The 99,538-nt window shown below is 70.0% G+C and carries 94 protein-coding genes and 1 pseudogene; 37 read left to right on the forward strand and 58 right to left on the reverse strand.

From position 1 onward, the window contains the following. From EGM46_RS06505 to EGM46_RS06520, 4 genes are all read right to left on the reverse strand, one after another. On the reverse strand, positions 1–641 hold a 641-nt coding region (locus EGM46_RS06505), incomplete at its 3' end, for a lyase family protein (RefSeq protein ID WP_241156218.1). Further along, positions 631–1,233 carry a protocatechuate 3,4-dioxygenase subunit alpha gene (gene pcaG, locus EGM46_RS06510; protein WP_125099352.1) on the reverse strand — a complete coding sequence of 201 codons (603 nt, stop codon included), beginning with the start codon at positions 1,231–1,233 and terminating at the stop codon, positions 631–633. The genes pcaG and EGM46_RS06505, both read right to left, overlap by 11 nt. Beyond that, complete coding sequence (gene pcaH / locus EGM46_RS06515; RefSeq protein WP_125099353.1) at positions 1,233–2,060, reverse strand: protocatechuate 3,4-dioxygenase subunit beta; 828 nt, start codon at positions 2,058–2,060, stop codon at positions 1,233–1,235. Before pcaH ends, pcaG begins: the two co-directional genes overlap by 1 nt. A gap of 110 nt (positions 2,061–2,170) precedes the next feature. After that, the gene (locus EGM46_RS06520; RefSeq protein ID WP_164512827.1) at positions 2,171–2,944 is read right to left on the reverse strand and encodes an IclR family transcriptional regulator; all 774 of its coding nucleotides are present in this window, start codon (positions 2,942–2,944) and stop codon (positions 2,171–2,173) included. A gap of 34 nt (positions 2,945–2,978) precedes the next feature. Between EGM46_RS06520 and EGM46_RS06525 the strand changes: the two genes are divergently transcribed. The 3 genes from EGM46_RS06525 (at position 2,979) to EGM46_RS06535 (ending at position 5,653) form a co-directional block, all read left to right on the forward strand. Further along, positions 2,979–3,758, forward strand: a complete 780-nt coding sequence (locus EGM46_RS06525) for an IclR family transcriptional regulator (RefSeq protein WP_125099355.1) — start codon at positions 2,979–2,981, stop codon at positions 3,756–3,758. Between the two features lie 95 nt (positions 3,759–3,853). Next, complete coding sequence (locus EGM46_RS15105) at positions 3,854–3,976, forward strand: hypothetical protein (protein ID WP_277425215.1); 123 nt, start codon at positions 3,854–3,856, stop codon at positions 3,974–3,976. Positions 3,977–4,450: 474 nt separating this feature from the next. Next, positions 4,451–5,653: an NAD(P)-dependent malic enzyme gene (locus EGM46_RS06535; RefSeq protein WP_125099356.1), complete on the forward strand. Its 1,203-nt coding sequence runs from the start codon at positions 4,451–4,453 to the stop codon at positions 5,651–5,653. Positions 5,654–5,801: 148 nt separating this feature from the next. Here the strand turns inward: EGM46_RS06535 and EGM46_RS06540 are convergent, their stop codons facing one another. After that, the gene (locus EGM46_RS06540) at positions 5,802–6,974 is read right to left on the reverse strand and encodes an acetyl-CoA C-acyltransferase (protein ID WP_125099357.1); all 1,173 of its coding nucleotides are present in this window, start codon (positions 6,972–6,974) and stop codon (positions 5,802–5,804) included. A 153-nt stretch (positions 6,975–7,127) separates the two neighbouring features. Between EGM46_RS06540 and EGM46_RS06545 the strand changes: the two genes are divergently transcribed. Beyond that, positions 7,128–8,453, forward strand: coding sequence for a D-alanyl-D-alanine carboxypeptidase family protein (locus EGM46_RS06545; RefSeq protein ID WP_125099358.1), 1,326 nt, complete (start codon positions 7,128–7,130; stop codon positions 8,451–8,453). Here the strand turns inward: EGM46_RS06545 and EGM46_RS06550 are convergent. The 4 genes from EGM46_RS06550 to EGM46_RS06565 all read right to left on the reverse strand — a co-directional run bounded on the left by EGM46_RS06550 (position 8,450) and on the right by EGM46_RS06565 (position 14,521). Continuing rightward, entirely contained in the window at positions 8,450–9,730 is a 1,281-nt protein-coding gene (locus EGM46_RS06550; RefSeq protein ID WP_125099359.1) for a M20 family metallo-hydrolase, read from the reverse strand. The two genes, EGM46_RS06545 and EGM46_RS06550, sit on opposite strands and share 4 nt — an antisense overlap. A gap of 52 nt (positions 9,731–9,782) precedes the next feature. Then, entirely contained in the window at positions 9,783–11,429 is a 1,647-nt protein-coding gene (locus EGM46_RS06555; RefSeq protein WP_125099360.1) for an amidohydrolase, read from the reverse strand. Between the two features lie 6 nt (positions 11,430–11,435). Next, positions 11,436–13,103, reverse strand: coding sequence for a thiamine pyrophosphate-dependent enzyme (locus tag EGM46_RS06560; RefSeq protein WP_125099361.1), 1,668 nt, complete (start codon positions 13,101–13,103; stop codon positions 11,436–11,438). Between the two features lie 86 nt (positions 13,104–13,189). Continuing rightward, a complete protein-coding gene (locus tag EGM46_RS06565) occupies positions 13,190–14,521 on the reverse strand; it encodes an MFS transporter (RefSeq protein ID WP_125099362.1) in 1,332 nt (443 codons plus the stop codon). A gap of 161 nt (positions 14,522–14,682) precedes the next feature. On the opposite strand from EGM46_RS06565, the gene EGM46_RS06570 reads away from it, so the two are divergent. Then, positions 14,683–15,855 carry a PucR family transcriptional regulator gene (locus EGM46_RS06570; RefSeq protein WP_125099363.1) on the forward strand — a complete coding sequence of 391 codons (1,173 nt, stop codon included), beginning with the start codon at positions 14,683–14,685 and terminating at the stop codon, positions 15,853–15,855. A gap of 119 nt (positions 15,856–15,974) precedes the next feature. Then, positions 15,975–16,394, forward strand: a complete 420-nt coding sequence (locus tag EGM46_RS06575) for a zf-TFIIB domain-containing protein (protein ID WP_125099364.1) — start codon at positions 15,975–15,977, stop codon at positions 16,392–16,394. Positions 16,395–16,432: 38 nt separating this feature from the next. Here the strand turns inward: EGM46_RS06575 and EGM46_RS06580 are convergent, their stop codons facing one another. Then, entirely contained in the window at positions 16,433–17,089 is a 657-nt protein-coding gene (locus tag EGM46_RS06580) for a TetR/AcrR family transcriptional regulator (protein WP_125099365.1), read from the reverse strand. Positions 17,090–17,239: 150 nt separating this feature from the next. Between EGM46_RS06580 and EGM46_RS06585 the strand changes: the two genes are divergently transcribed. From EGM46_RS06585 to EGM46_RS06600, 4 genes are all read left to right on the forward strand, one after another. Next, on the forward strand, positions 17,240–17,977 hold the full coding sequence (locus EGM46_RS06585) for a Pr6Pr family membrane protein (protein WP_206427520.1): 738 nt from the start codon (positions 17,240–17,242) through the stop codon (positions 17,975–17,977). 147 nt (positions 17,978–18,124) lie between these two features. After that, on the forward strand, positions 18,125–20,809 hold the full coding sequence (locus EGM46_RS06590; protein ID WP_125099366.1) for a choice-of-anchor Q domain-containing protein: 2,685 nt from the start codon (positions 18,125–18,127) through the stop codon (positions 20,807–20,809). Positions 20,810–20,870: 61 nt separating this feature from the next. Beyond that, on the forward strand, positions 20,871–21,284 hold the full coding sequence (locus EGM46_RS06595; protein ID WP_241156219.1) for a MerR family transcriptional regulator: 414 nt from the start codon (positions 20,871–20,873) through the stop codon (positions 21,282–21,284). Continuing rightward, the gene (locus tag EGM46_RS06600) at positions 21,277–21,681 is read left to right on the forward strand and encodes a carboxymuconolactone decarboxylase family protein (protein ID WP_125099367.1); all 405 of its coding nucleotides are present in this window, start codon (positions 21,277–21,279) and stop codon (positions 21,679–21,681) included. The genes EGM46_RS06595 and EGM46_RS06600 overlap by 8 nt, the downstream gene beginning before the upstream one ends. Positions 21,682–21,720: 39 nt before the next feature. Here EGM46_RS06600 and EGM46_RS06605 read toward each other — a convergent pair whose 3' ends face one another. Further along, on the reverse strand, positions 21,721–23,439 hold the full coding sequence (locus EGM46_RS06605; RefSeq protein ID WP_125099368.1) for a long-chain-fatty-acid--CoA ligase: 1,719 nt from the start codon (positions 23,437–23,439) through the stop codon (positions 21,721–21,723). A 300-nt stretch (positions 23,440–23,739) separates the two neighbouring features. Here EGM46_RS06605 and EGM46_RS06610 point away from each other — a divergent pair, with 300 nt between their 5' ends. Together EGM46_RS06610 and EGM46_RS06615 are read left to right on the forward strand one after the other, a co-directional pair. Beyond that, positions 23,740–24,210, forward strand: coding sequence for a DUF6153 family protein (locus EGM46_RS06610; protein WP_125099369.1), 471 nt, complete (start codon positions 23,740–23,742; stop codon positions 24,208–24,210). An 88-nt stretch (positions 24,211–24,298) separates the two neighbouring features. Next, on the forward strand, positions 24,299–24,898 hold the full coding sequence (locus EGM46_RS06615; protein WP_125099370.1) for a DUF305 domain-containing protein: 600 nt from the start codon (positions 24,299–24,301) through the stop codon (positions 24,896–24,898). A gap of 84 nt (positions 24,899–24,982) precedes the next feature. Here EGM46_RS06615 and EGM46_RS06620 read toward each other — a convergent pair whose 3' ends face one another. The 17 genes from EGM46_RS06620 to EGM46_RS06705 form a co-directional block, all read right to left on the reverse strand. Further along, on the reverse strand, positions 24,983–25,897 hold the full coding sequence (locus EGM46_RS06620) for a nucleotidyl transferase AbiEii/AbiGii toxin family protein (RefSeq protein WP_125099371.1): 915 nt from the start codon (positions 25,895–25,897) through the stop codon (positions 24,983–24,985). Beyond that, positions 25,894–26,871 carry a type IV toxin-antitoxin system AbiEi family antitoxin domain-containing protein gene (locus EGM46_RS06625; RefSeq protein ID WP_164512828.1) on the reverse strand — a complete coding sequence of 326 codons (978 nt, stop codon included), beginning with the start codon at positions 26,869–26,871 and terminating at the stop codon, positions 25,894–25,896. Before EGM46_RS06625 ends, EGM46_RS06620 begins: the two co-directional genes overlap by 4 nt. A 1,465-nt stretch (positions 26,872–28,336) precedes the next feature. Then, positions 28,337–29,305 carry a class 1b ribonucleoside-diphosphate reductase subunit beta gene (gene nrdF / locus EGM46_RS06635; protein ID WP_125099373.1) on the reverse strand — a complete coding sequence of 323 codons (969 nt, stop codon included), beginning with the start codon at positions 29,303–29,305 and terminating at the stop codon, positions 28,337–28,339. Between the two features lie 49 nt (positions 29,306–29,354). Continuing rightward, positions 29,355–31,496 (reverse strand): class 1b ribonucleoside-diphosphate reductase subunit alpha, encoded by a 2,142-nt coding sequence (nrdE, locus tag EGM46_RS06640; RefSeq protein WP_125099435.1) that lies wholly within the window; start codon positions 31,494–31,496, stop codon positions 29,355–29,357. After that, the gene (gene nrdI / locus EGM46_RS06645; RefSeq protein WP_125099436.1) at positions 31,496–31,897 is read right to left on the reverse strand and encodes a class Ib ribonucleoside-diphosphate reductase assembly flavoprotein NrdI; all 402 of its coding nucleotides are present in this window, start codon (positions 31,895–31,897) and stop codon (positions 31,496–31,498) included. Before nrdI ends, nrdE begins: the two co-directional genes overlap by 1 nt. Positions 31,898–31,996: 99 nt before the next feature. Continuing rightward, positions 31,997–32,233, reverse strand: coding sequence for a glutaredoxin-like protein NrdH (gene nrdH, locus EGM46_RS06650; protein WP_125099374.1), 237 nt, complete (start codon positions 32,231–32,233; stop codon positions 31,997–31,999). A 332-nt stretch (positions 32,234–32,565) separates the two neighbouring features. Then, complete coding sequence (locus tag EGM46_RS06655; protein WP_125099375.1) at positions 32,566–32,916, reverse strand: hypothetical protein; 351 nt, start codon at positions 32,914–32,916, stop codon at positions 32,566–32,568. Positions 32,917–32,954: 38 nt separating this feature from the next. Next, positions 32,955–33,413: a 23S rRNA (pseudouridine(1915)-N(3))-methyltransferase RlmH gene (locus EGM46_RS06660; RefSeq protein WP_206427521.1), complete on the reverse strand. Its 459-nt coding sequence runs from the start codon at positions 33,411–33,413 to the stop codon at positions 32,955–32,957. A 24-nt stretch (positions 33,414–33,437) separates the two neighbouring features. Next, the gene (locus tag EGM46_RS06665) at positions 33,438–34,664 is read right to left on the reverse strand and encodes a pyridoxal phosphate-dependent aminotransferase (protein ID WP_125099376.1); all 1,227 of its coding nucleotides are present in this window, start codon (positions 34,662–34,664) and stop codon (positions 33,438–33,440) included. Positions 34,665–34,726: 62 nt separating this feature from the next. Further along, positions 34,727–36,601 carry an ABC transporter ATP-binding protein gene (locus EGM46_RS06670; protein WP_431194069.1) on the reverse strand — a complete coding sequence of 625 codons (1,875 nt, stop codon included), beginning with the start codon at positions 36,599–36,601 and terminating at the stop codon, positions 34,727–34,729. 73 nt (positions 36,602–36,674) lie between these two features. Beyond that, positions 36,675–37,904, reverse strand: a complete 1,230-nt coding sequence (locus tag EGM46_RS06675; RefSeq protein ID WP_125099377.1) for a chloride channel protein — start codon at positions 37,902–37,904, stop codon at positions 36,675–36,677. Beyond that, complete coding sequence (locus EGM46_RS14850; protein ID WP_206427522.1) at positions 37,901–38,464, reverse strand: ion channel; 564 nt, start codon at positions 38,462–38,464, stop codon at positions 37,901–37,903. The genes EGM46_RS06675 and EGM46_RS14850 overlap by 4 nt, the downstream gene beginning before the upstream one ends. A gap of 143 nt (positions 38,465–38,607) precedes the next feature. Next, complete coding sequence (locus EGM46_RS06685; RefSeq protein ID WP_125099378.1) at positions 38,608–39,573, reverse strand: sugar kinase; 966 nt, start codon at positions 39,571–39,573, stop codon at positions 38,608–38,610. Then, positions 39,570–40,256, reverse strand: coding sequence for a bifunctional 4-hydroxy-2-oxoglutarate aldolase/2-dehydro-3-deoxy-phosphogluconate aldolase (locus tag EGM46_RS06690; RefSeq protein ID WP_125099379.1), 687 nt, complete (start codon positions 40,254–40,256; stop codon positions 39,570–39,572). The genes EGM46_RS06685 and EGM46_RS06690 overlap by 4 nt, the downstream gene beginning before the upstream one ends. Next, positions 40,253–40,996 carry an SDR family oxidoreductase gene (locus EGM46_RS06695; protein ID WP_125099380.1) on the reverse strand — a complete coding sequence of 248 codons (744 nt, stop codon included), beginning with the start codon at positions 40,994–40,996 and terminating at the stop codon, positions 40,253–40,255. The genes EGM46_RS06690 and EGM46_RS06695 overlap by 4 nt, the downstream gene beginning before the upstream one ends. Beyond that, complete coding sequence (locus EGM46_RS06700) at positions 40,989–41,993, reverse strand: C-terminal binding protein (RefSeq protein WP_241156221.1); 1,005 nt, start codon at positions 41,991–41,993, stop codon at positions 40,989–40,991. The genes EGM46_RS06695 and EGM46_RS06700 overlap by 8 nt, the downstream gene beginning before the upstream one ends. Before the next feature lie 132 nt (positions 41,994–42,125). Then, positions 42,126–42,947 carry an IclR family transcriptional regulator gene (locus EGM46_RS06705; RefSeq protein WP_125099382.1) on the reverse strand — a complete coding sequence of 274 codons (822 nt, stop codon included), beginning with the start codon at positions 42,945–42,947 and terminating at the stop codon, positions 42,126–42,128. 194 nt (positions 42,948–43,141) lie between these two features. Between EGM46_RS06705 and EGM46_RS06710 the strand changes: the two genes are divergently transcribed. The 7 genes from EGM46_RS06710 to EGM46_RS06740 all read left to right on the forward strand — a co-directional run bounded on the left by EGM46_RS06710 (position 43,142) and on the right by EGM46_RS06740 (position 49,990). Further along, positions 43,142–43,507: a cupin domain-containing protein gene (locus tag EGM46_RS06710; RefSeq protein WP_125099383.1), complete on the forward strand. Its 366-nt coding sequence runs from the start codon at positions 43,142–43,144 to the stop codon at positions 43,505–43,507. 28 nt (positions 43,508–43,535) lie between these two features. Continuing rightward, positions 43,536–45,275, forward strand: a complete 1,740-nt coding sequence (locus EGM46_RS06715) for an ABC transporter permease (protein WP_125099384.1) — start codon at positions 43,536–43,538, stop codon at positions 45,273–45,275. An 8-nt stretch (positions 45,276–45,283) separates the two neighbouring features. Further along, on the forward strand, positions 45,284–46,405 hold the full coding sequence (locus tag EGM46_RS06720; protein WP_164512829.1) for an ABC transporter ATP-binding protein: 1,122 nt from the start codon (positions 45,284–45,286) through the stop codon (positions 46,403–46,405). A gap of 115 nt (positions 46,406–46,520) precedes the next feature. Further along, the gene (locus EGM46_RS06725) at positions 46,521–47,633 is read left to right on the forward strand and encodes an extracellular solute-binding protein (RefSeq protein WP_125099386.1); all 1,113 of its coding nucleotides are present in this window, start codon (positions 46,521–46,523) and stop codon (positions 47,631–47,633) included. 73 nt (positions 47,634–47,706) lie between these two features. After that, positions 47,707–48,678, forward strand: coding sequence for a 2-hydroxyacid dehydrogenase (locus tag EGM46_RS06730; RefSeq protein WP_164512830.1), 972 nt, complete (start codon positions 47,707–47,709; stop codon positions 48,676–48,678). Positions 48,679–48,702: 24 nt separating this feature from the next. Continuing rightward, a complete protein-coding gene (gene kduI, locus EGM46_RS06735) occupies positions 48,703–49,527 on the forward strand; it encodes a 5-dehydro-4-deoxy-D-glucuronate isomerase (RefSeq protein WP_206427523.1) in 825 nt (274 codons plus the stop codon). 133 nt (positions 49,528–49,660) lie between these two features. Then, complete coding sequence (locus tag EGM46_RS06740) at positions 49,661–49,990, forward strand: hypothetical protein (RefSeq protein WP_125099389.1); 330 nt, start codon at positions 49,661–49,663, stop codon at positions 49,988–49,990. Between the two features lie 84 nt (positions 49,991–50,074). Here the strand turns inward: EGM46_RS06740 and EGM46_RS06745 are convergent, their stop codons facing one another. Then, complete coding sequence (locus EGM46_RS06745) at positions 50,075–50,653, reverse strand: TetR/AcrR family transcriptional regulator (RefSeq protein WP_125099390.1); 579 nt, start codon at positions 50,651–50,653, stop codon at positions 50,075–50,077. A 95-nt stretch (positions 50,654–50,748) separates the two neighbouring features. Between EGM46_RS06745 and EGM46_RS06750 the strand changes: the two genes are divergently transcribed. Next, the gene (locus EGM46_RS06750; protein WP_125099391.1) at positions 50,749–51,135 is read left to right on the forward strand and encodes a DUF1304 domain-containing protein; all 387 of its coding nucleotides are present in this window, start codon (positions 50,749–50,751) and stop codon (positions 51,133–51,135) included. Positions 51,136–51,194: 59 nt separating this feature from the next. Further along, positions 51,195–52,217 (forward strand): NADP-dependent oxidoreductase, encoded by a 1,023-nt coding sequence (locus tag EGM46_RS06755; protein WP_125099392.1) that lies wholly within the window; start codon positions 51,195–51,197, stop codon positions 52,215–52,217. Positions 52,218–52,262: 45 nt separating this feature from the next. Here EGM46_RS06755 and EGM46_RS06760 read toward each other — a convergent pair whose 3' ends face one another. The 5 genes from EGM46_RS06760 to EGM46_RS06780 all read right to left on the reverse strand — a co-directional run bounded on the left by EGM46_RS06760 (position 52,263) and on the right by EGM46_RS06780 (position 56,828). After that, a complete protein-coding gene (locus tag EGM46_RS06760) occupies positions 52,263–52,589 on the reverse strand; it encodes a thiamine-binding protein (protein WP_125099393.1) in 327 nt (108 codons plus the stop codon). 51 nt (positions 52,590–52,640) lie between these two features. Next, positions 52,641–54,089: a DHA2 family efflux MFS transporter permease subunit gene (locus tag EGM46_RS06765; protein WP_125099440.1), complete on the reverse strand. Its 1,449-nt coding sequence runs from the start codon at positions 54,087–54,089 to the stop codon at positions 52,641–52,643. Positions 54,090–54,192: 103 nt separating this feature from the next. After that, a complete protein-coding gene (locus tag EGM46_RS06770; protein ID WP_125099394.1) occupies positions 54,193–54,597 on the reverse strand; it encodes a cytidine deaminase in 405 nt (134 codons plus the stop codon). A 210-nt stretch (positions 54,598–54,807) separates the two neighbouring features. Beyond that, on the reverse strand, positions 54,808–55,932 hold the full coding sequence (locus tag EGM46_RS06775) for an ABC transporter permease (RefSeq protein WP_125099395.1): 1,125 nt from the start codon (positions 55,930–55,932) through the stop codon (positions 54,808–54,810). Continuing rightward, the gene (locus EGM46_RS06780) at positions 55,929–56,828 is read right to left on the reverse strand and encodes an ABC transporter ATP-binding protein (RefSeq protein ID WP_125099396.1); all 900 of its coding nucleotides are present in this window, start codon (positions 56,826–56,828) and stop codon (positions 55,929–55,931) included. The genes EGM46_RS06775 and EGM46_RS06780 overlap by 4 nt, the downstream gene beginning before the upstream one ends. Positions 56,829–56,951: 123 nt before the next feature. Here EGM46_RS06780 and EGM46_RS06785 point away from each other — a divergent pair, with 123 nt between their 5' ends. Both EGM46_RS06785 and EGM46_RS06790 read left to right on the forward strand, forming a co-directional pair. Continuing rightward, positions 56,952–58,349 (forward strand): sensor histidine kinase, encoded by a 1,398-nt coding sequence (locus tag EGM46_RS06785; RefSeq protein ID WP_125099397.1) that lies wholly within the window; start codon positions 56,952–56,954, stop codon positions 58,347–58,349. After that, positions 58,346–59,092 carry a response regulator gene (locus tag EGM46_RS06790; RefSeq protein WP_125099398.1) on the forward strand — a complete coding sequence of 249 codons (747 nt, stop codon included), beginning with the start codon at positions 58,346–58,348 and terminating at the stop codon, positions 59,090–59,092. The genes EGM46_RS06785 and EGM46_RS06790 overlap by 4 nt, the downstream gene beginning before the upstream one ends. A gap of 197 nt (positions 59,093–59,289) precedes the next feature. On the opposite strand, the gene EGM46_RS06795 is transcribed toward EGM46_RS06790, so the two are convergent. Next, positions 59,290–60,309 carry a LacI family DNA-binding transcriptional regulator gene (locus EGM46_RS06795; RefSeq protein WP_125099399.1) on the reverse strand — a complete coding sequence of 340 codons (1,020 nt, stop codon included), beginning with the start codon at positions 60,307–60,309 and terminating at the stop codon, positions 59,290–59,292. A 228-nt stretch (positions 60,310–60,537) separates the two neighbouring features. Between EGM46_RS06795 and EGM46_RS06800 the strand changes: the two genes are divergently transcribed. From EGM46_RS06800 to EGM46_RS06830, 7 genes are all read left to right on the forward strand, one after another. Then, a complete protein-coding gene (locus EGM46_RS06800) occupies positions 60,538–62,067 on the forward strand; it encodes a sugar ABC transporter ATP-binding protein (RefSeq protein WP_125099400.1) in 1,530 nt (509 codons plus the stop codon). Continuing rightward, positions 62,064–63,110 carry an ABC transporter permease gene (locus EGM46_RS06805; RefSeq protein WP_125099401.1) on the forward strand — a complete coding sequence of 349 codons (1,047 nt, stop codon included), beginning with the start codon at positions 62,064–62,066 and terminating at the stop codon, positions 63,108–63,110. The genes EGM46_RS06800 and EGM46_RS06805 overlap by 4 nt, the downstream gene beginning before the upstream one ends. Next, positions 63,107–64,177, forward strand: a complete 1,071-nt coding sequence (locus EGM46_RS06810; RefSeq protein ID WP_125099402.1) for an ABC transporter permease — start codon at positions 63,107–63,109, stop codon at positions 64,175–64,177. Before EGM46_RS06805 ends, EGM46_RS06810 begins: the two co-directional genes overlap by 4 nt. Before the next feature lie 60 nt (positions 64,178–64,237). Continuing rightward, the gene (gene rhaS / locus EGM46_RS06815) at positions 64,238–65,287 is read left to right on the forward strand and encodes a rhamnose ABC transporter substrate-binding protein (protein ID WP_125099403.1); all 1,050 of its coding nucleotides are present in this window, start codon (positions 64,238–64,240) and stop codon (positions 65,285–65,287) included. A gap of 64 nt (positions 65,288–65,351) precedes the next feature. Next, complete coding sequence (locus EGM46_RS06820) at positions 65,352–65,705, forward strand: L-rhamnose mutarotase (protein ID WP_125099404.1); 354 nt, start codon at positions 65,352–65,354, stop codon at positions 65,703–65,705. Positions 65,706–65,733: 28 nt separating this feature from the next. Continuing rightward, positions 65,734–66,903 (forward strand): L-rhamnose isomerase, encoded by a 1,170-nt coding sequence (gene rhaI, locus EGM46_RS06825; RefSeq protein ID WP_125099405.1) that lies wholly within the window; start codon positions 65,734–65,736, stop codon positions 66,901–66,903. A 4-nt stretch (positions 66,904–66,907) separates the two neighbouring features. Beyond that, positions 66,908–68,371 (forward strand): rhamnulokinase, encoded by a 1,464-nt coding sequence (locus EGM46_RS06830; protein ID WP_241156222.1) that lies wholly within the window; start codon positions 66,908–66,910, stop codon positions 68,369–68,371. A gap of 39 nt (positions 68,372–68,410) precedes the next feature. On the opposite strand, the gene xylB is transcribed toward EGM46_RS06830, so the two are convergent. Both xylB and EGM46_RS06840 read right to left on the reverse strand, forming a co-directional pair. Then, positions 68,411–69,868: a xylulokinase gene (xylB, locus tag EGM46_RS06835; RefSeq protein ID WP_125099406.1), complete on the reverse strand. Its 1,458-nt coding sequence runs from the start codon at positions 69,866–69,868 to the stop codon at positions 68,411–68,413. Between the two features lie 2 nt (positions 69,869–69,870). Continuing rightward, positions 69,871–70,689, reverse strand: a complete 819-nt coding sequence (locus tag EGM46_RS06840) for a class II fructose-bisphosphate aldolase (RefSeq protein WP_125099407.1) — start codon at positions 70,687–70,689, stop codon at positions 69,871–69,873. A gap of 49 nt (positions 70,690–70,738) precedes the next feature. On the opposite strand from EGM46_RS06840, the gene EGM46_RS06845 reads away from it, so the two are divergent. Next, positions 70,739–71,686: a 1-phosphofructokinase family hexose kinase gene (locus tag EGM46_RS06845; protein WP_125099408.1), complete on the forward strand. Its 948-nt coding sequence runs from the start codon at positions 70,739–70,741 to the stop codon at positions 71,684–71,686. 34 nt (positions 71,687–71,720) lie between these two features. Here EGM46_RS06845 and EGM46_RS06850 read toward each other — a convergent pair whose 3' ends face one another. The 8 genes from EGM46_RS06850 to EGM46_RS06885 form a co-directional block, all read right to left on the reverse strand. Beyond that, positions 71,721–73,091, reverse strand: coding sequence for an FGGY-family carbohydrate kinase (locus tag EGM46_RS06850; protein ID WP_125099409.1), 1,371 nt, complete (start codon positions 73,089–73,091; stop codon positions 71,721–71,723). Next, positions 73,088–74,119 (reverse strand): class I mannose-6-phosphate isomerase, encoded by a 1,032-nt coding sequence (locus EGM46_RS06855; RefSeq protein WP_125099410.1) that lies wholly within the window; start codon positions 74,117–74,119, stop codon positions 73,088–73,090. The genes EGM46_RS06850 and EGM46_RS06855 overlap by 4 nt, the downstream gene beginning before the upstream one ends. 87 nt (positions 74,120–74,206) lie before the next feature. Beyond that, on the reverse strand, positions 74,207–75,217 hold the full coding sequence (locus tag EGM46_RS06860; protein ID WP_125099411.1) for an ABC transporter substrate-binding protein: 1,011 nt from the start codon (positions 75,215–75,217) through the stop codon (positions 74,207–74,209). Positions 75,218–75,271: 54 nt separating this feature from the next. Continuing rightward, positions 75,272–76,306 carry an ABC transporter permease gene (locus EGM46_RS06865; RefSeq protein WP_125099412.1) on the reverse strand — a complete coding sequence of 345 codons (1,035 nt, stop codon included), beginning with the start codon at positions 76,304–76,306 and terminating at the stop codon, positions 75,272–75,274. Continuing rightward, the gene (locus EGM46_RS06870) at positions 76,303–77,085 is read right to left on the reverse strand and encodes an ATP-binding cassette domain-containing protein (RefSeq protein ID WP_125099413.1); all 783 of its coding nucleotides are present in this window, start codon (positions 77,083–77,085) and stop codon (positions 76,303–76,305) included. The genes EGM46_RS06865 and EGM46_RS06870 overlap by 4 nt, the downstream gene beginning before the upstream one ends. A 1-nt stretch (position 77,086) precedes the next feature. Continuing rightward, a complete protein-coding gene (locus tag EGM46_RS06875; protein WP_125099414.1) occupies positions 77,087–77,812 on the reverse strand; it encodes an SDR family oxidoreductase in 726 nt (241 codons plus the stop codon). Positions 77,813–77,874: 62 nt separating this feature from the next. Further along, positions 77,875–78,636: a class II aldolase/adducin family protein gene (locus EGM46_RS06880; RefSeq protein WP_125099415.1), complete on the reverse strand. Its 762-nt coding sequence runs from the start codon at positions 78,634–78,636 to the stop codon at positions 77,875–77,877. Next, positions 78,633–80,102, reverse strand: coding sequence for a rhamnulokinase (locus EGM46_RS06885; RefSeq protein WP_125099416.1), 1,470 nt, complete (start codon positions 80,100–80,102; stop codon positions 78,633–78,635). Before EGM46_RS06885 ends, EGM46_RS06880 begins: the two co-directional genes overlap by 4 nt. A gap of 158 nt (positions 80,103–80,260) precedes the next feature. Between EGM46_RS06885 and EGM46_RS06890 the strand changes: the two genes are divergently transcribed. Beyond that, positions 80,261–81,040, forward strand: coding sequence for a DeoR/GlpR family DNA-binding transcription regulator (locus tag EGM46_RS06890; RefSeq protein WP_164512831.1), 780 nt, complete (start codon positions 80,261–80,263; stop codon positions 81,038–81,040). Between the two features lie 20 nt (positions 81,041–81,060). Here EGM46_RS06890 and EGM46_RS06895 read toward each other — a convergent pair whose 3' ends face one another. Both EGM46_RS06895 and EGM46_RS06900 read right to left on the reverse strand, forming a co-directional pair. Continuing rightward, entirely contained in the window at positions 81,061–81,828 is a 768-nt protein-coding gene (locus EGM46_RS06895) for an SDR family oxidoreductase (RefSeq protein ID WP_125099418.1), read from the reverse strand. Between the two features lie 99 nt (positions 81,829–81,927). Continuing rightward, positions 81,928–82,701, reverse strand: a complete 774-nt coding sequence (locus EGM46_RS06900) for a DeoR/GlpR family DNA-binding transcription regulator (RefSeq protein WP_125099419.1) — start codon at positions 82,699–82,701, stop codon at positions 81,928–81,930. 139 nt (positions 82,702–82,840) lie between these two features. On the opposite strand from EGM46_RS06900, the gene EGM46_RS06905 reads away from it, so the two are divergent. Further along, positions 82,841–84,886, forward strand: coding sequence for a bifunctional aldolase/short-chain dehydrogenase (locus EGM46_RS06905; protein ID WP_125099420.1), 2,046 nt, complete (start codon positions 82,841–82,843; stop codon positions 84,884–84,886). Positions 84,887–85,063: 177 nt separating this feature from the next. On the opposite strand, the gene EGM46_RS06910 is transcribed toward EGM46_RS06905, so the two are convergent. After that, positions 85,064–85,693: a GNAT family N-acetyltransferase gene (locus EGM46_RS06910; protein WP_125099421.1), complete on the reverse strand. Its 630-nt coding sequence runs from the start codon at positions 85,691–85,693 to the stop codon at positions 85,064–85,066. A 108-nt stretch (positions 85,694–85,801) separates the two neighbouring features. Between EGM46_RS06910 and EGM46_RS06915 the strand changes: the two genes are divergently transcribed. Next, entirely contained in the window at positions 85,802–86,614 is an 813-nt protein-coding gene (locus tag EGM46_RS06915) for a DUF1684 domain-containing protein (RefSeq protein WP_164512832.1), read from the forward strand. Here the strand turns inward: EGM46_RS06915 and EGM46_RS06920 are convergent. From EGM46_RS06920 to EGM46_RS06955, 8 genes are all read right to left on the reverse strand, one after another. Further along, entirely contained in the window at positions 86,598–88,727 is a 2,130-nt protein-coding gene (locus tag EGM46_RS06920; RefSeq protein ID WP_125099423.1) for an FAD/NAD(P)-binding protein, read from the reverse strand. The two genes, EGM46_RS06915 and EGM46_RS06920, sit on opposite strands and share 17 nt — an antisense overlap. Next, complete coding sequence (locus tag EGM46_RS06925) at positions 88,724–89,746, reverse strand: transporter substrate-binding domain-containing protein (protein ID WP_125099424.1); 1,023 nt, start codon at positions 89,744–89,746, stop codon at positions 88,724–88,726. Before EGM46_RS06925 ends, EGM46_RS06920 begins: the two co-directional genes overlap by 4 nt. 85 nt (positions 89,747–89,831) lie before the next feature. After that, positions 89,832–90,851, reverse strand: coding sequence for an ABC transporter substrate-binding protein (locus tag EGM46_RS06930; RefSeq protein ID WP_125099425.1), 1,020 nt, complete (start codon positions 90,849–90,851; stop codon positions 89,832–89,834). Between the two features lie 64 nt (positions 90,852–90,915). After that, positions 90,916–91,845: an amino acid ABC transporter ATP-binding protein gene (locus EGM46_RS06935; RefSeq protein WP_125099426.1), complete on the reverse strand. Its 930-nt coding sequence runs from the start codon at positions 91,843–91,845 to the stop codon at positions 90,916–90,918. 26 nt (positions 91,846–91,871) lie between these two features. Beyond that, the gene (locus tag EGM46_RS06940; RefSeq protein ID WP_241156223.1) at positions 91,872–92,909 is read right to left on the reverse strand and encodes an amino acid ABC transporter permease; all 1,038 of its coding nucleotides are present in this window, start codon (positions 92,907–92,909) and stop codon (positions 91,872–91,874) included. After that, the gene (locus tag EGM46_RS06945) at positions 92,906–93,454 is read right to left on the reverse strand and encodes a GNAT family N-acetyltransferase (protein ID WP_125099427.1); all 549 of its coding nucleotides are present in this window, start codon (positions 93,452–93,454) and stop codon (positions 92,906–92,908) included. Before EGM46_RS06945 ends, EGM46_RS06940 begins: the two co-directional genes overlap by 4 nt. Then, positions 93,451–94,893 (reverse strand): NtaA/DmoA family FMN-dependent monooxygenase, encoded by a 1,443-nt coding sequence (locus EGM46_RS06950; RefSeq protein ID WP_125099428.1) that lies wholly within the window; start codon positions 94,891–94,893, stop codon positions 93,451–93,453. Before EGM46_RS06950 ends, EGM46_RS06945 begins: the two co-directional genes overlap by 4 nt. Further along, positions 94,890–96,221 (reverse strand): LLM class flavin-dependent oxidoreductase, encoded by a 1,332-nt coding sequence (locus tag EGM46_RS06955; protein ID WP_125099429.1) that lies wholly within the window; start codon positions 96,219–96,221, stop codon positions 94,890–94,892. Before EGM46_RS06955 ends, EGM46_RS06950 begins: the two co-directional genes overlap by 4 nt. 251 nt (positions 96,222–96,472) lie before the next feature. On the opposite strand from EGM46_RS06955, the gene EGM46_RS06960 reads away from it, so the two are divergent. Together EGM46_RS06960 and EGM46_RS06965 are read left to right on the forward strand one after the other, a co-directional pair. Then, a complete protein-coding gene (locus tag EGM46_RS06960; RefSeq protein WP_125099430.1) occupies positions 96,473–96,991 on the forward strand; it encodes an NADPH-dependent FMN reductase in 519 nt (172 codons plus the stop codon). Continuing rightward, complete coding sequence (locus EGM46_RS06965) at positions 96,988–97,518, forward strand: flavin reductase family protein (protein WP_241156224.1); 531 nt, start codon at positions 96,988–96,990, stop codon at positions 97,516–97,518. Before EGM46_RS06960 ends, EGM46_RS06965 begins: the two co-directional genes overlap by 4 nt. Positions 97,519–97,524: 6 nt before the next feature. On the opposite strand, the gene EGM46_RS06970 is transcribed toward EGM46_RS06965, so the two are convergent. Continuing rightward, positions 97,525–98,442: an alpha/beta hydrolase gene (locus tag EGM46_RS06970; RefSeq protein WP_125099431.1), complete on the reverse strand. Its 918-nt coding sequence runs from the start codon at positions 98,440–98,442 to the stop codon at positions 97,525–97,527. Continuing rightward, positions 98,439–99,056 carry a TetR/AcrR family transcriptional regulator gene (locus tag EGM46_RS06975; protein ID WP_125099432.1) on the reverse strand — a complete coding sequence of 206 codons (618 nt, stop codon included), beginning with the start codon at positions 99,054–99,056 and terminating at the stop codon, positions 98,439–98,441. Before EGM46_RS06975 ends, EGM46_RS06970 begins: the two co-directional genes overlap by 4 nt. A gap of 282 nt (positions 99,057–99,338) precedes the next feature. Here EGM46_RS06975 and EGM46_RS14970 point away from each other — a divergent pair. Continuing rightward, positions 99,339–99,538: pseudogene (locus EGM46_RS14970) on the forward strand (MFS transporter); the annotation flags it as partial.

Below are 99,538 nucleotides of genomic sequence, written 5' to 3' on the forward strand. Positions count from 1 at the left end.
GGCAGCTGCGCGACCGCGGCGGCGAGCCGGTCTGCCGCGCGCGACACCCCGCGGAGCCAGCCACTCGCGCGGAGCCCCAGCGTGGTGGGGACCGCGTGCTGGGTGAGCGTGCGTGCCGCGGCCGGGAGGTCGCGGTGCTCGCGGGCGAAGTCGGTGAGGCTCGCCTCGCAGCGGCGCAGGTCGGCGCCGATCAGTTCACCGGCTGCGCGCGCGCTCAGCATGAGCGCCGAGTCGAGGATGTCCTGGCTGGTGGCGCCGCGGTGCACCCACGGGCGCGCCTCTGCAGCCACCCCGGCACGCAGGATCCCGACGAGCGGGATCACCGGGTTGCCGCCCGCGACCGCACCGGTGACCAGCTCGGCGAGCGGCAGCCCGCCCCACGCGCACGGCGCGCCAGCTCCGCGCCAGCCGAGCGCGTCGGAAATCTCGGCGACCGCGGCCTCTGGCGCGGCGCCGACCGTCGCCCAGGCGCGGGCAAGCCCCACCTCGGCGGCGACGAGCGCGCCGGCGATCGCCGCGTCGCTCAGCTCCTCCGCGACCCCGGCGGCCACCGGGGTGAGCAGCCCGACGTCGAAGCCAGGAGCGGGCACCGCGCCGCGCGCACCCTCGGCCGCCTCACTCGCACCAGCGTCAGTAGGCAATGAAGACGGTCTCCTTCTCGCCCTGCAGACGGATGTCGTGGGTCAGGTGCCCCGCGGGCGTTCGCGTTGCCACGAGCGTACTCCGCTCCTCGGCTGAGAGCGATGCCAGCAGCGGATCCGCCGCGAGCGCCGCCGCGTCCTCCGGCAGATAGATCCGCGTGTGCAGCTTGTCGGGGAGGCCGCGCGCGAACACGACGGCCGCGAAGAACGGCGCCTCGCCGGAGACGGAACCCGGGTTGCGTGTCCAGAACTCGTAGCGCCCCTCGTCGGTGGTGAACGCGCGGCCGAAGCCGGTGAAGGTGTGGTCGTCGCGGCGGAAACTGCCGCGTGCGCGCGGCACCGAGCCGTCGGAGTCGGCGGCGAAGATCTCAATCACCGCGTCGGGGATCGGGTTCCCCTCCCCGTCCCGGATCACGCCGCCCAGCACGATCGCGCCTGGCGAGTGCGGGAACGCGACCTCGTGCTTCTTGACCGAGTCGAGGCCGAACGCGAAGAAGGGCCCGACGGTCTGCCCGGGGGTCGGCTCGTGTGTCTTCGCCGGGGCCTCAGCGGCCCGGCCCGCGCGCGGTGCGCGCTCAGCTGCGGTGCTCATCAGTGCTCCCCCTCCTCTGGCTCGAACCAGGTGGCGGCTGCGCCGTCCACCACGATGTCGAAGCGATAGCCCATCGAGAACTCGGGCACGGTCTGCTCGTGGTCGTACACGCCGATCAGGCGATCCCGATCACGCTGGTCACGGATCGAGTTGTAGATCGGATCGAGCGGAAACAGCGGATCGCCGGGGAAGTACATCTGCGTGATGAGGCGCTGCGTGAACGAGCTGCCGAACACCGAGAAGTGAATGTGCGCGGGGCGCCAGGCGTTGACGTGGTTCTTCCACGGGTATGGTCCCGGCTTGATCGTCGTGAACGTGTAGCTGCCCGAGTCGTCGGTGATCGCGCGGCCGGCGCCGGTGAAGTTCGGGTCGAGGGGCGCCGGGTGCTGATCGCGCTGATGAATGTAGCGTCCGGCGGCGTTCGCCTGCCACACCTCGATGAGCTGGTTGCGCAGCGGACGACCCCACGAGTCGAGGAGGCGGCCGGTCACGGTGATGCGCTCGCCCTGCGGCTCGCCGGTGTGCTGCAGCGTGAGGTCAGACTCGATCGCGGCGACGTCGCGCTGGCCGTAGGCCGGCGACCACAGCTCGATCGTCTCGGGGTCGACGAGTCGCGTGTCCTTCGTCGGGTGCCGCAGGAGGCTCGAGCGGTAGGGCGGAAAGTCGAGCATGGTGCGCGGCAGCGCCTCGCCGGCGGCGACGCGGCGAGCATACGCGTCGTGCAGCTCGCCGATCTCTGCGGTGATCTGGGTCTGCGACGCCTGATCCGGCGCCGCGAGCAGCGACTCTGGGGCGGCCGCTTGGGCGGCCTGACTGTGGGCGGTCATGTGCACTCTCCTGTGAGGAACGTCCGATCACCCCAGGGTGCCAGCGGGGCCGGAGCCCTGCGCCGATCACTCCCACTCAGTGGGAATAGCGCCTGGAAGCCGTGCGCCGGCTACGCCTCACGCACCTCGGCATGGATCTCCTTGGCGGTCTGGCGAACGAGCCGCGCGAGGAGGAGCTCATCGGCGCGGTCGAGGTGCACGACGACACCGACGGCGGCTGGCGGCAGCCCGGGCACGCGCGGCAGGGCGGCCGCGATCGAGATGTTGCCGAGCGTCATCTCCTCGCGCGTTCGGGCGTAGCCGCGTGCGCGCGCCTGGGCGAGATCGTCGCGGATCGGCCCCTCGGCGACCAGTGAGTGCACCGTCTCGCGTTCGCGCGGCGTGGTGAAGTAGCGTGCGAGCCAGCCTTCATCGCAGCCGGCGAGGAGCGCTTTGCCGACGCCGGTCGTGTGCAGCGGACCCCGGCCGCCGGCGCGGCTCACCGTCGGGATCGAGCGGTGCCCGGTGACGCGGCCGACGTACAGCACGCTCGCGCGCTCTGGCTCACCGTCGAGCACCCCGAGGTGCACGTTCTCCCCGGTCGCCTCGTACAGGCGCATGAGGTGCGGGATCGCGCGCTCACGGAGGCGGAGCGACAGCGGCGAGAGCTCGCCGAGCTCCCAGAGCCGCGAGCCAACGGCATAGCGGTGCCCCGGCATTCGCACGATCAGACCGTGGCCGAGCAGCGTGCCGAGCAGGCGGTGCAGTGTCGACGGCGCGAGTCCGGTGCGGGCCGCGAGCTCGGCCGCGGTGTGCTCGGGCTCATCCTCGGAGAAGCAGCCGAGCACCTGCAGGGCACGGTCGAGCACGCCGCTCCCGGTCACCGCGTCGTCCTCGTCGTGCATGAGTACTGAGCGTACCCCGTGGCATGCTTGGCCCATGGCAAACTCCCCGAGCGGCGATTCGGTGCTCGGCCGCGTGGTGCGCGTGCTCGAGACGTTCTCGGCCGAGCGCACCGTGCAGACGGCCAGCGAGATCGGCCGCGCGGCTGGGCTGCCGTCGTCGACCGCGCACCGCCTCGCCGACGACCTGGCGGCGAACGGACTCCTCGAGCGCGACGAGGAGCACCGCTACCGCCTGGGGATGCGCCTCTGGGAGCTCGCGCTCCGCGGTTCCACCGCGCTCCGGCTGCGGCAGGCCGCACTGCCGCACATGGAGGCGGTGCAGTCGCGCGTCAGGCAGCACACCCAGCTCGCGGTGCTCGAGCGCGACGAGGTGTTGTTCATCGAGCGGCTCTCGCACCCGGCCGCCGGGGCCAACATCGCCAGCATCGCCGGCCGGCTGCCCCTGCACGCGTCCTCCGCCGGCCTCGTGCTGCTCGCGCACGCGGAACCGGCGGTGCGGGATCGCGTGCTCGCTGGTCCACTCCGCAGGCTCGGGCCAGGCACCCTCACCGATCCCGCGCAGTTGCGCCGCGAGCTCACGGCGATCCGGCGCTCGGGTGTCGTGATCGCCCCCGGCTCGGTCGAGGGGGTATCGACGGGCGTCGCCGTCCCGCTCAGGGACGCAGGCACCGTCATCGCGGCGCTCTCGGTCGTGCTGCCGCGCGATGGGGCCGGCGCGGCGCACGAGGTCGATCCGACGGCCGCGGCGGTGGAGCTCCGGCGCGCGGCCGTGGCGATTGAGGAGGAGCTCCGCGCGCTGCGCGCGGCCCGCTGACCCGCCCGCCCCCCCCCGCCGGCCCGCCGGCCCCNTCGACGGGCGTCGCCGTCCCGCTCAGGGACGCAGGCACCGTCATCGCGGCGCTCTCGGTCGTGCTGCCGCGCGATGGGGCCGGCGCGGCGCACGAGGTCGATCCGACGGCCGCGGCGGTGGAGCTCCGGCGCGCGGCCGTGGCGATTGAGGAGGAGCTCCGCGCGCTGCGCGCGGCCCGCTGACCCGCCCGCCCCCGCCCGCCGGCCCGCCGGCCCCAACTCCCAGGGATCGGCCCCATGGATCGGGGTCACTTCGGCAGGGTGTCGGGCTCCCCAGACGCGCGACACCCTGCCGGAGTGACCCCGCAGCGCTCGCAGCGCTCGCAGCGCACGCAGGGCCCCGGAATGCCCGCAGTGCGGAAATGCTTGACTTTCGCGCGCCAGCCTCTGGACAATAGCGAAAGTTCAGAGTGCCGGCCGGCGAGCGTCCGCGATCCGGCGCAGCACGCGGCCCCACCCCCGCCGCGCGCGCTCTGAGCAGGGAACCGCGCCCCGAATCGGCGGCCGCGTTCGCCGCCATGTGGCTCCACGGCCATCACGCACCCGCCGCCCCGGTGTCGCGCCCGTCCAGGCGCCGCCGCACCGCAGCGTCGCGTCTCCCGCAGCAGTCACCGAGACGGGCGACGTCGGGGCACCCAACTGAGAGTGAGATCGACCGTGTCAAGTACCCAGCACACCACCGCGCCGGCGCCCAGGCAGGCCGCTCCCCCGAGCGCGGTTCCCATCACCGAGGAAGAGATCTTCGCCGCGCACGAGGGCGGCAAACTGTCCGTCGGCGTCGCGCGCCCCATCGAGACGACGCGCGACCTCTCGATCGCGTACACCCCGGGCGTCGCGCAGGTCAGCCGCGGTATCGCCGCCGATCCAGCACTCGCCGAGACGCACACCTGGGCGTCGCGCCTCGTCGCCGTCGTGTCCGACGGCACGGCGGTACTCGGCCTCGGCGACATCGGCGCGTGCGCGTCGCTCCCGGTCATGGAGGGCAAGTCGGCGCTGTTCAAAACGTTCGCGGATCTCAACTCGATCCCGATCGTGCTCAACACCACCGACACCGACGAGATCGTCGAGACGCTTGTGCGGATCGCGCCGAGCTTCGGCGCGGTGAATCTGGAGGACGTGTCCGCGCCGCGCTGCTTTGAGCTCGAACGCCGCCTCATCGAGGCGCTCGACATGCCGGTGATGCACGATGATCAGCACGGCACCGCCGTGGTCGTCCTCGCCGCGCTGCTCGGCGGCAGCCGAGTCGTCGGCAAGGAGCTCACGGGGCTTCGCGTCGTGATCTCCGGATCCGGATCAGCGGGCGTCGCGGTCGCGGAGATCCTGCTCGCCACCGGGATCGCCGACGTGATCGTCATCGACTCGAAGGGCGCGCTGCACCCCGACCGCAGCGACCTCACCGGCGTGAAGCGTGACCTCGCCGCGCGCACCAACCCGCGCGGGATCGCTGGCGGCACGCGCGAGGCGCTGGTCGGAGCCGACGTGTTCGTCGGGGTGTCCTCGTCGCAGCTCCCGGAGGAGCACGCGGCGGGAATGGCTGATGACGCGATCATTCTGGCGCTCTCGAACCCCGATCCGGAGATCCTGCCGGCGGTTGCCGCGAAGTACGCGGCCGTGATCGCGACGGGGCGCAGCGACTTCCCGAACCAGATCAACAACGTGCTCGCGTTCCCGGGGATTTTCCGCGGCGCGCTCGACGCCGGCGCGCGCCGGATCACGCTCGAGATGAAGCTCGCCGCCGCGCGGGCGATCGCGGAGCTCGCGGTGCCGGACCTCGCCCCTGACCGGATCGTGCCGAGCGCCCTCGACCCGCGCGTCGCGCCGGCCGTCGCCGCGGCGGTGATGGCGGCGGTCGCCGAGTAGCCCGCGCCCACCGGCCCACCCGGACCCCTCGGCACCCCCGGATCGGGGTCACTCGGGCAGGGTGTCGCGCTGCAGACGCTCGCGACACCCTGCCCGAGTGACCCCGATCCGGAGGGGGTCGCGTGGGGGCGGGAAGGGGCGGGCGGGGCTAGAGAGCCCGGAGGACCACCGCGGAGCCCTGGCCGCCGCCGCCGCAGATCCCGATCGCGCCCAGCGCGCCGGGACCAGCCGCCGCGAGCTGGCGCGCGAGCGTGCCGACGATGCGCGCCCCCGAAGCGCCGATGGGGTGGCCGAGCGCGATCGCCCCACCGTGCTGGTTCACGATCGCGGGGTCGATGCCGAGCTCGCGGGTGGACTGAATGCCCACCGCGGCGAACGCCTCGTTGATCTCGACGGCGGCGAGGTCGCTCGCCGCCACCCCGTCGAGCTTGGCGAGCGCCGCAGCGATCGCGCGGGACGGCTGCGAGTGCAGGTGCGTGTCCGGGCCGGCGACGAACGCCGTGGCCTCCACCCGCGCGATGGGCGCGAGGCCCAGGCGCTCGGCCGCTGCCGCACTGACGATCACGAGCGCCGCGGCGCCATCCGTGATCTGCGAGGCGTTGCCCGCGGTGATCGTGCCGTCCTTCGCGAACGCGGCGCGCAGCCCGGCAAGGCCCTCGGCGGTGGTGTCCGCGCGCACGCCGTCGTCCGCCGACACCACCGTGTCGCCGCGGCGCGAGGTGACCGTGAACGGCGCGATCTCCGCGGCGAGGAACTCGGCTGACGCCGCAGCGCGCTGGTGCGAGGCGGCGGCGAACGCGTCCTGCTCCTCACGGGTGAGGGCCAGCGGCGCATTGCCCTGCTCGGTGAGCGCACCCATCGCAACCTGATCGAACGCGTCCGAGAGGCCATCGCGCTCGACGGTGTCGACGAGCTGCGCCGAGCCGTACTTCGTGCCCGCGCGGAGCGGCATCACGTGTGGCGCGAGCGACATGGACTCCTGGCCGACCGCGACAACGATCTCCGCCTCACCCGCGGTGATCAGGCGCACCGCCTGCGACACCGCTTCAGCGCCGGACAGGCACACCGCGTTCAGCGTGATCGCCGGCACCGTGAGCGGGATCCCGGCACCGACCGCGGTCTGGCGCGCGGGGTTCTGCCCGGCGCCGGCCTGCAGCACCTGACCGGCGACGAGCGCGTCGACCTGCTCGGGGGACACCCCGGCGCGCGCGAGCGCGGCTGTCACGGCGTGCGCGCCGAGCACGGTTGCGGGCTGCGCGGCGAGCTGGCCGGTGAAGCGAGCAAACGGGGTTCGTGCGTAGCCTGCGATCAGCGCGGTCATGAGAGAGCTCCTTCGGTGGGTGCAGCGCGCAGCGGTGGCGCGCGCGGTACGGCCATCCTGCCAGGCATTCCGCGCGAGCAGTGCGGGATCCTGGCACATGCTGCGCGCCCCAGCCTGTGCAATCATGCGGCGTTCCGCGGCTAGGCTGAGGGGATGAGCAGCGGGAGCGACACGGCACTGCAGCCCCGCGGGCGGCGCCGATCCGGCGCTCGGCGGCGCGGACTCCGCACCGGGCTCATCGCGAGTGCAACCGTGATCCTCCTGGCCGGCGGGTACACGGCGGCGTGCGCGCTCACCCCGCTCCCGGATCCCCAGCTGCAGTTGGCGACGAGCGCGGAGGCGGACCCGGCGAACCTCGCTGCAGCGGCCGTGGCCGACGAGCTCGCCGAGCGAGCGCAATCGGCGATCGATAACCAGCGCGGGCCAGCTGCGATCGGCTGGGCGGGAAGCGAGGAGGTGTGGAGCAACGACGACACCCCACGCCCCATCGCGAGCATTTCCAAGCTCGTCACGGTGCTCGTCGGGCTCGAACGGGAGCCGCTCGCCGCCGGCGAACCCGGTCCTGTGCACGTGTGGACCGCCGCCGACGCCGCGCGCACTCGCGGGTATCAGGCGCTCGACGGCATCGCGTTCCCGATCCCCGTCGGCACCGAGGTGACCACCAGGCAGATGCTCACGCTCGCGCTGCTCCCCTCCGCCAACGACTTCATGGCGGCGTACGCCGCGGACACCATCGGGGAGGGCGCGGAGTTCTCCCGCGCCGTGTCCGACTGGGCGGAACGCCACGGCGTGACGTCGCTCTCGCTCGCCGAACCGACCGGCATGGACGAGGACAACGTTGCCGCAGCCGCAGACGTGGTCCGGATCGCGAAGCTCGCCCTCGCGGAGCCCGTGATCGCGGAGATCGTTCGCATGCCGAGCGCTGAGCTGCCGTGGGGCATCGGTGAGGTGACGAACACGAACCCGCTGCTCACCAAGCTGCCCGGGGTGATCGGGCTCAAAACCGGCACCTCCGGCGCCGCGGGATCCAACCTCGTCGCCGCGCAGGAGGCCGAAGCCGGCGAGCGGGAGGTCGTGCGTGTCGCGGCCGTACTCGGCCGCGACTCCGGCCCGCAGCGCGCGCACGACACGAGCACACTCCTCACGGGCATGGGCGACGCCACCCGCCAGGTGCAGCTGGTGCACCCGGAGGAGGAGCTCGGCACCGCGACGCTGATCGACGGCACGACGGTGCCGCTCATCGCCGACGGCAGCGCGGCGACAGTGCTCGTCGCGGGCGAGCACGCCGAGCGCGAGGTGCGGCTCGACGCCGTCGGCTGGGGGCCAGCGCGTCAGGTCGCGGGGAGCATCATCGTGACCGCCCCGGAGGGCGAGCACGAGGTCCCCGTCGTCACCGCTGAGCCGCTCACCGATCCCGATCTCTGGTGGCGGGTCACGCACCCGGCGCTCGTGTTCGGCTGGGCGGAGCCTGCGACCTAGCCCTCGACCAGCGCGCCAGCGGCCAGCCGCCCGACCACGCCGGTGAGGTGCGCGAGGCCCGCAAGCAGGTCCTCGTCACGGGTGAACTCCGCGAGGTTGTGCGACACCCCGTTCACGCTCGGCACGAACAGCATGACGGTGGGCACCTCGTCCTTCATGTTCGTTGAATCGTGCCCGGCCACCGTCATCACGCGGTCGTGCGTGAGCCCCAGCTGCTCGGCGACCTCGCGCGCCAGCTCCACCCCGGTCTCGGGGTAGGGGTTCTGATCCCAGGCGTGCTCGGCGATCACCTCGATCCTCACGCGATCCTCGCGCTGCACGCGCGCCACCGTCGCCATGAGCGAGGCGTGCGCCTGCCGGATCACCTCGGCGTCGGGGGAACGGAGATCGAGCAGCAGCTCCACCTCGCTCGCGACCACGACCGGGGAGTTCGGGTAGACGTTCAGCTCGCCGCACGCGGTGTGCAGCTGGCCGGGCGCGAACTCATCGACGAGCTCGCGCGCCGCCACCACGAGCCTGGCCGCACCCAGCAGCGCGTCGCGCCGCTCCGCCATGAGCGTTGAGCCGGAGTGCGCCTGCTCCCCCGTCACGCGGAACTCGAACTTGTGCGCCGCCCAGGTCGCGTTCACGAGGCCGATCGTCACTCCGTCCTCCTCCATGCTGCGCCCCTGCTGCACGTGGATCTCCGCGTACGATGCCACCTCGCGGCCGCTGCCAGCGCCGAACACCGGCCCATCGCCGAGCTCGCCCAGGCCGCCCATCGCCTCGGCAACCGTGGTGCCGCGCGGATCCGGCGTCGCGAGCGCCTCCGCGAGCCCCAGCTTGCCCGTGAACACCGAGCTGCCCATCATGGAGGGCTTGAACCGCGATCCCTCCTCGTTGAACCAGTTCACCACCGCGAGGTTGAAGCGGGCACCGCCGGGGTTCGCGCGCAGCTCCTCGGCGACACGGAAGCAGGCGTACGCCGACGCCATCACCCCGTACGCCCCGTCGAAGCGCCCCGCCGTCGGCTGCGAGTCCATGTGCGATCCGGTGAGCACGTACGGCGCGCCGGGGACGAGCTCGAGGATCCCGAACTGGTTGCCGATTTCGTCGCGCAGCACGGTGAAGCCGCGCGACTCGAGCAGCCGCGCGAACCACGCGCGCTGTTCGCCGTCGGCCGCACTGCCCGCCTGCCGGTCCACCCCGCCGGTGCCCGGCACCGCGCCGAACGCGCCGTGCGTGGCCCAGTCGGTGAGAAATGCTGCGTCGTGCGGGGCGCTGAGCGGCTCGGTCATGGTGGGGTCCTTTCGTGAAAAACAGCTGGGCGTCGGCGGCGCGAGGCGCGTGCTACCGGCCGTCGTAGCTCAGTGTGCCGCCCACGAGCGTGGCAACGACGTCGAGCTCCGAGATGCGCGGCGCGGTGAGCGGTGACGCGGAGAACACCGCAAAGTCTGCGAGCTTGCCGCGCGTGAGCGTGCCCTTCTGCGCGAGCTGCCCAGTCGCCCGCGCCGCCCACTCGGTGTGCGTGCGCAGCGCCTCCTCCGGGGTGATCGCCTCGTCGGGGCCGAGGATCGCGCCGCTGTCGGTCATGCGATCGACCGCCGACTGCATTCCCCTGCGCAGGTTGTTGTCCGCAACGGGGAGATCGGAGGATCCCGCGAGGATGATGCCCGCGTCGATCACCGAGCGGCCGCGGTACAGCCATGGCTCGCGCTCCCGGCCGACGCGATCCGCCATCTGATCACCGATCGGACCGATGAAGCCCGCCTGCGGGGTCACGGCGACGCCGAGCTCGCCGGCGCGCTGCACCTGGTCGGGGCGCGCGATCCCGAAGTGCTCGATGCGGCAGGGCACCTCGTGGACGCCGTAGCGCTCCTGCGCCTCGCCGATGAGATCGAGCGCGAGGTCGATCGCTGCGTCGCCGATGGCGTGCAGGGCGAGCGGCCAGCCGGCACGGTACGCGCCGAGCGCGCGCTCCCGATACACCGCGGGCTCGTCGAGCAGGTACCCGGTGTTGTGCTCGTGCCCGCAGTAGTCCTCGGTCACCGCCGCGGTCGCGCCGAGCAGCGAGCCGTCGAGAAACACCTTGACGTGACCGAATTTCACGCGGTCATCACCGAAACCGAAGCGGATGCCGAGGTCGAGCCCGGCGCCGGCGCCCTCGCCCCCGAAGTCTGCGGCGTGCCCGGTGATCGGACGCAGCGCGTCGATCGCCGGCATGAGCTGCGCACGCGCGTGCAGTCGCCCCTGCTCGGCGGCCCGCTGGTAGGCCGCGACCTCGACGGGGCTGTGCCCGATCCAGCCGCCGCCAACGCCCGCCTCCGAGAAGCTCGTGATGCCCTCGGCCGCGTAGCGCGTGGTCGCCGCCTCAAGCGCGGCGACCAGCCGGTCGGTCGAGTACGGCAGGAGCAGCGCCTGCACGAGCCCCTGCGCGGCCTCTTCGACGAGCCCGGTCGGGGCGCCGGCCGCATCGCGCACCACCACGCCGCCCGTCGGGTTCTCGAAGCCCGGCTCAAGCGCGCCGACGAGGCGCAGCGTCGCCGTGTTCGTGATCGACGCGTGCCCCGAGGTGTGCCGCAGGTACAGCGGGCGCTCGCCGGTCAGCGCGTCGAGGCGCGCGATGTCCGGGAACTCACCGCCGTGGTGCCCCTGGTTGAACCCCGTGCCGTGCACCCACGCGGTGGAGTCGCCAGCGGCGTCGAGCCGCGCGACCTCCGCGGCGATCCGCGCGTACAGCTCGTCGAGCCCGCGGACCACGCTGAGGTCGATCGCGTCGAGCCCCAGCCCCCACCACGCGGTGTGGCAGTGCGCGTCGATGAGCCCGGGCGTGACGCAGGCGTCACCGAAGTCGAGCTCCTGGGCGGCACCCAAGCCGTCGAGCTCCTCATCGAATCCGACGATGCGGCCCCCCAGCACGCCGACCGCGGTCGCGGTGGGCCGCTCCGGGTCGAGGGTGAGGATCTCTCGTGCCTGCAGGATCAGGTCAAGCTGCATGGTTCTTCACACCTCGCTCGTTGCCGGCGGCATCACGGTTGCGTCGATGACCACGTGGATCAGGGCTGGTCCGGCTGCGGCGAGCGCGCGGTCGAGCGCGTCGGCGAACTCATCCGTGCGCGTCACGTGCTCGCCGTGCCCGCCAAACGAGCGCATCCAGTCTGCGAAGTTGGGATTCGCCATCGCGGTGCCCGATGGCCGGCCGGGGTAGTGACGCTCCTGGTGCTGCACGATGGTCCCGTACACCCCGTTGTCGACGACGATGACGAGCGGGCTCGCGCCGTGCGCGAAGGCCGTTGCGATCTCCTGCCCGTTCATGAGGAAGTCACCGTCACCGCACACGGCTACCGCTCGCTTGCCCGGCTGCGCAAGGGAGGCCGCGACCGCCGCGGGCACCGCGAGACCCATGGCGCCGTTGCGCGCGCCGACGAGGCTCGCTGGTCGCAGGTGACGCACGAAGCGGTGCGCCCAGATCGTAGCGTTTCCGGCGCCGAAGGTCAGCGTCGCGTCGCCGTCGAGCCGGTCGTCGAGGAGGCCGAACGCAACCCCGAGGTCGACGCCGAGCGCCGCGGCCTCCGGGGAGCCGGGTGCGAGGCCGTTGGCGGTGGCGTCCGGACGGTGCGCGGCGTACGCGCGCTGCGCGGCGGCGCGCTCGGTCAGCCACGTCTGGTCCCGGTCTCCGCGAACGGTGCCGGGGTCGAGCGCTGCCAGGCCGGCAACGAACGTCTCGGGGGTGGCGACGAGGTGCTGGTCGATTCGGCCGGCGTGTGTCGCCGCGTTCGGGTCGGCGACGGCGAGCACAGTGGGGGTGTCGAGCCCGGCGGTGTACCCCTCGCTGAGCACGTCGGCGCGGGTGCACCCAACGAACACGAGCAGGTCAGCCTCGGCGTACCCGGCAAGGATCTGATCGCCGCGGCCATACCCGAGCCACCCGGCCCAGGCTGCGGAGTCGTGCGGCACGGCATCGTAGGCGCGCCAATCGCAGAACACCGGGATCCCCGCGGCCTCGGCAAACGCGGCGAGCGCTCCCCCGGCCCCGCGCTCCCAGCCATCCCCGCCGAGCACAAAGGCGGGGCGCTGGGCGGCGGTCAGACGCTCCGCGAACTCGCGGAGCTCATCCTGAGCTGGCGCGGGACGCGCCGGACGCGAGGGCGCGGGGACCGCGGCGTCGGTGTGCACCATGAGGAGATCCTCGGGAAGCCCCACCACCACGGGGCCAGGGCGACCGCTCGCGGCGATGCGGAGCGCCTCGTCGACGAGCTCACCGGCGCGAGCTGGGTCGTCGATCGTGAGGACGCGCTTCGCCGTCGATCCGAACCAGCCGGTCAGCGAGAACTCCTGGAAGGCGTCGCGCTCCCGGTCGGCGACGGGAACCAGGCCGACGAACAGCACGAGGGCTGTCGCATCCTGCCAGGCGGTGTGCACCGCGATCATCGCGTTTGCGGCCCCCGGCCCGCGCGTCACCATCGCGATCCCCGGGCGGGAGGTCAGCCGCCCCTCGGCGAGCGCCATGAACCCTGCCCCGCCCTCGTGCCGGCACACCACCGTCTCGATCGCCGAATCGTGGAGGCCATCGAGCACGTCGAGGTAGCTCTCGCCTGGAACGGCGTACACGCGTTCGACGCCGTGGGCTTCGAGGGTCCGCACGATGAGGTGGCCGGCTGACTGTGACATTCGGGGCTGATCCTTTGCTCTGGTCAAGTGGGGTGGTGAGAGACGCGGTGCGCGCGCCGGATGCAGAGGCCCGGCGCGCGCACCGTCTAGTGCTTGAACCCTGGCAGCTTCACGCTGAGTCGCGGTGCGACAACGCCGGCGACCGCGGTGAAGAGCGAGAGGAACACGAGCATCGCTGCTGCGGGCCACCAGTGGTCGTTTGCCGCCGCGACGAAGCCGGTCGCGAGCAGCGGGATGAAGCCGGAGAGCATGCCGGCGACGTTCTGCGCCATGCCGACACCGGTGTAGCGGGTCTTCGCTGGGAAGAGGCCGGTGAGCACGGTTCCGGAGGCCGCGTACGGCAGCGACAGGGTGCAGACCGCGAGCGTCATCGCAATCACCACGAGCACCGGGTTGCCCGAGGTGAGCAGCAGGAACGACGGCACAGCGACGATGGCGGACGCGACACCGCCCCACAAGATCACGCGGCTCGCGCCGTACTTGGCGCCGAGGTTGCCGCCCCAGATCAGGACGAAGATCTCCGCAGCCGCGGCGACCATGCTGCCGAGCAGCATCAGCGAGGAGTCGTAGCCGAGCACGTTCACGCCGTACCAGACGCAGAATGCGGTCACGAGGTAGAAGCCGCCGACGCCGAGCAGCGCGGCAGCCATGCCAACGATGATCTGCTTCCAGCTGTCGCGGAACGTGGTGAGTACCGGGCTCTTGACGACCTCACCCGACTCCTCGAGCTGGCGGAACACGGGGGACTCCTCGAGCTTCGATCGGATGTAGATCGCGACGAGCAGCAGCGGCAGTGCAATGAGGAACGGGATGCGCCATCCCCAGGCGTCGAAGTTCTCCTTCGAGAACAGCAGCGTCATCACGAAGAAGCCACCCGAGGAGAGAATGGTGCCGATCGGAGAGCCAATCTGCGGGATCGCAGCGTACTTCGCGCGCAGGTGCAGCGGAGCGTTCTCGACGACGATGGTCATCGCACCGGACCATTCGCCTCCAACGAACAAGCCCTGGAGCACGCGCAGCAGCACGAGCAGGACCGGGGCGGCGATGCCAATGGCCGCGTAGGTCGGGAGCATGCCGATGAGGCCGGTCACGAGACCGATGCCGACGATCGTGATCATCAGCACCTTGCGGCGACCCACCCGGTCACCCATGCGGCCGAAGATGATGCCGCCGATGGGGCGCGCCGCGAGACCGACGCCGAACGTGGCGAAGGAGGCGAGCGCTGCGGCGGTCGCGTTCTCACTCGTGAAGTACTGCACGTTGAACACGAGCGCAGCTGCCGCGCTGAACAGGAAGAAGTCGTACCACTCGAGGGCGGTTCCGATCAGCGCACCGAGCGCGACCTTATTCGCGTCCTTCACACTGAGTTCTTGGGTGGCGTCATATTCGATCGTCGCCGTATGGGTTGTCTCGCTCATTTGCTCTCTCCGTCGAGGATGCGGGATCCGAATGCGGTGGCGTGCCTGCGCGGACGCGCGGGCCTTGCATACGAGCATTGCAGGTAAATCGCCCTGACTCGCACGTCTTCTGCCGCCGATGTGGTCACTCAAACAGGGCAGATGCACATAACATGAGAAATATGTCCGAGAATCCGCCGCGCTCACTCAGCGACACCCCCACCGCGGGCGACCGCGCTCGCTGGCTCGAGCTCCTCGATCGGCTCGACATCGACGAGCTCACCACGAGCTTCGTTGAGCTCATCCACACCGTCCCCGGATACGACCCGCCCCCGGTACCGCGCTCCGAGATCCGTCGAACCGGCGCGCTCTCGTTCATCGCGCTGATCGACGGGCTCCGCTCGGGAGGCCTCACCGACACGATCCCGGTGGCCAGCGACGTCGGCGTCTCCCGCGCCCGCGCCCGCGTCCCCATCACCTCGCTGATGACCGCGATCCGCAACGACTTCACGGTGCTGTGGGAGGCGCTCACCCGAGTCGCCAGCCCGGACGATGCCGAGCTCATCGTTCGGCACACCGGAATCGTGCTGCGCACGGTCGACGAGTACGCCGGACAGACCCAGCGCGCCTACGTGGCCGAGACGCAGCGCATGCGCGAGGAGGCGGCCTCGGTGCGCCAGGGGCTCATCGCCGCGGTGTTTCAGGACCCCCAACCCACCCCGGAGCGGCTCACCGCGATCGCCGCTGAGCTGCAGCTCCCCCAGGACACCGCGCTCATCGTCGCCGCAGCGGTCGGCGACGACGTCGCCCCGCTCCGGGTCGCGGTTGCGGAACTCGAGCGGGCGAGCGGCACCGCATTCACCCATCACCTCGGCGACGCACTCGTCGTGTTCACCCCGCAGCACGTCCTCCCGGGCTCCCGGCTCGCCGAGCTCCACACCCACCTCGCCTCGCTCCGCATCGGACTCACCCTGGCGCGACAGGGCCTCCCCGAACTGCGCCAGGCCGCGATCACCGCGCGTGACCTTGCGCGCGCGATCCAGTCCACCGAGCACGGCGCAATGACCTGGACGCGCGGCTGGGCGCGCATCGCGGCGCAGCGCCTCTCGGACAGCGGCACCCCAGCGCTCGCCGACGTCCACTCCGCGCTCGCCGACTGCGGCACCGCCGAGCGCGCGCGACTGGAGGAGGCGGTGCGCAGCTATCTCCGCACGGGCAGCATCGGCGAGTCTGCCGCGGAGCTGTTCTGCCACCGGAACACCCTCACCAACCGGCTCCACCGTTTCGCGACGCTCACCGGGGTCGATCCGACGATCCCGCAGGACGCGGCCCGGCTCGTGGTCGGCTGGGCGTAGCCGAGGCCACGGGGCGCGCGCGGCCCCACGCACCCCGCACCCCCTCCCCGCCTGAGAAGCCGCCCCCAGTCCGCCCGGACACGCCTGTGAGCGGCGGTTTCACCCCTACGCTGAGGAGCATGAACTGCCCCAGCGACGGAACGACCCTGCTCATGAGCGAGCGACAGGGCATCGAGATCGACTACTGCCCAGAGTGCCGCGGCATCTGGCTCGACCGGGGTGAGCTCGACAAGATCCTCGAGCGCGCGCAGGCCGAGGCCGCAGCGTTCACCGCGCCGCAGGCCACGACGCCCCAGGCGCCGGCGCAGCCGACGCAGCCCGCACCGCCCGCCCCGCAGCAGTACGCCGCGCCGCAGCACTACGCCGACCCGGTACCGACGCAGCCCGCCGCTGACCCCCGCCACGGCCAGTACGGAGGCGGCGACTACCGGCAGGACGACCGCCGCCGCGACAGCCGAGGCGGCGATCCACGCTACGGCGACCCGCGCTACCGCAAGAAGAAGAGCCCGTTCGACTTCCTCGGTGACATCTTCGACTGAGCACCCACGCTCAACGGCCGCATGCGCAGCCGCAGTCGCTACCTGGCGGCTGCGGCTGAGCGCGCGATCGAGTCGAGAATCGCGGTGATGCCCGCGCGATACACGGTGATCCCGTCGATCGCGAGCAGGGCGTCCCGGTGCTCGCTGACGTGCGGGAAGTCCGCGAGATCGACCGAGCCGAAGGTGCTGATCCACGGGATCGTGCCGTCGCGGCTGCTCTCCGCACGCTCGAGCGCCTCCTGCGCGAGCGCGGCGCTCTGCGCGAGCGTAAAACCGGAGATCGCGGCGTAGGCGGTGATGAGGTCGGCGCCGGCGAGGCCGGCCTCGGAGAGCATTTCGAGCAGGAACTCGTCTGACGCGACGTCTCCCGGGCCCACCGGATCCACCATCGCCCACTCGGCACCGATTGCCGGGTGCTCAAGGCTCAGCGCAGCCATGCGCGTCGCGAACGCCTCGAGGCGGTCGCGCCAGTCGCCGACGGCCGCGCGCGCGTCGGCCGTCGCGGTGGCAGCGAGCTGGTCGAGCGCGGCGCGCGTCAGCTCGTCCTTGTTGCGGAAGTGGCGGTACATCGCCGTCGCGTCGACGCCGAGCGCCTCCCCGAGCCGCTTGAACGTGATCCGCGCCTGCGGTTCGTCGCTCGCGAGTTCGAGCACTGCCGCGACGATCGTACGCTGGTCCAGGCGGCCTCGCTTCATGTGCGCCACCTCCATGTGCTCGCGTGCTCGCCCGAGTGCGTGCGCGTCTTGGTCTCCGTCAGTCTACTGCGGCCCCGACGCGCGCACCTTCGCGGCACACGCCGCTCAGATCAGGCAGAAAAGTCGCATCGCACGTGATCAAATAGAGCCATGAGCCAGCTTACCGCGCCACCCTCGACCGACCGACTCGGCGCGATCGCCGAGGGGGCACTCACCTCCCGCCTCCTCGCGCTCGGGTTCCGGGTCGTGGCGTTCGCGGTGATTCTGACCGGCGTGGTGCGCATCACCGGGATCTTCACGGCGGATCCCACCTGGGGGTCGCTGAAGTTCTATACCGTGCTGAGCAACCTGCTCTGCCTCGTCTGGGTCGCGGTGCTCATCGTGCGCACGCTCCGCGATCTCTCCGCGGCGGGACCGCGCGGGCACTCCACCCCGTCGGCGCGCTGGAGCGGCGCGATCATGATGGCGATCACGGTGACGTTCCTCGTCTACCTCATTGTGCTGGTGCCTGCGACGTTCACGCAGGACAGCGACTACGAGCCGTTCTCGCTCACGGACAACCTGATCCACATCATCACACCGATCCTGCTGATCCTCGACTGGCTGCTGTTCGTTCCGAAGGGACGGCTGCGCTGGATCGACCCGCTGCTGTGGGCGCTCATCCCCTACGCGTACCTCGCGTACGCGCTCGTCTACGGCGGGCTGGGCGGGGAGTTCGTTGCCGGCCAGACCTACCCCTACCCGTTCCTCAACGTGGCGGTGTACGGGGCCGGCGGGGTCGCGCTCTGGATCCTGGCGCTCTCGGTCGCGCTCATCGGCGTCGGCTACGTCTACGTCGCGCTCGACCGGCTCCTGGCGCGCGCGTTCAGCGCGCACGCGTCGTCGTAGCCCGGGGACGCACTCTCGCGCTCCGCCGCCTCATTGACGGCCGAGCATGCCTCGATTACGCTCGCTGATGTCGTGCGTGGGCGAGGGGGCCCCACCGCGTCAGAGACTTTTGCTCCCACGCTGCGCACCGCAGCATCGGGGGATGACGTGGGTTCGAAGCTACGGGCACTTGGGGTGGGCGGGTTCGCCGCGCTCCTCGCACTTTCATCGGCGGCTCCGGCCGCCGCGGAGCCGAGCGTCGCCGCGGCGCCAGCGGCGAGCGATTTTCCGCCGCCAGCCGTGCCGAACGCCGACTGCACCGTCGGCACCGTCTTCACGGTGACGGAGGCGACCGGCACCGGTCCCGGCTCGCTGTATCGTGCGGTCTGGGAGGCGAACGAGCAGCCCGGGGTCGACAGTGTGGTGATCCCCGCTGGCATGACCGTGATCGCGGACTACACGATCCCGCTCACCGAGTCGATTCGTCTCTGCGGCGCCGACGCCAGAACGTCGCAGATCACGCTCACGAACCCGGCTCCCGAGCATCGTCTCACCACCCCGCCGGCGAACGCGCTCACGCCAGCGTTCGACGATCCCGAGTGGATTCCCGACTACTTCGGCAGCCTGCTCGACGGCAGTCTGCTCGGGGACACCCCGATCTCCGCGAGCCTCTCCTCGCTCACGATGAACGGGGAGCTCGACGCCGAGGGCAGCTACTTTGAGGCGGTGTTCGTCACGAGCAGCGCGCAGCGCGATGTCCCGCTCGTCTACCGCGACCTCACGCTCACCGATCTCGGGAGCCTGGCGCAGGTGCGCGCGGACAGCGGCTCCGTCTACGCTGACGGGCTGACGATCGAGGGCTCGGTCCCCGGCACGCACAGCTCAGTCGTCGACGTCCAGCGCCTGTTCGGTGAGCTTGCGCTCACCAACAGCACGATCACGGGCGCCACCACGGGGGCGGTGACGGTCTGGAACGCATTCCTCGGGGAGAATCAGCGCATCACGATCGACCATGTGAACTTCAGCGACAGCGACACGAGCAGCACGGTCCAGAACGGTTCGCTCGTGTCAATCCCCGGCGTCCTCGGCCGTGGCGAACAGGCCGCAAGCCGCCCAGGGGCGGGGGAACCCCTCCTCGTCGTGAACGAAGTCGATGTGAAGAACATCTTCCCGAACCCTGACGTTCCGGCCGCGCCCTCACCCGTGATCTCACTGTGGCAGGCATACGGCGACGTGTTCGTCGCGAACACGAGCATCTCCCAGCCAGCGCAGGATCGCTCGGCGGGTGACGCCCCAGCGGCGATCTCGCTGCAGGGGGTCGCTGGCCGGCTCGCCGTGGTCGACTCGAGCATCACCGACATGCTCGGCGCAGCGATCGACTACCACGCATACGCGCGCTGGGATCAGCCGGATCAGCTCGGCCTGACGATCGAACGCAGCACCGTCTCCCGAATCGGTCGGCTGGACGATGGCTGGTCCCCGGCCATCACCGCGAACGTGTCAACGGCCGAGCCGCTCAGCGTGCCGGCCGTGCAGCTCACCGACTCGCAGTTCATTGAGATCGCCTCCGACGACGGCCCAGGTGGCGTCGAGCTGCGGTTCACCTCGGCGCTCCCGGCCAGAATGGCCGGCCAGGCAGCCGCACCGGCAGCGGAACCAGCGGCGGCTGGCGTCCCAGCGGTCGCGGTCAGCGGCTCAACCTTCGCGAACAATTCCGGCCGTGAGGCGAACGACCTCGTTGCGAACGTGTTCGGCGACTGGACCGCGGACGCCGAAGCGGTGACGATCGCCAACTCAACGTTCTCCGGAACGCCGGGCGGGGAGGGCGCAGCTGAGGCTGCGGTCTCCGTGTCCTCCGGGGGCGGCCAGCTCCGGCTCAGCGAGGTCACGATGCACGGGCTGGGGGTCACCCAGTATGGGATGGGCGATGACACCGTCACGATGCGCGTCGAGAACTCGGCGATCCAGACGAACACCGGTCTCCGCGCCCTCGCGGTGGAGGACGCGGCTGCGCCCGTCGCAACGCACACGAGCGTGACCGACGCGAGCGGCGCAGCGTTCGGCGCCGACGTGGTGACCGCAGCGGAGATGGGACTCGGCGGGCTCGCCGAGAACGGCGGCCAGTCGTACCGTGATGGGAGCGCGCTGCTCACGCACCTCCCCGCGAGTGACTCCGCACTCGTTGACACCGCGGCACCCGCGGCGGCGACCGCCTCCGACCAGCGCGGGATCGTGCGACCGCAGGGCAGCGCCCCCGATCGCGGCGCGGTTGAGGTGGTGCAGGCTCAGGTGTCATCGGTGCTCGAGCTCGGCCAGGATGTCGAGGTTGCTGCGGGGAAGCCGGCAACGCTCACCGCGTCGCGCAGCGGCTCGGCGGAGGGCGAGGTCTCCGCGACCGTGCAGCTCACCGGGGGCACCGCCGCTCGGGCCGCCGATGGCAGCGCGATTCCCGGCACCGACTACGTTGCCGAGTCGTTCGTGGTGACCTGGGCCGACGGCGAGACCGCTGATCAGACGTTCACCGTGCAGACGCTCGCGCGCGGCGAGGCCGGCACGCGGACCCTCACCGCGTCGCTCGCCGACCCGAGTGGCACCGCAACCCTCGGCGAGGACACGAGCGCCACGGTCACGATCGTCGAGCGCGCACCGGTCGATCCCCAACCACCGGTGACGCCGACGGACCCGAGTGAGCCGGCGACGCCGCAGCCTCCAGCCGGCGGCACCGACGGGCTCGCGACCACCGGCGGTGAGTCGCCGATCGCCTGGGCAGCACTCGCGGCAGTCCTCGCCGCAGCTGGCGGCGCTGCGCTCTTCGCGGGGCGCAAGATTGGGGGCTCGCGGTCCCGCGCGTAGCGGCGGAAGGCCGCGTGCGGCCGGTTGACTGAGAGCGCGCTCGAACTTGTAGCCTGCTGCTGTGGCAGAAGAGGAGACAGGGCTCACGGTCGCGCAGATGAGCGAGACGACCGGGGTGACGGCGCACACCCTGCGCTACTACGAGCGCGCCATGCTCATCCGGCCGATCTCCCGGAGCCCGGGGAACCAGCGGCGGTACTCACCCGCGGACGTTGACTGGGTGAAGTTCCTGTTGCGCCTGCGTGAGACCGGCATGGGGATCGCGCAGATGCGCGAGTACGCGACCCTCCGGGAGCAGGGCTCCGTGACCACAGCAGACCGCCTGGGCCTGCTCGAGGCGCATCAGACGGACCTGCACGCGCGAATCGCTCGGCTGCGTGCCCACGAACAGGCGCTCTCCGCGAAGATCGCGGTGTACCAGCGCGAGCTCGCCGCGCGAGAAACGAATCGAGAGGACGGAGCGACTGATGGCTGACACACCGGAACGGCAGCACCGCTTCGAGCACGGCGCTCAGGTGCTCGAAGCGATCGATGGAAGCGCGGGAACACAGGTGATTGACGCCCTCGGTGACATCTCACCGGAGCTCGCCCACCAGGTCGTCGCGTGGGGCTTTGGTGAGATCTACGCGCGTCCCGGCTTGGAGCCACGCGACCGGCAGCTCGTCACGCTCGGCATGCTGACGGCGCTCGGGGGCTGCGAGGCCCAGCTCGACGTCCACATCAATGCATCGCTGAACGTTGGCCTCACGCCCCAGCAGATCACCGAGGCGCTCCTGCACTCTGCGGTCTACTGCGGCTTTCCCCGCGCCCTGAACGCGACCTTCGCGGCGAAGAAGGTGTTCGCCGAGCGCGGCCTCCTCCCGGTTGAGTAGGCGACGGCCCACCGCCGAACTGGCGCCAGCGGCCGCCGGCTATTCCTCCTCGGTTGCGGCGCGCACGGCGTGCCGATCAGCGATGAGCGTGTCCCGCACTCGGCGGCGCAGTACCTTGCCGATGAGCGACTTCGGGAGCTCCTCCCACACGAGGTAGGTGCTCGGTCGCTTGTACTCGGCGAGCTGCTCGCGGGCCGCGGCGCGAGCGGCCCCCTCGTCGAACTCGGCGCCTGGCTCGAGCACCACGGCCGCGGTCACCACCTCGGCCCCGCTGCCGCGCGGCACGCCAACCACCGCGGACTCGGCGACGCCAGGCAGGCCGTTCACCACGCGCTCCACCTCGCTCGGTGACACGTTGAAGCCGCCCGTGATGATGAGTTCCTTCTTGCGGTCGACCACGGTCACGAAACCGTCCTCGTCCTGCACCACCAGGTCGCCCGTGCGCAGCCAGCCGTCCTCGGTGAGCGTCGCCGCGGTCTCCTCCGGCCGGTTCCAGTAGCCGAGGAACACCTGCGGGCCGCTGATCAGCAGCTCGCCGACCTCGCCCTGCGCCACCTGGCGGCCAGGCTCATCCGGATCGACGACGCGGATGTCGGTCGAGGGGAACGGGATACCGATCGCGCCGATGCGCCGCTCGATCGTGAACGGGTTCGCGAGCGCGATGGGGCTCGTCTCGGTCAGCCCGTAGCCCTCGTTCAGCATGCTGCCCGCGAGATCCTCCCACCGCTTCACGATCGCGGGCGTGAGGGTCATCGCTCCCGAGATCGAGTAGACGACCTGGCTGAGGTCGAGCTTGCCGTCGCGCGCCACTCGCGCGAGCCGATCGAACATCGGCGGCACCGCGGGGATGAACGTTGGCGGGAATCGCTTCGCCGCCTGCGCAACCAGCTCGGGATCGAAGGTGGGGAAGAGGACAGCGCGGGATCCCGTCTCAACCGAGTAGATGACCGAGAGCAGCAGCCCGAAGGAGTGGAACATGGGGAGCAGCCCGTAGATGGAGCCCTCGCCGCGCGTGAACTCTGGCATCCACGCCGCCCCCATGCGCGCGTTCGCCCACAGGTTGCCGTGCGTGATCATCGCGCCCTTCGGGGCCCCCGTGGTCCCCGAGGTGTACTGCAGGCACGCGATGTCGTCGCGCACGGGGCGCGGGTGCGACGCGGCGATCGGGGTGGCGCGCTCGAGTCGCGCGAACGGCACGGTTCCCGTGGTATCCGTGGTGAGCGCCGCGCGCGAGGCGCGCGCCTTCGCGATGGGGAGGCGCAGCGCAGCGCGGGTGGCGAGCGGCATCGCGCGCGTCACGTCGACGGCAACGATCGTGGCGATCCCCAGCTCGGCTGGCAGCGACTGCACGGTTGCGACCACCTTGTTCCACGCGATCACCACGGTGGCGCCGTGGTCGCGGAACTGTGTTTCGAGCTCATCGCGCGTGTAGAGCGGGTTGTGCTCGACGACTACGGCGCCGAGCCGCAGCACCGCGTAGAACGCGATCACGTGCTGCGGCGCGTTCGGCATGATGAGGGCGACCCGGTCGCCTGCGCGCACCCCGAGGTCGGCGAGGCCCTGTGCCACGCGGGCGACCCGGTCGCCGAGCTCGCGGTACGTCACGGTGCGGCCGAAGAAGCTGATCGCGTCGCGGTCCGCCCACTGCGCGCAGCGCTCGTCGAGCAGGTCGACGAGGGATCCGGTGACCGGCTCGATATCCACCGGGGTACCCGGAGCGTAGAAGCGATTCCAGGCGCGCGTGTCATTCAACTGCATGCGTCAAGGGTAACCCCCTCGGGGGTATGCTTCGCGGTTTGCCCCCGACCCGGCTCTGGCGCGCATGGGCGAGTTCGGGCGAGTTTTCCCCACAGGCTGTGCAGAAGACGGTGGATAACTCGTACATTTGTGCCGAACATTCTGCACAGCCTTGTGGATAACTCGAAATGAGCTTCGAAATTACACGGCTGTCATTCGACGCCGATCGGCGTCCGAGCTTCTCGGGGTTCGCGCGGAATGAGCTGCGATGATGGCACCGACCGCACGCAGACCGTGATCCGCAATCCGAAGGGGGCTCCTGTGCATCAGCTCGCAGTCTCGCTTCGCCTGCGCTCGCTGCCATTCGTCGTCCTGGCACTCGGCCTCATCATCGGCGGCCTCGTCGCGATGCACGTGCTCACTCCCAGCAGCGCGCACGCTGGACACGCCGTGGCAGTCCCCTCGCCGACCGCGGAACCGCACGTGACGAGCATGGCGGGGCACGACAGGATCGGCACCGAGACGGGTGTGGCCGGCGCAGCGGACTGCGACGCCGCGTGCGGGAACGCGAGCGGGGGCGGGATCGAGGAGCCCCTCCACCCGCTCACGATGTGGATGATGGGCTGTGTCATCGCCCTCTTCACCGCCGTACTGCTCCTCCTCCCGCTCCTGCGCCGCACAGTCGGCGGAACGCGGGCGAGGATCAGCTGGCGCACGGCCGCGATCCCGATCCCGCCGTGCGCGCACCCGCCGCCCCCGTCGCTCATCGTTCTCTCGATCAGTCGGACGTGATTCCGAGCTGACGCGCCCGTGACCGGTCGCGTCATTCGGCGCGCCAGTTTTGGCGCGATCCCACTCCCACTGATGAAAGGACTTTCCCATGCGATCCACCACACGTCTGCTAACTTCCGCCGCGATGCTCTCCGCGCTGCTGCTCACCGGCTGCTCCGCCACCGGCGGCTCCGACAGCATGGCAGGAATGGACCACAACTCCGGGTCAAGCGACTCCTCGGCCGAAGCGGCGACGCACAATGCGGCCGACGAGATGTTCGTGACCATGATGATCCCCCACCACGAACAGGCCATCGAGATGGCCGACGCGCTGCTCGCGAAAGACGGGATCGACCGCCGTGTCGTCGAGCTCGCCGAGCAGATCGCGGCGGCCCAGGGCCCAGAGATCGAAACAATGCGCGGCTGGCTCGAGGACTGGGGCGTCGAGCCACGCAGCGAGTCCGGCGGCATGGATCACGGCGGCATGATGTCCGAGGACAGCATGGCTGAGCTGGCCGAGGCGAGCGGGGCCGAGGCCGCGCGGCTCTTCCTCTCGGGCATGATCGTGCACCACCGAGGCGCGATCGACATGGCGGAGCCGGTGCTCGAGGACGGCGAGAACCCCGACGTGCTGGCCCTGGCCCAGCAGGTGATCGACGGCCAGAGCGCCGAGATTGCGACAATGGAGCGACTGCTCAAGGAGATCTAGGCGCCGCGCACGCGCCCGGCCCCCGTTCGCGCGCTCGCGGCGGGGGCCGGGCGCCGGTGCCGCTTGTCAGCACACACTGGCCCGCTACTCCCAGGCCAAACTTGTCGCTGACCATGTCTTGTCACGTGCGCTCCCAGCGAGGGCCGGGTCGATCAGCCGTGAGGCGAGACCTGCCGCCAGTTCCACCGTGCGGTAGTCGGCGCAGTGCGGAATCGGCCTGGCAAGCTTGGCGTAACCGCTGCCCCACGCACTCGGTACAACGAACTGAGGAATCGGATTCATGCCGCGTCGCTGCCGTTCAGTATCAATAGCGAAACCCAAGGCCTCACCGTCAATGTGTTGGGTGCAAGCGAAGACCACAATGTCGACAAGGTCCTTCTCCCTGCTCGACGGGCGCCCGTCGTAGTCGGACATCGTGGCACACACTTTGTCCGCAATCTGATCTACAACCGGATACAAGCGGTATCGATGGCTCGTCATCCTCGGCAGCGCCAAGGCGGTAGCCGGAAGCGAGGCGTGCACTGTTTCCGTCACACCCGCGCCGACAGCCAGGTCGACCTTCACGGTTCCCCGCTTCACGACCCCGATATACACGGTGAAGACGACGCGATACCCTTGGGTGTAGGGCTGAGTGTCCGCTTCGACCGAAGACTCATGGCCGGCGTATTCAAACCTAAAGTGGTCACCAAGATCGACTGAAGCCAGCCACCTCAACTCTTCGAGCGCCGCGTCGAGGGGGAAACCCTGCCGATACAGATCGATGTCGAGCGTCGAGCGAGTAGAGGGAATCCTCGCGAGCATTCCCGCACCGCCCTTGAGTACCCACTCCGAGGCATCACCCGCGGAGAAGACTCGGCTCAGAAACCGATTGAAGTACTCCAACTGAATACGCTGACTCACGTCCAGGGAACTATCCGTCCGCGCAGCCTTCTGAGCGGCATCCTTGATGGCAGATTCCACTCCGCGCGCGGTCGGATACGGCTCATGCAGCCCGGTCATTCGTCGTGCTCCTGCCGATCCGTGAGGGCGCCAGGCGAACCGAAACGAGCGCGAGGCGACGCTGACGTGTTGACCCACATCTGTGAGAAATTCTCGATGAGCGAGGAAGTGAGATGCGGAGCAACGGTGGCGATAAGATCCCGCGAGGGACTCTCCGCGAGAAATCTCCACGTCTTCTCATCCATGAGCAGCTGCGGCGTGATCGTCCGCGTGAACGCGCTCATGTCTGGCAGCGGAACTGACGCAGCAATAGCCTTGAGATAGTTTTCCAGGATCTTTGAGCCCAGCGCCGAATTCGCCGGGATTCTGCTGGCCATGGAGTCGACGTCAAGACTCGCGATCTCCATGAGCCGGTTCAGCGCCGCGCTGCCGTCGTATCTCCGGAAGCCGTTGCGCTCGGCCAGCGGTGCAATGAGTTCCGTGAGGCGGTCCAGATCCAGTCTTCGGTTCCCTGCTGCGGCCTTCAGCCCGTCGGCAACCAAGCTCATGTCTCCCACATCATCCAGCAGGTCTGCGACGGTTCGCTCAAGCGTCATCGCGGGAAGCCCCTCAACGATCGTGACGTCCCCCGCGTCGAGCACGCGCTGCCGATATCGGATCGCCACACGTTGTGTCTGTCGACGCTTGGGCACGACGAACTCGTGGAGGTTCGCCCACAGGTCACCGATGCCGTGGAGCATCGCCGCTGACGTGCTCGCGACGACGACACCATCAGCCCCATCACGGATCCGTTCCTCAGCCAGGCGCTTCGGCTCAGTACTGAGCCATGCGACGCGGAGGTCCTCAAACTGGTCACTTGGCGCACCGGCATCGCGGTATACCCCGTGCGCCAGACGCTCCAGATGCCCGGCGTCCGCAAGACGAGCAAGTGTCAGACGGTCTACGCCACGCACACCCGCTTGAGCCGCAGTCACCATGCCCCACTGGGACGCGGTGATCTCCGCGATCACGAGCAGGGCATCTTCCGACTTCATGCTTGAATTGTAGCTCTTAGGATGAAACAAACCAAGCATCAATGGGGGAAGTGCTCTTTTGCTCCCCGCGCCGGGTCGTCGTCAGGCGGCATGATCAGTTCGCAGTTCGGGTGAGCAAGGCTGGGCGGCGGCACCTGGCGCACAGTGGAAGCACGAGCGAAAGCGCGCGCTCGCGGCGGGGGCAGGGCGCCGGGCGCCGGTGCCGCTTGTCAGCGAGCAGCGCCGGTGCGACAATTGGAGTGCAGACCTCCCCGCAGCAGTGCGGATATGGGGGTCTTGCTGTTCCCGGGCCCAGGCTTCGCGTGGCACTCGAAACGGGTCCCGCATCGCAAGGAATTCCTCGTACCAGCCCCACGCACATCCACCGCTAATCAAACAGTCCTGGCCTCAGCGGGGTGAAGCAGCGGCGCTTCGCGTTGAGCATCTTGCGCTCAAGAAGAACTGAATGCGTATTGAGGACAAGATTCTACTCGCGCGTTGCGAAAACAAGTTCGGCACACCCAAAACCGGCGAGAAACGCACAGTGCCGATGCCAGATTTCATCCGCTTCACACTCCGCAAACTCGCGAAAGGTCGCCCCCTAGGTACGTGTTCGGCACCGATGAGACGCCGATCCCCGCCCTCACGCGGAAAACTCCTGGTTTGCGTCGGCGGTGAAGGAAATGATGCGAGTGGATTCCGATTTCCCATGTGTCACTCCTCACGATCTGCGCCATACCGCGGGGTCACTGACGGTGAGCGCGGGCGCAAACGTTGGAGCAGTACAACAACGCGTCATCCGCGATGACGCTTGACGTGTACGCCAACCTATTCGATGAAGGCCTCGACGCGGTGGGGGTGAACCCACTTACCCCCCCCCCCCGTGCCGCATTGAAAGACTCGGCATAGCGTTTGAAAAAGGCGTGTGGACGGCATACACTCAAATTACGTTCCGCCGGCATCGTCCGGAAAACAGGAAACCCCCACTCGAAAGTGGGGGTTTCCGCCGTGAAAATCTATCTAGATCATCCCGAGGCTACGCAGCGGCAACTACGTCTTCTCGAATCAGTTCACGGTAGGCGCATTCTCCCTTGCGGTCGATGCACGGTGGGAACGTTGCACCCAGTTGATGGAATGTTGTCACTCCATACTGATCTGCCCAGTATCCCGAGTAAGGCACCCGCTGGCCAGTCTTGTACTGGCCGTCGGGCCCCAGTCCGAGGTGGCGTTTCATCAGCCGACCTCCTTTTCTCCCTGCCGTGAGGTACTTCCTCACGTGGCGGGTCTTTTGAACGGCGAAGGGGTCCCTCGCGCATGCGGGGACCCCGGCCGTCAAACTTGACACCCTCTTCACCTCGTCGGCCGCTGCCGTTGAGGAGAATGGGGAAAATGTGGGCAAAGGTGCCCTGATGGCAATTTTGGTCCCGCTGTGCCACTGGGCCACCTCCGCTCATCATTTCGGGAAACATGAGTTTGATCAGGGGAGCTAGAAGTCCCAGTCCTCGTCCTCGGTGGCCTCGGCCTTGCCGATCACGTAGGAGGAGCCCGAGCCCGAGAAGAAGTCGTGGTTTTCGTCAGCGTTCGGCGAGAGCGACGACAGGATCGCCGGGTTGACGTCCGTCATCTCCTTGGGGAACATCGGCTCGTAGCCGAGGTTCATGAGCGCCTTGTTGGCGTTGTAGTGGAGGAACTTCTTGACGTCCTCGGTGAGGCCAACGGGATCGTAGAGATCCTGCGTGTACTTGACCTCGTTCTCGTACAGCTCGTACATGAGCGAGAACGTGTAGTCCTTGAGTTCCTGGCGACGCTCCTCGGTCTCGTTCTCGAGGCCCTTCTGGAACTTGTAGCCGATGTAGTAGCCGTGCACGGCCTCGTCACGAATGATGAGACGGATGAGGTCCGCCGTGTTCGTGAGCTTGGCGTGCGCCGACCAGTACATGGGCAGGTAGAAGCCCGAGTAGAACAGGAACGACTCGAGCAGCGTCGACGCGATCTTCCGCTTCAGCGGATCATCGCCCTCGTAGTAGTCGACGATGATCTGCGCCTTCTTCTGCAGGTTCACGTTCTCCGTTGACCAGCGGAAGGCGTCGTCGATCTCCTGCGTGGAGCACAGCGTCGAGAAGATCGACGAGTAGCTCTTCGCGTGCACCGACTCCATGAACGCGATGTTCGTGTAGACGGCCTCCTCGTGCGGGGTGATCGCGTCAGGGATGAGCGACACGGCGCCAACGGTGCCCTGGATCGTGTCGAGCAGGGTGAGGCCCGTGAACACGCGCATGGTGAGCAGCTTCTCGTCGTCCGTGAGGGTCGCCCACGACTGCACGTCGTTCGACAGCGGCACCTTCTCGGGCAGCCAGAAGTTGTTCACGAGGCGGTTCCAGACCTCGAGGTCCTTGTCGTCCTCGATCCGGTTCCAGTTGATTGCCTGGACGGCGTGCCCCAACTTGAAGTTCATCGCGTTCCTCGCGCCTTTCTCAGCCAGCAGTGATCGTGTCGGTGCCAAATTACAGCATGCAGGAGACGCACTCGGTCATGTCGGTGCCCTCGAGCGCGAGCTGGCGCAGACGGATGTAGTAGATCGTCTTGATGCCCTTGCGCCATGCGTAGATCTGCGCCTTGTTGATGTCACGCGTCGTCGCAGTGTCCTTGAAGAACAGCGTGAGCGAGAGTCCCTGGTCAACGTGCTGCGTCGCCGCGGCGTAGGTGTCGATGATCTTCTCGGGGCCGATCTCGTACGCGTCGGTGTAGTACTCGAGGTTCTCGTTCGTCATGAACGGTGCCGGGTAGTACACGCGGCCGAGCTTGCCTTCCTTGCGGATCTCCACCTTCGACGCGATCGGGTGGATCGAGGACGTCGAGTTGTTGATGTAGGAGATCGAGCCGGTGGGCGGCACGGCCTGCAGGTTCTGGTTGTAGATGCCGTGCTCCATGACGGAGGCCTTCAGCGCGGTCCAGTCCGCCTGGTTCGGGATCGAGATGCCGGCGTTTGCGAACAGCTCGCGCACGCGCTCGGTCTCGGGCTCCCATGCGGCGTCCGTGTACTTGTCGAAGAACTCGCCCGACGCGTACTTCGAGTCAGCGAAGCCGCCGAACACCTCGCCGCGCTCGATCGCGATCTTGTTCGACGCGGTGAGTGCGTGGAACAGCACGGTGTAGAAGTAGATGTTCGTGAAGTCGATGCCCTCTTCGGAGCCGTAGTGCACGTGCTCGCGCGCCAGGTAGCCGTGCAGGTTCATCTGGCCGAGGCCGATGGCGTGCGACTGCGCGTTGCCGTCCTCGATGGAGCGCACCGAGGTGATCGAGCTCATGTCGCTCACCGCGGTGAGCGAGCGGATCGCGAGGTCGACGGTGCCGGCGAGGTCGCCGCCGTCCATCGCCATGGCGATGTTCATCGAGCCGAGGTTGCAGGAGATGTCCTTGCCGATCTCGTTGTAGCTCAGGTCCTCGTTGTACGTGGTCGGGGTATTGACCTGGAGGATCTCGGAGCAGAGGTTCGACATGTTGATGCGGCCCTTGATCGGGTTCGCCGCGTTCACGGTGTCTTCGAACACGATGTAGGGGTAGCCGGACTCGAACTGCAGCTCTGCGACCGTCTGGAAGAACTGACGCGCGCTGATCTTGGTCTTCTTGATGCGGGCGTCCGCAACCATCTCGGCGTACTTCTCGGTGACCGAGATGTCGCCGAAGGGCACGCCGTACACGCGCTCGACGTCGTAGGGCGAGAAGAGGTACATGTCCTCGTTCTTCTTCGCGAGCTCGAACGTGATGTCGGGCACCACGACACCGAGCGAGAGGGTCTTGATGCGGATCTTCTCGTCCGCGTTCTCGCGCTTCGTGTCGAGGAACTTCATGATGTCGGGGTGGTGTGCGTTCAGGTACACCGCGCCAGCGCCCTGCCGCGCGCCGAGCTGGTTCGCGTAGCTGAAGCTGTCTTCGAGCAGCTTCATGACAGGGATGATGCCGGAGGACTGGTTCTCGATCTTCTTGATCGGGGCGCCGGCCTCGCGGATGTTCGAGAGGGAGAGCGCCACGCCGCCGCCGCGCTTGGACAGCTGCAGCGACGAGTTGATGCCGCGCGAGATGGACTCCATGTTGTCCTCGACGCGGAGCAGGAAGCAGGAGACGAGCTCGCCGCGCTGCGCCTTCCCGAGGTTCAGGAAGGTGGGGGTGGCCGGCTGGAAACGGCCCGAGATCATCTCCCGCATGAAACCGCGTGCGAGCTCCTGATCACCGCGTGCGAGGCCGAGGGCGACCATGACGACGCGGTCCTCGAAGCGCTCAAGGTAGCGCTTGCCGTCGAACGTCTTGAGCGCGTACGAGGTGAAGAACTTGAACGCACCGAGGAACGCGGGGAAGCGGAACTTCATCGCGTACGCCTCGTCGGTGAGCTGCTCGACGAACTTCGTGTCGTACTGGTCGAGGAGCTCCTTCTCGTAGTACTCGTTGTCGATGAGGTAGCGCAGGCGCTCCTCGAAGTTGTGGAAGAACACCGTGTTCTGGTTGACGTGCTGCAGGAAGTACTGACGCGCGGCTTCGCGATCCTTGTCGAACTGGATCTTGCCGTCAGCGTCGTACAGGTTGAGCATCGCGTTCAGCGAGTGGTAATCCATGTCGCTGATCTTCGACGACGCGAGACCTGGCTCCATCACTGTTGCTTCCAAAACTGTTCCAATCCTTCGTGGACAACGTTCACATCGTCCGGGGTGCCAAAGAGTTCGAATCGATAGAGGACTGGAACGTCGCACTTCCGCGCCACGATGTCCCCAGCGAGGCCGTACGCCTCACCGAAATTGGTGTTGCCCGCGGCGATCACGCCCCGAATCAACTTCCGATTGCCCTCATCGTTGAGGAACCGGATGACCTGCTTGGGAACGGCCCGCGTTGCGGGCCCTCCGCCGTAGGTGGGCAGCAGGAGCACGAACGGCTCCGTGACGACGAGCGGCTCATCCTTCGCATACAGCGGGATGCGGTGCGCTGGCCGTCCAAGTTTCTCGACGAACCGGTGTGTGTACCCGGAAACGCTTGAGAAGTAGACCAAATCCGCCATGGTCATCACCTCTATCCGAAGCGGATTGTGCTGCTGAAACGCCCCCGGCGGTCGAAGCGTGAAGCTTCGTCCGCCGTGGGCGTCGCACGGGGCCCGACGTTAGTCGGCGAGGCGGCTCGCGAGCTCCGAAATCTTGTCGGGGCGGAAGCCGGACCAGTGCTCCTCGTCGGTCACCACGACGGGCGCCTGCAGGTACCCGAGCTCCTTCACCGCCTCGAGTGCCGCTTCGTCCTGCGAGAGGTCGAGCACGTTGTACTCGATCCCCTTGCTGTCGAGCGCCCGGTACGTCGCGGTGCACTGCACGCACGACGGCTTCGTGTATACCGTAATGGCCATTTCACGCCCTTCTTTACCAACCTCGAGCCTCACCCCGAGGCACTACATCTAGTGAACCACACCTCGCCCGACCACAACATGCTGTAGTTACACCGATGTAGTTATTCACGGCCTTTCCACCGAAATTTCGTCGCGCTTGGGGAGAACTTTCGGCACAGTTCCGCCCCTCTCGAGGGGTTATCCACAGCCTGGGGGTGTGGAAAGATTTTTCATTCACGCCCCCTCCCCGGCGTGTCGCATCTGGTGCCGCAGCGACCCCTCGGCGAGCACGGGCGAGGCACGCGCCTGCCCCCAATCACGGGCCAGCTTCCGGCCGCCAGCGCGGCGATTGATCACAGTGCGATTGGCCACAGGAGCTCCGTCCCGTCCGCCTGGAACCAGCGCAGCACGAGCATGCCGTCCGGGGCGCCGGAGACCGCCTCAGCGTGCGCCCCGCGGAGCGCGACGCGCAGCCGCTCCCCAGGGTGCACGGTCCGCGGAAGCGAGAGCCCGAGCATCCCTCTCCCGGCGAGCGCAAACCGCACCGACAGGAGCGGCGTCTCGCCTATGTGCGCCACCTCGATGACCCCGGACGCCGAGCGCGCTGTCACCAGCCACGGCACCGGCACGGCCGCAGGGGCCGCACCAACGCCGACCCGGCCCGCGGGGGGCCGGAGGCGTGTCGAGAGCCGGAAGGGGTTCATGCGGCGAGGGTACCGCGCACCTCCGACACCGCGGTGGCCTACACGTGGTGGTAGGCGCGCCCCGCCGTGATCTCCTGTGCGCGGTAGAGCTGCTCGGCGAGGATCAGCCGCACAAGCTGGTGCGGGAACACGAGCGCTGACAGGCTCCACACGAAGCCGGCGCGCTGCCGCACCGCGTCGGACACCCCGTACGCGCCACCGATCACGACCACGATCTGGCGCCCGCCGTCGAGCTCCGCGCGCAGCCTCCGCGCGAGCTCCGGGGAGTCGACGTTCCGGCCGCGCTCGTCCAGGAGCACAACGAAGGCGTCGCGATCCAGCTTTGCGAGGATGCGCTCCGACTCCTCGGCGCGCGCAGCGTCGCCGTCGCGCGCGGAGTGCGGCAGGAGCTGCCACGCGACGTCGAACGGCTTGCGCAGGCGCTGCTCGTAGCGCGCGATGCCGTCGGCCACCCAGGCCTCGTGCTTCTTGCCGACGGCGAGGATCTTGATGCTCATCGGGGAATCTCCCCCGTCGGCGCACTAGTCACGCCGCACCCCGGCGAGGTACTCGCCGATCCGGCCGATCGCCTCGGTGAGCACGGGAACGCTCGGCAGTGTCACGAAGCGGAGGTGGTCTGGCGTCGGCAGGTTGAAGCCGCGCCCGTTCGTGACGAGCACCTGCGTTGCGCGCAGCAGCTCGATGACGAACCGCTGATCGTCGTCGATCGGGTACCGTTCGGGATCGAGCCGCGGGAACAGGTACATCGCGCCGCCCGGCCGCACGCAGCTGACCCCGGGGATCTCGGTGAGGAGGCGGTGCGCAGCGTCACGCTGCTCGCGCAGCCGCCCACCTGGCGCGCACAGTTCGGCGATCCCCGAGCCGTTGCCCGCGGGATCGAGGGCGACGGGGATCGCGTGCTGCGCTGGCGCGTTCGCGCACATCCGCATGTTGGCGAGGAGCGTGAGTCCCTCGAGGAAGTCGCGCGCGCGCTCGCGGTTGCCGCTCGTCACGAGCCAGCCGGCGCGATACCCCGCGACGCGCTGCACCTTTGACAGCCCGCTGAAGGTGAGGCAGAGCGTGTCGTTCACGTGCCGGGCTGCGTGCTCGTGCACCGCGTCCTCGAACAGGATGCGGTCGTAGATCTCGTCGGCCATGAGCACGAGTCCGTGCCGCTCGGCGAGCGCAGCGAAGCCGCGCACCAGCTCGGCCGAGTACACCGCGCCCGTCGGATTGTTCGGGTTGATCAGCACGATCCCCGTGGTGGCTGGGGTGATCAGCGCCTCGATGGCGGCGAGGTCGGGCAGCCAGCCGGTGCGCTCGTCGCACGGGTAGTGCACCGCGCGCCCGCCGGCGAGCGTCACCTGCGCGGTCCAGAGCGGATAGTCGGGCGCAGGCACGAGGATCTCATCGCCCGTGTCGACGAGGGCCTGCAGCACGAGCGAGATGAGCTCGCTCACTCCGTTGCCGAGGAAGACGTCGTCCGGGCCGATCCCCGGGATCCCCGCCGCGGTGTACGCCGCGGCGACGGCCTCCCGCGCCGGCAGGATCCCGCGCGAGTCCGTGTAGCCCTGCGCGATCGGCAGCGCACGCTGCACCGCCTCGACGATCTCGGGCGGTGCCTCGAATCCGAACGGGGCCGGGTTGCCGATGTTGAGCTTCAGCACCGTGCGCCCCTCACGCTCGAGCCGCTCGGCCTCCTGCAGGATCGGACCGCGCACGTCGTAGCGCACACCGGCGAGTTTGCGTGACTGGGTGATCTGGCGCACGGGAAGATCCTACTCCCGCGTGTTCCCTCGGCACGCACGCTGGCAGGCGCGCCGCGGGCGCGCTACTGCTGCTGTGAGTAGAGCTCCGCGTACGCACCCTCCTGGGCGAGCAGTTCCTCGTGCGTGCCGGCCTCGAGGATCCGGCCGGCGCCGACGACGTAGATGCGGTCGGCGTCGACCACGGTGGAGAGCCGGTGCGCGATCGCGATCGTGGTGCGGCCGCTGCGCGCGTCCTCGAGCGCGCGCTGCACCACGCGCTCGTTCACGGTGTCGAGGGCGCTGGTCGCCTCGTCGAGCACCAGCACACGCGGGTTCTTCAGCAGCACGCGCGCGATCGCGATGCGCTGCTTCTCACCGCCGGAGAGGCGGTAGCCGCGCTCACCAACGATCGTGTCGTAGCCGTCGGCGAAGCCGGCGATGGTCTCGTGGATGTTCGCGAGGCCGGCTGCGTGCTCCAGCTCCTCCTGCGTCGCATCGGGTTTCGCGTATCGGAGGTTCGCCGCGATCGACGCGTGGAAGAGGTAGGGCTCCTGGGTGACCACGCCGATGCGGTCCATGAGCGCCTCCTGCGCGAGCGACTTCACGTCGTCACCGCCGTAGCTCACCGTGCCGGATGACGCGTCGTAGAGGCGCGGGATCAGGTTGCCGATCGTGGTCTTGCCGGAGCCCGACGCGCCGACGAACGCGACGAACTCGCCGGGCGCCACCTCGAAGGAGATGCGGTCGAGCGTTGGGCGATCGTCGGGGCCGGCGTCCGGGTAGCGGAACGTCACCTCGGAGAACTCGATGCGCCCGGCTCGGCCGGGTGCGTCGGAGGGCGCAGCGGCGTTCGGTGCGTCGACGATGGCTGGGGCGAGGTCGAGGTACTCGAAGATGCGGGCGAACAGCGCGCTCGAGGTCTGCAGGTCGAGCGCGATGCGCATGAGCGCCATCATCGGGAAGAGGAGGCGCGACTGCACCGTGGTGAACGCGACGATCGTGCCCGCGGTGATGCCCGGGTCGAAGTCCGAGCCCTGCGCCTCCGCCATGAGCCAGCCGGAGACGAGGTACACGATGGCGGGCACCGCGGACAGGAACACCTGCACGAGCGCGAAGAACACCTGCCCGCTCATGGTCTGCTGCACCTGCAGCGCGATCTGGTTGCGGTTCTCGTCCGCGTACCGCTCCGTCTCGGCGCCCTGCCGCGAGTAGGTCTTCGCGAGCAGCACGCCGGACACCGAGAGCGCCTCCTGCGTGATCGCGGTCATCTCGGACAGCGACTCCTGCGTGCGGCCGGCGATCCGGGCGCGCACCTGGCCGACGCGGCGCTGCGCGAAGACGAGCACGGGCATGAGCAGCAGCGCCACGATCGTGAGCTGCCAGCTGAGCAGGATCATGGCCACCGCGGCGGCGACGACCGTCACGGTGTTGCCGATGATGTTCGACACCGTGTTCGTGAGCACGTTCGCGACGCCGCCGACGTCGTTCTGCAGCCGGGACTGGATCACGCCGGTCTTCGTGCGCGTGAAGAAGCCGAGCTCCATGCGCTGCAGGTGCGTGAACAGCGCGACGCGGAGATCGCCCATCACGCGGTTGCCCACCCGCGCGGTGAAGTACGTCTGGATGATCCCGAGCCCCGAGGAGATCACGAACACCACGATCATGGCGACCACCAACCAGGTCAGGATCGGGAGGTTCGGCCCGGATCCGTCGACCGGGAACAGCCCATCATCAAACACGCGCTGCGTGATGAGCGGCGGCAGGATCGCGAGCGCCGCCGACACGATCACGAGCGCGATGATCACGGCGAGCGGCCAGCGGTATGGCCGGAACAGCGCGGCGATGCGCTTCCCGAGGTTCGCGACTTTCGGGGCCTGGCTGTTCAGCTCGCGCTGCCGCTCCATGTCGCCGCCGGACACCCGCGAGCCCCGGCCTCCGCCGCCCATGCCACCACCCATGCTCATGTTCGGAGCATAGCGGCGATGGGGCGCGCGGCACAGCGTTCGCGTGGCCAATCACCGCGCGCTGCCGCTACGCCCGGGCGTCGGCTGGCTCCCCGCCCGGTGCGGGGAAGCACACCCGGTTGACGAGCAGCCCCGCTCCGACGCCGGCGAGCAGCGGCAGCGCGACGGCACCGTCGACCACGAGCACGAGCAGCAGGAACGCGGCGAGCGGCCGGCGCCAGCCCACGGTCACGGTCGCGGCCATCGCGATCATGACGGCGGCCGCGGGATCGAGCTCGGGCCACAGTGCCGCGCTCGCCGCCCCGACCGCAGCGCCGATGAAGATCAGCGGGAAGATCTCGCCGCCGCGCCAGCCCGCGGCGAGGCACAGCACGAGGGCGACGAGCTTCGCCGCGGCGAGGAGCGCGAGCGGGAGCCACGCCCCATCTGCGGCGAGCGCGTTCACGGTTCCGAGGTCGTGGTGGCCGGAGAACCGAACGAGTGGCACCGCGGCCGCGAGCCCCGCGAACAGCACGGTGCCCACGGCGGTGGCCACCCAGGGTCGCGGAGCGGCGGCGGCCACCCGCCGAGCTGCGGGGAGCAGCAGCCGGAACGCCGCGCCGAGCAGCAGCCCGGCGCACGCGGGCACCACGAGCAGCCACGTCACCCCCTGGCTGGCCTCGGGGAGCGGCACCGCGGTCACCCCCTCGCCGCCGAAGACCGTGCGTGCCACGAACAGGAACACGAAGAACCCGGATCCCGCGGCGACGAGCGACGCGAAGCGGCTCGGGGTGAGGCGATCCCCGTCGAGCGCCGCGGCGGCCGGCGGCGACGCGTAGAGGCCGCCCAGCGCCCCGGCGGCACCGGCCTCCGCGATCGCGCGGGCCGCAGCCTCGTCGCGCGCGATCAGGCGTGACACGATCGCCGAGCACTGCGCGATGACCGCGAGCAGCCCGGCTTCCGGCCCGATCGCCCCGCCGAATGCGACGGCGACGATCGCGCTGAGCGCGGTCACGGTGATCGTGCGGCGTGATCGCAGCCAGGGTCGTTCGGCGTCTCGGAGCAGCTCGTCCATGGACTCCGTCGGCGCGATGCGCGCGAGCGCGATCAGCAGGGCCCCGCCGCACAGGATCGTGAGGAAGATCCGGAGCGGGCCGGCCGCCTCCGCGCCCCACACGAGGCGCTGGAGCGCCAGCATGCCCTGGAAGGTGAGCAGCGCGATAAGCCCGGCGAAACCGCCCATCAGGATCGCGGTCGCGAGCGGTTTCGCGTTGGCCAGGAGGCGCGCGGTGCGCGCGGGCCGCCCGGCGGGGGTCACGCGGTGTCCGATCGCGCGGGATCCGCGGCCCCGCCGCGCGGACGCCCCAACCTGCGCTGCGCGATCCGCGAGAGCTCCGCACCGAACAGGCCGAGGAATACAAGGTCGAAGACGAGGATGAGCGAGACGAGGGCGCGCGCGAACTGACCGACCGCGTGAATGTCGCCGTAGCCGGTCGTCGTCATCGTCGTGAGCGTGAAGTAGAGCGCGTCGATGCGGGTCTCGATGCCGGTGAACTGGCCGGGCATCTCCCGCGCAACCGTGAAGATCCCGAGCGCGCAGGCGACGGCGACAACGAGCAGGAGCGCGAGCAGCCGGAAGAGGTTGGAGCCGCGCATGAACATGCGCACGAGCACCGCGGCGAGCAGCAGCGAGGAGCCGATCGTGAGCGTGATCAGCCACCACGCGGTGCCGTCCTGCGCGGAGAGCGGCACGGTCGCGAAGAAGATGAGGAGCGCAACGGCGATGCCCACCGTCGTGAGCGTGTCCCTGCCGACGGCGCCGCGCGTCGGCGCTCCGGTCGGTGCCGGCTCAGTGGTGTGGGTGTCCGCCTCGCTCACAGCGCAAGCTTCTCACGTCGGGGCGTTGTGCGCGCGGAGGTCCGCCGCACGTTTCCCTGCTCCGCGGGGCAAAGCTGGCGCGGAGCCGAGCTGCCGTGGCGCGCGGGGTGCCACCAGGACTCCGCCCTGGCGGCACACTCACCTCACCGCTGCACGGGATCCGCGGCGTGCAGCAGCGCGAAGTCGCGCCGCCGCGGCAGCCCCTCCCAGTCGCCCTCGGTCAGACACGCGAACGCCCCGGCGGTCACCGCGGTGGCGAGCCGCTCGCTCAGCGGCGCCCCCGCCAGCCAATCGGCGAGGTAGCCGGCGACGAACGCGTCGCCCGCCCCGACCGTGTCGACCGCTGCGATCGGCACGGCGGCGACGCTGAGCGCGTGCTCCCCGTCGTTCGCGTGGCAGCCGCGTGCGCCCAGCTTGATGATGGCCTCCGCCGGCCCGAGCGCGCGGAGCCCGCGCGCGAGTTCCTCAGGGGGCGCGTCGCCGAGCACGATCGCGGCCTCGTCGTCGCCGGCGAACACGATGTCCACGCGGCCGAGCAGCCGGGTGAGGTGGCGTGCGGCCTCCTCGCGCGGCCACAGCGCCGAGCGGTAATTGAGGTCGAGCGCGACCGTCACCCCGGCCTCCCTCGCACGGTCGATCACCGCGTCGACGGTCTGCGCCGCGGAGTCGGAGAGCGCCGGGGTGATCCCGGTCAGGTGCACGAGCGCCGCGCGTTCGACGAGTCCGGCAGGCACGTCCGAAGGCGCGAGGCGAGACCCTGCACCGTGGCGGCGGTAGTAAACGACGCGCGAGGTGCCGCTCGTCGGCCGCTCCTTCAGCATGAGGCCCGTTGGGGCGTCGGGGTCCGTGGTGACCCTCGGCGTCACGCCCTCCGCCCGCAGCTCGCGCGCAATGAGCTCCCCGACGCCGTCGTCGCCGAGTCGCCCGCACCAGACCACCGGCGCGCCCAGTCGGGCCAGCCCGATGGCGACATTCGACTCGGCGCCGCCGAAGCCGAATCCCAGCGTGCGCTGGGTGGCCAGCCGGCCGGGATCGCGCTGCCGCAGGAGCCCCATGGACTCGCCGACGGTGAGCACGTAGCGGCCGGGCTCGGCGCCACCGCCGGTCACTTCGTCACCCCGGACACCGCACCGCCGTCGCGCGCGACGCCGAAGCCAGCGTCCGCGATCCGGCTCGTGAGCTCACGCGCTCGGGCGGTCAGCGCGGCGAGGCTGCCGCCGGCGAAAGCGTCCCTGACGAGTGGCCCGCCGACGCTCACCGCGCACGCCCCGGCTGCGAGCCAGGCAAGCGCATCGTCCGCGGTGACGCCACCCGAGGGGATCACCTCGATGCCGGGGAACGGGCCGCGCAGATCGGCGAGGTAGCCAGGGCCGACTCGCGAAGCGGGGAAGACCTTCACCGCCGCGACGCCGCGCTGCCACGCGCTGTGCAGTTCCGTTGGGGTGAGCCCGCCGGGGAACACCGGCACACCGTGCGCGAGCGCCGCGCCGATCACCGCGTGGTCGGTGGTGGGGGTGACGAGGTACGCCGCGCCCTCGGCGATCGCACGCTCCGCCTGCTCGGGCGTGGTGACGGTACCAACGCCGATGACGGTTTCTGCCGGGCAGCGCGCGGCGAGCGCCGCGAGGTGATCGAGCGTGCCGGGCGTGCTGAGCGTCACCTCGACCTGGGTGACGCCGCCGGCGTGCAGTGCCTCGATCACCGGCGCGTAGTCGGCTGGCGTTGGCGCACGGAGCACCGCGATCACCGGCTCGCGCCGCAGCGCCAGGGGAATCTGCTGTCGCTCGCTCATCGTCCCAGCCACCCCCCGTCGACGGGCAGCACCGTGCCGTGGATGTAGTCGGCGTACGGGGTGCACAGGAACGCGACCGCGGTCGCGATGTCCTCTGGCGTGGCCCAGCGGCCGGCGGGGATGCGTTCGCTGAGTTGGCGGAAACGCTCGGCGTCCGCGAGCAGCGCAGCGTTCATGTCAGTCTCGACGTAGCCGGGCGCGACCGCGTTCACGTTCACGCCCCGAGCGGCCCACTCGTTGCTCAGCGCCTTGACGAGCTGCGCGACGGCACCCTTGGACGCGGCATACGCGGGGACGCGGAGCCCGCCCTGGAATGAGAGCAGCGAGGCGAGCGCCACGATCTTGCCGGATCCGCGCTCCACCATTCCCCGGCCAAAGCCTTGACACAGCTGGAACACGGCCGTGGTGTTGACCGCGAGCACCTGCTCGAAGTCGGCCAGCGGGAACTCCGTCGCATCGTGGCGCACCTGCATGCCGGCGTTCGTCACGAGAATGTCCGCGGGCCCTGCGGCCTCGATCGCCGCGGCGATGGACCCCGCATCGCCGAAGTCGACCGGCACGTGCGCGAGCTCCGTGTCGTGGCGCGCTGCGAGCTCCGCGAGCTCACGCGGCGGGGCGCTGCGCTGCAGCGTCGTCACGCGGGCGCCGCTGTCGATGAGTGTGGCGGCGATCGCTGCGCCGATCCCGCGCGATGCGCCGGTCACGACGGCAGACTGGCCAGCCAGGCTCTGATCAAACATGCTGCCCGGCCCCCTTCGGCGCGTCGAGCGCTGCAGCGTTCACGGTGTTCGCGGGGATTCTGCCGGCGCAGGCCTCCAGGATGTTCTCCATGGCGCGCCGCTTGAGCTCCGCAAACGATTCCTCGCTGTACCAGGCAGCGTGCGGGCTCACCGAGACCTGATCGAACTCGAGCAGTCGGCTCGTCGCGGGGAGCGGCTCCTCCTCGAACACGTCGAGGCCGGCCCCGGCGACGATCCCGGCCTCGAGCGCGCGAACGAGCGCCTCGGTGTCGAGCACCCCGCCGCGACAGGTGTTCACGAGCTTGACGCCGCGGCGCATGCTGGCGAAGGCCGCGTCGTCAATGAGGTGGTGCGTCGCAGGGATGAGCGGGAGGTGCAGGGACAGGAGATCGGCGCGCGCGAGCAGTTCGTCTGACGACACCACCGCGGTGCCGTCCGGGCTCTGCGTCCCGGGGGTCCACCGCGGGTCGGTGCCGATCACCTGGAACCCGAGCGCGCGCGCCTTGCGCGCCGTCGCCTCGCCGATGAGCCCGAGCCCGTACACCCCGAAGGTGCTCGCGGAGAAGCGATGCAGCGGGCGAACCGGATCGAGCGAGTGGACGCCGCGCCGCATGCCGCGGTCGAGCGCGCCGAGCCCTCGCAGGAGCCCGACGGCGTGCGCGATGGCGTGGTCGCTGACGTCCTCGGTGCCGTAGTCGGGGACGTTGCACACGGCGATCGCGCGCGCGGTGGCCGCGTCGACGTCGACGGTGTCGACGCCCACGCCGTACCTGCCCACCGCGACGAGGTCCGGCAGCGCGTCGAGCACGCGCGCGGTCACGGGCGCGTACTGCGTGAGGAGGGCTGCCGCCCCCTGGCCGGCCTCGATCACGTCGGCTTCCGTCGCGCACGATGCGACCACGAGTTCGACGCCGTACCTGTCGGCGACACCGCGCTCGATCTCGACGTTGCCGTGGTCGCAGTCAGTGATGACGACCCGACGATTTTGCTGCTGCACTGAAGCCTCCATCGTTACGAAATTTGAAACATCATTTCATAAATCTTCGCAATGACCAAACAGCAAATCATCCCGCAGTGCGGGATCGGCGCGGGGTCGGCGGGCGATCCGCGCGGGGTCGGCGGGGCCCAGCTAGCGCGCGGTGACCTCTGGCGCGCCCAGCACCTGCGAGACGCGGCGCGCGGCGCGCGTGACCATCTCCGCGAACTGCAGCCGCGTTTCCTCCGACTCGATGCGCACTGTTGGGCCCGCGAGACTCAGCCCGGCGCACACGTTGCCGGAGAAATCGAAGATCGGTGCGGCGTAGCCCCGAATGCCGTCGCGGTTCTCGCCATCGTCGATCGCGAAGCCGCGCTCACGCGTGTGCGCGAGGTCCAGGTGCAGCGACTCGAAGGTCGCGAGGGTGCGCGGCGTGCGCGGCACAAGGGTCTCCGGCAGGTGCCGCTGCCGCACGTCGCCCGGCAGCTGCGCGAGAATCGCCTTGCCGATCGCGGTCGCGTACGCGGGCACCGAGTCGCCGACCTTGCTGAAGATGCGGATCGGCTGCGGGCTGTCGACCAGCTCGATGTAGACGACATCCTCGCCCGAGAGCACGCCGAGGTGCGCGGTCTCGCCCGACTCGGCAACGAGGTCGCGGAGCACCGGGAGCGCGGCCTTGCGCGTGTCGAGGCGGCTCAGGTACTCCGCCCCGAGCTTGGCGGTGAGCATGCCAAGCGAGTAGACCCCGAGCTCCTCGTCGAAGTGCAGCAGGTTGCGCCGCGTCAGCGTGAGCAGCATGCGCTGCGTCGTCGCCTTGCTGAAGCCAAGAATCCCCGTGCACTCCGCGAGCGTCACACCGGGGCGCGGTGCCGAGGCGATGTACTCAAGGATGTCGACGGCCTTCTCCAGGCTCTGTGTTCCGGTCACCCGCTCAGAGGACACGAGCCCCCCGGTGGAAATTACGCGTTCAGCCATTCGATCTCTGCTCTCCCTGGTGGCGCGCCACCGCCTCGTCGCGGTCCGGCGTACACCCTCACATCTTACGAACCGGCAGGCGCCGGATCTTTTCTTGTTGACAACATTTCATCATTTATGGGACAGTGTTTCAAATTTGATTCGCAAACGATGACGTTGAATCTCCATGCAACGTCGCGAAAGGGCTTTCCCTCATGACCGAGCTCCGCTTCGATCCGACCGCGATCGCAGACCTCGCTTCCGCCCAGCTCGGCGAGAGCGCACCCCCCGCGCGAGTGATCTCGGGCGCCCCAACCGCCACCGAGCTCGTGCTCCGCGAGGCCGACGGCACGGAGATCGGCGTGTGGGAGATCACGCCGGGGAGCTTCCACTCCGCGAAGCACGGCATCTCCGAGTTCATGTACTTCCTCAGCGGCGCGGGAACCATCACGCGCGCAAGCGGCGAGGTGGTCACCATCGCGCCCGGCGCCTACGTCTCGCTCCCCGACGGCTCGGAAGTGATCTGGGACGTGCACGAGACCACGCGCAAGCTCTACATCATCACGACCACAACGGCGTAGCGCCGCCCCACATCACCAAGGATCAACGATGAGCCTGAGCACCACTGGGATCCCGACCGTTCGCCCACCCAAACGGCCGGTGGTTGACCCAGCCCGCCTCCCGAAGATCGCGCTGGCGCTCGGCGCCACCGGCTTCTTCATCATCTTCTTCGCCTGGCCGCTCCTCGATGTCGTGCTGCGGAGCGTCAGCGTGGACGGCGTCATGGACTGGGGCAACCCGCAGTTCACCCTCGAGCACTACGCAACGATCCTGCGCGATGAGTATCTGCACCTGGTCGAGTGGCGCACTGTGGTGCTCGCGGTGAACTCCACCCTCATCGCACTGCTGCTCGGCTTCCCCACCGCCTACTTCATCTCCCGGCTCCCCGGCCGCGCGGCTGGGATCGTGCTCCTGTTGATCCTCATCCCGTTCCAGGTCTCCATCGTGGTTCGCCTGTTCGCCGTGACCTCGATCCTCAGCCCCAACGGTCTGCTCAGTCAGGTCAGCCAGGCATTCGGCGGGGAGAAGTTCTCGCTGCTCTACACGCAGGGCGGCACGCTCGTCGGCACCGTGATGTACCTGCTGCCCTACATGATCCTGATCCTGTACTCGGGGATGACCAGCATCGATCACAACGTCATTCTCGCCGCGCGGACGCTTGGCGCATCGGGCGTGCAGATCTTCCTGAAGGTGTTCCTCCCCCTGGTGCGCACCTCGATCCTCAGCGGCGCGCTGCTCTGCTTCATCCTGGCACTCAGCTTCTTCATCGTCCCCGCGATTCTGGGTGGCCCGCAGGAACAGACGGTCGCCGTCTACATCCAGCAGCAGATCGACCTGTTCAAGTGGGGCGTCGCCTCGGCGCTCGGCGTGGTCCTGCTGCTCGCGACCCTCGTGCTCTACATCGCGGTGATTCGCATCGGGGGCGGCTTCCAGGCCCCCGGCATGGGCGCGCAGGCGAAGGGCGTGAGCGCCGAGCAGCGCTTCACCTGGGGCCCAGGCACCGTGGTGACCGGACTCATCACCCTCGTCGCGCTCGCGGTCCTCCTCGTCCCCGTGCTGATCGTCTTCCCGCTCTCGGTCGGCGAAACCCAGACCGTCGTCTTCCCCCCACGCGGGTTCACGCTCCAGTGGTACGGCGACGTCCTCACGACCACCACGTGGCTCAACCCGATCGCGCGCAGCCTGCTCATCGCGACGCTCACGGGACTCGCGTCCACCGCGCTCGCGCTCTACCTCGCACGCGTCGTCCAGACCGCGAAGTCCGAGCGCACCAAGCTCTTCATCTCGGGCCTCGCGTTCGCGCCGATCATCACCCCCGCGATTCTCCTCGCGATCGGGATCTACGCGGTCGAGCTGCGGCTGAAGCTCGCCGGCACCATCCCCGGGCTCGTCTTCGCGCACACCCTGGTGTCGTTCCCGCTCGCCTTCGCGATCCTCAACACCTCGCTCGCCTCCCGCGGGCTCGACCTCGAGACCGCGGCGTGGACGATGGGGGCCTCTCGCATCTCCGCGTTCTGGAAGGTGACGGTGCGCGGCATGATCCCCGCGATCCTGTCGGCGTTCGGCCTCGCCTTCGTCACCTCGTGGGACGAGGTCGTCCTCGCCCTCTTCCTGCAGACCGGCCCGGTAAAGACGCTCCCCGTCACCATCTACCAGTACCTGGAGAGCGGCATCGTGCCCACCGTCCCCGCGATCGCAGCCCTGCTCACGATCCTCGTGATCGCGGTCATCATCATTCAGCGCATCATCCAGTCGCGGCGTGGCACCGCGGTTGCAGACAAGAAATGAGTATCGCCATGACTTCCACCCTGGCTCCGCACTCGACCGGCACCAAGCGCGGCGAGGTCGTCGTCGAACAGGTGAGCTGCGACTTCGGGGGCACCCGCGTGCTCCAGGAGACCGATCTCGAAGTCCGCGCCGGCGAGTTCTTCACCCTCCTCGGCCCCTCGGGATCCGGAAAGACCACGCTGCTCCGCATCATCGCCGGCCTGATCGACTTCACCTCGGGTCGCGTCTCCATCGACGGCGACGACGTCACGGGGCTCCCCACCCAGCAGCGCGACCTCGGCTTCGTGTTCCAGAACTACGCGCTCTTCCCGCACCTCACCGTCGCGCAGAACATCGCCTTCGGCCTGAAGATCCGGAAGATCCGCGGCGCAGCTCTCGACAAGCGGGTCGCGGAGATGCTCGAGCTCACCGAGCTGGGGGCGCTCCGCGATCGGCTCCCGGCGCAGCTCTCCGGCGGCCAGCAGCAGCGCGTCGCGCTCGGCCGCGCGCTCGCGCAGCGGCCGCGCGTGCTGCTGCTCGACGAGCCGCTCGGCGCCCTCGACCGACGGCTGCGACAGGACCTCGGCGCGGAGATCCGGCGCATCCAGCAGGAGTCGGAGACCACGGCGATCTACGTCACCCACGATCAGGAGGAGGCGTACATCCTCTCGGACCGCATGGGCGTCATGGAGGCCGGCTACATCCGCCAGGTGGGCGCTCCGCGCGAGATCTACAGCACCCCGGGCAGCGCGTTCGTCGCGAACTTCCTGGGCGAGACCAACAGCTTCGCCGCCGAGGTACTGGGCTCCGACGCGCAGGCAGCAACGGTGCGGGTCGGCGAGTTCACGCTCTCCGCACCGGTGCCCGCCGCCGCGCAGCTCCGCGCGGGTGCGGCATGCACGCTGAGCGCGCGGCCCGAGCACATTCGCCTGAGCGACACCCCGGCCTCCGCACCAGCCGGCTTCGACCCCGTCGCGCGCGTCACCGTCACCGACGCGCGGTTCTTCGGGCAGACCATCCGCGTGCGCCTCGCCGACGACGCTGGCAGCTACCTCGTCGACCTCGACAGCAGCGAGGCGGTCCCCGCAATCGGCTCCGCCACGGTGATGAGCGTCCGCGCCGGCAGCGCGGTGCTCCTGCCCAGCAGCTAGCGCCGCCGGCCGCTTCGGCGCCTGGCGCTGCGGCGCCAGCGCACACAGCCCGCATCCCGCACCCGCACCCCGCAACACCCCAGCAACGCACCATGCATCCAAGGAAGGACCGCATATGAAATCCACACTGGCCAAGGCCACATCACTCGGCGCACTCACCCTCGCCGGCGCGCTCGCGCTCACCGCGTGCAGCGGCGCGGGCGACAGCGCAGGATCCGAGTCGGGCGGGGGCGACGCCGCCCTCTCCGGGGAGATCCTCTTCTACGATACGAGCGGCGGCAACGTCTGGGATGGGCTCAACGAGACCCTCTTCGCCGACTTCACCGAGGAGACCGGCGTCGCGGTCGTCGACGACTACAACGAGGCCTCCACCAAGTTCTTCGCCGCAGCGCAGAACGGCGCGGTGGACTGGAGCCTCGTGTTCCTCCCCTCCCTGAGCGACGCGCAGCAGGCCGCGGACGATGGCCTCCTCGCCGAGCTCGACACGAGCATTGTGCCGGTCGACCAGCTCGTCGAGGGCACGTACTCGAAGACGGGCATCGAGGTCGGCACCTTCGGCATGGTGCTCGCGTGGAACTCGGACACCTGGCCGGAGTCGGGCGAGCACCCCGAGAGCTGGGCTGATCTCTACGACACCGCCAAGTTCCCTGGCCAGCGCTGCCTCTTCAACAACCCGCAGTACGGGTGGACGCTCGAGTCGGCGCTCCTCGCCGACGGCGTCGCGGCCGAGGACCTCTACCCCCTCGACACGGAGCGCGCCTTCGCGATGCTCGACACCATCAAGGACAGCGTCACGTGGTGGTCGAGCGGCGCGCAGTCGATCGAGAACTTCGAGAACGGCTCGTGCGACCTCGGCATCCTGTGGGCGAACCGCGCCTTCGTCGCGACGCAGGAGAACGGCTTCCCCATGTCGGTGAGCTGGGATCAGGCCGGCTACGCGAACAGCGTGTGGGCGATCCCCGCTGACGCCCCGAACCCCGAGGCGGCCCAGCGCCTGCTGAAGAGCGTGATCGAGAACCGCGAGGGGCAGATCGCGTTCGGCTCGAAGGTGCCGACCCCGATCCCCGCGGCAACGCAGGGACTCGAGGTGAGCGAGTTCGCCGCCGAGGCGCAGCCGTTCCTCCCCGTTGGCGAGAACGTGAAGAACGCCATCACGCTCGACGCCGACTACTACAAGGCCAACAACGACGACCTCACCGATCAGTTCAATCGCTGGGTCGCCAAGTAACACACCGTGAGTCCTGGGGCGTGTGCCCAGCGCCCCAGGGCTCGCTCACCCCTCACCGGAAGGAAACCGCACCGTGAAAATCGTCTGCATCGACGGAGAACCCCAGTACGCCGACATCGTGCGACGGGATGTGATCGAACCCCTCCGCGCGGCGGGCCACCAGCTCGACTGGTTCGAGGAGCGATTCGCCGACGAAGAGGCGACGATCGCGCGCGCCCAAGGCTACGACGCGGTGTACATCATCGCCGATCAGGGGCCACTGCCCGAGCGCTTCCTCGCATCGGTGCCGAGCCTCAAGCTCGTCAGCTTCGTCGGCACGGGCGCGCACCGCTTCGTCAACGTTGCCGAGGCTGAGCGCCTGGGCATCACGGTGACCAACGTCCCCGACTTCGCGAGCCGCAGCGTCGCCGAGCACGCGATCGCGCTGATGTTCAGCGTCGCGCGCCGCGTTCCCGAGGGCGATCGGCTGGTCCGCGGCGGGGCCTGGGCAAAGAACCAGGGCCTCAAGCTGCGTGGGCGCACCCTCGGCGTGGTCGGCACCGGTGCGATCGGCCGCGAGGTGATCACCATGGGCGCGGCGCTCGGCATGGACGTCGTGTACTGGAATCGCACGGAGCGCCCCGAGCAGGAGGCCACGCTCCCCGGCCGGCGCGTCACGCTTCCCGAGCTCTTCGCGAGCAGCGACGTCGTGTCGCTGCACCTGACGCACACCCCGGAGACCGAGGGCCTCATCTCGGCGGAACTGCTCGGCTCGATGCCCCAGAACTCGGTGCTGATCAACACCGCACGGGACGAGATCGTCGACCGCTCAGCGCTGTTCGCGCTGCTCCGATCCGGCCACCTGTTCGGTGCGGGGATCGACGTGTTCGAGAGCGAGCCGCCCGCGCTCGACACCCTTCCGCTGGACCTCGAGAACCTCGTACTCACGCCGCACATCGGGTTCCACACCGACGAAGCAGACGAGGTGTTCGCGATCGCGGGTCGCAACATCATCGCCTTCGCGGAGGGCGCCCCGCAGAACGTCGTCAGCAGCACCGCACACTAACCCCGAAAGTAGCTCAAGATTTCCATGGATATTCGCCACGCCACCCACCCCGACGAGCTCGCGCGCATGACCGACGACGAGTTGCGCGCGCGCTTCGTCATCGACAACCTGTTCGAGGCAGGACGCCTCAACGTGGTGTACAGCCACGAGGATCGCATGGTGCTCGGCGGCGCGACCCCCACCCCGGGATCCCCCCTCGCGCTCGAGAACTATGCCGCGCTTCGCGCCGAGTACTTCTGCGAGCGCCGCGAACTGGCGGTCACCGCGCTGAGCGGTGCCGGACGCGCGATCGTCGATGGCGTGAGCTACCCGCTCGTGAAGCTCGACGCGCTGTACATCGGCCGCGGCGCTCGCGAGATCTCGTTCGAGGCGGACGAGCCGGGCACGCGCTTCTTCCTCTCCTCCGCCGTGTCACACGTGGACTACCCCACCACGCTGATCCCCTCGGCCGAGGCGCTCACCACGGAAACCGGCGAGCACGAGCACGCCAACGAGCGCGTGGTGCGCAAGCACATTCACGACGAGGGCGTGCGCAGCAGCCAGCTCGTGCTCGGCATCACGGCACCAAAGCCGGGCAACGTCTGGAACAGCATGCCACCGCACACGCACGACCGCCGCACCGAGGTGTACGTCTACTTCGACCTGCCCGAGCGCGAGCGCCTGTTCCACTTCATGGGCCTGCCCGGCCAGACGCGGCACGTTGTGCTGCAGGACGGCGACGTCGTGATCTCGCCGTCGTGGTCGATGCACTTCGGCGCTGGCACCTCGAACTACTCGTTCCTCTGGGTGATGGCGGGTGAGAACCAGTCGTTCGCCGACATGGACCACGTGGCCGTCGCGCAGATCTAGAGATTTCCGTCGTTCCTCGGAGCGACGCAACCTTGTGGCGATCCGCCACAAGCGGGGTCGGTCCACGACCCCGACGTGAATTGCTGGGCCGCAGGTGCGGCACCAGCGACACCCTGGCAAGAAGGAGTATGAGATGAGCAAGGACGTTGATCTGATCGAACTCGGCAACACCTCCTGGGACGAGCAGCTTCCCGGGATCCAGCTGCGCACCGTGCCCGCCCCGGACGGAAGCGTGTGGAACCTCGTGAAGTACGCGCCGGGCGCGGTGCGCGACGATGTGTGGTGCACCAAGGGGCACCGCGGCTTCGTCTTCGACGGGGAGATGAGCTACGAGTATGAGGACGACGGGTCCTCGTTCTCGGTCCCCGCGGGGAACGGCTTCATCGTGAACCCGGGCCGCGCGCACCGCGGGCACAACTTCTCGGACGGCGAGGTCAGCTTCATGATGATCGACGACGCGTAGTCACGCTGCGGCGCACCACACGGTGGCCCATCCCGCACCGCGGGGTGGGCCACCGTGCGTTTCGCGTGGACCGGCCGGCTCGGGTTACCCCTCGATCGCTGCCAGCGCCGCGTCGAGGCTCGCCGCAGCCGAGGCCGGGTCGACGCGGACGAGCGCGAACGCCGAGACCAGCAGGCCGGTCACCACGGTGGCCAGTTGCTCACGCCGCTGCGGATCACGGGGCACCGCCTGCGCCGCAAGGCCGCGCAGCATGGCCGCGTGGAGCTCGGCGCGGTAGTCCGTGATCACGCGCGAGACCTCCGGATCTGCGCCCACCGGGCCGGCCGCCGTGTTGATGAGCAGACAGCCGGGCGCCGGAGCGCTGGCGTCGACGCGCGCGAAGGCGAGGCGAAGCCCGGCGAGATAGTCGTGCAGGGCGCTGGGATCCACCGTCGCCGCCTGCAGCCCAGCCAGCCTCGGACGCACGATCTCGTCAAGGTAGCTCTCGACCGCCGCGTCGAAGAGCCCGCGCTTGGAGCCGAATGCCGCGTAGAGGCTCGAGCGACTGAGGCCGGTTGCCTCCTCCAGCTTGGGCACCGCGGCCGACTCGTAGCCGTCGCGCCAGAACACCGCGCGCGCCGCGCGCACCACTGCCGCACGATCGAAACTCGGGGTTCTTGCCATGGCGCCTCTTTCCAGAATGGTCATTCCAGTATATATTGGAACGATCGTTACGGAATAGCTCGAGCGCGAGCTCGCATCACCGAAGGAACCACACCATGCTCATCACCGGACTCGTGCTCGCGGGCGCCGCCGCCCTCCTGCACATCTTCATCTTCTACCTCGAGTCCATCGCGTGGACGTCGCCCCGCGCACGCGCGGTCTTCGGCACCACGGAGGGAGAGGCGCACGCCACCCGCGAGCTCGCGTTCAACCAGGGCTTCTACAACCTCTTCCTCGCCACCGCCGCGCTGCTCGGCATCCTGCTCACCGCGCTGGGACAGCAGGCAGTTGGCCTCACCCTCGTCTTCGTGGGGGTCGGATCGATGCTCGCCGCCGCACTCGTGCTCGCGCTGTCCAGCGCGGACAAGCGCGGTGCGGCGCTCAAGCAGGGCGCGTTTCCGCTGCTCAGCGTCGCCGCGCTCGCGCTGAGCCTCGCGTTCTAGACCCCACCGCATCACCGCACCGCCGCATCACCGCACCACGCCAGAAAGGCCAGCACCCCATGACCGCAGCAGCACGCACCCAGATCCAGCTCGTCTCACGCCCCGCGGGGTGGCCAAGCGCGGAGAACTTCCGCACCGTCACCGACACGCTGCCGGAGCTTGCCCCCGGCCAGATCCGCGTGCAGAACGAGTTCATCTCCGTCGATCCCTACATGCGCGGCCGCATGAACGACGTCCGCAGCTACGTCGCGCCCTACGCGCTCGGCGACACCATCTCCGGCGGGGCCGTCGGCCGCGTCATTGCGTCCACCGTTGCGGACTTCCCCGTCGGTGCCGTCGTGCTCCACCAGCACGGCTGGAGCGACATCGCGCAGGACGACGCCGCGACGTTCCGGGTGATCCCCGAGCTGCCCGGGGTGCCGCTGTCCCTCAACCTGCACGTGCTCGGCATGACCGGGCTCACCGCCTACGTCGGTCTCACCAAGATCGCCGAGATGCGGGAGGGGGACACCGTCTTCATCTCCGGCGCGGCTGGCGCGGTCGGCACCGCGGCCGGTCAGATCGCGAAGCTGCTGGGCGCGAAGCGTGTTATCGGCTCGGCCGGCTCCGACGAGAAGGTCGCACTGCTCACCTCGAAGTACGGCTACGACGCGGCGTTCAACTACAAGAGCGGAGACGTGCGCGAGCTGCTCGCCGAGGCCGCCCCGGACGGCATCGACGTATTCTTCGACAACGTGGGCGGCAGCCACTTGGAGGCCGCGCTCGACGCCTTCGCCGACGGCGGCCGCGCGGCGCTGTGCGGTGCGATCGAGAGCTACAACACGACGGCGAAGCCGGTCGGGCCCGACAACATGGCGAACCTCATCACCCGCGCGCTCACGCTGCGCGGCTTCACCATTGGCGCGCACTGGCACCATGCACCGGAGTTCCAGGCCCGCATGAGCGAGTGGTTCGCCGCGGGCAGCATCGCGTACGACGAGACGGTGGTCGACGGCATCGAGCACACGGTCGACGCGTTCCTCGACATGATGCGCGGCGCGAACACGGGCAAGATGCTGGTGCGGATCGCGCCGGCGGCCTAGGGGCGGCAGGGGTGGGGGCGCTCCCCCACCCCGCGCGGCCATCGGCTAGTTCGCGCCCTCCACCGCGCGCTCCAGCCGCTCCAGCTTCCCGTCGAGCTCGCCCGCGAAGCCCGGGCGAATGTCGGCCTTCATCACGAGCGAGACGCGCGAGCCGAACGGCAGCACCGCCTCGGTGGCGCGCTTCACGACGTCGAACACCTCGTCCCACTCGCCCTCGATCTCGGTGAACATGGAGGAGGTGCGGTGCGGCAGCCCGGAGTCACGCACCACCCGGATCGCGGCGGCCACAGCCTCGGAGACGGAGCCCGTCTCGCTCATGGCTGGGCCGGCCGGGCCCACACCGCTCGGGGCGACAGAGAACGCGAGAATCATGCTGAGTCCTTTCGAAGCGATGGGGCGAGTCCGCGGCGCGGGGCCCTACGACTAGTCTGCCTCCACGACGCGCACCGGGCCCGAGCGGGCCGGGCGGGGGCCGAAGAACACCGCGATCACGGCGCCGACGAGGATCACGCCGAGCGGCAGCATGAGCGACTGCGTCATCGCCTGGCTGAACGCCTCGCGCGCCGGCTCGGGCAGCTGGGCGAGCCCACCCCCGGCCTCGCCGCCCATCGAGTGCGCGGCGCCCTGCTCGCCGAGCAGCGCAGACAGCCGGGATTCCATGAGCACCGCCATCGCAGCGGAGCCGAGCACGGCGCCCACCTGACGGCTCGTGTTGTACACCCCGGATCCGGCACCCGCGAGGCGCGGGTCGAGCCCGAACGTGGTGATCGAGGAGAGCGGGCCCCACATGAACGCGTTGCCAGCCCCGAGGATCGCGCTCGGGATCAGGAACATGAGGATCGGCGTCTCCGGCTTCAACAGGAGCGCGAAGCCGAGCACACCGATACCGACGAGCAGCAGCCCGATCACGGGGATGCGGCGGGGGTCGCCGCGGTCGATGAGCACCCCGACGGGGCGCGCGAGCGCGATCGAGAGTACGGCCATCGGGATCAGGAGCAGCGCCGACTGCGTGGGCGTGAGCCCCATCACGAGCTGCAGGAAGAACATGAGCGGCAGGTTCATGCTGGTGATGCTGAAGCCGACCATCACGATCGCCGCGGAGCCAACCGAGAAGTTGCGGTCGCGGAAGATCTGTAGCGGGATCAGGGGTTCGCCGCGCTGCACGCGCTGCCAGACCACGAACAGGGCAAGGATCACGACGCCCGCGATGATGAGGCCCCAGACGCTGATCGGTCCCCAGATCGTGCCCCACTCGTAGCTCCGCCCCTCCTGGATCCCGAACACCAGCAGGAACATGCCGAGCGCGCTGAGAATCACGCCGACCCAGTCGAAGCGGTGCGCGTTAGTGGGCAGCTTCGGCACGAAGCGCAGCGCAAGCACGAACGCGATCACACCGACGGGCACGTTGATGAAGAAGATCCACTCCCAGCCCCAGGCGTCGAGCAGGAAACCGCCGAGGATCGGGCCGACGAGCGTGGCGACACCTGCGGTGACGCCCCACACAGCCATGGCGGATCCGCGCTCGCGCGGCGCGAAGATGCGCGTGATCACGGCCATCGTCTGCGGGGTCATGAGCGCAGCGCCGAGGCCCTGGAACACCCGCGCGAGAATGAGCATCTCGATGCTGTGCGCGAGCCCGCACGCGAGCGAGGAGAGCGTGAACACGGCGAGGCCGGAGAGGTAGATGCGGCGCGTGCCGAAGCGGTCACCCAGGCGGCCGGTGATGAGCAGCGGCACCGCGTACGCGAGCAGGTACGCGCTCGTGGCCCACAGCGTCGCCACCATCGTGGTCTCGAGGCTCTGCATGATCGACGGGTTCGCGACGGACACGATCGTCGTGTCCACCAGGATCATGAAGAAGCCCAGCACCATGGACCAGAGTGCGGCCCAGGGGCGGATGGTGGTGTGCTGTGCTGGCTGCTCGGAGTTCACCCGCACAGCCTACTCCCGACCTCCGACAGGGGCGGGATCCGGGCTACCGACCGGGGAGCGCGCCTGGTCCGAACGCGTCGGGGAGCAGTTCGTCGATCGTGCGCTCGCCGTGCGCGGTCGCGAGCCGCATGCCGGGGGCGGCCGCCTCGTGCAGGAGCTGTCGGCACCGCCCGCATGGCGTGAGCAGGGTGTTTGCCCCGTCCACGCACACGAACGCGCGGAGCTGCCCGCCGCCGCCCAGGTGCAGCGCGCCGAGCATGGTGCACTCGGCGCAGAGCGTGAGCCCGTAGCTCGCGTTCTCCACATTGCAGCCGGTGATGATGCGCCCGTCCGTCACGAGGGCGGCGCAGCCGACGGCGAGCCCCGAGTACGGTGCGTACGAGTGCTCGGTTGCGGCGAGCGCTGCCGCGCGCAGGGCATCCCAGTCGATCACAGCTGCGTCAGTCATGGCTCCAGCGTAGGCGCTGCGCGCGGCGCTCGCCCGTGATCCGGCACGGCCCCGATCCCGCACCCCGGGCTCCCCACGGCACACACAAACCAGACGGAGAAATTGGAGCGCTCGGCCGGAAGCGCGGCAAAACCTCCGCTTTTCCGAATTTCTCCGCCTGGATCGGTGGTTCAGTAGGTGGCTGGCTGGCTGGCTGGCTGGGTCACCCCCTCACCCCTTCAGCGCCTCGCCCAGCTTCACCCGGGTGCCCGTCCGTAGGATCGAGTTGCTGTAGATCCGGGATCCCACCCACACCGCCGCGGCGATGGTGAGCAGCAGGATGACGAGCGAGAGGAACGGCTCCCACCACTCCGCGGTGCCGAGGTACAGCCGCATCGGCATGCCGATCGGCGCGGAGAAGGGGATGTAGCTCATCACGGAGAGCGCGCCGGGGTTGTCGAAGAAGAAGATGATCGCAACGTAGGGGATCATCACGAGCCACATCACCGGGCTCACGGCCGACGCCACGTCCTCCTGGCGGGACACGAGCGCCGCGAGCGCCGCGTAGAGCGTGGCGAGCAGCACGAAGCCGAAGGCGAAAAGGATCCCGAACCAGATAAGCGCGGTGCCGAGCTCGCCGAGCAGCAGATCCTGCCCGGTGGCGAGGATGCCGACGCAGGCCAGGCCGACGATCGCGACCACCTGCGCGAGCGCGAGGATGCTGTTGCCGAGGATCTTGCCGGCGAGCAGCGTGCGCGCGGAGATCGTCGCGAGCAGGATCTCAACGATCCGGGTCTGCTTCTCCTCGACGACGCTCTGCGCGATCGTGGTGCCGAACGTGATCGCGCTCATCATGAACACCACGCCGAACGCGATAGCGATGATGTAGGCGAGCCCGGGGTTGCTCGTCACCGGGGCGAGGAGCTCGACGGAGGGGGCCGCCGACAGCGCCTGCATGACATCGCTCGGGACGCTGTCGTTCGCGAGCACGGTGAGGTCGACCGGGGTGTCCCCACCCGGCACGACCGCCGCATCGACGTCGCCGGCGCGGACGAGCCGCTCGGCGGCGGCACGATCCTGCACTGATTCGACCTCGAAGCCCGCCTCGCTGAGCCCCGCGGCGGTATCGCCCACGGCCGCGACCCGGGTGGGCCCTCCGAAACCGCCGGTGTTCGCCATGAAGCCGCTGAACAGCACACCGGCGAGCACGAACAGCAGCAGCACCCCGGTGGAGACGAGGAACGACTTCGAGCGCAGGCGCGTGGTGATCTCGCGCTCGGCGACGATCCAGGTGCCCTGCGCGGCGCTCAGGCGCGCGTGCGTCGACGCGGACGCGGGTGTGGTAGTGACGCTCATCGGACAACCTCCGTGAAGATCTCTGCGAGGGACGGGGTGACGGGGCTGAAGCTGCGCACCGACGATCCCGGCTGGGACACCGCGCGCGCGAGCACCGCCTGCGCCGCCTCGTCGGTGTCGGCGTCGAAGCGGGCGAAGCCGCCGTCGAGGTGGGTCACGGCGACGCCTGGCACGTCGCGCACCCAGCCGGCGTCTGCGCTCGGCCCGGCAAGCTCGAGCTCGACGGTGCGGCCGGCGTGCGCGGCGCGCAGCGCCTCCCGAGAGCCCTGCGCGCGGATCCGGCCATCGCCGATCACGACGACGTCGTCGCAGAGGCGCTCAACGATGTCGAGCTGGTGCGAGGAGAACAGCACGGGTGCGCCGCGGTCCGCGTAGTCGCGCAGCACCCCGAGCACCGCCTCGACCGCCATCGGGTCGAGGCCCGAGAACGGCTCGTCGAGCACGAGCGCGATCGGTTCGTGCACCAGTGCGGCCGCGATCTGGGCCCGCTGCTGGTTGCCAAGCGAGAGGCTCTCGAGCGTGTCCTTCGCGCGCTCCGCGAGCCCCAGCCGTTCGAGCAGCGCCGTCGCCGACGAGCGCGCGGCGCCCGCCTCCATGCCGTGCAGGCGCGCAAGATACACGAGCTGCTCGAGCACCGGCATCTTCGGGTAGAGCCCCCGCTCCTCCGGCATGTAGCCGAATCGCGCGCGGTCGGCGGCGGTGATCGGCGCGCCGTCCAGGCGCACGGTGCCCGCGTCCGCGGCGAGCACGCCGAGGATGATCCGCATGGTCGTGGTCTTGCCAGCGCCGTTGCCGCCGACGAAGCCGGTCATTCTGCCGCCCGTCACGGTGAAGCTCACGTCGTCGAGCACCCGGCGCGTGCCGTAGCTGCGTGACACTCCTGCGATTTCAATCATCGCGCTCCTTTCGTTGCATTCAACGCTAGATCGGGATCGCTGCCGCGCGCCTCCCCCGAACGGCGGAACGGCTCCGCCGCGCGACGGAAGCGCGTTGCCGCCCGAGCGCATACGCTGGAATCCATGACAGCGCACCCGGCCGAGTGGTCACGCCCCCGAGCCGGGCGCGCGGCGCTGCGCGTCGACGCTGGGATCGCCATCGCGCTGGCCGTCGGCAGCGTCGTCACGTCCCTCCTCTACGCGCGCACCGGCGTGATCGCCGATCCGGCACCGGTGTGGGTGTCCACGCTGGGTCTCGCGACCTGCACGCTGCCGCTCATCTTCCGGCGCGTTGCCCCGATCCCCGTCGCGATCGTCGTCTCGGTCGGGTTCTTCGTCTGCGGCCAGTTCGCGGTCCCCGAGCTGCTCATGATCAACGTCAGCCTGTTCCTCGCGCTCTACACGGTGGGGGCGTGGGAGCCGAATCGCGCGGCGGCGGTGTGGACGCTGATCGGCACGAGCGCGGCACTGTTCGCCTGGCTCATCGTGGCGCTCATCATCTCCGCGTCCGAGGACAGCGATTTCCTCGGCATGCCGCGCACCGGGCTGTTCTCCGCGTACGCGACGTTCGCCGTGATCCAGATCATCACGAATCTGCTCTACTTCGGGGCGGCGTACTGGTTCGGTCTCCGCTCCTGGCGGGCGGCGCGCACCCAGGCAGCGCTCGAGGCGCAGGGGCAGGAGCTCGACCGCGAGCGCCGCACGAGCGCCGAGCAGGCCGTCGCGCTCGATCGCATCGCCATCGCCCGCGAACTGCACGACGTCGTGGCCCACCACGTGTCCGTGATGGGGATCCAGGCCGGGGCGGCCAGGCGCAGCGTCGAGCGGGATCCGGGCCGCGCGATCGCGTCGCTCGAGATCGTGGAGGAGAGCGCGCGGGCCGCGGTCGCCGAGCTGCAGCAGCTCGTGCACACCCTGCGCAGCCCGGACACCGATGCGGGATCACAGCCGATCGGGATCGCGCAGCTGTCCGGCCTCGTCGCCGAATCGCAGGAGGCCGGGGTGCCCGCCACGCTCATCGTCGTCGGGGAGCCGCGACCCGTCCCCATGCTCGTCGACGTCGCGCTGTACCGGGCGGCGCAGGAAGCGCTGACGAACGTGCGGAAACACGCGGGGCACGGGGTGGCGGCGACCGTTCGGCTCCGGTTCCTGCCCGAGGCCATCGAGGTCGAGGTGAGCGACGATGGGGTGGCGATCCTCGGCAGGGACGGGCGCGGAAGCAGCGCGGGATCCGGCCGCACCGGGCTGGGGCTGGGGCTCCGCGGGATGCGGGAGCGGCTCGGCGCCGTCGGGGGATCGGTGTGGGCCGGTCCGCGCGAACGGGGCGGATTCCTCGTGCGTGCGCACGTGCCGCTCGCGGCTGCGGCGCGCGGTGAAGGGGCTGAGGAGGCGGGGCTGGCAAGCGTCGCCGAGCGTCCCACGACCGCTGGGAGTTCCGAGACCACAGAGAGTTCCGAGACCACCGAGACGGGGGCCGCATGAGCATCCGTATCCTGATCGTCGACGACCAGGCGCTCGTTCGCTCCGGGTTCCGCATCATCCTGGAGTCGGAACCCGACCTCGAGGTCGTCGGGGAGGCGTCGAACGGCGCGGAGGCGGTCGCGCTGTCGCGCGAACTCCGGCCCGACGTGATCTGCATGGACGTCGAGATGCCCGGCATGGACGGGATCGAGGCGGCGCGGCGGATCCTGGCCGCGGGTCCGACGGGGCCCGCAGGGCGTGCGGCGGGGGCGGTGCCGGCGGTGCCGCCGCCCGCGATTCTGATCCTCACCACGTTCGGGCACGAGCGGTACCTGTTCGCGGCCCTCGCCGCTGGCGTGAGCGGCTTCCTCCTGAAGACGTCCCGCGCGGAGCAACTCATCGACGCGGTGCGTGCGCTGGCCAGCGGGCACGCGCTGCTCGGGCCGGATGTGACGCGAGCGGTGCTCGAGCGGGTGGCCGCTGAACCGGCGGACGCGGCAGGGCAGGAGTCTGGCGTCGACCGGGATCAGGCCGCTGATCAGGCTGATCGCGCGGCAGCGTTCGATGCTGCCGGGCTCACGGAGCGGGAACGCGAGGTGCTCACGCTGGTCGCGCAGGGGCGGTCGAACGCGGAAATCGCGGCAGAGCTCTTCCTCGGGGAGGCCACGATCAAGACGCACGTCTCGAACGTGCTGCAGAAGCTCGGTGTGCGTGATCGGATCCAGGCGGTCGTGTGGGCGCACACTCGCGGGGCGGCCGGCTAGGCGCCACCCGCGGGGCTGCGCCGCGCGCCCCACCCTTCGCCCCCAGCCTCAAACCTCAAACCCACCGGAGAAATTGGAAAGCTCGCCGCAAAACGGGCGAAACCCTCCGAGATATCAGATTTCTCCTGCGGGATCGTGGCGCGGTCGGTCGGGCAGGGCCGGGAGAGCGAGCGCGCGAGCGGGCCGCGCGCGCAACCTCAACCCACCAGGCCGCCCACCGTCGACGCGCGCACCACGAGCTCCGGCTGGAACACGATCTGCTCACGCAGGCCCGTGTCCCCCTGCGCCGCATCGCGCAGCAGGAGCTCGACCGCGGTGCTGCCGATCTCGAACGCCGGCTGCCGCACCGAGGTGATCGGCACCACGGCGGAGTGCGTGAAGTCAATGTCGTCGTAGCCGATCAGCGCGATGTCCTCGGGGACGCGCAGCGAGCCCGTCATGACGAGCGCCTGCAGCACGCCGAGCGCCAGCAGGTCGTTGGCCGCAAACACGGCGTCCGGCCGCTCATCCGGGGGCAGCACCGCAATTGCCTCGCCGATGCGGCGACCCTCGAGAACGCTGAGCGCCTGCGTCTCGAACACCTCGAGCACGGCCCCGCGCTGGGCGGCGAGCACCTCGGTGACGCCGGCGAGGCGGTCGGCCACCTGCTCGATGCCGCGCGGGCCGCCGACGAACGCGATCCGTGTGCGCCCGATCTCGAGCAGGTGCCGCGCCGCGATGCGGCCGCCCTCGACGTCGTCGACGGAGACCGAGGGGAGCGAGCGGTCGCTTGAGCCGCGGTCGACGAGCACGACCGGGATCCCGGCGTCGCGGAGTTTGCGCAGCTGCGCGAGGTCGGTGTCGACCGGGGTGATGAGCACGCCGGCGACGCGGTGCTCCTCGAACATTTCGAGCAGGCTGGACTCGCGCGGGCGGGAGTCGTCGCTGCCGCCCATCAGCACGGTGTAGCCGTCGTCGAGCGCGCGGCTCTGCGCGCCGTGCGCGACGTCCATGAAGAACGGGTTCCGCGTGTCAAGCACGACAAGTCCGAAGCTGTGGCTGCGCCCGGCGCGCAGTTGCCTCGCGGCGTCGTTGCGCACGAAGCCGAGCTGCTCGATGGCGGCGTGGACGCGCTCGATCGTGGCCGCGGCGACGCGATTCGGGCGGTTGAGCACGTTCGATACGGTGCCGACCGAGACGCCGGCCTCGCGTGCGACGTCTCTGATACTCGCGGCCATGCTGCTCCTCTCGTCCGCCCACCTCGCCGTGATCTGCCTCATCATAATTGAGCCCGCCGCCAAATTGAAACGCTTCAATAACGGATCGGCAACGCCGCGGTCGCCGGCTTGACGGAGGAAAATGACTGTGTTTAGACTCTGCGTAACGCGATTGAAACGATTCATTAACACGATCGCACATCCCACAGCCGAGATGCCGCACACGCGACAGGAAGCCCCGTGAATTCAATGAAGAGATCACCCAGCCCCGAGCCACTGCTTGAGCTCGCCGGCGTGACCAAGGCATTCGGCGCCGTGGTCGCACTGCGTGACGGGACCATCGCCCTCCACCCCGGCTCGATCCACGCGCTCGTCGGCGAGAACGGCGCGGGCAAGTCGACGATCGTGAAGATCATCGCCGGCCTCTACCGCCGCGACGCTGGCGACATCCGGCTCGCCGGCGCGTCCGTCGACTTCACGAGCACCGCCGAGGCCAAGGCCGCCGGCATCGCGGTCATCTACCAGGAGCCGACGCTCTTCCCCGACCTCTCGGTCACGGAGAACATCTTCATGGGCCGCCAGCCACGCGGCCGCTTCGGCCGCATCGACCGGACGCGCATGCGCACCGAGACCGAGGCGCTCTTCGCACGGCTCGGCCTGCGCATGGATCCCGATCGCACGGCCGACGGCCTCTCGATCGCCGACCAGCAGATGATCGAGATCGCCAAGGCCATCTCGCTCGACGCGCAGATCCTGATCATGGACGAGCCGACCGCCGCGCTCTCCGGCGTCGAGGTCGACCGCCTCTTCGACGTCGCCCGCGCGCTGCGCGACGAGGGCCGCGCCCTCGTGTTCATCTCGCACCGCTTCGACGAGGTGTTCGCGCTGTGCGACACGATCACGGTGATGCGCGACGGCAGCTACATCTCCACGCGTGCGATCGCGGAGACCGATCCCGACAGCGTCGTCGCCGAGATGGTGGGCCGCGAGATCACCGAGCTCTTCCCCAAGCTCGAGACCACGATCGGTGAGCCGCTGCTCGAGGTGACCGGCCTCACGAGCCCCGGCGTCTTCAGCGACATCAGCTTCACCGTACGCGCGGGCGAGATCGTCGGCCTCGCCGGGCTCGTCGGCGCCGGCCGCAGCGAGGTCGCACGCGCCATCTTCGGCGTCGACGACTACCAGAGCGGCGAGGTCCGCCTCGGCGGCACGCGCATCCGCAAGGGCGTCCCCACCGCGGCGATGCGCGCAGGCCTCGCGCTCGTGCCGGAGGATCGCCGCAAGCAGGGCCTCGTGCTCGAGGAGAGCGTCGCGCGCAACACCTCGGCCGTGATCCTCGACTCGATCGCGAAGCTGGGGCTCGTCACCGCGCGGGCCGAGCAGCGCGCCGCGCGCCCCTGGTCCGAGCAGCTGGAGGTGAAAACCACGGCGCTCAGCACCCTTGCCGGCACGCTCTCGGGCGGCAACCAACAGAAGGTGGTGCTCGGCAAGTGGCTCGCCACGAACCCGCGCGTGCTGATCATCGACGAGCCCACCCGCGGCATCGACGTCGGCACGAAGTCTGAGGTGCACCGGCTCCTCTCGACGCTGGCGAGCCAGGGCATGGCCGTGCTGATGATCTCGAGCGAGCTGCCCGAGGTGCTCGGCATGGCCGACCGCGTTGTCGTGATGCGCGAGGGCCGGATCACCGCAACGATCGACCGCGCCGACGCGACGCAGGAGAACGTGATGCGCGCCGCAACCCAGAACCCGACCACGCAGACGGAGCAGGCCGCATGACCGCCACGACCACGGCCTCGGCCGCACCATCGACCGCTCGCGGCGCGTTCAGCACCGCGCTCGGCCGGCTGACCCGCGCACGCGAGGCGAGCATCCTGCTCGCCGTGATCCTCGTGATCGCCGCGGCGACCCTGAAGAACCCGAACTTCCTGTTCTCCGTCGACGGCTACCGCGATCTCTGGCTCACGCCGTCGCTGCTGATGCTCGTCGCGGTGGGCCAGGCGGTCGTGCTGATCACCCGCAACGTCGACCTGTCGGTCGGCTCGGTGCTCGGCCTCAGCGCCTACCTCACCGGCCGCCTGTTCATCGACGTGCCGGGGATCCCGGTGCTCGCGGTCGTGCTGATCGCGGTCGTGTTCGGCGGCCTGCTCGGTCTCATCAACGGCGCGCTCGTCGCGTTCGCACGCGTCCCGGCGCTCGTGATCACCCTCGGCACGATGTACGCGTTCCGCGGCATCAACGTGTGGTGGACCGGCTCGGACCGGATCAACGCGTCCGACATGCCCAAGGAGTTCCTTGGCCTCGGCACCGCGCAGGTGTTCTCGATCCCCGTGCTGACCATCATCGCGGTGATCGTGCTCATCGCCGTCGCCTGGTGGATGCGCAACACGCGCGCCGGCCGTGAGAACTACGCGATCGGCTCCGACCCCGACGCCGCGCAGCTGTACGGCCTCCCGGTGACGCGCCGCATCATCACCGCGTTCGTGCTCTCGGGTGCGCTCTCGGGCTTCGCCGGCGTGCTGTACGCCGCGCGCTACGGCACGATCAACTCGCAGGCGGGATCCGGGTGGGAGCTCGACGCGATCGGCGCGGCAGTGATCGGCGGCGTCGCGATCTTCGGCGGCGTCGGATCGGTGTGGGGCGCCGCGATCGGCGCGCTCCTGCTGCTCACCATCAACCGGGCCCTGCCGGTGCTCGGGGTGCCCGACTTCTGGCAGCGCGCCGTCGTCGGTGTCCTCATCATCGGCGCGATCGTCCTCGACCGGGTGATCGCCGTCAGACAACATCGAAAGCTGATCGAAGCACGGGAGACGACGCGATGAGCGCACCGGTAACCGCCCCAGCCCCCACCACCGCTGGGCTCCGCCCCATCGCCGACTACGATCGGCCGCTCTGGCAGCGCCTCCTCCTCACCCGCGAGACCGCGATCATCGCGCTGTTCATCGTGGTCGTGATCGCCGCATCGGCGATCGTGCCGAACTTCGGCAGCCAGATCACGATGACCTACCTGCTGCTCGACATGTTCCCGATCCTGATCATCGCGCTGCCGATGACCGCGATCATCGTCACGGGCGAGATCGACCTCTCGGTGGCGAGCGTCGTCGGCTTCTCGAGCGTGCTCACCGGTGTGCTCACGCAGGCCGGCGTACCGTTCGGGATCACGATCGTGATCGCGCTCGGTGCCGGGCTGCTCTGCGGCCTGTTCAACGGCTTCCTGATCACCACGGTCGGCCTGCCATCGCTCGCGGTCACGATCGGCACGCTCGCCCTGTACCGCGGGCTCGCGGTCGGCCTGCTCGGCACCACCGCGGTGACCGACTTCCCCGAGTTCTGGACCGGCCTCGCGAAGGCGAAGATCGGGTCGACCGGCATCCCTGTCGTGATCATCCTGTTCGTGCTGCTCGCCGCGGTGTTCGCGATCATGCTGCACTTCACCCGCTTCGGTCGCGGCATCTTCGCGATCGGCCTGTCCCCCGAGGCGGCGCGGTTCTCCGGCGTGAACGTCGCGCGGACGAAGCTGCTCCTCTTCGCGCTGAGCGGGGCGGTCGCCGCGCTCGCCGGCATCTACTACACGCTCCGCTACGGCAGCGCGCGCGGCGACAATGCGACCGGCATGGAGATGCAGGTGATCGCCGCGGTGCTCCTCGGCGGCGTCTCGATCTTCGGCGGCCGCGGCGCGCTGCACGGCGTCATCGCCGGCGTGCTCCTGATCGGCGTGCTCGCCAGCGCGCTGCGACTCGCGAACGTCACCTCCGACGTGATCAACATCATCACCGGCGTGCTGCTCATCGCCGCGGTCGTGTCGTCGAGCGTGTTCGCCGCGGTCAAGAACCGGCGTCGCGCCGGCCCGAAACTCACGCTCGCCGGCACCCCTGGCGCAGCCTCCTAGCTCTCCTCTCTCACCCACCTCACCACGGCCCCGCTCCGCGGGCACTGAAAGGAACGAACAATGTGGTTCACGAAGAATAAGAAGGCCGGCGCCATCGTCGCGCTCGCGGCGAGCGCCGCGCTCCTCCTCTCCGGCTGCTCGGGCGGCACAGGCGCTGCGAGCGGATCCGGATCCGATTCGGGCTCCGGTGACGCCGCGGGGGCGAGCGTCACGTTCATCCCCAAGAACCTCGGCAACCCGTACTTCGACACATCGAGCAAGGGCGGCACGGCCGCAGTCGAGGCGTTCGGCGGCACCTTCAACGAGGTCGGCCCGGCCGAGGCAACGCCGGACGGCCAGGTCAGCTTCATCAACACCGCGACGCAGCAGGGCGTCGACGCGCTCGCCGTCTCGGCGAACGATCCGAAGGCGATCTGTGACGCGCTGACCGAGGCGCGCGACGCCGGACTCAAGGTCGTCACCTTCGACTCGGACACGAACACCGACTGCCGCGACATCTTCGTGAACCAGGCTGACGCCGCCGGCATCGCCAAGGTGCAGGTCGACATGATCGCCGAGCAGATCGGCGACGCCGGCGAGATCGCCGTGCTGTCCGCCGCCGCGAACGCGACGAACCAGAACGCCTGGATCGACATGATGAAGGAAGAGCTCGCCGCGAGCCACCCGGACATCGAGCTCGTCGAGGTCGTGTACGGCGACGACGACGACCAGACCTCCTTCGACAAGACTGCCGCGCTGCTGCAGACCTACCCGGAGCTCAAGGGCATCGTGTCGCCGACCACCGTCGGCATCGCGGCCGCAGCGCGCTACCTCTCCACCTCGGACGCGAAGGGGAAGGTCGCGCTGACCGGCCTCGGCACGCCGAACCAGATGCGTGAGTACGTCGAGGACGGCACCGTCACCGAGTTCGCGCTCTGGAACCCGGAGGAGCTCGGCTACCTCACCGCGTACGCGGCGAACGCGCTCGTTGCCGGCGACATCACCGGCGCCGAGGGCGACACCTTCGAGGCGGGCGACCTCGGCGAGTACACCGTCGGCGCGGACGGCGTCGTGCTGCTCGGCGATCCCTACCGCTTCAACAAGGAAAACATCGGCGACTTCGACTTCTAGTCGCCACGGTGGTGCCCCGGCGCGGCCGGGGCACCACCACCGCACCACTCACACAGGAGAACCGATGCGCGTCTGCTTCGAAATGCGGGTCAAGCCCGAACGGATCGCCGAGTACACGCGGCGCCACGCAGCGGTGTGGCCCGACATGCTCGCCGCGATCACCGACGCCGGGCGCCGCAACTACTCGCTGTTCCTCCGCCCGGACGGCCTCCTCATCGGCTACTACGAGACCGATGACGACGACGCAGCGCAGCGCGCACTCGCCGCCGACCCGCGCACCACCGAGTGGGAGGCAGACATGGCGGAGTTCTTCATCGCCTCGACCGGCCGCCCTGACCAGGAGGCCCCCCGACTGACCGAGGTGTTCAACCTCGAGGACCAACTCGCCCGCACCCCATCGGGCTCGGATCGCGCGTAGGCGCGAGACACGAAAGAAAGCGCAGATCATGAGCACGCAGCTGACTCCCGAACACTTCGCCACCCTCGCACAGCAGGCGATCGAGGTCCCCTCGTGGGCGTACGGCAACTCGGGCACGCGGTTCAAGGTGTTCTCGACCCCCGGCACCCCGCGCGACCCGTTCGAGAAGATCGCCGACGCCGCTGAGGTGCACCGCCTCACCGGCCTCGCGCCCGCCGTTGCGCTCCACATCCCCTGGGATCTCGTCGACGACTACGCGGCGCTGCGCACCCACGCGGAGAACCTCGGGGTCAGCCTCGGCACGGTCAACTCGAACACGTTCCAGGACGAGGACTACAAGTTCGGCGCCCTCACGCACGTGGATCCCGCGATCCGCCGCAAGGCGATCGATCACCACCTGCGCTGCATCGACGTCATGGACGCCACGGGCTCGCGCGACCTGAAGATCTGGCTCGCCGACGGCTCCAACTACCCCGGTCAGGTCGACATGCGCGGCCGCCAGGACCGGCTGCAGGAGTCGCTGCAGGAGGTCTACGCACGGCTCTCGGGCGAGCAGCGCCTCGTGCTCGAGTACAAGTTCTTCGAGCCGGCGTTCTACCACACCGACGTTCCCGACTGGGGCACCTCGTACGCGCAGGTCACCGCCCTCGGCGAGCGCGCGATGGTCTGCCTCGACACCGGCCACCACGCGCCGGGCACGAACATCGAGTTCATCGTGATGCAGCTGCTCCGCCTCGGCAAGCTCGGCGCGTTCGACTTCAACAGCCGCTTCTACGCCGACGACGACCTGATCGTTGGCGCCGCCGACCCGTTCCAGCTGTTCCGGATCATCGCCGAGGTGGTCCGCGGCGGCGGCCTGAATAACCCCGACGTCGCGTTCATGCTCGACCAGTGCCACAACATCGAGGAGAAGATCCCCGGTCAGATCCGCTCCGTGCTCAACGTGCAGGAGATGACGGCGCGTGCACTGCTCCTCGACCGCGACGCGCTCGCTGCCGCGGAGGCCGCGGGCGACGTGCTCGGCGCGAACGCCGTGTACATGGACGCGTTCTACACGGACGTGCGCCCGGCGCTCGCGGAGTGGCGCGAGTCGCGCGGCCTGCCAGCCGACCCGATGGCCGCGTACGCCTCATCCGGCTACCAGCAGCGCATCGCCGCCGAGCGCGTCGGCGGCGCGCAGGCGAGCTGGGGCGCGTAGCGCGGTGGGACGCACGGTGCCTGGCCGGGTCGCCGCGGTCGATCTCGGGGCGACGAGCGGCCGAGTGATCGTCGGCCGCATCGAGCCAGGCGAGGCGGGGCCCGAACTCCGCACGCAGCACATCGCCCGCTTCGCGAACGACCCGGTGCGCACACGGGACGGCCTGCACTGGAACCTGCTCGAGCTGTACCGCCAGACCCTCGCCGGCCTCGCGCTCGCGGAGCGCGGCGCACCCGGCGAGATCGCATCGGTGGGCATCGACTCGTGGGCGGTGGACTACGGCCTCCTCCGAGACGGTCGACCGCTCGGTGTCCCCTACCACTATCGTGACGCGCGCTGCGAGGCCGGCGTCTCCGCGGTGCACGGGCGCGTCTCGGCTGCGGAACTCTACGCTCGCAATGGCTTGCAGCACCTCCCGTTCAACACGATCTTCCAGCTTGCGGCCGAGGGCGATGTGCTGGCGAGCGCCGACCGACTCCTCCTCATCCCCGACCTGCTCGCGCACTGGCTGACCGGTGCCGAGGTCGCCGAGCGGACGAACGCCTCGACCACCGGGCTTCTCGATGCGCGCACACAGGACTGGGATCTCGCGCTCGCGGATTCGCTGGGGATCCCCGGCCGGATCCTCCCGCCCCTCGTTGACCCTGGTGCCCGTCTCGGCACGTTCTCCCCCGAGGTCGCCGCGGTCGTCGGGCGTCCGCTTGAGCTGGTCGCGGTGGCATCGCACGACACGGCATCGGCCGTCGCTGCGATCCCGAGCACGGGAACCGACTTCGCCTACGTGTCGTGCGGCACCTGGGGTCTCGTCGGCCTCGAACTTGACGCCCCCGTGCTCAGCGCGGCGGCACGCGAGGCGAACTTCACGAACGAGGGCGGCGTCGCCGGAACGACCCGGTTCTTGCACAACGTCATGGGGTTGTGGCTGCTCTCCGAATCGCTCCGGCACTGGGAACGGGGCACCGACGCGCAGCGTTCAAGCCGGCTTGCTGAGCTCCTCGACGCTGCGGCGCGGGTCCCTGGCCCGATTCCCATCTTTGACGTCAACGACCCCATCTTCATGCCGCCTGGGGATATCCCCGGCCGCATCGACACCTGGTTCAGTGAGCGCGGAGAGCGCGGGCCGGACGGCAAGGCAGCGGTGGTGCGCTCGATCGTGGAGAGCCTCGCGACCGCGTTCGCCGCCGCCGTCGCGACAGGGGCCCGGCTCGCTGACCGAGAGGTTCGCGTCATTCACGTGGTGGGAGGCGGCTCGCAGAACCAGCTCCTGTGCCAGGCGATCGCGGATCGCGCGGGTCTTCCGGTGGTCGCCGGGCCCGTCGAGGCAACCGCCATGGGCAACATGCTGGTGCAGGCGCAGGCACTCGGACAGATCGGTCAGGGGCTCGCTGAGCTGCGCGCGGTCGTCGCTCGGTCAGCGCCGGTCACCACGTACACCCCCGGCGCCGGGCGCATGAGCGCCCGGCGCTAAACGCGACCGGGTGCCGCTGCGCCCGGTCACGGCGCTCGGCTAGGTGTCGAGCGCCGTGACCGCTGCGGCCTCGCGGTAACGCACGTACCGTTCGGCGGTGAACCCCGCGCCGCGAGGTGCAACGGCGCGCAGCTCCACCGGCCGCCACGCTTCGCCCAGCTCACCGACCGGCACACCGTGCTGCACGGCCGCGGCCTGCACCGCCGCCCCGCGCGCCACCGGCTCAGCCGCGTCGACGAGCCGCACCTCGCGATCAAGGGCGTCCGCGAGCAGCTGCGTCGTTGCTTCGGAGCGCGCGCCACCACCGATGGCGAACACGTCGCCCCCGGTGTCGATCCCCAATCGATCGATGCCTTCCACACCGACACGGAGCCCGAACACCACGCCCTCAACTGCTGCGCGCGCGATCTCCTCGCGCGTGACTTCCGTCGTGATGTCCGCGAGGAGCCCCGCCGCGCCTGGCCGGTTCGGAGTGCGCTCTCCGTCGAGATATGCAGCGAGGACCGGACCATCAGCACCCGCCGTCAGCGCGAGTCGCGAAAGCTCGGCATGATCGACGCCAAGGATCCGCGCAAAGGCGTCGGTCACCTTCGCACCGTTGAGCGTGCACACGAGGGGCAGGAATCCTCCGGTGAGGTTTGCCGTACCGCTCACGATGCCGGTCTCGTCCGCGAGTGGCTCGGGGGTCGTCGTCACCACCACCCCCGAGGTCCCGAACGAGCACGCGAGGTCGCCGTCGCGGATCCCAAGCCCGAGCGCCGAGGCGTGCTGGTCCCCGGCGCCGGCGCTGACGCGAGCGCCGACTCGGATCCCCAGCTCTGCAGCGATCCCCGGGAGCACCGTTCCCGCACTGCCTTCGGGGCCAAGCACCTCAGGCAGCATCGGGGCCCAGTCAACCTCGGCATCGATGCGCTGCAGGTGCTCGATTCGGTAGCGGTTCGTTGCTGGATCGAAGTAGCCAGTACCTGAGGCATCCGAGCGATCGGTCGCGAACCGCCCAGTGAGCCGGTACGCGAGGTAGTCGTGCGGCAGCAGGATCGTACGCAGGCGCGCGAAGTGGTGCGGCTCGTTGGCTCGGAGCCAGGCGATCTTCGCGATGGTGAACGCCGCCGTCGGCACCGAGCCAACCGAGCGAGCAAAGGAAGCGGCCCCCACCTCTGCGACGAGCGCCGCGAGCTCGGGGGCAGCGGTCGTATCGTTCCAGAGCTTCGCGGGCCGGATCACGCGCCCAGCCGCATCAAGCGGCACGAATCCGTGGCACTGCCCCGCGATCCCGAGACTCACGATATCGACGTCGCCTGCCGCACGACGCGCGTTCCCGAGCGCGGCCACGAACGCATCCCACCACGCCTCGGGATCTTGCTCGCTGATCGGCGGCACGGTGTGCGGGTGCGGCGCAGCGCCGAAGCCGAGCAGTTCGCCGCTCTCGATCGCGCGCAGCTCAACCTTGCACGACTGGGTCGATGAGTCGACGCCGACCGCGACTGCGCGTGCCATAGCTAGCCGATCACCGTGTCGAGGAGACGGGCGACCTCGTCCGCGACCGCTGCGCGCGCCGGCGCAAGAAACTTCCGCGGATCGACGAGCGCAGGATCAGCGAGCGCATCGCGGGACGCCGCGGTGAACGCGACGCCCAGTGCGGTACCCACATTGATCTTCGTCATCCCCGCGGCGATGGCGGCCCGGATCCCAGCGTCCGAGACGCCCGATGAGCCGTGCAGCACGAGCGGCACCGGAACCGCGGCAGCGAGCTCAGCGATGAGGCCAAGATCGAGTCGCGCGTCGCGCGTCGTCATGGCGTGCTCGGAGCCGACGGCGACCGCGAGCGCGTCGACGCCCGTCCGCGAGACAAAGTCGGCCGCCTCGGCCGGGTCGGTGCGGACGCCCGGGGCGTGCGCACCGAGTTTTCCGCCGATCTCGCCGAGTTCCGCTTCGACGCGCACCCCCGCCGCATGCAGCAGCTCGGTGACCTCACGGGTGCGTGCGATGTTCTCCGCAAACGGCAGCGCGGCGCCGTCGTACATCACCGAGCCGAAGCCCAGCGCGGGGGCGCGCGCGGCGAGCGCGTGGTCGGTGATGTGGTCGAGATGCAGGCCAACCGGCACAGCCGCGAGCTCGGCCGCGGCGCGCGCCGCTGCAGCAATGGGCTCGACGGCGCCATGGAACGCGATCGCGTTCTCACTGAGCTGGAGAATGAGCGGCTTTCCCGCGCGCTCGGCCCCGGCAATCGCGCCGAGCACGTGCTCGATCGTCACAATGTTCACGGCGAGCACGCCAGTGTGCCGCGATGCTGTGATGAGCTCAGGCGATGCAATCATGTGTTCCTCCTCTGGGCCCCGAAACCGGCGCCATTGGTAGACTAGGACGGTGTTGATCACCGTGACCCCGTCCCCCGCGATCGACTGGACGATTGGGGTATCCGAGTTCACGTTCGGCCTCGTGCACCGCGCTGCGCACGAGCAGCGCGAGCCGAGCGGCAAGGGTGTGAATGTCTCGGTTGCGCTGCAGCGCGCCGGGATCCCGTCGCACGCGGTCATTGCCGCTGCCGGCGACGGCACGGAGTTCATGACGCGCGAGCTGGCCGCGCTCGACGTGCCGCACTCGTTCACGTCGGGCGGCCCGGTGCGCACGAACGTCACACTGCTGGTTGCCGGGCAGCCGGACACCAAGATCAATACGTCGAGTGCGCCGCTCGGGCCCGGTGAGCGGCGCGCGCTCGCGGACCGCACGCGCGCGCTCGCCGCGCAGGGCGCCGACGCACTGCTCACTGCTGGCAGCCTGCCGACCGGCACTGACGAGACGCTGCACGCGGAGCTCGTCGCGCTCGGGCGAGAGCTCGGGCTGTTCACCGCGGTAGACAGTTCCGGCGCCGCGCTGTCCGCCGCCCTGCTCGCGGCACCCGACCTGATCAAGCCGAACGCTCACGAACTCTCGGAGATTGTGCGTCGCGAGCTCAGCACGCTCGGCGACGTCCGTGACGCCGCACGCGCGCTGCGTGAGCAGCACGGCGTTGGCGCGGTGCTCGTCAGCTTGGGGGCCGATGGGGCGCTGCTCGTCGACGGAGCGGGGGAACTCTGGGCTGGCGCACGGCCGGACCGCGTGGTGAACGCGGTCGGCGCCGGCGACGCGACACTCGCAGGCTTCCTCGCCGCCCGCGCCGATCGTCGCGACGCCGTGCGCACCGCGGTGCGCTGGGGCGCGTCCGCGGTCGCCCACCCGGGTACGCTCTTCGAGGTCCTCCCGAGCGAACGGCTCGAGGAGTGGTGCACCGAGGACATCGACTGGGGTCGACCGCTCACCCCTGACGCCGGGTAGCCCAACGAGCGGGGGCTCACCGGCACGTGCCTGCCTAGAACGTCGAGTCAGAAACACGATCCCACATCCCCGCCGCGACCCCGGCGCACAGCGCGGCACCCCGAGCGCCAGCTTCCTCGATCTCCGGGAGTTCGACGCGGCCAAGCTGCCTCCGCTTCGCGTCGACGAGTGCCTGGCTCGCGGTCCAGCCGCCGACCGCCAGCATGCGCTCGCTCGGCCCAGCTGCGGTGGCCATGAGCGCCGCGAGCGCCCGCGCCTCGCGCGTCACACGCTCGACCGAGCCGAGCCACAGGCGGGCGGCGGCGTCCTCAGCGGCTGCGTGGTCGCGGGCCGCGGCGGCGCGCGCACGAATGTCGGCGTTGCTCGTATCCGAGCCGACACTCGGCAGCTCACCAACCGCATCGCCGCCTGATGCGTGCACCGCGCGGGCCCGCTCATCGAGGCCGGCAGTGAGGTCGCTGACGCCCAACGCTGCGAGGAGCGCGCCGAGCGCGCGGCCGCCCTCGGTCGCGCCGAGCAGGCACCAGTGTCCTGGCAGCGCGTGCCAGCCAACGGTCACGCCGCCGGCAGTGAGCCGCTCAATCACCTCCGGACTCAGCGCTGGATCGGTGGTGCGCACGAGCGCCTCGGCGGTGCCGCAGGAGTCGAGCGTGTCCCCGGAGTGCCAGGCCCCGGCGCCGATCGCGGCGGCCTGGTGATCGTGGCCGGCGACGGCGATGCGCGCGCCGGTGAGGCGCGGGTGGATCCCGGCCCGCACCGACCCAAGGTCGGTGCCGGCATCCGCGAGTTCGGGGAGCCACTCACCTGAGACCCCGGCGAATTCGAGCGCGGCAGGCCAGGGCGCCCGGTCCGCCAGCGCGAGCCACCCGGTGCGCGACGCGAGAGACGGTTCGCTTGCCGCCCGCCCGCCGAGCGCGAACGCGATCCACTCGCCGACGTTGAGGCGCAGCTGAGCGCGCGCAACCGCTGCGGCGTGGTGCCGGCCAAGCCACCGGCTCTTGGTGAGCGACCACTGCTGCGCGAGGGGCAGGCCCGTCGTTCGTGAGAAGGATCCGCCGAGCTGCTCAGTCAGTTCCGTGAGTTCGCGTTCGTCGCGGCGGTCGTACCAGGCGATCACCGGGGCAAGCGATGCGCCCTCGGCGTCGAGCAGCACACCGGCCTCGGCGAAACTCGCGATCCCGACACCGGCGACGCGGCCGGAGGGTGCCGCATCGAGCGCGTCCCTGATCGCGAGGAAGGTCGCGTCGCGCAACGCCTCTGCGCGTGTTTCAGCGCCTTCGGTCGTCGTGGTCCACGGGGTGGTGCGCCGCCCGAGGGAAACGGCGCGGCCGGCGTGTGTGAACACGACCGCCTTGACACTCGTCGTGCCGAGGTCGACGCCGAGCAGCATGGGCGCCTCCCTCACACCGATCCCTCAGCGGGGCGGCACACGATGAGGTCGAGGTCCGGGCCGATACGCAGCTCGCCAGCGTCATGGCGCGCAAGGAAGACGCTGCCCGGTGCAGCCGTGATGGCACCGCGCGTCGTCCGGATCGCCCCCACGCCCGCACGCACGACGATGATCGCGAACCCTGCGCGCAGAGTCGTCTCGGTCCGACCAGGCCGCACGCGCTCGGCCGAGTAGAACGGATCAGCCGCGGCGGGAAAGAGTCGCTGCACGCGCCCGGCTTCGGGGCGATTCGCGCGCAGCCCAGCGAGTTCCTCCGCCGCGATCGCCTCGCGTCGAATCGCCGCGAGCGCGCGGTCCCGCGGCATGCCGAGCAGTGCGGCGTCCCGGTCGAGCCCGGGAAACCCGGAGTATTCCAGCAGAATGGAGAGGTCGGCAGGCTGTTGCAGCTCGACCAGCGTGAGACCGGGTCCGATGCCGTGCGGCAGCCCGGCAGGCACGTGGAAGGTGTCGCCAGGAGCAACCGGGACTCGGTGCATCGCGGCGACCATGTCCGTGACGCGCTGGCCCTCGAACCAGTCGGCCAGCTCGGTAGGGGCGACCTCCCGAGCGAAGCCAAGCAGCACGTACGGGTCAGCGCCCGGGGCGACGTCGAGCACGAACCATGATTCGGTTTTCCCCACACACCCCAGCTCGTGTGTCCGTGCGAACTCGTCGGTGGGGTGTGCATGGACGAAGAGCCGCTCGTCGGTGCTGAGCAGCTTTGTGAGGAGCCCGCTCTCGCCCGCATCACCACGCGGTGTCGCGGTGCCGAGAAATCCGATCGGGTCAGCCGCGATCGCGTCGCGCAGGAGCCGGCCATCCGGTAAGCGAGTGAGACCGACACCGCCTCCGGCGTGCACCTCCGTGGTTGAGCCGAGGAAGTCCTCCGGGCGGAACGCGTCGGGTTGCGTGGCGCCGCGAAAGCGCGCGATGCCACTGCCGCCGCGGTATGGCCGGGCCGCCGGCTGATTCGCCTGGAGTTCAATCATTCCGATGCCGGTCACGGCGTCTCCTCGGTGCTCGGAGTGGGTGGGCTCACAATCGATCGCGACCGGGCGGGAGCACGCAGCGCCCGCCCGATCGCGATTCTCTTAGCCGCAGGATTCCTTGTAGATCGCATCCTGCATGCTCGCGAGGTTCTCCTGCGTGATGACCACCGTCTCGGTGCCGATCTGCGGGGTCACCTCGCCGCCGGTGAGGTGCGCGACCGCCTGCTCGACGGCCTGAGTGCCGATGTCGCCCGGCTTCTGCGCCACGAGCGCCTGCACGTCGCCGCGCTCCAGCTGCTCAATCTGCGTCGAGCCGGCATCGAAGCCGACGATCTTGACGTCGCCCTGCGCGTTCGCGTTGCGCAGCCCCGTCGCGGCACCCTGTGCAGCGAATAGGTTCGTCGCGAAGATCCCCGTCAGGTCGGGGTTTGCAGCGATCGCAGCCTGGACGATCGACGCGGCCTTCGCAGGGTCGTTGTCGTTGATCTGCGCGCCGATGTACTCGATCCCGCTGTGCGTGGCGATCTGATCCTCGAAGCCCTTCTGTCGCGCGTCAGACGTTGATGCGCCGGCCTTGAACGCGATCACGAGGACCTTGCCCTTCCCGCCCACCAGCTCCGCGAGCGCATCCGCTGCCGCGGCCCCGCCCTGCTCGTTGTCCGTCGCGACCGAGGTGAACGCGAGCTCCGGATCGTCCAACGTCGTGTCGACAAGCCCAACGGGGATGCCGGCGTCGACGGCCTGCTTCAGCGGCGGCTCGAGCGCCTTCCCGTCGGTCGGTGCGATGAGGAGCGCGACGGGTTTGGTCGCGACCATCGAGTTCACGATGGGCGTCTGCACTGCCGCCTCGAACTGCTCGGGAATCTGCGCGGACACCTCGAGGCCGTACTCCTCAGCCGCCGTCTCGATCGCGCACTGCATCGAAATGTAGAAGGGATCGTTCACACCGGGGATGAAGCCGATGGTCTTGCCAGCGAGGTCGGCCTCGGTGAGCTGCCCGCTCGCTTCGGTCCCGCCGGACTCTGCGTTCTGGCTTCCCGTGGTGCACGCTGCGAGCGAGACGGCGAGAGCCGACACCGCGAGAAGCGCGGCACTGCGCTTGATGATGTTCATGTCTTTCCTGCTTTCGTGGGTGGATGGTGGTGCATGACAAGAGGGGGGATACGGCTATCTGCTGTTGTTGCGGCGCCGCATCTGGTCGAGGTAGACGGCGCCGAGCAACACTGCGCCAACCGCGATCTGCTGCCAGTACGGGCTGACGTTCAGGATCACGAAGCCGTTCTGCAGAATCACCGGGATGAACACGCCGATCACGGTGCCGATCATGAGGCCGCGGCCACCGAACAGGCTCGCGCCGCCAATCACGACAGCGGTGATCACCGACAGGTTGTCGGTCGAGTGGCCGCCCAGCGTGGTCGTTGAGAAGCGCGCAACCGAGAGGTAGCCGGCAAGCCCGGCAAGCAGGCCGGCGAGCGCGTAGACCTTGATCAGGTGCCGGTCGACGTTGACGCCCGTGCGGCGCAGGGCCTCAGCGTTCGACCCGACCGCGTAGGTGTACCGGCCGAATCGGGTCTGCGCGAGGATCACCCCGAAGATCACCGCGACCACGATCGCGATCACCGCGAGCACGGGGATCCCGAGAATGCGCCCGGCGCCGACGGTGTCGACCAGCTCGAACGGAACGTTGCGCACGTCGACGCCGCCGGTGATGAGCAGCGAAGCGCCCAGCGAGGCGCCCATCGTCGCCAGCGTGACGATCAGCGCCGGGATCCGTGCCTTCGCGATGAGCACACCGTTCAGCACCCCCCACGCGGTGCCCGCCACGAGCGAGACGACGAGTCCGATGAGGAGCGTCAGCGGCGAGCCGTCGCCGATCGCGGACATCGTCATCGCGCCGGCGACGCTCGCGAACACGAGCACGCCGCCGACGGAGAGGTCAATGCCAGCGGTAATGATCACATAGGTCGCCCCAGCGGCCATCACCAGCAGGATCGCGGCGTCGGTCAGGAGGTTGATGAAGTTGTTCGGGGTGAAGAATGCGCCCGGGCGCAGGAGCCCGAACAGGACGATGAGCGCCACCATCGCGAGGAACAACCGGAAGGTGTCGCTCCCGAGCACACGCTTCAAGAGCGAGGGGCGCTGATACAGCTCAGCCGAGCCGATGACCGCCGTGGACTGAGTTTCTTCGTTGGGGGCGATCATCGCACCTTCCCTTCCGTTTCGCCGCTCGTCATTGCGGCGACGAGATCCTCGACCGTCGCTTCCGCGGCCGTGAACGTTGCGACGCGCTGACCCAGCCGGAGCACCTCGACGCGATCGCTCACCTCGAGCACCTGCGGCATGTTGTGGCTAATGAGCACGACAGCGATGCCTGCGTCGCTGACCCGCTTGATGAGATCGAGCACCTGCTTCGTCTGGACAACGCCGAGCGCGGCCGTCGGCTCATCCATGAAGATGATCCGCTTCGCCCACATGGCGGCCCTGGCCACGGCGACCGACTGCTTCTGGCCGCCGGAAAGCTCGGCGACGGGAGCGGTGATGTCCTTCAGCTTCACGCCCAGATCCGACATCTCTCGCTCGGCGGTATCGAGCATCCCACGCTTGTCGAGGAAACCGAGCGCCCCGAGCAGCCCACCACGACGCAGCTCGCGTCCGAGGTACAGGTTTGCCGCCGGATCAAGGTCCTGCGCGAGCGCGAGGTCCTGATACACCGTCTCGATCCCGTAGCGACGCGCATCCTGCGGGCTCTCGAACGTGATCGGAGCCCCCTCGAAACGGATGGTGCCCTCGTCGGGGCGCACCGCGCCGGAAAGCATCTTCACGAGTGTGCTCTTTCCAGCGCCGTTGTCCCCGATCAGGGAGACAATTTCGCCCGGGTAGACCGTAAAGTCAGCACCGCGCACCGCGCGCACATGACCGTACGTCTTGACGATGCCACTCGCCTCGAGCAGTGGCTCGCGAGTTGTCGAGGTCTGTGTCATTTCAAATCTCCTGCGAGGTCGGGAGGATCACAAGATCCCGGATGTTGACGTGGCGGGGTCGGCTCAGCATGAACAGCACTGCCTCGGCGACATCGCGCGAATCGATCCCGGTCGCCGCGGCAATCTGTGCGGCGGTTTCGTCCGCTTCGCCGATGCCCCAGAGCTCGTTCAGCACGACCCCGGGCGCGATCGCGCCGATGCGTACGCCCGTCCCGACGAGCTGCCGTCGCACGCCGTGCGTGAAGGACTGCATCGCGTGCTTCGAAGCCGAGTAGATCGGCTCCCAGTGAATCGCCTGGTGCCCGGACACCGAGCTGGTGACGATGATGTCCCCAGCCCCGGCCGCGATCATCGCAGGGAGCGCCTCGCGGATGATGGCCATGGCCCCGAATACGTTCACGTCGAGCAGCGCGCGCACGGCCGCGAGATCCGCCTCAGCGAAGTCCCCCGGGAGGTAGAGCCCCGCGTTCGCGAGCACGATATCAACCCGCCCAAAGCGCTCAACTGCGAGGCGCAGTATCTCCGCCGCGCTCCCCTCCGCTGCGACATCCGCTGGCACCGCAAGGTGCTCGCCGGGAAGTTCAGACGCCACCTCGCGCAATCGTTCCGCGTTGCGACCCACCAGCACGACGCTCGCGCCGGCCTCGGCGAGCGAACGCGCATACGCGCGACCAATCCCGGAACTCGCTCCCGTAACGAGCGCGACCTTCCCCGTGACGTTGTCCATCGCTTGTCCCCTCTGCAATCCCCGGCTCGCGCCGGCAGTGTGTGCATTCATGTGCATGGTGCCTATCCCGCGAGCAGCGAGCGGCGCAGCAGCTCATCCGGTCGCGTATCAATCCGGTCGGCGTGCTCCTCGGTGAGGAACACTGGCGCACCGATCGTGAGCGCCCCGGCGAGCACTCGTGCCGACTTCACGGCCATCTCCGTGATCGAGACGGCTTCCTCCGCGGTCTCCGCAAGCGCGAACATCCCGTGATTGCGCAGGTAGATCACGCGCGGCCGCTCACCGTGCTCCTGCAGGTGCGAATCCAGCGACGCCGCAACCGCACGCGCGAGCGGAAGCCCCGGATCAACGTATGGAATGAGCAACGCGTGGCGTCCCATCACCACGATCTGGTCAGGAAACAGCGACCCGGCAACCAGGAGTTCCGCCTGGTCCGAGCAGAGCAGCGTGTTCACGGGAACCGGATGCGTGTGCACGACAGCGTCCACACCGTCGAGGCGCTGGCAGACCGCGTGGAGCAGCGATTCCACCGATGGCCGGCCGTTCCCCCAGGTGGTCGCACGCGAGAAGAGTTCACGCACGTGCGCGTCATCGGCCGGCCCAGCATCGATCGCCGCCCAGAACGCTGGCAGGTCCACCTCGACGAAGCTCTCGTGAGTTGCGCCACGCATCGACGATCCTGTCGCCTTCACGAGCATCCGGTCCGGTGCGGTGCGGATGGAGGTGTTCCCTTCGGCAAGGATCGCAAACCCGTGCCCCGGGTCTCCGGCGCGTCGGGTCAGTTCGACGATTTCGTCGATGCGTGCGCTTGCGGTCTCACTCATTGCTGGAGCTCCTTGGCCTCGGGTGCCTGGTCTGGGTCTGGATAGGGAAAGGACCGGATGTGCTCCGCGCCGAGCGTCGCGAACACTGCTGCCGCGCTCGTGACGTCCCCGCTCGCCTGCGCTTGGAGGGCGATGTTGCCGAAAGCGGAGGCCTCGGTTGGCCCAGCGAGCACTGGCCGTTGCGCGAGTTCGGCCGTGAGCCGGCAGAGCCGCGCGTTCCGAGAGCCACCGCCGACGATGCGGATGCGGTCGACGCGGACGTCCGTCACACGTTCGAAGGCGTCGACGCCGGCGGCGTATGCAACGGCAAGACTGTCGACGATCGCGTGGACCACGCTCGCCCGCGATGCCTCGACTGGACGCCCTGCCACAGCGCAGAGCCGCCGCACGCGGCGCTCCATGTCGCCGGCACCGAGGAGCTCAGGGGACGACGTGTCGAAGGTCCGTGCATCGAACGGCAGCGCCTCGATGCTCGCGAGCAGTTCGTCCCGCTCCTCTGGCCCCGCGCCCCACTCGCGCAGGCACTCCTGCAACATCCAGAGCCCGGTCAGGTTGCGAAGCAACAGCGTCCCCGACGCACCGCGCTCGTTGGTGAAGCCGAGTGATGCTGCTTCCTGAGTCGTCACGGGTGCAGCGAGGACTCCGCCAACCAGTGACCAGGTGCCACTCGAGATGAGCGCCTCCGAAGCCCCGCTCGTCGCCGGCGCAGCGCTCGCGAATGCGGCAGCGGTGTCATGACCGGCGACGCGATACACGGGAATGTCTGTGGTCGCACCGATCCGATCACGCAGCTCGGGGAGCACTGGGCCGACCAGCGAGGCAACGGGCTCAACGGGAGGGAACCGCACTCCGCTGAGACCGTTGGCCGCGGCGAGCCGCGCAGAGAATTCGCCAGTCCGCGCATCGAGCAGCTGACTCGTCGACGCGATGGTGGGATCGGTTCCGACAACGCCGGTCAGCCAGAATAGCCACAGGTCGGGGACGAACAGCAGCTGTTCACCGGAGAAGTCGCGCCGCTTGGCCTCGGCCGCGAGCCGCAGCGCAGTATTGATTGCCTGGTCGGGCACTCCACTGACCGCGTACACCTCGGTCTCAGGGACTGCGCGTGCGGCGATCGCCGGGCCGGGGTCTGGCGCTCCCCGATAGCTCCGACCTGGCAGTTCAATGGTTCCGTCCGGAGCACGGAGGACCCAGTCGACACCCCAGGAGTCCACGCCGATGCCGGCAAGGGTGTCCCCGCGATCGGCGCACAGCCTCACGGCCTTCGCGAGGCCAGTGAGCGTCTCCGCAAACAGCGTTTCCAGATCCCACGCCTCACCGTGAGGCGTGTCAACGATCCCGTTCTCGAAGCGATGGACCTCGGTAAAGCTCCAACGCTGCCCGTGGGCGGTACCGAGCACGACCCGGCCGCTCGAGGCGCCAAGATCCACCGCGGCATACGCGCGTGTGGCAGCGGGAGCGTCCATCGTGTTTCACTTCCTCGTGAGGGTCATTGCGATTGGGTTACATGTTATATCGTGTTCATACTCACACAAAATATAACTGAAACATTCGTGATCCTAGAATGAAGTTCACGCTGAGCTGCTCCAGACCCGGAGCCAGGAGCCCAAGGAGTGCGACGCACATGGCCGTAAACGGAACGCTGGATACCGAGCAGCGACGCGACGCGATGTCCGCCGCGCTTGGGCGGGACGGCACGCTCCTCGTGAACGCGGCGGCCGCTGAGTGGGACGTGCACCCCATGACGATCAGGCGGGACTTCGATCACCTGGTGAATCGCGGCATCGCGCGCAGGGTGCGCGGCGGGATCATCGCCCTCACCGGCGACAGCTTTATGCACCGACGTCACCTGAACGCGACCGCGAAGGAAGCGATTGCGCACAAGCTCCTCAGGCTCGTCGAGCCTGAGTCGGTGATCGCACTCGACTCGTCGACCACCATCAGCGCGTTCGCCGACCGCCTTGCCGAAGCGCACGACGCGCAGGAGGCGCAGGATCTGACGGTGATTACGAACGGACTTCCGGCATTCCAGGCGCTCCGCACGCGGGCGCACGCCAGTGTGTTCCTGACCGGGGGCGAGCAAGAACCGCAGAACGACTCGCTGGTCGGACCGCTCGCCGAAGCCGCACTTTCGCACTTCATGATCGGCACGGCGTTCGTGTCGACACTGAGCCTCGACCAGCAGCTCGGCGCGAGCGAGAATACGCTCGCCCAGGTGTCGTACAAGCGCACGCTCGCCGGCGCAGCGAACCGCCTGGTGCTCGCACTGGACTCAACCAAGCTCGAGACGCAGGCCCGCTTCCGGTCCCTCGAGCTCGGCGATATCGATGCGCTGGTCACCGAGCTGCACCCGGCAGACCCCCGCCTCGACGTCTACCGCGATCTCATCGCCGAGATCCACTAGCCGCGAGGCGGGGCTGGCAGCTAGATGGCGGTGTAGCCGCCGTCGATCACGAGATCCTGCCCGGTCAGGTACGCCGAGGCGTCAGACGCGAGGAACGTCACGAGACCGTGAAGGTCGCTCGGCTGCCCCATGCGCCCCGCCGGAATCCGGGCGACCCACTCTCTCGCAAGCTCGGGGTTCTGCTCCGTGAACTGCGCGGTCATGTCCGAGAGGAAGTAGCCAGGCGAGATCGAATTGACTCGAATGCCGGCGGCCGCCCACTCCACGGCAAGGGACTTGCCCAGGTGCGCCACGGCGGCCTTTGAGGCGTTGTACGAGGCCTGGAACTGCGGCACGTTCACGATCGACCCGGACATCGACGCAACGAACACCGCGCTGCCAGGCAGCCCAGCCGCGAGCAGCCCGCGCCCGAAGGCCTGCGCCGCGAAGAAGGTACCGTCGAGGTTCACCGACAGCACGCGGCGCCATTCGGCGGCGGACACGTCAACCGAGTCGTTCCAGACGGTGATACCCGCTGCAGTGAGAAGCACCTGCGGCGTGCCGAGCTCCGAACCGATCTGCGCGAACGCATCCGCAACAGCGTCCTGATCGGTGACGTCGACCACGTGCCCAACCGCGCGCACACCGTAGTCCTCGGCGATCCGCGCGGCCGAGGCGGTCACCTCGGGAAGGATGTCGAGCAGCGCGACGGGCGAGCCCTGAGCGGCAAGCGCCTGGGCAAGCGAGTACCCGAGCCCGCGGGCACCGCCCGTGATCACTGCCGGGCCGGTCGGCGAAACTTCTCCCATGACGATCTCCTTTGATGTGTGAAGCTGTTCAAGTTATCGCTTTAGAACACTACATCACACACGCGCAACACCACGCGCCCGAACTGATCGTGCCCCGCACTACCCCGGAATCGCGACACAGTCGACGACCACGCCGAGTGCACGCCACCGCGCAACCTCTTCCGCGGCGAACGCATCGTCGGTAATGAGGCGCTCGACCGCGGTTGCTCCCACAACGCCGTGCTGCCCAAACCCGGCGCTCTTCGACGAGTCGAAGAGCCCAATCACCCGCTCCGACACCGAGGCGATCATGCGCTTCGTCTCAGCCTCGGAGAATGCGCGCTCGAGGAGCCCCTGTTCCGCGGAGAGCGCCGACACCCCAAGGAACGCGATATCGATCCGCCCGAACCGCTGAAGCAGCTCGACCGGGAAGCCCACCGTCGACGACGAGGTACGCCGCACCGTACCGCCGAGCAGCACGAGCTCGATCGCGCTGTGCTCCATGAGTTGCGTTGCCACGCGCAGCGAGTTTGTCACCACGGTCACGTCGCTCCGCTCGGCGAGTTCGAGCGCGAGGTAGTAGCTCGTCGATGACGAATCAAGCGCGATCACCGCGTCCGGTCCGACCAGGCCGGCGGCGCGCCGCGCAATTGCACGCTTCGCGGCCACACGGTGCCCCAGGCGGACCGACAGCGCGCCCTCCTCGGCCCCCCGCAGTCGCGCACCGCCCCGAATCCGCTCGACGAGCGCGCTGCGCGCGAGTCGGTCAAGGTCCTTGCGGATCGTCACCTCGGAGACCGCCAGCCGCGTTGCGAGCTCAGCAACGGACACTTGCTCCTGCCCTTCGAGCAGGGCAAGGATCCGCTCGTCTCGGAGTTCAAGGTCTCGCGCCATAGTTCTTGACTCTACTGCCGAAACACATGCGAGCTTTCGAGGCAGCAAGTATGACTTTCAAACGAAAGTCAAAATGCTTGCCTTCGTAAGCGTTGGGACGTAGGGTGGTGCTGAGTTTCCGCCCACCGAAAGGCCCAGCATGTCACCCACCGCCCCCGTCACCGTCGACGACCTCATCTCGCGCTCGAACCGCCTGGGCGCTGACAAGAAGAACACGAACTTCGCCGGGGGCAACACCTCGGCGAAGGGTCCTGCCGCCGATCCCGTCACCGGCGAGACCGTCGAGCTCATGTGGGTGAAGGGCTCGGGCGGCGACCTCGGCACGCTCACCCCCGCCGGGCTCTCCGCGCTGCGCATTGATCGCCTCCGCGCGCTCACCGCCGTCTACCCCGGTGTCGACCGCGAGGACGAGATGGTCGCGGCGCTCGACTACTGCCTGCACGGGAAGGGCGGAGCGACCCCCTCGATCGACACCGCAATGCACGGCCTCGTCGATGCCGCGCACGTCGACCACCTCCACCCAGACTCGGGCATCGCCATCGCCACCGCAGCGGACGGTGAGGCCCTCACCGCGACGATCTTCGGCGGCGCGGTGGTCTGGGTGCCCTGGCGTCGGCCCGGCTTCCAGCTCGGGCTCGACATCGCCGCGATCAAGGCCGAGCATCCCGAGGCGGTCGGCTGCATCCTCGGCGGGCACGGCATCACCGCGTGGGGCGACACGAGCGAGGAGTGCGAGCGCAACTCGCTCTGGATCATCGACACGGCGGCCGCGTACATCGCCGAGCACGGCAGCCCGCAGCCGTTCGGGGCGACCGTCCCCGGTTTCGAAGCGCTGCCCGCGGCGGAGCGTCACGCGCGCGCCGCGCAGCTCGCACCCGTGATCCGCGGCATCGCCTCGCACGACAAGCCGATGGTGGGCCACTTCACGGACAGCGCTGAGGTGCTCGACTTCCTGGCGAGCGAGAAGCTCGCGCCGCTCGCGGCGCTCGGCACGAGTTGCCCCGACCACTTCCTGCGCACGAAGGTGAAGCCGCTGGTGCTCGACCTCCCAGCCACCGCGACGCTGGAGGAGCAGACGGCCCGCCTCGGCGAGCTGCACGAGGCGTACCGCGCCGACTACCGTGCGTACTACGAGGCACACGCCGATGACGCGTCGCCCGCGATGCGCGGCGCCGATCCCCTCATCGTGCTCGTGCCAGGTGTCGGCATGTTCAGCTTCGGCGCGAACAAGCAGACGGCGCGCGTCGCAGGCGAGTTCTACGTCAACGCCATCAACGTGATGCGCGGCGCCGAGTCGCTCTCGAGCTACGCCCCGATCAGTGACGCGGAGAAGTTCCGCATCGAGTACTGGGCGCTCGAGGAAGCGAAGCTGCAGCGGCTCCCGAAGCCGAAGTCACACCAGGGCAGGATCGCGTTCGTCACGGGAGCAGCGTCCGGCATCGGCAAGGCGATCGCCACGCGCCTCGCGGCGGAGGGCGCCTGCGTCGTCGTCGCCGATCTCGATCTCGAGAAGGCCCAGGCCGCCGCTGCCGAGCTCGGCAGCACCGACGTGGCCATCGGCGTCGCAGCGAACGTCGCGGATGCCGCGGCGGTGCAGGCTGCGGTCGACGCTGCAGTGCTCGCGTTCGGCGGCATCGACCTCGTGGTCAACAACGCCGGCCTCTCACTCTCGAAGCCGCTGCTCGACACGACCGAACAGGACTGGAACCTGCAGCACGACGTCATGGCGAAGGGCTCGTTCCTCGTCTCGCAGGCCGCGGCGCGCGCGATGATCGCGCAGGGCATGGGCGGCGACGTAATCTACATCTCGTCGAAGAACAGCGTCTTCGCGGGCCCGAACAACATCGCGTACTCGGCCACCAAGGCTGACCAGGCGCACCAGGTGCGACTGCTCGCCGTCGAGCTCGGCGAGCACGGGATCCGCGTCAACGGCATCAACCCCGACGGCGTGGTGCGCGGATCCGGCATCTTCGCCTCCGGCTGGGGCGCGAACCGCGCCGCAACCTACGGCGTCAACGAGGAGGACCTCGGCCAGTTCTACGCGAACCGCACGATCCTGAAGCGGGAGGTCGTTCCGGAGAACGTCGCGGACGCCGTGTACGTGCTCACCGGCCCGGAGCTGACCCGCACCACCGGCCTCCACATCCCGGTCGACTCCGGCGTCGCCGCCGCGTTCCTGCGATGACTACCGCGCGGGCGCGCCGCGCCGTCGCCGCGCCCCGCTGAATAGCCCCCCGGATCGGGGTCACTTGGGCAGGGTGTTGGCGAGCTCAGCGGCGCGACACCCTGCCCAAGTGACCCCGATCCGGGGGGGGTGGGAGGCGGGAGGGGCGCCGGGGAGGCGGGAGGAGGGGCGCGCCAGCTACCCCAGCCGGAGGCCCGCCGACGGGTCGTCGAGGGCCGCCGTGTAGCGCGCCAGCCGGTGCTCGAGGCCCCGCCGCACGCCGGGCCACTCGGGCTGCGTGATCGAGAAGACCACGGTGTCGCGCAGGTACCCTGGCGCGCGCCGGTGCGCGCGGAGGATGCCGTCCTGCTTCGCCCCGAGCCGCGCGATCGCCGCCCGCGACTGGTGATTGTGGAAGTCGGTGCGGAACTCGACGGCCGGGCAGTCCCACACGTCGAAGGCGTGGCCGAGCAGCAGCAGTTTGGACTCGGGGTTCGTCCCGGTGCCCTGCGCGCTCGCAGCGTTCCACGTGGAACCAATCTCGACGCGCGGCACCTCGGCCTCGATGTTCATGAACGTGGTCATGCCGATGACCTGCCCGGTGTCGGTGCGGCGCGCGGTGAACGCGATCATGCTGCCCTGCTCCTGCAACTCGAGCCGACGCCGAATCTCCGCCGACATCTGCTCGGGCTGCGGCACGAGCGTGTACCAGAGGTTCCACAGCTCGCCGTCGCGCACGGCGTCGACGAGGCCGTCATGGTGGTCGTGCGACAGCGGCTCGAGGGTGACGAGGCGGCCGGTCAGGGTTCCGGGATGCGCGAGACTCATGAGCCCATTCTGCTGCGCGGCACGCCCCCAGCGAAACCTCCGGTCATATTGACCCGATTCCCACCCGTTCGTGATGTGCTGGGGGTCCACGAAGTCGTAGGGAGCAAGATGTCCGAGCACGAGCCGACCCCGTTCACCGACGCCCACGCCGCCTGGCACGCGAGCGTCGAGTCCGCGCGCACCGCGCCGTACGGGCCGCTGAGCCCCACCGCGATGCACTGGCTGAGCGCCGAGCCGCAATCCCTGCCGGATCTGCCCGGCCTCTGGTCGGCCGACCGGGCCGGCCTCGTGACGGTTGAGCTCACCGAGGCCGACGGCGTGACCCGCGCGGGCGAGCCCATCTCCGGCACCACGCAGCTCGGCCCGCTGACCGGCACCGAGGGCACCGCGCTCGCCTGGGGCGAGGTGCAGCTCGAGGTCGCGGCGCGCAGCGGCGGCATCATCGTGCGCCCGCGGGATCCCGGTTCGCCGGATCGCACCGGCTACACCGGCACCGCAACGTTCCCGCCGAGCGAGGAGTGGGTGGTGACGGGCCGCTTCGTGCCCGCCCAGCGCGACACGGTTGAGGTGTCGTCTGCTGCAGGGCCGGATCGCACGCAGGCGTTCACCTCCCCCGGCACCGCCGAGTTCACGCTCGGGGGCCAGGAGCTCTCGCTCACCCTGTTCGGTTCGGCGGAGAACGATGACCTGCGCGCGATCTACGCCGACGCGAGCGGCGCGGACCTGACGTTCCCGTCGGCGCGCTTCGTCGACGTCGAGCTTGTGGATGCCGACACCGTTCGCATCGATTTCACCCGCACCACGAACCCGCCGTGCGCGTACTCCGCGAGCGCGACCTGCCCGTTCCCGCCGCCCGAGAACCGACTCCCGGTGCGGGTGGAGGCCGGCGAGCTGCGCCCGGGCGTCACGCTCCCGAAGTAGCGGCAGCGCCGCTCGACACGAGCTCGCGCGGGTGCTCGGCGCGCTCAGCCCACACCTCGGCTGCCGCCTCGAGCACCGCGCGTGCGCAGCGGTCGTGCACCCGGAACGGCAGCGAGTTGATGCCCGGCCGGGTGAACGCGCCGCCCGTGAGACCGGCGACGAACGGCCCGAGCGCGAACTGACGCGGCGCCCCCGGCAGGCTCCCGTCGGGGGCCGCCTCGATCTGCCCGGTCGTCTCGACGGCGCCGCCCCGCGGATCCGGCACCGCGAGTTCGCGCACCCTGCCGCTCGCCACGAGCTGCCTGAGCAGCGGGTTGTCGCTCACTGCCGCACGCGCTTCGGGGAGCCACGCATCGATCAGGATCGCTGCCGCGGCTTCCGCCCGCGCGCTCACCGGGGCGCCGGAGGGGGTCACCCCCGTCACCGCGCGGCCGACCGCGCGGAAGAGCCCGGCCTCGGCGTCGGCCTCGAGTTCGACGTCGCCGCCGAGGAAGCGCACCACGCCGGCCTCGGCGAGCGCGCTGAGCTCCTCGAGCCGGTGCCCTGGCGGGCCGCTCGCGAGGTAGCTGAAGTAGCTCGCCCAGCGGCGCGGGAGCGCGCGGGTGCGGCTGTGCGCGTTCCAGCGGTCCGGGGCCACCTCGGCGAGTGCGAGGAACGCGTACAGTCCAGTGAGGAAGAGGGCCTGCGTCGCGCTGTTCTCCGGTTGGGTGCGGAGGCGCAGGTCCTCCGCGATGTGCGCGAGCACGCGCTCGTGCACATCGTCAGCTGCCGCGGTCGGCGCGGCGCGCTGCAGCTCCTCGGGGAGAAAGCGGAGCGGGTGGTCGAACGCCGCGAGGTCGAAGCGGTCGCGCGGATCTGGCACGGTGGTGCGGATCAGTTCGGCGATGGCCTCGTCGCGCGTGCCGGGCTCCGGCTCAGCGATGGCCGCGCGCAGCCGCGGCGCGAACACCTCCCAGGTGTCGGTCACTCGCGCGGGGTGGCCGGTGAACAGTTCGCGGTAGTAGCCGGTGAGCAGTTCGGCTGAGATGAGCGGCCACGCGTCGCGTGCGAAGTCGAGCGGCTCGCTGCGCGACGCGACGGCCGCGTGGAACTCCGCGCCGAGGTACTCGAGTCGCACGGCCTCGCCCACCACCTGGCTGGTGATCTTCGATCGGTACGGAACCCCGCGGCGCGACGCGAAGTGCAGCACCGGCTCGCGTCCGCTCGGCGTGTAGCCGAGCGTCCCGTCGGCGCGCCGCGCGAAGCGGCCCCCGCGCCCCTCGGCGAGGAGCACGCTGAGGTCGATCGCGGCGAGCCCCATGCCGCGGACGATCACGTCGGCCCCCGCCGAAACCTCGGAGAAATCGACATCTGCGGTGAATGCCGGGGGCACGTACGTGAGGTCGTGCGCACGCGCGAATTCGGCGAGCCGGATCGTGTCGGCCGACGGGTCGGTCCCCGCGTGCCCGAGCGCGTAGATCACCAGGTCGGCGAGCAGCGTCCGCCCCGAAGCCAGCTGCACGGCGTGCCGCGCGCCACCGCCGGTCGCCGCGCCGGCCGCGCCGCCGCGCGCTCCGTCAGCGTCCGCCACCGCCACCGCGGTGTCGGCCACCCAGCTCACCCGCACCGTGGACGCCGCGCGGCGGAGCGTCTCCTCGACCGCCCACCCGAGGTAGGCGTTGTTCAGGCGCCGCGTCGGGAACCCGTCGTCGGCGATCTCGGCGATCTCGCGCCGCAGCAGCTCGTCGGCCCACTCCGGGACCGGGAACCGCCCATCGCGCACCCCGGCCACCCACTCGGCGAGCGAGGGGCCTGGGGCGACCGGACCGTCGAGCTGGCACGACGGATCCGTGAAGAATGCCACGTCGCGGAGCATCGAGTTGAGCTTCAGCAGGGGCGACTGCTCGCGCCGCCAGATGCGGCCGCCGCCCGGCCGGTGCGGGTCGACCAGCCGGATGTGGAGCGGCAGCGCCGCGCGGTCGCGGGCGTGGCTCGCGATGATGCGCTCCAGCAGCATCACGGCGGCCGGGCCGGCCCCGACGCAGACCACCTCGACGGCCTCGCGCTCGGCGTGCGCCTCGATCCCGAGCGCGCGGTCCGTGTGCGCAGCGCCGCCAGCACTCCCCAGCGTCATGGCTTCGGCAGGCCGGGCGGGTTGATCAGCGACTCGGCGATGGCTTCCTCGTCCTGCCCCCAGCGGTCGAGCACCTCGTCGTAGGTGCCTGACTCGATCAGCGACTGGATGACGAGGCTGACCGGCTCAATGAGCCCGTTGCCCTTCGCGGTGACGGCGCCCACCTCACCGTTCACGGGGTACGCGCTGTTGAAGCTGCCGACCACGCGCGTCTCGCCGAGCGTGGTCTCGCGGAACTTCGCGAGCGCGTGCGGGTCGATGCTGACGTCTGCGCGGCCCGAGCTGAGCGCGAGCGAGCCGGCGGCCGAGTCCTCGTAGTACACCGCCTCGCCTGGCGCGATGCCCGCGGCCTCGTTCTGCGCAAACCAGTCGAGCAGGAACTTCTCCTGGTTCGTTCCGCTGCCGACGATGACGCGGAGACCCGACACATCCTTCGGCTCCGAAATTTCAGATATCTCCGAGGAGGAGGCAACCGAGAACCCCATCACCGCGTCCCGGTACGTCGCGAAGTCGAAGAGCTCCTTGCGCTCCTCGGTCACCCCGATGTTCGTGAGCGCGAGGTCGTACTTGCCCGACTCGATGCCGAGCGGCCAGTCCGCCCACGCCACGTTCTCCGGCGTGTACGTGAGCCCGAGCCCCTCGGCGATCAGCGACGCGAAGTCGGCGTCGCTGCCGATGATGGTCTGGGCGTCGTCCTCGGCGAAGAACGAGGTGGGCGGCGAACCGGCGCCGCCCAGCGCGATCGTGAGCTTGCCGGCCTGCACGGGGCTGAACCCGCTCTCCTCGAGCGCGGCGACCGCCTCGGGCACCGGCTCGATGTGCGGGCGGGTGTCGAGGTTGCCGGTGGTGAGGTCGAAGGGCGCCTCGGCCCCCGCGGTCGACTCGGCGGCGGGCGCTGGGGCGGCCGGGGCGCCGGCGGCGCTGCAGCCGGCGAGCCCGGCGAGCCCGGCGAGCCCGAGTGCGAGGGTGGCCGCCGCCCCGAGGCGGCGCGCTGGACGGGTGGTCACTGGGGTGGTCATGTGGCTCCTTCAGCTCAGTCGTCGAGTGGTGCGCCCCGGCCGGGGCCGCCGCGGAGGACGGCCCCGGCCAGGGGGCAGTGGCGGGTTACGGGCGGGGCAGCCCTGGCGGGTTGACGAGCGACTCCGCGACCGCCTCGTCGCTCAGGTCCCACCGCTCGAGCGCCGTCGCGTAGGTGCCGTCCTCGATGATCGCGTTGAGCACGATCGCGACGGGATCGATGAGGCCGTTGCCCTTCGCGGTGGTCACGCCGATCTGCGCGTTCTCGGGGAAGCCGCCGTTCAGCGTGCCCACCACCTTCGACTCGCCGCTCACGGCGGCGGCGAACGCAGCGGTGGGGTTCGGGCCGAAGAGCGCGTCGACGCGGCCCGAGGCGAGCGCGAGCTGCGCCGCTGCGTTGTCGTCGAAGTAGACGGGCTCGCCGGCCGGCAGGCCGTTCTGCTCGTTCTGCGCGAACCAGTCGAGCAGGATCTTCTCTTGGTTCGTGCCGCTGCCGACGACGACCTTCAGGCCGGCGACGTCCTTCGCCTCGCTGATGGAGTCGATCTCGCTGTCGGCCTGCACGGAGAACGCGAGCACGTCGTTGCGGTGCGTGGCGAAGTCGAACAGGTCCTTGCGCTCCTCGGTGACGGTCACGTTCGAGACGACCACGTCGTACTTGCCCGACTCGACGCCGAGCGGCCAGTCGGCCCACGCGACGTTCTCGGGCGCGTACTCGAGCCCGAGCCCATCGGCGACGAGCTGCGCGATGTCGGGCTCGATCCCGAGCAGGGTGCGGTTGTCGTCCTCGGCGAGGAAGCCGAGCGGCGGCTCGTACGCGGAGTGCGCGACCGTGAGCTTGCCGGCCTGCACGGGCTCGAAACCGCTGGCCTTGAGCGCCGCGACGGCCTCGGGAATGGGATCGATGCGCGGCCGCTCGTCGGCGTTCGCGCTCGTGAGGTCGAACGGCGACTCGGCGGCCACTGAGGTGCCGCCGGCTGGATCGCTGTCGCCGGTGCCCTGCGCGGCGTCCGAGACGACGGCGCTGCACGCGGTCAGCCCGGTCAGCGCGAGCGCGGTGAGGGCGGAGAGGAGGAGGCCGGCGCGGCGGCGTGAGGTGGAGGGCATGTGCTGACTTTCAGGTGTGTGATGGAACGGGATGGTGGATGGGTGGTGCGGAAGTGCGGACGGCTCAGATCACCCAGTCGAGGAACTCCTGGGTGCGCGCCTGCTCGGGCGCGCGGAGCACCTGCGACGGCGGGCCGGCCTCGACCACGCGCCCGGCGTCGAGAAACACGACGTGGTCGGCGATCTCGGCGGCGAAGCCGATCTCGTGCGTCACGATGATGAGCGTGGTGCCGCCGGTCGCGAGATCGCGGATCACGCTCAGCACCTCGCCGACGAGTTCGGGATCGAGCGCGCTCGTCGGTTCGTCGAAGAGCAGCACGTCGGGTCGGAGGGCGAGCGCGCGGGCGATGGCGACGCGCTGCTGCTGGCCGCCCGAGAGCTGCCGCGGGTAGTGATCGGCCCGATCGGCGAGGCCGACACGGGCGAGCAGCACCCTGGCCTCGGCGATCGCGTCGGCCCGGCTGAGCCGCTTCAGGCCGATGGGCGCCTCGATGATGTTCTCGAGCGCGGTGAGGTGCGGGAACAGGTTGAAGTTCTGGAACACCATGCCAACGCGGGTGCGCCGCTCGAGCACCTGCTTCTCAGGGAGTTCGTGCAGCACCCCGCCGCGGCGCTCGTAGCCGATGTACTCGCCGTCGATGGTGATCGATCCGGCGTCGATGGTCTCGAGGTGGTTGATCGCGCGCAGCAGGGTGGACTTCCCCGAGCCGGAGGGCCCGAGCAGGGTGATCACCTGGCCGGGCTCCACGCGCAGCGAGATCCCGTGCAGCACCTCGTGCGGCCCGTAGGACTTGTGCACGTCGGTGATCTCCACGAGCCCGGTGCGCGGGCCGTCGCCTGTGGCGGCTGCGGGATCGGGGGTGGCCGGCGCCGCGGCCGGCGCGGCCGGAACCGCGTCGGCCGTGGCCACATCGGCCTGGGACGCATCGGCCGGTGCCGGCGCGTCGGCGAGCGCGGTGTCTGGCCGGGTGTCGAGCGCGGAGTTGCGTGTCATGTCTGGCCTCCTTCGGGTGTGTGACGTCAGTGCGCGCTCGTGTTGAGCGCTGCGACGGTGTGTGCGGATAGGGACGTGGTGCGTGCGGGCCCGGGGTCCCCGAGCTGCGCGGGATCACGGTCGCCGCGCCACGCGCGAACGGTGCGGCGGAGACGCTGCAGCGGCGTTGGCGGCAGCTCGCGCGCGGTGCCGCGGGAGAAGCGGCGCTCGATGTAGTACTGGGCGACGCTCAGCACGGTGGTGAAGATCGTGTACCAGACGGCGGCGACGAGCAGCAGCGGCACCACCTGCTGGTTGCGGTTGTAGATCACCTGCACGGTGTAGAACAGCTCGGGGAGCGCGACGATGAAGACCACCGACGTGCCCTTCAGGAGCCCGATCACCTCGTTGAACGCGTTCGGCAGGATCGCGCGCGCCGCCTGCGGCAGCACGATCCGGAAGAAGCGCCTGCTGCGCGGGATCCCGAGCGCCTTCGCCGCCTCGATCTGCCCCTGGTCGACGGACAGCAGCCCGCCGCGGATGATCTCGGCGGAGTACGCCGCCTGGTGCAGCGAGAGCCCGAGGATCGCGGCGACGGAGGAGGAGAGGAGGCGCACGGTGTCGAACTCGACGACCCAGAAGTCGTAGCTGAACGGCCACCCGATCCCGAGCGTGGGGAAGAGGTATCCGAGGTTGAACCAGATGACCAGCTGCACCACGAGCGGCACGGAGCGGAAGAACCAGATGAACCCCCAGGCGAACGAGCTCAGCAGCGCTGAGCCGGAGAGCCTGGCGAGCGCGAGCACGCCGCCGAGCACGAAGCCGATCACGGCGGACACGGCGGTGAGCCAGAGCGTGAGCCAGAGCCCGCGCAGCACGGCGTCGTTGAAGAAGTACTCGGCGAACACGGGCCAGCGCCACTGCGGGTTCGAGAAGAACGTCCACACGAGCTGCGCGAGCAGGAAGACGGCGATCGCGCTGAAGGTCCAGCGCCACCAGTGCCGCAGGGGCACCACGTGCTCGGCGGCGGCGCGCGGTTCGCGATTCACCACCCCGACGGGAGGGGTGTCAGTGACAACGGTCATGCTGGGGTCTCCTCTGTGAGCTGCGCGGGATCGGGGCGCTGCGCCGGGCGGATCCCTGGCGCGAGGTCCTTGGTGAAGGGGTGGACGCCGACCTCGTCGGCGGGGCGTTCCGGGTCGAACTGCGGCGCGTAGCCGCTGCCGAGGTAGAGCGCGACCGCCTCGGGCTGGCGGGGCCCGGTGGTGAGGAACACGCGCTCGTAGCCGAGCCGGGCGGCCTCACGCTCGAGCGCTGCGAGCACGCGCTTCGCGAACCCGCGGCCGCGCACGTCGGCGCGCGTCCAGATGCGCTTGAACTCGGCGGTGCGCTCGTCGTAGCGCATGAACGCGCCGCCGGAGAGCACTTCTCCCCCGGCGAGCAGCACGAGGAACGTGCCGTTCGGCGCGGTGAACGCGGCCTCGGGGTAGCGGTTCAGCTCGACGGATGCCGGCTCGCCGAACACCTCGACGCCGTAGCGCGCGTCGTACTCGCGCTCGAGGTCGGCGAGGAGGGGCGCCGCGAGCGGGTCGCCGGGGTGGACGATCCGCACGACGAGCTCGGCGGTCATGCGACGGCCCCGGCTGGTTCGCGGTCGCCGGCGGCCACCGCGTCCTCGCCGCCCCGCCACGGCACGTGCGGGGGCCGCGGCAGGCCGAGGGTGCGGCGCAGCGTTGGCGTCGCCCCGGTCTCGGGGTCCGTTTCGTAGCTCGTGCGGAACACGCCGCGCTCCTGCAGGAGGGGCACCACGCGGTCGACGAACTCGTCGAGCCCGCCAGGCGTGAGGTGCGGCACGAGCACGAAGCCGTCGGATGCGCGCTCCTGCACGGCGTGCGCGATGTCGGCGGCGACCGTCTCGGCCGAGCCGACGAAGGTGTGCTGCGCCGTCTCCGCGGCGACGAGCTCCCGCAGGGTGAGGCCCTCCCGCGCTGCGCGCTCGCGCAGCTGCGCGGCGCGGGCGACCCGGTCGGCCACCTGCGTGGAGACCTGCCCCTGCCGCTGCGCCCCGTCGCTCGGCTCGGTGTCCGGCAGCGCCCCATCGGGATCGAGGCCGGGCAGCTCGTGCCCCCAGATGGCCTCCACCCAGGCGATCGCGGTCTGCGGGCTGGTCTGCGCGAGCGAGATGTCGCGTGCGCGTTCGCGGGCGTCGGCGTCGGTGTCGCCGAGGGCGAAGGTCGCGCCAGGCAGAATGAGCAGCGAGTCTTCGCTGCGCCCTACTCCGGGCAGGCGGCCCTTCACGTCGCGGTAGAAGGCCTGGCCGTCGGCGAAGCTCGTGTGGCGGGAGAAGATGATCTCCGCGTTCGCCGCGGCGAAGTCGCGCCCGGCTGGCGAGTCGCCAGCCTGCACGATCACGGGGAAGCCCTGCGGGCTCCGCGGCACGGTGCTCGTCGCGGACACGTCGAACTGCGGGCCGCGGTGCTCGACGCGACGCACCAGCGCGGGATCGAGGAAGCGCCCGCTCGCGCGGTCCGCGATGATCGCGTCGGCGTCCCAGGAGTGCCAGAGCTCCTTCGCGAGCGCGACGAACTCCTCGGCGCGCGCGTACCGCTCGGCGTACGGCAGGAAGCCGCCGCGGCGGAAGTTGCCGCCGTGGAACGCGTCGGGCGAGGTCACCACGTTCCAGCCGACGCGGCCCTGCGAGAGGTGGTCGATGGTGGCGAGCTGCCTGGCGAGCTCGTACGGCTCGTTGAACGTGCTCGTGAGCGTGCCAACCACACCGATGTGCTCGGTGACCGACGCCATCGCGGTGATCACGGCGAGGGTGGCCGGCCGGCCGGCGACGTCGAGGTCGTGGATCTTGCCGCCGTGCTCGCGCAGGCGCAGCCCCTCGGCGAGGAACACGTAGTCGAAGAGCCCGCGCTCAGCGGTCTGCGCGAAGTGGCGGAACGAGGCGAAGTCGATCTGGCTGCCCGAGGCGGGGTCGCTCCACACGGTGGCGCTGTTCACCCCGGGGAAGTGCGCGACGAGGTGGACCTGGCGCTGCGGCCCGGTCGGTGATGCGGCGCTCATGCTGCCTGCTCCGTTCGCTCGGTCTGGGTGTTCGTGTGCTCGGCGTTCGTGCGCTCGGCGTCGCCGCGCCGCAGCGGGGCGGGGGCGAGCCCCAGCCGCTCGCGCAGCTGGCGCGGCGAGCGATCGGCGGCGGCGATCCCGCGTGCGCGCAGGAGCGGCAGCAGGGTCTCGGTGATTTCGCGCAGGTCGCCTGGCAGGGTGAGCGGGCGGAGGCGCACCCCGTCGACGCCGGCGTCGCGCCACCGCTCGATCGCGTCGGCGATGTGCGCGACGCCGCCCGCCACGACGCGCGCGTCGCTCGCGAACGGCTCGCCCGCTGCGTCGTCGAGCCGTGCGAGGCGGGCCGCGGCCGGCTCTGCCGCCGTGTCGAAGATGACGGCGAGGTCGGCGATGATGCGCAGCGGCTCGCGGCCGCCCGACTCCGCGCGGCCCACACGCCGCTCGGCGGCGCGCACCTGCGCGATCACCTCGGCGACGGTGAGGCCGCGGGAGGCGCCCGCGCGCACGGAGTCGCTCTCGGGGGTGACGAACACGGCGTCGGCCGCCCGCGCGGCGAGCTCGTGCACGCGCGGCGAGTGCGAGAGCACGGTGATGGGCAGCTGCCCCTGCGGCGAGCGCGGCACGATCGACGGGCCGGCGACGGTGAAGCGCTCCCCCGCGAAGTTGATGTGGTGCACGCGGTCGCGGTCGAGGAAGCGGCCGGTCGCGGCGTCGCGGATGATGGCGTCGGCGTCCCAGCTGCCCCAGAGCCCGCGCGCCACCTCTGCGACATCCGCGGCCTCGTCGAGCAGCTCGTCGAGCGCTGCGTCGGGTCGACCGGCCACCACCTCGGCGAGGTCGATCGCAGGCGCGGCTCGGCGGCCGAACGCCGCGGCGGACGCCGCGTCGCCGGAGATCCGCAGCTGCCAGCCGCCGCGGCCCTCGGACACGTGGTCGAGGGTCTGGAGCGCGGTCGCCACGTGGAACGGCTCGGTGTGCGTCGTCGTGACGGTCGGGATCAGTCCGATGCCCGCGGTGCGCGGGGCGACCCAGCTCGCGGTGAGGAGCGCGTCCAGGCGGCCGGTGACGCGGTCGGCGCGCGGCGCGGCGGCTGCGCTCTCGCCTGCGCCGGAGCCCGGCGCCGCGTCGTGCTGCAAGCTGAGCGCGTCGTCGAGCGTCGCGTAGTCGAGCCCGGCCGCGTCGGCGGTGCGCAGCAGCTCGGTCCAGTAGGCGGCGGTGAAGAGCGCGTCGGGCTGCGCGTCGGGCTCACGCCAGGCGGCGGGGTGCCAGCCGGCCCCGTCGAGGGCCACCCCGACCGTGAATGAAGTGGGTGTTGTTATGGGAGACATGCGGCGAGCTTATGGTTAACCGGCCCCACTCTGTCCACCAATGTGACGAAGAATGACCGTTACGCCGTGTTGCACGCCCCGTGTCCGCGCACGCACCCGGCGACCTACACTGGCCCCAGTTCCGCGGGATGAGATCGCGCGGCCACTCCGCGACACCACACCGTGGATCACACCCAACTGCCGTGACGCCCAGGCGCCACACACGGACGAGCGCCGTGCGCCGCAGCGCGCGCCGCTAGAAAGGGATTCTCGTGTCCACCATCTCCGTCATCGTCGGAAACCCCAAACCGCACTCGCGCACCCGCCAGATCGCCGAGGAGCTCGCGCGCCGCGTCGCCGAGCGCACCGGCGCGGCGCTGCACCCCACCGTCGACCTCATCGACCACGCCGACGAGCTCTTCGCCTGGCCGGCCCCAACGCTCGATCCGCTGCTCGAACAGCTGCGCGGCTCCACCATCGCGCTCATCGCAACACCGACCTACAAGGCGAGCTACACGGGGCTCCTGAAGGCGTTCCTCGACCGCTATCCGGCGCGCGGCCTCGCCGGCGTCACCGCGATCCCGATCTTCACGATCGCCTCCGAGGAGCACGCGCTCGCGGTCGAGTTCACGCTCCGGCCGCTGCTCGTCGAGCTCGGCGCGAGCGTGCCGACGCGCGGCCTCGCGTTCCCCACGCCGAAGTTCGACCGCAGGGCCGAGGTGCTCGACGAGTGGGCCGGCACCGAGCTCGAGCTGCTCGCCGCGGCGCACCGCAGCGAGGTGCGCGCGTGAGCGCCGCGGCCCCCACGGCCCCCACGGCCGCCGCGACACCCCAGCCGTTCGACGAGCGCACGTACCGCGACGTGATGGGCAGCTTCGCCTCGGGCGTCACCGTCATCACCACGCACGGCGCCGACGGCCCGGTCGGCTTCACCTGCCAGTCGTTCTACAGCGTCTCCATCGACCCGCCGCTCATCTCCTTCTCCATCGCGCGCAGCTCGCGCAGCCTGGCCGCGGTGCGCGCGCACCGCAGGGTCGTGGTGAACTTCCTGAGCGCCGAGCAGCAGCACCTCAGCGGGCAGTTCGCCCGCTCGGGCACGGACAAGTGGCAGGGCGTCACCTGGTCGCCCTCGCCGAGCAACGGCGCGCCCATTCTCGACGGCGGCACCGGCTGGGTGGCCGGCGAGATCGACCAGGAGATCGAGGCGGGCGACCACCTCATCTTCCTCGTGCGGGTGAGCGGCATCTCAACGGATCCGGATCGCGCCCCGCTCTTGTTCTACCGCGGCACGTACCGCGAGCTCGAGTACATGATCTGAGCGGCGCTACGCGACGATCCGCCGCAGCTCGGCCACGAAGCGCGCGATCGTCGCGTGCGCGTCGGCGCGCGCCCGATCGTGCTCCTCCGGCCGGTTCATGTAGCCGTGCACGGTGCCCGGCTGCACGAACTCGGCGACCGCAACGCCCGCGGCGCGCAGCTGCTCGGCGAACTGCTCGCCGGAGGCTCGGAGATCGTCGGCGTCGGCGTGCACGAGCACGGTGGGCGGCAGGAGCCCGAGCTGCTCGGACGGCAGCTCGCCCGCGACCCGCACGCCGGGCGCGAGCGGCTCGCCCGCCACGGACCCCAGGTAGAACGCGTACATCTCGGCGATGCGCTCGGCCCCGAAGCGGCGCGCGTCGGGCAGGCCGGCGGTGGCCGCGCTGATCGCCGCGTCGGCGCGCTGGACGCGGTGCAGTGTCGGGTACTCGAGGATCAGCGCGTCGGCCGCCCGGCCGTCCCCCGCCGCGGCGCCCTCGGCGCGGTGCAGCGCCGCGAGCACGGCGAGGTGCGCGCCGGCGCTCGCGCCGCCCATGACGAGCGGCAGCGATCCCGCGCCGCGGTCCTGGGCGGCGACCCAGTCGAGCACCGCGGCGACGTCGGCGCTCGGCGCTGGCGCGCGCACCGCCTCGCCCGCGAGCGCGTAGTCCACCGAGGTGACGCGCATGCCGGCCTCGGCGAAGCGCCGCGCCACCCAGTCGGCCTCCGGCCAGTCGAGCGTGCCGCGCACGAACGAGCCGCCGTGCGCCCACACGAGTGTCGCCCACGGGGCAGTCGGGGGCTCGTACACGCGCACCGGAACCGCGGCCGATCCGACGCGATTCGGCACCCCGACCTCGCGGCCGCGCGCAGGCCCTGGCACGGTGAGGTCCGTGATGCGCACGCCGGGCTCGGGCGCTCGGCGCCGCCGCAGCCAGCCGATCACTCCTGCGCCCCCGCTGCGGCCCGCGCCCGGATGCCGGCGATGATGAAGTCGAGGCCCCGGTCGAACACGAGCCGGTTGCGCTCGGCCCCCGACGGGTGTCGGCGCAGCAGCGGGCCGAGCACCGGGCCCGAGCGTTCGGGGTCGAGAATCGTGTCGGGCGAGAGCGCGTCGAGCGCCGCGCCGAACGTGAACGCGTCGATCACCTCGATCGTGGTGAGGATCTCCGCGTCCGGCAGCCCGGCATCGCCGAGCGCTGCGGCGAGCGCGCTGTAGAACCGCAGCACGTCGGGCTCGTCGATCACCACCGTGAGCATGAGTTCGAGCGCGCGCGGGTGGTCTGCGTACATGCGCCAGGTGAGCTCCACCTCGCTGCGAATGCGGCGCTCCCAGTCGACGTGCTCGGAGACCGGGCCGAAGTACTCGGCGGCGAGCACCTCGCGCAGCGCGCCGATCACCCCATCGCGGCCGTCAACGTGATGGTAGAGCGAGGAGACGCTCACGCCGAGCCGTTTCGCGAGCGGCACGAGCTGGAGCTCGTGCCCGGCGTCAACGTAGTCGAGCGCCGCTCGGCCGATGATCTCTCGACTGAGCCGCGCGGTGCGGGGTCTCGCCACGGGGGTCCCTTCGTTGGTGCTGCTTGACAGATCCTCGCACACCGGGCACGATTGGCTCGCTAACCGAAACCGTTTCGATTAACTTCGTCGAAGCGAACACCCGCCAATGCAGCCGGAGAAGAACCCAGTGACCCTCACACACACCGCCGCCGATCCGCGCCACCCGCTCACCGTCCGCAACGGGAGCGCGACCTTCATCATCGCCCTCGCCAGCCTGATGATGGCCAACCTCGCGCCGTTCGTCATGANGCGACCTTCATCATCGCCCTCGCCAGCCTGATGATGGCCAACCTCGCGCCGTTCGTCATGACCGCGCTCGAGGGTCTCGGCTTCGACATCATCGCGAGCGGCAACATCCTCACCTGGGCGCTGCTCGCGTCGGCGATCGTCGGGCTCGGCACCTCGCGCCTCGCCGCCGGCCGGGCGCGCCGCCCGCTCGCGATCGCTGGCCTCGCGGTCGCGGTGCTCGCCTTCGGCGCCGG

It is taken from the genome of Leucobacter chromiireducens, assembly GCF_003917135.1.
GTDB classification, from domain to species: domain Bacteria; phylum Actinomycetota; class Actinomycetes; order Actinomycetales; family Microbacteriaceae; genus Leucobacter; species Leucobacter chromiireducens_A.

What these genes read in the sequence shown, in the direction of transcription:
- EGM46_RS06780 (WP_125099396.1), bottom strand. Translation starts at nt 56,828, where the DNA reads ATGATTGAAATCGCAGGAGTGTCACGCAGCTACGGCACGCGCCGGGTG.
- EGM46_RS06785 (WP_125099397.1), top strand. Translation starts at nt 56,952, where the DNA reads ATGACAGCGCACCCGGCCGAGTGGTCACGCCCCCGAGCCGGGCGCGCG.
- EGM46_RS06750 (WP_125099391.1), top strand. Translation starts at nt 50,749, where the DNA reads ATGCTCATCACCGGACTCGTGCTCGCGGGCGCCGCCGCCCTCCTGCAC.
- nrdF (WP_125099373.1), bottom strand. Translation starts at nt 29,305, where the DNA reads ATGAACTTCAAGTTGGGGCACGCCGTCCAGGCAATCAACTGGAACCGG.
- EGM46_RS06795 (WP_125099399.1), bottom strand. Translation starts at nt 60,309, where the DNA reads ATGGCCGCGAGTATCAGAGACGTCGCACGCGAGGCCGGCGTCTCGGTC.
- nrdE (WP_125099435.1), bottom strand. Translation starts at nt 31,496, where the DNA reads ATGGAGCCAGGTCTCGCGTCGTCGAAGATCAGCGACATGGATTACCAC.
- EGM46_RS06875 (WP_125099414.1), bottom strand. Translation starts at nt 77,812, where the DNA reads ATGGACAACGTCACGGGGAAGGTCGCGCTCGTTACGGGAGCGAGTTCC.
- EGM46_RS06695 (WP_125099380.1), bottom strand. Translation starts at nt 40,996, where the DNA reads ATGTTTGATCAGAGCCTGGCTGGCCAGTCTGCCGTCGTGACCGGCGCA.
- EGM46_RS06585 (WP_206427520.1), top strand. Translation starts at nt 17,240, where the DNA reads ATGAGCCAGCTTACCGCGCCACCCTCGACCGACCGACTCGGCGCGATC.
- EGM46_RS06775 (WP_125099395.1), bottom strand. Translation starts at nt 55,932, where the DNA reads ATGAGCGTCACTACCACACCCGCGTCCGCGTCGACGCACGCGCGCCTG.
- nrdI (WP_125099436.1), bottom strand. Translation starts at nt 31,897, where the DNA reads ATGGCGGATTTGGTCTACTTCTCAAGCGTTTCCGGGTACACACACCGG.
- EGM46_RS06705 (WP_125099382.1), bottom strand. Translation starts at nt 42,947, where the DNA reads ATGGCTGAACGCGTAATTTCCACCGGGGGGCTCGTGTCCTCTGAGCGG.
- EGM46_RS06765 (WP_125099440.1), bottom strand. Translation starts at nt 54,089, where the DNA reads ATGGTGCTGGGCTTCTTCATGATCCTGGTGGACACGACGATCGTGTCC.
- EGM46_RS06655 (WP_125099375.1), bottom strand. Translation starts at nt 32,916, where the DNA reads ATGAACCCCTTCCGGCTCTCGACACGCCTCCGGCCCCCCGCGGGCCGG.
- EGM46_RS06670 (WP_431194069.1), bottom strand. Translation starts at nt 36,601, where the DNA reads ATGGGTGGTGGCATGGGCGGCGGAGGCCGGGGCTCGCGGGTGTCCGGC.
- EGM46_RS06575 (WP_125099364.1), top strand. Translation starts at nt 15,975, where the DNA reads ATGAACTGCCCCAGCGACGGAACGACCCTGCTCATGAGCGAGCGACAG.
- EGM46_RS06870 (WP_125099413.1), bottom strand. Translation starts at nt 77,085, where the DNA reads ATGACACAGACCTCGACAACTCGCGAGCCACTGCTCGAGGCGAGTGGC.
- EGM46_RS06550 (WP_125099359.1), bottom strand. Translation starts at nt 9,730, where the DNA reads ATGACCGAGCCGCTCAGCGCCCCGCACGACGCAGCATTTCTCACCGAC.
- EGM46_RS06935 (WP_125099426.1), bottom strand. Translation starts at nt 91,845, where the DNA reads ATGACACGCAACTCCGCGCTCGACACCCGGCCAGACACCGCGCTCGCC.
- EGM46_RS06940 (WP_241156223.1), bottom strand. Translation starts at nt 92,909, where the DNA reads ATGACCGTTGTCACTGACACCCCTCCCGTCGGGGTGGTGAATCGCGAA.
- rhaS (WP_125099403.1), top strand. Translation starts at nt 64,238, where the DNA reads ATGTGGTTCACGAAGAATAAGAAGGCCGGCGCCATCGTCGCGCTCGCG.
- EGM46_RS06955 (WP_125099429.1), bottom strand. Translation starts at nt 96,221, where the DNA reads ATGTCTCCCATAACAACACCCACTTCATTCACGGTCGGGGTGGCCCTC.
- EGM46_RS06915 (WP_164512832.1), top strand. Translation starts at nt 85,802, where the DNA reads ATGTCCGAGCACGAGCCGACCCCGTTCACCGACGCCCACGCCGCCTGG.
- xylB (WP_125099406.1), bottom strand. Translation starts at nt 69,868, where the DNA reads ATGGCACGCGCAGTCGCGGTCGGCGTCGACTCATCGACCCAGTCGTGC.
- kduI (WP_206427523.1), top strand. Translation starts at nt 48,703, where the DNA reads ATGGATATTCGCCACGCCACCCACCCCGACGAGCTCGCGCGCATGACC.
- EGM46_RS06790 (WP_125099398.1), top strand. Translation starts at nt 58,346, where the DNA reads ATGAGCATCCGTATCCTGATCGTCGACGACCAGGCGCTCGTTCGCTCC.
- EGM46_RS06740 (WP_125099389.1), top strand. Translation starts at nt 49,661, where the DNA reads ATGAGCAAGGACGTTGATCTGATCGAACTCGGCAACACCTCCTGGGAC.
- EGM46_RS06710 (WP_125099383.1), top strand. Translation starts at nt 43,142, where the DNA reads ATGACCGAGCTCCGCTTCGATCCGACCGCGATCGCAGACCTCGCTTCC.
- EGM46_RS06600 (WP_125099367.1), top strand. Translation starts at nt 21,277, where the DNA reads ATGGCTGACACACCGGAACGGCAGCACCGCTTCGAGCACGGCGCTCAG.
- EGM46_RS06880 (WP_125099415.1), bottom strand. Translation starts at nt 78,636, where the DNA reads ATGAGTGAGACCGCAAGCGCACGCATCGACGAAATCGTCGAACTGACC.
- pcaG (WP_125099352.1), bottom strand. Translation starts at nt 1,233, where the DNA reads ATGAGCACCGCAGCTGAGCGCGCACCGCGCGCGGGCCGGGCCGCTGAG.
- EGM46_RS06860 (WP_125099411.1), bottom strand. Translation starts at nt 75,217, where the DNA reads ATGAACATCATCAAGCGCAGTGCCGCGCTTCTCGCGGTGTCGGCTCTC.
- EGM46_RS06755 (WP_125099392.1), top strand. Translation starts at nt 51,195, where the DNA reads ATGACCGCAGCAGCACGCACCCAGATCCAGCTCGTCTCACGCCCCGCG.
- EGM46_RS06540 (WP_125099357.1), bottom strand. Translation starts at nt 6,974, where the DNA reads ATGACCGCGCTGATCGCAGGCTACGCACGAACCCCGTTTGCTCGCTTC.
- EGM46_RS06925 (WP_125099424.1), bottom strand. Translation starts at nt 89,746, where the DNA reads ATGACCACCCCAGTGACCACCCGTCCAGCGCGCCGCCTCGGGGCGGCG.
- EGM46_RS06895 (WP_125099418.1), bottom strand. Translation starts at nt 81,828, where the DNA reads ATGGGAGAAGTTTCGCCGACCGGCCCGGCAGTGATCACGGGCGGTGCC.
- EGM46_RS06770 (WP_125099394.1), bottom strand. Translation starts at nt 54,597, where the DNA reads ATGACTGACGCAGCTGTGATCGACTGGGATGCCCTGCGCGCGGCAGCG.
- EGM46_RS06760 (WP_125099393.1), bottom strand. Translation starts at nt 52,589, where the DNA reads ATGATTCTCGCGTTCTCTGTCGCCCCGAGCGGTGTGGGCCCGGCCGGC.
- EGM46_RS06715 (WP_125099384.1), top strand. Translation starts at nt 43,536, where the DNA reads ATGAGCCTGAGCACCACTGGGATCCCGACCGTTCGCCCACCCAAACGG.
- nrdH (WP_125099374.1), bottom strand. Translation starts at nt 32,233, where the DNA reads ATGGCCATTACGGTATACACGAAGCCGTCGTGCGTGCAGTGCACCGCG.
- EGM46_RS06820 (WP_125099404.1), top strand. Translation starts at nt 65,352, where the DNA reads ATGCGCGTCTGCTTCGAAATGCGGGTCAAGCCCGAACGGATCGCCGAG.
- EGM46_RS06950 (WP_125099428.1), bottom strand. Translation starts at nt 94,893, where the DNA reads ATGAGCGCCGCATCACCGACCGGGCCGCAGCGCCAGGTCCACCTCGTC.
- EGM46_RS06625 (WP_164512828.1), bottom strand. Translation starts at nt 26,871, where the DNA reads ATGAAGTCGGAAGATGCCCTGCTCGTGATCGCGGAGATCACCGCGTCC.
- EGM46_RS06525 (WP_125099355.1), top strand. Translation starts at nt 2,979, where the DNA reads ATGGCAAACTCCCCGAGCGGCGATTCGGTGCTCGGCCGCGTGGTGCGC.
- EGM46_RS06945 (WP_125099427.1), bottom strand. Translation starts at nt 93,454, where the DNA reads ATGACCGCCGAGCTCGTCGTGCGGATCGTCCACCCCGGCGACCCGCTC.
- EGM46_RS06620 (WP_125099371.1), bottom strand. Translation starts at nt 25,897, where the DNA reads ATGACCGGGCTGCATGAGCCGTATCCGACCGCGCGCGGAGTGGAATCT.
- EGM46_RS06910 (WP_125099421.1), bottom strand. Translation starts at nt 85,693, where the DNA reads ATGAGTCTCGCGCATCCCGGAACCCTGACCGGCCGCCTCGTCACCCTC.
- EGM46_RS06615 (WP_125099370.1), top strand. Translation starts at nt 24,299, where the DNA reads ATGCGATCCACCACACGTCTGCTAACTTCCGCCGCGATGCTCTCCGCG.
- EGM46_RS06745 (WP_125099390.1), bottom strand. Translation starts at nt 50,653, where the DNA reads ATGGCAAGAACCCCGAGTTTCGATCGTGCGGCAGTGGTGCGCGCGGCG.
- EGM46_RS06900 (WP_125099419.1), bottom strand. Translation starts at nt 82,701, where the DNA reads ATGGCGCGAGACCTTGAACTCCGAGACGAGCGGATCCTTGCCCTGCTC.
- EGM46_RS06570 (WP_125099363.1), top strand. Translation starts at nt 14,683, where the DNA reads ATGTCCGAGAATCCGCCGCGCTCACTCAGCGACACCCCCACCGCGGGC.
- EGM46_RS06810 (WP_125099402.1), top strand. Translation starts at nt 63,107, where the DNA reads ATGAGCGCACCGGTAACCGCCCCAGCCCCCACCACCGCTGGGCTCCGC.
- EGM46_RS06605 (WP_125099368.1), bottom strand. Translation starts at nt 23,439, where the DNA reads ATGCAGTTGAATGACACGCGCGCCTGGAATCGCTTCTACGCTCCGGGT.
- EGM46_RS06890 (WP_164512831.1), top strand. Translation starts at nt 80,261, where the DNA reads ATGGCCGTAAACGGAACGCTGGATACCGAGCAGCGACGCGACGCGATG.
- EGM46_RS06840 (WP_125099407.1), bottom strand. Translation starts at nt 70,689, where the DNA reads ATGATTGCATCGCCTGAGCTCATCACAGCATCGCGGCACACTGGCGTG.
- EGM46_RS06805 (WP_125099401.1), top strand. Translation starts at nt 62,064, where the DNA reads ATGACCGCCACGACCACGGCCTCGGCCGCACCATCGACCGCTCGCGGC.
- EGM46_RS06560 (WP_125099361.1), bottom strand. Translation starts at nt 13,103, where the DNA reads ATGTCACAGTCAGCCGGCCACCTCATCGTGCGGACCCTCGAAGCCCAC.
- rhaI (WP_125099405.1), top strand. Translation starts at nt 65,734, where the DNA reads ATGAGCACGCAGCTGACTCCCGAACACTTCGCCACCCTCGCACAGCAG.
- EGM46_RS06720 (WP_164512829.1), top strand. Translation starts at nt 45,284, where the DNA reads ATGACTTCCACCCTGGCTCCGCACTCGACCGGCACCAAGCGCGGCGAG.
- EGM46_RS06865 (WP_125099412.1), bottom strand. Translation starts at nt 76,306, where the DNA reads ATGATCGCCCCCAACGAAGAAACTCAGTCCACGGCGGTCATCGGCTCG.
- pcaH (WP_125099353.1), bottom strand. Translation starts at nt 2,060, where the DNA reads ATGACCGCCCACAGTCAGGCCGCCCAAGCGGCCGCCCCAGAGTCGCTG.
- EGM46_RS06690 (WP_125099379.1), bottom strand. Translation starts at nt 40,256, where the DNA reads ATGAGCGAGCGACAGCAGATTCCCCTGGCGCTGCGGCGCGAGCCGGTG.
- EGM46_RS06580 (WP_125099365.1), bottom strand. Translation starts at nt 17,089, where the DNA reads ATGAAGCGAGGCCGCCTGGACCAGCGTACGATCGTCGCGGCAGTGCTC.
- EGM46_RS06545 (WP_125099358.1), top strand. Translation starts at nt 7,128, where the DNA reads ATGAGCAGCGGGAGCGACACGGCACTGCAGCCCCGCGGGCGGCGCCGA.
- EGM46_RS06565 (WP_125099362.1), bottom strand. Translation starts at nt 14,521, where the DNA reads ATGAGCGAGACAACCCATACGGCGACGATCGAATATGACGCCACCCAA.
- EGM46_RS06725 (WP_125099386.1), top strand. Translation starts at nt 46,521, where the DNA reads ATGAAATCCACACTGGCCAAGGCCACATCACTCGGCGCACTCACCCTC.
- EGM46_RS06885 (WP_125099416.1), bottom strand. Translation starts at nt 80,102, where the DNA reads ATGGACGCTCCCGCTGCCACACGCGCGTATGCCGCGGTGGATCTTGGC.
- EGM46_RS06930 (WP_125099425.1), bottom strand. Translation starts at nt 90,851, where the DNA reads ATGCCCTCCACCTCACGCCGCCGCGCCGGCCTCCTCCTCTCCGCCCTC.
- EGM46_RS06920 (WP_125099423.1), bottom strand. Translation starts at nt 88,727, where the DNA reads ATGACGCTGGGGAGTGCTGGCGGCGCTGCGCACACGGACCGCGCGCTC.
- EGM46_RS06660 (WP_206427521.1), bottom strand. Translation starts at nt 33,413, where the DNA reads ATGAGCATCAAGATCCTCGCCGTCGGCAAGAAGCACGAGGCCTGGGTG.
- EGM46_RS06555 (WP_125099360.1), bottom strand. Translation starts at nt 11,429, where the DNA reads ATGCAGCTTGACCTGATCCTGCAGGCACGAGAGATCCTCACCCTCGAC.
- EGM46_RS06520 (WP_164512827.1), bottom strand. Translation starts at nt 2,944, where the DNA reads ATGCACGACGAGGACGACGCGGTGACCGGGAGCGGCGTGCTCGACCGT.
- EGM46_RS06800 (WP_125099400.1), top strand. Translation starts at nt 60,538, where the DNA reads ATGAAGAGATCACCCAGCCCCGAGCCACTGCTTGAGCTCGCCGGCGTG.
- EGM46_RS06905 (WP_125099420.1), top strand. Translation starts at nt 82,841, where the DNA reads ATGTCACCCACCGCCCCCGTCACCGTCGACGACCTCATCTCGCGCTCG.